General features: G+C 71.0%; 114 protein-coding genes and 4 tRNA genes (2 of these 118 running past the window's edge). 53 read left to right on the top strand and 65 right to left on the bottom strand.

Annotated features, from left to right (window positions below):
• Together AC1DV7_RS01120 and AC1DV7_RS01115 are read right to left on the bottom strand one after the other, a co-directional pair.
• A protein-coding gene (locus tag AC1DV7_RS01120; RefSeq protein WP_477593729.1) for a serine/threonine-protein kinase crosses the window boundary here: on the bottom strand, window positions 1-1,137 show its 5' portion. The gene continues 552 nt to the left of window position 1, outside the view; 1,137 of the gene's 1,689 nt are visible here — the first part of the coding sequence; the start codon lies at window positions 1,135-1,137; its stop codon lies beyond the left edge, outside the window.
• A 41-nt stretch (window positions 1,138-1,178) separates the two neighbouring features.
• Entirely contained in the window at window positions 1,179-1,607 is a 429-nt protein-coding gene (locus AC1DV7_RS01115) for a CBS domain-containing protein (RefSeq protein WP_477593727.1), read from the bottom strand.
• A gap of 86 nt (window positions 1,608-1,693) precedes the next feature.
• On the opposite strand from AC1DV7_RS01115, the gene AC1DV7_RS01110 reads away from it, so the two are divergent.
• Together AC1DV7_RS01110 and otsB are read left to right on the top strand one after the other, a co-directional pair.
• Window positions 1,694-3,241, top strand: a complete 1,548-nt coding sequence (locus tag AC1DV7_RS01110; protein WP_477593725.1) for an alpha,alpha-trehalose-phosphate synthase (UDP-forming) — start codon at window positions 1,694-1,696, stop codon at window positions 3,239-3,241.
• The gene (gene otsB, locus AC1DV7_RS01105) at window positions 3,241-4,011 is read left to right on the top strand and encodes a trehalose-phosphatase (RefSeq protein ID WP_477593723.1); all 771 of its coding nucleotides are present in this window, start codon (window positions 3,241-3,243) and stop codon (window positions 4,009-4,011) included. Before AC1DV7_RS01110 ends, otsB begins: the two co-directional genes overlap by 1 nt.
• 95 nt (window positions 4,012-4,106) lie before the next feature.
• On the opposite strand, the gene AC1DV7_RS01100 is transcribed toward otsB, so the two are convergent.
• Window positions 4,107-5,120, bottom strand: coding sequence for a LacI family DNA-binding transcriptional regulator (locus AC1DV7_RS01100; protein ID WP_477593721.1), 1,014 nt, complete (start codon window positions 5,118-5,120; stop codon window positions 4,107-4,109).
• A gap of 237 nt (window positions 5,121-5,357) precedes the next feature.
• Here AC1DV7_RS01100 and AC1DV7_RS01095 point away from each other — a divergent pair, with 237 nt between their 5' ends.
• The 3 genes from AC1DV7_RS01095 (at window position 5,358) to AC1DV7_RS01085 (ending at window position 8,622) form a co-directional block, all read left to right on the top strand.
• A complete protein-coding gene (locus tag AC1DV7_RS01095; protein ID WP_477593719.1) occupies window positions 5,358-6,470 on the top strand; it encodes an ABC transporter ATP-binding protein in 1,113 nt (370 codons plus the stop codon).
• Between the two features lie 174 nt (window positions 6,471-6,644).
• Window positions 6,645-7,895, top strand: a complete 1,251-nt coding sequence (locus AC1DV7_RS01090) for a DUF4032 domain-containing protein (protein WP_477593717.1) — start codon at window positions 6,645-6,647, stop codon at window positions 7,893-7,895.
• An 88-nt stretch (window positions 7,896-7,983) separates the two neighbouring features.
• Complete coding sequence (locus tag AC1DV7_RS01085; protein ID WP_477593716.1) at window positions 7,984-8,622, top strand: RDD family protein; 639 nt, start codon at window positions 7,984-7,986, stop codon at window positions 8,620-8,622.
• A gap of 33 nt (window positions 8,623-8,655) precedes the next feature.
• Here the strand turns inward: AC1DV7_RS01085 and AC1DV7_RS01080 are convergent, their stop codons facing one another.
• From AC1DV7_RS01080 to ispF, 7 genes are all read right to left on the bottom strand, one after another.
• Complete coding sequence (locus AC1DV7_RS01080; RefSeq protein ID WP_477593714.1) at window positions 8,656-9,039, bottom strand: DUF2752 domain-containing protein; 384 nt, start codon at window positions 9,037-9,039, stop codon at window positions 8,656-8,658.
• A 56-nt stretch (window positions 9,040-9,095) separates the two neighbouring features.
• The gene (locus AC1DV7_RS01075) at window positions 9,096-9,425 is read right to left on the bottom strand and encodes a CD225/dispanin family protein (protein WP_477593712.1); all 330 of its coding nucleotides are present in this window, start codon (window positions 9,423-9,425) and stop codon (window positions 9,096-9,098) included.
• Between the two features lie 86 nt (window positions 9,426-9,511).
• A complete protein-coding gene (rlmB, locus tag AC1DV7_RS01070) occupies window positions 9,512-10,489 on the bottom strand; it encodes a 23S rRNA (guanosine(2251)-2'-O)-methyltransferase RlmB (protein WP_477593710.1) in 978 nt (325 codons plus the stop codon).
• A gap of 10 nt (window positions 10,490-10,499) precedes the next feature.
• Window positions 10,500-11,939, bottom strand: coding sequence for a cysteine--tRNA ligase (cysS, locus tag AC1DV7_RS01065; protein WP_477593708.1), 1,440 nt, complete (start codon window positions 11,937-11,939; stop codon window positions 10,500-10,502).
• Between the two features lie 57 nt (window positions 11,940-11,996).
• Entirely contained in the window at window positions 11,997-12,674 is a 678-nt protein-coding gene (locus AC1DV7_RS01060; RefSeq protein ID WP_477593706.1) for an MBL fold metallo-hydrolase, read from the bottom strand.
• Complete coding sequence (locus AC1DV7_RS01055) at window positions 12,674-13,759, bottom strand: S-(hydroxymethyl)mycothiol dehydrogenase (protein WP_477593704.1); 1,086 nt, start codon at window positions 13,757-13,759, stop codon at window positions 12,674-12,676. The genes AC1DV7_RS01060 and AC1DV7_RS01055 overlap by 1 nt, the downstream gene beginning before the upstream one ends.
• 83 nt (window positions 13,760-13,842) lie before the next feature.
• A complete protein-coding gene (ispF, locus tag AC1DV7_RS01050; protein ID WP_477593700.1) occupies window positions 13,843-14,337 on the bottom strand; it encodes a 2-C-methyl-D-erythritol 2,4-cyclodiphosphate synthase in 495 nt (164 codons plus the stop codon).
• Window positions 14,338-14,411: 74 nt separating this feature from the next.
• Here ispF and AC1DV7_RS01045 point away from each other — a divergent pair, with 74 nt between their 5' ends.
• Window positions 14,412-14,996, top strand: a complete 585-nt coding sequence (locus tag AC1DV7_RS01045) for a GNAT family N-acetyltransferase (RefSeq protein ID WP_477593698.1) — start codon at window positions 14,412-14,414, stop codon at window positions 14,994-14,996.
• 84 nt (window positions 14,997-15,080) lie between these two features.
• Here the strand turns inward: AC1DV7_RS01045 and ispD are convergent, their stop codons facing one another.
• Both ispD and AC1DV7_RS01035 read right to left on the bottom strand, forming a co-directional pair.
• Window positions 15,081-15,749: a 2-C-methyl-D-erythritol 4-phosphate cytidylyltransferase gene (gene ispD / locus AC1DV7_RS01040; protein ID WP_477593848.1), complete on the bottom strand. Its 669-nt coding sequence runs from the start codon at window positions 15,747-15,749 to the stop codon at window positions 15,081-15,083.
• Window positions 15,746-16,228, bottom strand: a complete 483-nt coding sequence (locus AC1DV7_RS01035; protein WP_477593696.1) for a CarD family transcriptional regulator — start codon at window positions 16,226-16,228, stop codon at window positions 15,746-15,748. Before AC1DV7_RS01035 ends, ispD begins: the two co-directional genes overlap by 4 nt.
• Window positions 16,229-16,425: 197 nt before the next feature.
• Between AC1DV7_RS01035 and AC1DV7_RS01030 the strand changes: the two genes are divergently transcribed.
• Window positions 16,426-17,058, top strand: a complete 633-nt coding sequence (locus AC1DV7_RS01030) for a hypothetical protein (protein ID WP_477593694.1) — start codon at window positions 16,426-16,428, stop codon at window positions 17,056-17,058.
• A 50-nt stretch (window positions 17,059-17,108) separates the two neighbouring features.
• Here AC1DV7_RS01030 and AC1DV7_RS01025 read toward each other — a convergent pair whose 3' ends face one another.
• Together AC1DV7_RS01025 and AC1DV7_RS01020 are read right to left on the bottom strand one after the other, a co-directional pair.
• Window positions 17,109-17,792 carry a response regulator gene (locus AC1DV7_RS01025; protein ID WP_477593692.1) on the bottom strand — a complete coding sequence of 228 codons (684 nt, stop codon included), beginning with the start codon at window positions 17,790-17,792 and terminating at the stop codon, window positions 17,109-17,111.
• On the bottom strand, window positions 17,789-19,003 hold the full coding sequence (locus tag AC1DV7_RS01020) for a sensor histidine kinase (RefSeq protein ID WP_477593690.1): 1,215 nt from the start codon (window positions 19,001-19,003) through the stop codon (window positions 17,789-17,791). Before AC1DV7_RS01020 ends, AC1DV7_RS01025 begins: the two co-directional genes overlap by 4 nt.
• A 168-nt stretch (window positions 19,004-19,171) precedes the next feature.
• On the opposite strand from AC1DV7_RS01020, the gene phoU reads away from it, so the two are divergent.
• From phoU to AC1DV7_RS01005, 3 genes are all read left to right on the top strand, one after another.
• On the top strand, window positions 19,172-19,858 hold the full coding sequence (gene phoU / locus AC1DV7_RS01015) for a phosphate signaling complex protein PhoU (protein WP_477593688.1): 687 nt from the start codon (window positions 19,172-19,174) through the stop codon (window positions 19,856-19,858).
• Window positions 19,859-20,016: 158 nt separating this feature from the next.
• Complete coding sequence (locus AC1DV7_RS01010) at window positions 20,017-20,643, top strand: SigE family RNA polymerase sigma factor (RefSeq protein ID WP_477593686.1); 627 nt, start codon at window positions 20,017-20,019, stop codon at window positions 20,641-20,643.
• Window positions 20,640-22,031, top strand: coding sequence for a hypothetical protein (locus tag AC1DV7_RS01005; RefSeq protein WP_477593684.1), 1,392 nt, complete (start codon window positions 20,640-20,642; stop codon window positions 22,029-22,031). The genes AC1DV7_RS01010 and AC1DV7_RS01005 overlap by 4 nt, the downstream gene beginning before the upstream one ends.
• Window positions 22,032-22,050: 19 nt before the next feature.
• On the opposite strand, the gene AC1DV7_RS01000 is transcribed toward AC1DV7_RS01005, so the two are convergent.
• From AC1DV7_RS01000 to AC1DV7_RS00985, 4 genes are read right to left on the bottom strand one after another with little or no spacing between them, the layout of a single operon-like run.
• Window positions 22,051-22,785, bottom strand: a complete 735-nt coding sequence (locus tag AC1DV7_RS01000; RefSeq protein WP_477593682.1) for a phosphoglyceromutase — start codon at window positions 22,783-22,785, stop codon at window positions 22,051-22,053.
• A 49-nt stretch (window positions 22,786-22,834) separates the two neighbouring features.
• Complete coding sequence (locus AC1DV7_RS00995) at window positions 22,835-23,359, bottom strand: YbjN domain-containing protein (protein WP_477593680.1); 525 nt, start codon at window positions 23,357-23,359, stop codon at window positions 22,835-22,837.
• The gene (mshA, locus tag AC1DV7_RS00990; RefSeq protein WP_477593678.1) at window positions 23,356-24,675 is read right to left on the bottom strand and encodes a D-inositol-3-phosphate glycosyltransferase; all 1,320 of its coding nucleotides are present in this window, start codon (window positions 24,673-24,675) and stop codon (window positions 23,356-23,358) included. Before mshA ends, AC1DV7_RS00995 begins: the two co-directional genes overlap by 4 nt.
• Window positions 24,676-24,706: 31 nt before the next feature.
• Complete coding sequence (locus AC1DV7_RS00985; protein WP_477593676.1) at window positions 24,707-25,486, bottom strand: hypothetical protein; 780 nt, start codon at window positions 25,484-25,486, stop codon at window positions 24,707-24,709.
• Window positions 25,487-25,525: 39 nt separating this feature from the next.
• Here AC1DV7_RS00985 and AC1DV7_RS00980 point away from each other — a divergent pair, with 39 nt between their 5' ends.
• Window positions 25,526-26,359 (top strand): class I SAM-dependent methyltransferase, encoded by an 834-nt coding sequence (locus tag AC1DV7_RS00980; protein ID WP_477593674.1) that lies wholly within the window; start codon window positions 25,526-25,528, stop codon window positions 26,357-26,359.
• 92 nt (window positions 26,360-26,451) lie between these two features.
• Here the strand turns inward: AC1DV7_RS00980 and AC1DV7_RS00975 are convergent, their stop codons facing one another.
• The 4 genes from AC1DV7_RS00975 to AC1DV7_RS00960 are packed head-to-tail and all read right to left on the bottom strand — an operon-like array spanning window position 26,452 to window position 28,608.
• Window positions 26,452-26,817, bottom strand: a complete 366-nt coding sequence (locus tag AC1DV7_RS00975; RefSeq protein ID WP_477593672.1) for a phosphomannose isomerase type II C-terminal cupin domain — start codon at window positions 26,815-26,817, stop codon at window positions 26,452-26,454.
• A gap of 17 nt (window positions 26,818-26,834) precedes the next feature.
• Entirely contained in the window at window positions 26,835-27,167 is a 333-nt protein-coding gene (locus AC1DV7_RS00970) for a DUF2516 family protein (RefSeq protein ID WP_477593670.1), read from the bottom strand.
• Window positions 27,168-27,183: 16 nt separating this feature from the next.
• On the bottom strand, window positions 27,184-27,609 hold the full coding sequence (dtd, locus tag AC1DV7_RS00965; RefSeq protein WP_477593668.1) for a D-aminoacyl-tRNA deacylase: 426 nt from the start codon (window positions 27,607-27,609) through the stop codon (window positions 27,184-27,186).
• A 6-nt stretch (window positions 27,610-27,615) separates the two neighbouring features.
• Complete coding sequence (locus AC1DV7_RS00960) at window positions 27,616-28,608, bottom strand: asparaginase (RefSeq protein ID WP_477593666.1); 993 nt, start codon at window positions 28,606-28,608, stop codon at window positions 27,616-27,618.
• A 98-nt stretch (window positions 28,609-28,706) separates the two neighbouring features.
• Between AC1DV7_RS00960 and AC1DV7_RS00955 the strand changes: the two genes are divergently transcribed.
• The gene (locus tag AC1DV7_RS00955) at window positions 28,707-30,083 is read left to right on the top strand and encodes a hypothetical protein (RefSeq protein ID WP_477593664.1); all 1,377 of its coding nucleotides are present in this window, start codon (window positions 28,707-28,709) and stop codon (window positions 30,081-30,083) included.
• 149 nt (window positions 30,084-30,232) lie between these two features.
• On the opposite strand, the gene AC1DV7_RS00950 is transcribed toward AC1DV7_RS00955, so the two are convergent.
• From AC1DV7_RS00950 to AC1DV7_RS00940, 3 genes are all read right to left on the bottom strand, one after another.
• Window positions 30,233-30,952, bottom strand: coding sequence for a hypothetical protein (locus tag AC1DV7_RS00950; RefSeq protein ID WP_477593662.1), 720 nt, complete (start codon window positions 30,950-30,952; stop codon window positions 30,233-30,235).
• 1 nt (window position 30,953) lies between these two features.
• On the bottom strand, window positions 30,954-31,403 hold the full coding sequence (locus AC1DV7_RS00945; RefSeq protein WP_477593660.1) for a helix-turn-helix domain-containing protein: 450 nt from the start codon (window positions 31,401-31,403) through the stop codon (window positions 30,954-30,956).
• A gap of 112 nt (window positions 31,404-31,515) precedes the next feature.
• Complete coding sequence (locus AC1DV7_RS00940) at window positions 31,516-32,355, bottom strand: beta-keto acid cleavage family enzyme (protein ID WP_477593658.1); 840 nt, start codon at window positions 32,353-32,355, stop codon at window positions 31,516-31,518.
• A gap of 150 nt (window positions 32,356-32,505) precedes the next feature.
• On the opposite strand from AC1DV7_RS00940, the gene AC1DV7_RS00935 reads away from it, so the two are divergent.
• Complete coding sequence (locus AC1DV7_RS00935; protein ID WP_477593656.1) at window positions 32,506-33,927, top strand: tyrosine-protein kinase domain-containing protein; 1,422 nt, start codon at window positions 32,506-32,508, stop codon at window positions 33,925-33,927.
• 76 nt (window positions 33,928-34,003) lie between these two features.
• Here AC1DV7_RS00935 and ygfZ read toward each other — a convergent pair whose 3' ends face one another.
• Together ygfZ and AC1DV7_RS00925 are read right to left on the bottom strand one after the other, a co-directional pair.
• Entirely contained in the window at window positions 34,004-35,068 is a 1,065-nt protein-coding gene (gene ygfZ / locus AC1DV7_RS00930) for a CAF17-like 4Fe-4S cluster assembly/insertion protein YgfZ (protein ID WP_477593654.1), read from the bottom strand.
• Complete coding sequence (locus AC1DV7_RS00925) at window positions 35,053-35,469, bottom strand: Fur family transcriptional regulator (RefSeq protein WP_477593652.1); 417 nt, start codon at window positions 35,467-35,469, stop codon at window positions 35,053-35,055. Before AC1DV7_RS00925 ends, ygfZ begins: the two co-directional genes overlap by 16 nt.
• 57 nt (window positions 35,470-35,526) lie before the next feature.
• On the opposite strand from AC1DV7_RS00925, the gene AC1DV7_RS00920 reads away from it, so the two are divergent.
• Window positions 35,527-36,543 (top strand): LCP family protein, encoded by a 1,017-nt coding sequence (locus AC1DV7_RS00920; protein WP_477593650.1) that lies wholly within the window; start codon window positions 35,527-35,529, stop codon window positions 36,541-36,543.
• A 4-nt stretch (window positions 36,544-36,547) separates the two neighbouring features.
• On the opposite strand, the gene AC1DV7_RS00915 is transcribed toward AC1DV7_RS00920, so the two are convergent.
• From AC1DV7_RS00915 to AC1DV7_RS00905, 3 genes are read right to left on the bottom strand one after another with little or no spacing between them, the layout of a single operon-like run.
• The gene (locus tag AC1DV7_RS00915) at window positions 36,548-37,471 is read right to left on the bottom strand and encodes a hypothetical protein (RefSeq protein WP_477593648.1); all 924 of its coding nucleotides are present in this window, start codon (window positions 37,469-37,471) and stop codon (window positions 36,548-36,550) included.
• Window positions 37,471-38,055 (bottom strand): arsenate reductase/protein-tyrosine-phosphatase family protein, encoded by a 585-nt coding sequence (locus tag AC1DV7_RS00910; protein WP_477593646.1) that lies wholly within the window; start codon window positions 38,053-38,055, stop codon window positions 37,471-37,473. The genes AC1DV7_RS00915 and AC1DV7_RS00910 overlap by 1 nt, the downstream gene beginning before the upstream one ends.
• A 7-nt stretch (window positions 38,056-38,062) precedes the next feature.
• Window positions 38,063-38,560 carry a heme-binding beta-barrel domain-containing protein gene (locus tag AC1DV7_RS00905; protein WP_477593644.1) on the bottom strand — a complete coding sequence of 166 codons (498 nt, stop codon included), beginning with the start codon at window positions 38,558-38,560 and terminating at the stop codon, window positions 38,063-38,065.
• A gap of 122 nt (window positions 38,561-38,682) precedes the next feature.
• Between AC1DV7_RS00905 and AC1DV7_RS00900 the strand changes: the two genes are divergently transcribed.
• Entirely contained in the window at window positions 38,683-39,054 is a 372-nt protein-coding gene (locus tag AC1DV7_RS00900; protein ID WP_477593642.1) for a DsrE family protein, read from the top strand.
• A 25-nt stretch (window positions 39,055-39,079) separates the two neighbouring features.
• Here AC1DV7_RS00900 and AC1DV7_RS00895 read toward each other — a convergent pair whose 3' ends face one another.
• Window positions 39,080-39,925, bottom strand: coding sequence for a hypothetical protein (locus AC1DV7_RS00895; RefSeq protein ID WP_477593640.1), 846 nt, complete (start codon window positions 39,923-39,925; stop codon window positions 39,080-39,082).
• 16 nt (window positions 39,926-39,941) lie between these two features.
• The gene (locus AC1DV7_RS00890; protein WP_477593636.1) at window positions 39,942-40,202 is read right to left on the bottom strand and encodes a MoaD/ThiS family protein; all 261 of its coding nucleotides are present in this window, start codon (window positions 40,200-40,202) and stop codon (window positions 39,942-39,944) included.
• Between the two features lie 130 nt (window positions 40,203-40,332).
• Between AC1DV7_RS00890 and AC1DV7_RS00885 the strand changes: the two genes are divergently transcribed.
• The gene (locus tag AC1DV7_RS00885; protein WP_477593634.1) at window positions 40,333-41,022 is read left to right on the top strand and encodes a response regulator transcription factor; all 690 of its coding nucleotides are present in this window, start codon (window positions 40,333-40,335) and stop codon (window positions 41,020-41,022) included.
• Between the two features lie 181 nt (window positions 41,023-41,203).
• Here the strand turns inward: AC1DV7_RS00885 and AC1DV7_RS00880 are convergent, their stop codons facing one another.
• Window positions 41,204-43,105 (bottom strand): bifunctional metallophosphatase/5'-nucleotidase, encoded by a 1,902-nt coding sequence (locus AC1DV7_RS00880; protein WP_477593632.1) that lies wholly within the window; start codon window positions 43,103-43,105, stop codon window positions 41,204-41,206.
• Window positions 43,106-43,237: 132 nt separating this feature from the next.
• Between AC1DV7_RS00880 and mshD the strand changes: the two genes are divergently transcribed.
• The 7 genes from mshD to pstB all read left to right on the top strand — a co-directional run bounded on the left by mshD (window position 43,238) and on the right by pstB (window position 51,656).
• A complete protein-coding gene (gene mshD, locus AC1DV7_RS00875) occupies window positions 43,238-44,158 on the top strand; it encodes a mycothiol synthase (protein ID WP_477593630.1) in 921 nt (306 codons plus the stop codon).
• A gap of 4 nt (window positions 44,159-44,162) precedes the next feature.
• Window positions 44,163-46,439: an RNA degradosome polyphosphate kinase gene (locus tag AC1DV7_RS00870; protein WP_477593628.1), complete on the top strand. Its 2,277-nt coding sequence runs from the start codon at window positions 44,163-44,165 to the stop codon at window positions 46,437-46,439.
• Complete coding sequence (locus tag AC1DV7_RS00865) at window positions 46,436-47,386, top strand: NUDIX hydrolase (protein ID WP_477593626.1); 951 nt, start codon at window positions 46,436-46,438, stop codon at window positions 47,384-47,386. The genes AC1DV7_RS00870 and AC1DV7_RS00865 overlap by 4 nt, the downstream gene beginning before the upstream one ends.
• 206 nt (window positions 47,387-47,592) lie before the next feature.
• Entirely contained in the window at window positions 47,593-48,720 is a 1,128-nt protein-coding gene (gene pstS / locus AC1DV7_RS00860; protein WP_477593624.1) for a phosphate ABC transporter substrate-binding protein PstS, read from the top strand.
• A gap of 143 nt (window positions 48,721-48,863) precedes the next feature.
• Complete coding sequence (gene pstC, locus AC1DV7_RS00855) at window positions 48,864-49,877, top strand: phosphate ABC transporter permease subunit PstC (RefSeq protein ID WP_477593622.1); 1,014 nt, start codon at window positions 48,864-48,866, stop codon at window positions 49,875-49,877.
• Window positions 49,874-50,806: a phosphate ABC transporter permease PstA gene (gene pstA / locus AC1DV7_RS00850; RefSeq protein WP_477593620.1), complete on the top strand. Its 933-nt coding sequence runs from the start codon at window positions 49,874-49,876 to the stop codon at window positions 50,804-50,806. Before pstC ends, pstA begins: the two co-directional genes overlap by 4 nt.
• 73 nt (window positions 50,807-50,879) lie before the next feature.
• Window positions 50,880-51,656, top strand: coding sequence for a phosphate ABC transporter ATP-binding protein PstB (gene pstB / locus AC1DV7_RS00845; protein ID WP_477593618.1), 777 nt, complete (start codon window positions 50,880-50,882; stop codon window positions 51,654-51,656).
• Between the two features lie 88 nt (window positions 51,657-51,744).
• Here the strand turns inward: pstB and AC1DV7_RS00840 are convergent, their stop codons facing one another.
• The 8 genes from AC1DV7_RS00840 to AC1DV7_RS00805 form a co-directional block, all read right to left on the bottom strand.
• The gene (locus AC1DV7_RS00840; protein ID WP_477593616.1) at window positions 51,745-52,794 is read right to left on the bottom strand and encodes a hypothetical protein; all 1,050 of its coding nucleotides are present in this window, start codon (window positions 52,792-52,794) and stop codon (window positions 51,745-51,747) included.
• A gap of 202 nt (window positions 52,795-52,996) precedes the next feature.
• Window positions 52,997-53,995 (bottom strand): inorganic phosphate transporter, encoded by a 999-nt coding sequence (locus AC1DV7_RS00835; RefSeq protein ID WP_477593614.1) that lies wholly within the window; start codon window positions 53,993-53,995, stop codon window positions 52,997-52,999.
• An 8-nt stretch (window positions 53,996-54,003) separates the two neighbouring features.
• Entirely contained in the window at window positions 54,004-54,630 is a 627-nt protein-coding gene (locus AC1DV7_RS00830; protein WP_477593612.1) for a DUF47 domain-containing protein, read from the bottom strand.
• A 138-nt stretch (window positions 54,631-54,768) separates the two neighbouring features.
• Window positions 54,769-54,981, bottom strand: coding sequence for a hypothetical protein (locus tag AC1DV7_RS00825; protein ID WP_477593610.1), 213 nt, complete (start codon window positions 54,979-54,981; stop codon window positions 54,769-54,771).
• A gap of 664 nt (window positions 54,982-55,645) precedes the next feature.
• Window positions 55,646-56,293 carry a hypothetical protein gene (locus AC1DV7_RS00820; RefSeq protein ID WP_477593608.1) on the bottom strand — a complete coding sequence of 216 codons (648 nt, stop codon included), beginning with the start codon at window positions 56,291-56,293 and terminating at the stop codon, window positions 55,646-55,648.
• A 34-nt stretch (window positions 56,294-56,327) separates the two neighbouring features.
• Entirely contained in the window at window positions 56,328-56,681 is a 354-nt protein-coding gene (locus tag AC1DV7_RS00815) for a TFIIB-type zinc ribbon-containing protein (protein ID WP_477593607.1), read from the bottom strand.
• 120 nt (window positions 56,682-56,801) lie between these two features.
• Window positions 56,802-57,833, bottom strand: coding sequence for an NADPH:quinone reductase (locus AC1DV7_RS00810; protein ID WP_477593605.1), 1,032 nt, complete (start codon window positions 57,831-57,833; stop codon window positions 56,802-56,804).
• Window positions 57,830-58,711, bottom strand: a complete 882-nt coding sequence (locus AC1DV7_RS00805; protein WP_477593603.1) for a LysR family transcriptional regulator — start codon at window positions 58,709-58,711, stop codon at window positions 57,830-57,832. The genes AC1DV7_RS00810 and AC1DV7_RS00805 overlap by 4 nt, the downstream gene beginning before the upstream one ends.
• Before the next feature lie 113 nt (window positions 58,712-58,824).
• Between AC1DV7_RS00805 and AC1DV7_RS00800 the strand changes: the two genes are divergently transcribed.
• From AC1DV7_RS00800 to AC1DV7_RS00735, 14 genes are all read left to right on the top strand, one after another.
• Entirely contained in the window at window positions 58,825-59,034 is a 210-nt protein-coding gene (locus AC1DV7_RS00800; RefSeq protein WP_477593601.1) for a hypothetical protein, read from the top strand.
• A gap of 44 nt (window positions 59,035-59,078) precedes the next feature.
• A complete protein-coding gene (locus AC1DV7_RS00795; protein ID WP_477593599.1) occupies window positions 59,079-59,939 on the top strand; it encodes an aldo/keto reductase in 861 nt (286 codons plus the stop codon).
• 171 nt (window positions 59,940-60,110) lie between these two features.
• Window positions 60,111-60,183, top strand: a tRNA-Lys gene (locus AC1DV7_RS00790).
• A gap of 330 nt (window positions 60,184-60,513) precedes the next feature.
• Window positions 60,514-61,644, top strand: a complete 1,131-nt coding sequence (locus tag AC1DV7_RS00785; protein ID WP_477593597.1) for a NosD domain-containing protein — start codon at window positions 60,514-60,516, stop codon at window positions 61,642-61,644.
• A 246-nt stretch (window positions 61,645-61,890) separates the two neighbouring features.
• Complete coding sequence (locus tag AC1DV7_RS00780; RefSeq protein ID WP_477593595.1) at window positions 61,891-62,505, top strand: hypothetical protein; 615 nt, start codon at window positions 61,891-61,893, stop codon at window positions 62,503-62,505.
• Complete coding sequence (locus AC1DV7_RS00775; protein WP_477593593.1) at window positions 62,502-63,377, top strand: hypothetical protein; 876 nt, start codon at window positions 62,502-62,504, stop codon at window positions 63,375-63,377. The genes AC1DV7_RS00780 and AC1DV7_RS00775 overlap by 4 nt, the downstream gene beginning before the upstream one ends.
• 46 nt (window positions 63,378-63,423) lie before the next feature.
• Window positions 63,424-64,485 (top strand): pirin family protein, encoded by a 1,062-nt coding sequence (locus AC1DV7_RS00770; RefSeq protein ID WP_477593591.1) that lies wholly within the window; start codon window positions 63,424-63,426, stop codon window positions 64,483-64,485.
• A gap of 47 nt (window positions 64,486-64,532) precedes the next feature.
• Window positions 64,533-64,796: a hypothetical protein gene (locus AC1DV7_RS00765; protein ID WP_477593589.1), complete on the top strand. Its 264-nt coding sequence runs from the start codon at window positions 64,533-64,535 to the stop codon at window positions 64,794-64,796.
• On the top strand, window positions 64,793-65,638 hold the full coding sequence (locus AC1DV7_RS00760; protein WP_477593587.1) for an oxidoreductase: 846 nt from the start codon (window positions 64,793-64,795) through the stop codon (window positions 65,636-65,638). The genes AC1DV7_RS00765 and AC1DV7_RS00760 overlap by 4 nt, the downstream gene beginning before the upstream one ends.
• 73 nt (window positions 65,639-65,711) lie before the next feature.
• Complete coding sequence (locus tag AC1DV7_RS00755; RefSeq protein ID WP_477593585.1) at window positions 65,712-67,154, top strand: GuaB1 family IMP dehydrogenase-related protein; 1,443 nt, start codon at window positions 65,712-65,714, stop codon at window positions 67,152-67,154.
• Window positions 67,155-67,169: 15 nt separating this feature from the next.
• Window positions 67,170-68,228 carry a PHP domain-containing protein gene (locus AC1DV7_RS00750; RefSeq protein ID WP_477593583.1) on the top strand — a complete coding sequence of 353 codons (1,059 nt, stop codon included), beginning with the start codon at window positions 67,170-67,172 and terminating at the stop codon, window positions 68,226-68,228.
• Window positions 68,225-68,596, top strand: a complete 372-nt coding sequence (locus AC1DV7_RS00745) for a GntR family transcriptional regulator (RefSeq protein ID WP_477593581.1) — start codon at window positions 68,225-68,227, stop codon at window positions 68,594-68,596. Before AC1DV7_RS00750 ends, AC1DV7_RS00745 begins: the two co-directional genes overlap by 4 nt.
• A gap of 135 nt (window positions 68,597-68,731) precedes the next feature.
• A tRNA-Glu gene (locus tag AC1DV7_RS00740) sits at window positions 68,732-68,804 on the top strand.
• Between the two features lie 29 nt (window positions 68,805-68,833).
• Window positions 68,834-68,910, top strand: a tRNA-Asp gene (locus AC1DV7_RS00735).
• A 61-nt stretch (window positions 68,911-68,971) separates the two neighbouring features.
• Here the strand turns inward: AC1DV7_RS00735 and AC1DV7_RS00730 are convergent.
• From AC1DV7_RS00730 to AC1DV7_RS00720, 3 genes are all read right to left on the bottom strand, one after another.
• The gene (locus AC1DV7_RS00730) at window positions 68,972-70,870 is read right to left on the bottom strand and encodes a hypothetical protein (protein ID WP_477593579.1); all 1,899 of its coding nucleotides are present in this window, start codon (window positions 70,868-70,870) and stop codon (window positions 68,972-68,974) included.
• Between the two features lie 146 nt (window positions 70,871-71,016).
• Window positions 71,017-73,158 carry an MMPL family transporter gene (locus tag AC1DV7_RS00725; RefSeq protein WP_477593577.1) on the bottom strand — a complete coding sequence of 714 codons (2,142 nt, stop codon included), beginning with the start codon at window positions 73,156-73,158 and terminating at the stop codon, window positions 71,017-71,019.
• 131 nt (window positions 73,159-73,289) lie between these two features.
• Window positions 73,290-74,216, bottom strand: coding sequence for an NADP-dependent oxidoreductase (locus AC1DV7_RS00720; protein ID WP_477593576.1), 927 nt, complete (start codon window positions 74,214-74,216; stop codon window positions 73,290-73,292).
• 169 nt (window positions 74,217-74,385) lie between these two features.
• On the opposite strand from AC1DV7_RS00720, the gene AC1DV7_RS00715 reads away from it, so the two are divergent.
• Window positions 74,386-74,459: transfer RNA gene (locus AC1DV7_RS00715), tRNA-Phe, on the top strand.
• 131 nt (window positions 74,460-74,590) lie between these two features.
• Here the strand turns inward: AC1DV7_RS00715 and AC1DV7_RS00710 are convergent.
• Entirely contained in the window at window positions 74,591-74,878 is a 288-nt protein-coding gene (locus AC1DV7_RS00710) for a winged helix-turn-helix transcriptional regulator (protein WP_477593574.1), read from the bottom strand.
• 198 nt (window positions 74,879-75,076) lie between these two features.
• Here AC1DV7_RS00710 and AC1DV7_RS00705 point away from each other — a divergent pair, with 198 nt between their 5' ends.
• A complete protein-coding gene (locus tag AC1DV7_RS00705) occupies window positions 75,077-75,931 on the top strand; it encodes an SDR family oxidoreductase (RefSeq protein WP_477593572.1) in 855 nt (284 codons plus the stop codon).
• 97 nt (window positions 75,932-76,028) lie between these two features.
• Here AC1DV7_RS00705 and AC1DV7_RS00700 read toward each other — a convergent pair whose 3' ends face one another.
• The 4 genes from AC1DV7_RS00700 to AC1DV7_RS00685 form a co-directional block, all read right to left on the bottom strand.
• Window positions 76,029-76,505 carry a hypothetical protein gene (locus AC1DV7_RS00700; protein ID WP_477593570.1) on the bottom strand — a complete coding sequence of 159 codons (477 nt, stop codon included), beginning with the start codon at window positions 76,503-76,505 and terminating at the stop codon, window positions 76,029-76,031.
• 302 nt (window positions 76,506-76,807) lie between these two features.
• On the bottom strand, window positions 76,808-77,578 hold the full coding sequence (locus AC1DV7_RS00695; RefSeq protein WP_477593568.1) for a response regulator transcription factor: 771 nt from the start codon (window positions 77,576-77,578) through the stop codon (window positions 76,808-76,810).
• Window positions 77,575-79,347, bottom strand: a complete 1,773-nt coding sequence (locus AC1DV7_RS00690; RefSeq protein WP_477593566.1) for a sensor histidine kinase — start codon at window positions 79,345-79,347, stop codon at window positions 77,575-77,577. Before AC1DV7_RS00690 ends, AC1DV7_RS00695 begins: the two co-directional genes overlap by 4 nt.
• 324 nt (window positions 79,348-79,671) lie before the next feature.
• Complete coding sequence (locus AC1DV7_RS00685; RefSeq protein WP_477593564.1) at window positions 79,672-82,218, bottom strand: hypothetical protein; 2,547 nt, start codon at window positions 82,216-82,218, stop codon at window positions 79,672-79,674.
• A gap of 396 nt (window positions 82,219-82,614) precedes the next feature.
• On the opposite strand from AC1DV7_RS00685, the gene AC1DV7_RS00680 reads away from it, so the two are divergent.
• Window positions 82,615-85,944 (top strand): response regulator, encoded by a 3,330-nt coding sequence (locus AC1DV7_RS00680; protein ID WP_477593562.1) that lies wholly within the window; start codon window positions 82,615-82,617, stop codon window positions 85,942-85,944.
• Window positions 85,945-86,130: 186 nt separating this feature from the next.
• Here AC1DV7_RS00680 and AC1DV7_RS00675 read toward each other — a convergent pair whose 3' ends face one another.
• The 3 genes from AC1DV7_RS00675 to AC1DV7_RS00665 all read right to left on the bottom strand — a co-directional run bounded on the left by AC1DV7_RS00675 (window position 86,131) and on the right by AC1DV7_RS00665 (window position 88,046).
• The gene (locus AC1DV7_RS00675) at window positions 86,131-86,517 is read right to left on the bottom strand and encodes a hypothetical protein (RefSeq protein ID WP_477593560.1); all 387 of its coding nucleotides are present in this window, start codon (window positions 86,515-86,517) and stop codon (window positions 86,131-86,133) included.
• Between the two features lie 107 nt (window positions 86,518-86,624).
• Complete coding sequence (locus tag AC1DV7_RS00670) at window positions 86,625-87,770, bottom strand: CaiB/BaiF CoA transferase family protein (RefSeq protein ID WP_477593558.1); 1,146 nt, start codon at window positions 87,768-87,770, stop codon at window positions 86,625-86,627.
• Between the two features lie 87 nt (window positions 87,771-87,857).
• Window positions 87,858-88,046, bottom strand: a complete 189-nt coding sequence (locus AC1DV7_RS00665; protein WP_477593556.1) for a BldC family transcriptional regulator — start codon at window positions 88,044-88,046, stop codon at window positions 87,858-87,860.
• Between the two features lie 226 nt (window positions 88,047-88,272).
• On the opposite strand from AC1DV7_RS00665, the gene AC1DV7_RS00660 reads away from it, so the two are divergent.
• The 4 genes from AC1DV7_RS00660 to AC1DV7_RS00645 all read left to right on the top strand — a co-directional run bounded on the left by AC1DV7_RS00660 (window position 88,273) and on the right by AC1DV7_RS00645 (window position 92,029).
• Window positions 88,273-89,400 (top strand): Glu/Leu/Phe/Val dehydrogenase dimerization domain-containing protein, encoded by a 1,128-nt coding sequence (locus tag AC1DV7_RS00660; protein ID WP_477593554.1) that lies wholly within the window; start codon window positions 88,273-88,275, stop codon window positions 89,398-89,400.
• 208 nt (window positions 89,401-89,608) lie between these two features.
• On the top strand, window positions 89,609-89,806 hold the full coding sequence (locus tag AC1DV7_RS00655; protein WP_477593552.1) for a DUF3073 domain-containing protein: 198 nt from the start codon (window positions 89,609-89,611) through the stop codon (window positions 89,804-89,806).
• A gap of 187 nt (window positions 89,807-89,993) precedes the next feature.
• Entirely contained in the window at window positions 89,994-91,484 is a 1,491-nt protein-coding gene (locus AC1DV7_RS00650; RefSeq protein WP_477593550.1) for a purine-cytosine permease family protein, read from the top strand.
• Window positions 91,481-92,029 carry a cysteine hydrolase family protein gene (locus tag AC1DV7_RS00645; protein ID WP_477593548.1) on the top strand — a complete coding sequence of 183 codons (549 nt, stop codon included), beginning with the start codon at window positions 91,481-91,483 and terminating at the stop codon, window positions 92,027-92,029. The genes AC1DV7_RS00650 and AC1DV7_RS00645 overlap by 4 nt, the downstream gene beginning before the upstream one ends.
• Here the strand turns inward: AC1DV7_RS00645 and AC1DV7_RS00640 are convergent.
• The 5 genes from AC1DV7_RS00640 to AC1DV7_RS00620 all read right to left on the bottom strand — a co-directional run bounded on the left by AC1DV7_RS00640 (window position 92,026) and on the right by AC1DV7_RS00620 (window position 96,076).
• Window positions 92,026-92,535 (bottom strand): hypothetical protein, encoded by a 510-nt coding sequence (locus AC1DV7_RS00640; protein ID WP_477593546.1) that lies wholly within the window; start codon window positions 92,533-92,535, stop codon window positions 92,026-92,028. The two genes, AC1DV7_RS00645 and AC1DV7_RS00640, sit on opposite strands and share 4 nt — an antisense overlap.
• A gap of 79 nt (window positions 92,536-92,614) precedes the next feature.
• Window positions 92,615-93,103 carry a hypothetical protein gene (locus AC1DV7_RS00635; RefSeq protein ID WP_477593544.1) on the bottom strand — a complete coding sequence of 163 codons (489 nt, stop codon included), beginning with the start codon at window positions 93,101-93,103 and terminating at the stop codon, window positions 92,615-92,617.
• 38 nt (window positions 93,104-93,141) lie between these two features.
• Window positions 93,142-94,257 (bottom strand): phosphoribosylformylglycinamidine cyclo-ligase, encoded by a 1,116-nt coding sequence (gene purM, locus AC1DV7_RS00630; protein ID WP_477593542.1) that lies wholly within the window; start codon window positions 94,255-94,257, stop codon window positions 93,142-93,144.
• A 24-nt stretch (window positions 94,258-94,281) separates the two neighbouring features.
• Complete coding sequence (gene purF, locus AC1DV7_RS00625; protein WP_477593540.1) at window positions 94,282-95,829, bottom strand: amidophosphoribosyltransferase; 1,548 nt, start codon at window positions 95,827-95,829, stop codon at window positions 94,282-94,284.
• A gap of 22 nt (window positions 95,830-95,851) precedes the next feature.
• Window positions 95,852-96,076, bottom strand: a complete 225-nt coding sequence (locus AC1DV7_RS00620; protein ID WP_477593538.1) for a hypothetical protein — start codon at window positions 96,074-96,076, stop codon at window positions 95,852-95,854.
• Between the two features lie 77 nt (window positions 96,077-96,153).
• Here AC1DV7_RS00620 and AC1DV7_RS00615 point away from each other — a divergent pair, with 77 nt between their 5' ends.
• The 4 genes from AC1DV7_RS00615 (at window position 96,154) to AC1DV7_RS00600 (ending at window position 100,072) form a co-directional block, all read left to right on the top strand.
• Window positions 96,154-97,752 carry a molybdopterin-dependent oxidoreductase gene (locus tag AC1DV7_RS00615; RefSeq protein WP_477593536.1) on the top strand — a complete coding sequence of 533 codons (1,599 nt, stop codon included), beginning with the start codon at window positions 96,154-96,156 and terminating at the stop codon, window positions 97,750-97,752.
• Window positions 97,753-97,978: 226 nt separating this feature from the next.
• A complete protein-coding gene (locus tag AC1DV7_RS00610) occupies window positions 97,979-98,614 on the top strand; it encodes a fasciclin domain-containing protein (protein WP_477593534.1) in 636 nt (211 codons plus the stop codon).
• Window positions 98,615-98,687: 73 nt separating this feature from the next.
• Window positions 98,688-99,236 (top strand): ECF RNA polymerase sigma factor SigK, encoded by a 549-nt coding sequence (gene sigK / locus AC1DV7_RS00605; RefSeq protein WP_477593532.1) that lies wholly within the window; start codon window positions 98,688-98,690, stop codon window positions 99,234-99,236.
• Window positions 99,233-100,072: an anti-sigma factor gene (locus AC1DV7_RS00600; protein ID WP_477593530.1), complete on the top strand. Its 840-nt coding sequence runs from the start codon at window positions 99,233-99,235 to the stop codon at window positions 100,070-100,072. Before sigK ends, AC1DV7_RS00600 begins: the two co-directional genes overlap by 4 nt.
• A gap of 23 nt (window positions 100,073-100,095) precedes the next feature.
• Here the strand turns inward: AC1DV7_RS00600 and AC1DV7_RS00595 are convergent, their stop codons facing one another.
• Window positions 100,096-100,968 carry an LLM class flavin-dependent oxidoreductase gene (locus AC1DV7_RS00595; RefSeq protein ID WP_477593528.1) on the bottom strand — a complete coding sequence of 291 codons (873 nt, stop codon included), beginning with the start codon at window positions 100,966-100,968 and terminating at the stop codon, window positions 100,096-100,098.
• 68 nt (window positions 100,969-101,036) lie between these two features.
• Between AC1DV7_RS00595 and AC1DV7_RS00590 the strand changes: the two genes are divergently transcribed.
• From AC1DV7_RS00590 to AC1DV7_RS00580, 3 genes are read left to right on the top strand one after another with little or no spacing between them, the layout of a single operon-like run.
• On the top strand, window positions 101,037-102,083 hold the full coding sequence (locus tag AC1DV7_RS00590; protein ID WP_477593526.1) for a zinc-dependent alcohol dehydrogenase family protein: 1,047 nt from the start codon (window positions 101,037-101,039) through the stop codon (window positions 102,081-102,083).
• The gene (locus AC1DV7_RS00585) at window positions 102,080-102,976 is read left to right on the top strand and encodes a spermidine synthase (protein WP_477593524.1); all 897 of its coding nucleotides are present in this window, start codon (window positions 102,080-102,082) and stop codon (window positions 102,974-102,976) included. The genes AC1DV7_RS00590 and AC1DV7_RS00585 overlap by 4 nt, the downstream gene beginning before the upstream one ends.
• Before the next feature lie 26 nt (window positions 102,977-103,002).
• Entirely contained in the window at window positions 103,003-104,031 is a 1,029-nt protein-coding gene (locus tag AC1DV7_RS00580; protein WP_477593522.1) for a Gfo/Idh/MocA family protein, read from the top strand.
• A gap of 24 nt (window positions 104,032-104,055) precedes the next feature.
• On the opposite strand, the gene AC1DV7_RS00575 is transcribed toward AC1DV7_RS00580, so the two are convergent.
• From AC1DV7_RS00575 to purS, 6 genes are all read right to left on the bottom strand, one after another.
• Window positions 104,056-104,448 (bottom strand): VOC family protein, encoded by a 393-nt coding sequence (locus AC1DV7_RS00575; protein WP_477593520.1) that lies wholly within the window; start codon window positions 104,446-104,448, stop codon window positions 104,056-104,058.
• Between the two features lie 29 nt (window positions 104,449-104,477).
• Window positions 104,478-104,840 (bottom strand): sterol carrier family protein, encoded by a 363-nt coding sequence (locus tag AC1DV7_RS00570; RefSeq protein ID WP_477593518.1) that lies wholly within the window; start codon window positions 104,838-104,840, stop codon window positions 104,478-104,480.
• Between the two features lie 180 nt (window positions 104,841-105,020).
• Window positions 105,021-106,193 carry a sensor histidine kinase gene (locus tag AC1DV7_RS00565; RefSeq protein ID WP_477593516.1) on the bottom strand — a complete coding sequence of 391 codons (1,173 nt, stop codon included), beginning with the start codon at window positions 106,191-106,193 and terminating at the stop codon, window positions 105,021-105,023.
• Between the two features lie 80 nt (window positions 106,194-106,273).
• Entirely contained in the window at window positions 106,274-108,589 is a 2,316-nt protein-coding gene (gene purL / locus AC1DV7_RS00560; protein ID WP_477593514.1) for a phosphoribosylformylglycinamidine synthase subunit PurL, read from the bottom strand.
• Window positions 108,586-109,257, bottom strand: coding sequence for a phosphoribosylformylglycinamidine synthase subunit PurQ (gene purQ, locus AC1DV7_RS00555; RefSeq protein WP_477593512.1), 672 nt, complete (start codon window positions 109,255-109,257; stop codon window positions 108,586-108,588). Before purQ ends, purL begins: the two co-directional genes overlap by 4 nt.
• Window positions 109,254-109,538 (bottom strand): phosphoribosylformylglycinamidine synthase subunit PurS, encoded by a 285-nt coding sequence (gene purS, locus AC1DV7_RS00550; RefSeq protein ID WP_477593510.1) that lies wholly within the window; start codon window positions 109,536-109,538, stop codon window positions 109,254-109,256. Before purS ends, purQ begins: the two co-directional genes overlap by 4 nt.
• Window positions 109,539-109,737: 199 nt before the next feature.
• On the opposite strand from purS, the gene AC1DV7_RS00545 reads away from it, so the two are divergent.
• Window positions 109,738-110,190 carry a nitroreductase/quinone reductase family protein gene (locus AC1DV7_RS00545; RefSeq protein WP_477593508.1) on the top strand — a complete coding sequence of 151 codons (453 nt, stop codon included), beginning with the start codon at window positions 109,738-109,740 and terminating at the stop codon, window positions 110,188-110,190.
• Here the strand turns inward: AC1DV7_RS00545 and AC1DV7_RS00540 are convergent.
• Window positions 110,154-111,062 (bottom strand): phosphoribosylaminoimidazolesuccinocarboxamide synthase, encoded by a 909-nt coding sequence (locus AC1DV7_RS00540; protein WP_477593506.1) that lies wholly within the window; start codon window positions 111,060-111,062, stop codon window positions 110,154-110,156. The two genes, AC1DV7_RS00545 and AC1DV7_RS00540, sit on opposite strands and share 37 nt — an antisense overlap.
• A gap of 100 nt (window positions 111,063-111,162) precedes the next feature.
• On the opposite strand from AC1DV7_RS00540, the gene AC1DV7_RS00535 reads away from it, so the two are divergent.
• Window positions 111,163-111,323: the 5' end (the start) of an MFS transporter gene (locus AC1DV7_RS00535; RefSeq protein WP_477593504.1), read on the top strand. The gene runs 1,225 nt beyond the window's last position; the window shows 161 of its 1,386 coding nt (coding positions 1-161); the start codon lies at window positions 111,163-111,165; its stop codon lies beyond the right edge, outside the window.

Genomic DNA, 111,323 nt, shown 5'->3' with positions numbered 1-111,323 from the left:
GACCAGCAGGGCCACGAGGGTGCCTGTGCGCGTCGGCCGCCCGATCCGCGGGTCGGGTTCACCGGGGCCGCCCTGCCACGCGGCCTGCCAGTCGGAGACCTCGTCGCCCTCGGGCTGGTAGTCCTCGTCCCACGGCACGAGCTCGCCGGTGTCGGGCGGGAGCGCGACGGGTCCGAGCGGGGGCCGCTCGACCTGGGGGACCACCGCGGGACGGTCCCACTCGCGCGTGCTCGGCTGCGCGAGCGGCTGGGTATGACGGGTGGGCAGGGCCAGCGCCGCGGTCACCGGGCGCCCGGTGGCGTAGCGCTCCAGCGCCTCGACCACCTCGTCGGCGTCGGGCCGCTGACGGGGCTCGGGTGACAGCGCGGCATACAGCAGGGGGGCGAGCCTCGGGTCGACCGAGGCCAGGTCGGCCTCGCCGCGGCTGACGCGGTTGAGGACGAGGTCCATGGGTCCGCGACCGAAGGGCGGGGCCCCGCTCGCCGCGAACGCCAAGGTCGCGGCCCAGCCCCACCAGTCCGTGGCCTCGGTGACCGGCGCCCCCTCGACCACCTCGGGCGACAGGTAGCCGGGGGTGCCCATGACGAGTCCCGTCATGGTGATCCGCACGTCGTCGGCGACATGGGCGATCCCAAAGTCGATGAGGACCGGGTCGTCGTCGAGCATGAGGACGTTGCCGGGCTTGAGGTCGCGGTGGATCACGTCGGCCGCGTGGATCGCGTGCAGGGCCTCGGCCAGCCCACGACCGAGGCGGAGCAGCTGGTCGCCCCCCAGGGCGCCGTGCTCGCGGACCACGTCGTCGAGGGCCGGGCCCGGGACGTAGCGGGTGACCAGGTAGGGGCGGTCGCCGTCGAGGTCGGCGTCGATGACCGCAGCCACCCGGGGGTCCTTGATGCGCCCGAGCACATCGACCTCGCGGCCCAGTCGGATGCGTGCGTCGCGGTCGTGGGCCACGTGCGGCCGCAGCAGCTTGAGGGCCACCGCGCGTCCGTGCGGGTCGAGGGCCAGGTGGACCACTCCCATACCGCCCTCACCGAGCTGCTGGATGAGCCGGTAGGGGCCGATCCGGGTCTCCGGACGCGGCGCGCCGGGCAGGACGGCGTGACCGTCGCTGCCTTCGATCGCCTCCGTGGTCATGCCCCTACGGTAAGCGAGACGGCTGGGGGAATCCGGGAGGGTTACTGCTGGATGTAGCCCACGAGCTGGTCCCGCTCGGACTGCAGCTCGTCGATCCGGTGCTTGACGATGTCACCGATGCTGACGATGGCCCGCAGCTTGCCGTCGACCACCACGGGCACGTGGCGGATCCGCGCGTCGGTCATGGTGCGGGCGAGCTCCTCGATCGGGACGTCGAGGTCACAGGTGCGCACGTCGGCGGTCATGATCTGCGAGATCGGCGCCAGGAGCACCGCCGCCCCGTCCTTGTGGAGGTGACGCACGACGTCGCGCTCGCTCACGATCCCCACCACGGTCTCGCCGTCCTCACTCACGACGAGGGCACCGATCCTGTGCTCCTCGAGCAGCGCGAGCAGCCGCTCCACGGTCTCGTCCGGCCGCACCGTCACCACCAGGTCGCCCTTGCGCCGCACCACATCCGAGATCCTCATGCTCAGACGTTAGACCGGCCCGCGGGCCGACGCTAGGGGAAGCGCCCTAGGGTGGACGGTGCAGCCACCTCTGGAGATGATCGACAGTGCCGCGCAGTTCCACGTCCTCGCCCACCCGCCGACCACCGACCTTCGACCTCGTCATCGCCGCCAACCGGCTTCCCGTCGACCGCGTCGTGGGCCCCGACGGCGAGGCCAGCTGGCGCACCAGCCCGGGTGGCCTGGTCACGGCGATGGAGTCCGTCATGCGCGGGCGCGACGGGGCCTGGGTCGGCTGGGCGGGAGAGCCCGGGGACGCCCCCGAGCCCTTCGTCAGCGACGACGGGATGTACCTGAGCCCGGTGGCGCTCTCGGAGGACGAGGTCGCCCAGTACTACGAGGGCTTCAGCAACGACACCCTCTGGCCGATCTACCACGACGTCATCGTCCCGGCGACGTTCCACCGGCAGTGGTTCACGGCATACCAGGCGGTGAACCGGCGGTTCGCCGAGGCGATCTGTGACGTCGCCGCCAGGGGCGCCACGGTCTGGGTGCACGACTACCAGCTACAGCTGGTGCCGGCGATGGTGCGCGAGCTGCGTCCGGACGTGCGGATCGGCTGGTTCAACCACATCCCGTTCCCGCCGGTCGAGCTGTTCGCCCAGCTGCCGTGGCGCCGGGCTGTGCTCGAGGGGCTGCTCGGCGCGGACTACCTCGGGTTCCAGCGGGTCGCGGACGCCCAGAACTTCATCCGCGCGTGTCGGCAGCTGCTCGGGCTCCCGACCAAGGGAGACACGGTCTCGGTCTCCCGTGGAGACGACGCCCGGCGCGTGCGCGCCAGCGCGGTGCCGATCTCGATCGACTTCGCCGGCCTCGAGGCGCTGGCCAACCTGCCCGAGACCAAGCAGCGGGCGATCGAGATCCGCGAGTCCCTCGGCAACCCCCACACCCTGCTGCTCGGCGTGGACCGGCTCGACTACACCAAGGGCATCGGTCACCGCATCAAGGCGTACGGCGAGCTGTTGAACGAGGACCGCGTGTCACCCCCGCGAGAGATCTTCGTMCAGGTCGCGACGCCGAGCCGGGAGCGCGTCGCCGCGTACCGCGACCTGCGTCACGAGATCGAGGGAGAGGTCGGCCGGCTCAACGGCGAGCACTCCCGCATCGGGGCTCCGGCCGTCCAGTACCTCCACCACTCCTATCCCCGTCAGGAGATGGCAGCACTGTTCCTCGCTGCCGACGTGCTGCTCGTGACGCCCCTGCGCGACGGCATGAACCTCGTGGCCAAGGAGTACGTCACCTGTCGCTCCGACGAGGGCGGCGCGCTGGTGCTGTCCGAGTTCACAGGAGCCTTCCACGAGCTGCACCAGGCCTTCGTCTGCAACCCGCACGACATCGAGGGCCTCAAGCAGACGATCATGCGGGCCATCGAGACGCCCGACAAGGACAAGCGCCGGCTGATGCGGGCCATGCGGCGCCGGGTCGCGGACCACGACGTGCAGCGCTGGGCGTCCCGGTTCCTCGAGGCCCTCGCCGTCGCACCCGACCGGCCCCAACGGACGTCACGGGAGCAGAACGCCGACGACGAGCTCGCCACCGCCGACCGGCGGGCGCGCGAGCGGCACCACGCGGGGAAGGGCAAGGACCCGGCCTGATGCCAGGGCTCTCCGCACTGCTGACCAGCGCCCTGGCCGAGCTCGCCGACCAGCCGCGCATCCTGGTGGCCACCGACTTCGACGGCGTCCTGGCCCCCCTGGTGCTCGATCCGATGTCGTCCCGCGCCCTGCCCGGCACCATCGAGGCGCTCGAGTCCTTGGCCGCCATGCCCGGCACCCACGCGGCCGTGGTGTCCGGTCGTGACCTCGAGACGCTGACGGAGCTCACCGGGCTCGAGGGGTCACCGGTCACCCGCATCGGCAGCCACGGCGCCCAGACGAGCGCCACGGCGACGACGGCCCTCGACCACGACCAGCGATCGGCGCTGGAGGCCGTGGTCCGAGACCTCGAGTCCCTGCTGCCTGCCCACCCCGGTGCGGGGCTGGAGCACAAGCCGACGGCGGTGGTCCTGCACACCCGGCGGATGAGCGACATCTCCGCTGCCGGGGCCGCCGAGGAGGCCGCGCTCGAGGTGACCACCCGGCATACCGGCCTGCACGTCCTGCACGGGAAGCACGTCGTCGAGGTCAGCGTGGTGCCGGCCGACAAGGGCACCGCCCTCGTGGCGCTGCGCGACGAGGTGGGGGCCACGGCGGTCGCGTACTTCGGGGACGACGTGACCGACGAGCACGCGTTCGAGCGGCTGGATGAGCGCGACCTGACGGTCAAGGTCGGCACCGGCGAGACGGCGGCCCGCTACCGGGTGGACTCCCCCGAGGACGTCGCGGCTGCCCTGACGCTGCTGGTCGAGCGGCGCAGCCAGCGCTGATTTCGCCAACCTCTGCTAGCAGGGATTAGCGAAATCCGGACAGGTTGCAACCCGTCCACATTTCGCCAAGTCCTGCTAGCAGAGGGTAGGAAAGCTCAGCGGTGTCGGACCGCTCCGGTCGAGCCACGCACCACGAGCTCGGGCCGGAACACGAACTCGGCCCGCGGCGCCGGCTCGCCGGCGATCTCGTCGAGCAACGCGTTGACTGCGGCCTCCGACATGGCTGCCACGCTCTGGCGCACGGTGGTCAGCGGCGGGTCCGTGAAGGCGATGAGCGGCGAGTCGTCATAACCGACCACCGAGAAGTCGTCGGGGACCCGCAGCCCTGCCCGCCGAGCTGCCCGGATCGCCCCGAGCGCCATCAGGTCCGAGCCACAGACCACCGCGGTGCAGCCCTTGTCGATCAGCCGGGCGCCTGCGGTGTCGCCGCCCTCGACCGAGAACAGCGTGCGCTCGATCAGCGACTCGACGTCGTCGCGGCCGAGCAGCCGCTGCATCGACTCGCGGAAGCCCCGCAGCTTGCGGATCACGGGGATGAACCGGTCGGGACCGATGGCCAGGCCGATCTGGGTGTGGCCGAGCTGCACGAGGTGGGTGAGCGACAGCTCCATCGAGGCGACGTCGTCGTTGGAGATGAACGGGGCGTCGATGCCCTCGAGGTAACCGTTGACGAGGACGATCGGCAGTCCGCGCTCCCGGAGCCGGACATAGCGGTCGGCGTCGGTCGTCGTGTCGGCGTGCTGGCCCGAGACGTAGATGATGCCGGCGACGCCGCGGTCCAGCAGCATCTGGACGTAGTCGTCCTCGTGCACGCCGCCGGGGGTCTGCGTGCACAGCACCGGGGTGAACTGGTGTCGGGCGAGGGAGGTCTCGATGACCTGCGCGAAGGCGGGGAAGATCGGGTTGGTCAGCTCGGGGACGATGAGCCCGACGAGGGCGGCTGACCGGCGGCGCAGCCGGCTGGGCCGGTCGTAGCCGAGCACGTCGAGCGAGGTGAGCACCGCCTCGCGGGTCGACTCCGCGACCCCGGGCTTGTCGTTGAGGACCCGGCTCACGGTCGCCTCGCTGACGTCGGCGTGCGCCGCGATGTCAGCCAGTCTCGCCTTCACACCCGCGAACCTAGCAAGAAATTGCAAGAACTTTCAGTCGCCTCGCGGCACCCGAGGGCCTGTAAACGTTTCCACCGTGCTCCACCCCGTGCTTCCACGCCTCGACACGGCAGTGGCGCAAACGGCCCGGGTGGGCGAGACTGACCTCACCTGAGGACACCGACGTCCACAGGTGCTCCACCTTTACAACGGATCGTCCGGCACGTTCCTGCCGGTGAAGGAAAGGCAAAGACGCCCATGGCAACCGTGAAGTTCGACGAGGCCACCCGCCTCTACCCCGGCAACGACAAGCCCTCTGTCAACAAGCTCAACATCGACATCGAGGACGGCGAGTTCCTCGTCCTGGTCGGCCCCTCCGGGTGTGGCAAGTCCACCTCCCTGCGCATGCTCGCAGGCCTCGAAGAGGTCAACGCGGGCAAGATCTGGATCGGTGACCGCGACGTCACCAACCTGTCCCCCAAGGACCGCGACGTCGCCATGGTCTTCCAGAACTACGCGCTCTACCCCCACATGACCGTCGCCGACAACATGGGCTTCGCGCTCAAGATCGCGGGCGTCGACAAGGGCGAGATCCGCAAGCGCGTCGAGGAGGCAGCCAAGATCCTCGACCTCGAGCAGTACCTCGAGCGCAAGCCGAAGGCCCTCTCCGGTGGCCAGCGCCAGCGCGTCGCCATGGGTCGCGCGATCGTGCGCTCCCCCCAGGTGTTCCTCATGGACGAGCCGCTGTCGAACCTCGATGCCAAGCTCCGCGTGCAGACGCGCACCCAGATCGCGTCGCTGCAGCGCCGCCTCGGGGTCACGACCGTCTACGTCACCCACGACCAGGTCGAGGCCATGACGATGGGCGACCGCGTCGCGGTGCTCAAGGACGGCCTGCTCATGCAGTGCGACACCCCGCGCCGGATGTACGACCACCCCGACAACGTGTTCGTCGCCGGGTTCATCGGCTCGCCTGCCATGAACCTGCTCGACGTCGACGTGGCCGATGGCGGGATCAAGGTCGCGGGCAGTGTCATGCCGGTCGACCGTGACGTGCTCGCGGCCGCACACGGCAAGTCCATCACCCTGGGCGTCCGGCCCGAGGACCTCGAGCTGACCACCGAGGGCGGCGGCATCCCCGTCGTGGTCGACGTCGTCGAGGAGCTCGGCGCGGACGCCTACATCTACGGCACCGCGAAGGTCCACCAGCACATGGAGGCCGACGAGGACTCCGACGCGCCGGAGAAGCCGTTCATCGCCCGCGTCGACGGCCGGCGCCCCCCGAAGAAGGGTGAGACCGTCCACCTCGCCCCCAAGCAGGGTCACGTTCACCTGTTCGACGAGCAGACCGGCCTGCGCCTGGCTGACTGACCGCCGCAGTTCGTATGCCGGGTGGCCGGCACCCCTTCGCGGGGTGCCGGCCGCTCGCGTGTCAGGACCGGAATCCGTCGCCCGGGCCGTCGAGACGCCGATTCCGGCCACCGTTCGGGCAGTTGGTTTTCACCGTGGGTCGCGTCCCGCGGTAGACACTGGGAGCATGGGCGGGTGGCCCTCCAGATCACCGCAGCCCGCCCCGACCCGGCCATGCTCGACCTGCCGTGGGAGCTGCCACTGGAGACCTGGCCGGAGGAGGTCCTCGCGGCTCTGCCCCGAGGCATCTCGCGGCACGTCGTGCGGTTCGTCAAGCTGTCCGGCCGGGTCCTCGCGGTCAAGGAGATCAAGGCCGACATCGCTGCCCGCGAGTACCAGATGCTCCGGATGCTCAACCGCTTCGACCTCCCCTGCGTGGAGCCCTTCGGGGTGGTGAGCGGCCGGGTGGGACGCGACGGCACCGAGCTGGACGCGTGCCTCATCACGCGGCACCTGCAGTTCTCGCTCCCCTACCGCGCCCTGTTCAGCCAGTCGCTGCGGCCTGACACCTCGACGCGGCTGATCGACGCCCTGGCAGTCCTGCTCGTGCGCCTCCACCTCGTCGGCTTCTGGTGGGGTGACGTCTCGCTGTCCAACACCCTCTTCCGGCGTGACGCCGGTGCGTTCGCGGCATACCTCGTCGACGCCGAGACCGGCGAGCTGCACCAGAAGCTCACCGACGGCCAACGCGAGCACGACCTCGACATCGCGCGGGTCAACATCGCCGGGGAGCTGATGGACCTCGAGGCCGGTGGCTTCCTCGAGGCCGGGGTGGACCCCGTGGACACCTCCAACCGGATCGTCACGCGCTACACGGAGCTGTGGGGCGAGCTCACCGGTCTCGAGCGGTTCGAGGGAGGCGACCGCTGGCGCGTCGACGAGCGGATCCGGCGCCTCAACGAGCTCGGCTTCGACGTCGACGAGCTGTCCATCTCGACCGACTTCGACGGCACGACGATCCAGATCCAGCCCAAGGTCGTCGACGCGGGTCACCACTCACGGCGGCTGCTGCGCCTCACCGGGCTCGACGTCGAGGAGAACCAGGCTCGCCGCCTGCTCAACGACCTCGACGCCTTCCGGGCGGGCACCGACCGGCAGAACGACGACGAGGAGCTCGTCGCGCACGACTGGCTGTCCAGGATCTACGAGCCCATCACGCGCGCCGTCCCCCGCGAGCTCGCCGGCAAGCTCGAGCCGGCCGAGCTGTTCCACGAGGTCCTCGAGCACCGCTGGTACCTCTCCGAGCGCGCCGGTCACGACATGCCCATCGAGGACGCGATCCGCGACTACGTGTCCACCGTCCTGCCGAGCAAGCCGGACGAGGCGACGGTGGTGGGCGTCGACACGGTCGAGATGCCAGTCGTGGCGATGTTCGACGACCGCTGAGGGACGGGGTGCGCCGACGGCGCCCGGTCGGCGCACCTGCCCGCTAGGGTGACCGGCGACGACCGAGCGACCTGGGGGGACCCTCACGATGACCGACCAACCACCGTACGACCAGCACGGACAGCAGTGGCAGCCGCCGGCCCCGGGTAGCCCCGCCCAGCCGCCCGCCCAAGGCCAGGGCCAGGGCCAGGGCCAGGGCCACCCTTATGCCGGTCCGCCGGCCCACGCGGCGGACGGGCCATGGGGACCGCTCGCCAGCTGGGGGACCCGAGTCGGGGCCATGCTCATCGACAGCCTGCTGCAGCTCATCGGCATGGTGCCGTACGTCGTCGGGTTCGTGCTCATCATCGCGGGGTCGCCCGACACGTCGTCCTACGAGGTGTCGGGCGGGTCGTCCCCCGACGAGACCAACACGGGCATGGTCGTCGCGGGGGTCGCGCTCGTCGGGGTCGGCGTGCTGCTGATGATCGGCATCCAGGTCTGGAACCGCGTGTTCAGGATGGGCCGCACCGGGCAGAGCATCGGCAAGAAGGCCATGGGCATCAAGCTCGTCGAGGAGCGCACGGGCCAGCCGATGGGTCCGGGCATGTGCTTCGTCCGCGAGCTGGCCCACTTCCTCGACGGGATCGCCTACATCGGCTACCTCTGGCCGCTGTGGGACGCCAAGCGACAGACCTTCGCCGACATGGTGATGAGCACCGTCGTGGTGCGGGCGCCCACGAGGTAGCCGCGCGCGCCCACGAGGGGCCGCAGGCTCGGGTCAGGCGGGCGACAGCCAGGTCCAGCCCGGCATGTTGCGCAGCGCCCAGAACGCCAGGATGACACCGAGCAGGCCGTACAGCACCCAGGGCGGGGCGACCCAGGTGCGAGGTGCGCCGCGCCAGAGCCGGCGCGACCAGAGGGCGAACGCCGCTGCCAGGACCACGAGGGCAGCCACCGTGAGCGGATTGCGTTGCAGCGCAAGGCCTGCATCACCGTGCAGCAACGCGTGCAGGGCACGCGTGGTGCCACAACCGGGGCAGTACCAGCCCGTGAGGGCGAGGAACGGGCAGGTCGGGTAGTGCCCCGGCGTCTCGGGGTCCACCGCGAAGACCACCCCACCAGCGACGGCACACCCCGCTGCCACGAGCGAGGGGAACAGCATGCGGCGCCCCCGACCCGGCTGGGTCGAGGGCGCCGCACGTGGAGCGATGAGGGTCATCACATGCCAGTGGCGCTGTCCGAGCTGAGGACACCTGCGGCGATGAGGATGCCGTAGAGGATCGAGCCGACGATGCCGAGCACGAGGGCGATGATCGCGAACTTCTTGGCCTTGGCCGAGTCGTCGTTGGCGCCGGCGACGTCACCCTGGGCGTACTTGCCGTTCACGCGAGCGGCGAAGACCACGGCCGGGATACCGATCGGCCAGCAGCACAGGAGGCTGACGATCGCCAGGACCAGGTAGTTGGGCGGCGGGGTCCCACCGACGGCCGGGGCGTTGTAGCCCGGCGCGGGCGGCGGCGGAGGAGGCGGGTTGCCGTAGTCAGACATGCGGTGGATCCCTTCGGAAAGTGTGGGCGACGCTCCCCCTTGGGCGCGACGGTGCAGAACCTACCGGATTCGTCCCCGTTTGGGGCTCAGAGCGCGCGACGTCGTGCGACTTCGTACAACGCCACACCCGTGGCCACACCGGCATTGAGCGACTCGACAGCCGACGACATCGGGATCGACACGATCTGGTCGCAGGTCTCGCGCACCAACCGCGACAGCCCCTTGCCCTCGGACCCCGTGACGATGACGATCGGCTCGGTCGCGAGGGTGAGGTCGGTCAGCGAGACGTCACCCTCCATGTCGAGACCCAGGATGAAGAACCCCGCCTTGCGGTACTCCTCGAGAGCCCGCGTGAGGTTGGCCGCCCTCGCCACCGGGACCCGCGTGGCAGCCCCGGCCGAGGTCTTCCACGCCGAGGCGGTCATGCCGACCGAACGACGCTCCGGCACGACGACCCCGTGGCCACCGAACGCGGCCACCGAACGCACGATGGCCCCGAGGTTGCGCGGGTCGGTGATCCCGTCGAGGGCCACCACGAGCGGGATGCCGGGCGCCTGGGGGTCGACGAGGTCGCTGGGGTGGGCGTACTCGTAGGGGGGCACCTGGAGGGCCAGGCCCTGGTGGACGGCACCGTCGGTGAGGCGGTCCAGCTCACCACGCGGGGTCTCGAGGATCGCCAGGCCCCGCTCGGTCGCGATCTTGAGGGCCTCGCGGACCCGGTCGTCGGAGTCGATCCGGCCCGCGACGTACATCGTGGTGACCGGGACGTCGGCGCGCAGCGCCTCGACGACCGAGTTGCGACCCGCGACGATCTCGCTGGACGCCTTGCCACGGCGGGAGGCACCGCGACCGGCGCTGGGACGAGAGCCCGGCCTGGAACCGCCAGAGCGCTTCTCGGCCGCGGCAGCCATGCGGTTGGCCTTGTGCTTGGGCCGGTCCTCGGCCTTCGGGGTCGGCCCCTTGCCCTCGAGGCTGCGACGGCGCTGGCCGCCCGAGCCGACCTGCGGGCCCTTCTTCGACGCGCCCTTGCGGACTGCCCCGCGACGCTGGGAGTTGCCTGCCATCAGATGCCTCTCAGCTCTCGCGGCGGGCGAGCGACCAGTTCGCTCCCGACGCCGTGTCTTCGATGACGATGCCTGCGGCACCGAGTTGGTCGCGGATCGCGTCCGCGGTCGTGAAGTCCCGTGCCGCCCGCGCGGCGGCGCGGGCGTCCAGCTGCACCCGGACGAGGGCGTCCAGCGCCTCGGCGGCGTCGCCGGCGCCCGCGTCCGGCCCGCCGTCCCAGTGCGGGTCGAGGGGGTTGACCCCCAGGAGGTCAGTCATGGCCACGACCGCCGAGAAGGCCGTCGCGAGTCCCTCGGAGTCGCCGTCGTCGAGGGCCGTGTTGCCGGCACGCACGGTGTCGTGGACCACCGCCAGCGCCCCCGAGACGTTGAGGTCGTCGTCCATCGCCGCGGCATACGCCTCGGGGACGTGGGCCGGGTCGGGGGTCGTGGACGTGCCGTCGGGCAGCGCCCGGAGGGCGCGGGTGAGGAAGCCCTCGATGCGGGCGACGGTGGCCTCGGCCTCCTGCAGCGACCCCTCGTGGTACTCGATGGTCGAGCGGTAGTGCGCGGCCGTGAGGTAGTAGCGCAGCGCCAGGGGGCGGGCGATCTTGGTGACCTCGCCGACCAGGAGCGAGTTGCCCAGCGACTTGCTCATCTTCTCGCCGCTGACGGTCACCCACGCGTTGTGCAGCCAGTACGTCGCGAAGCCGAGACCCGCCGCCTGCGACTGCGCCTGCTCGTTCTCGTGGTGCGGGAACCGCAGGTCGACGCCGCCGCCGTGGATGTCGAACGAGTCCCCGAGGTACTTGCGCGCCATCGCGGAGCACTCGAGGTGCCACCCCGGCCGACCCTCACCGAACGGCGTGGGCCACGAGGCGCTGGCCGGCTCGTGCGGCTTGCGCCCCTTCCACAGGGCGAAGTCGCGGGGGTCGCGCTTGCCCCGCGGGTCGGCGTCCTGGGCCGCCTCCATGTCGTCGATGCGCTGGTGGGTCAGCGAGCCGTAGGCGGGGTAGCTCTGGACGTCGAAGTAGACGTCACCGCTGTCGTCGGTCGCGGCGTAGGCGTGTCCCTTGTCGACGAGGGTCTCCATGAGGGTGACCATCTCGGGGATGTGACCGGTGGCGCGCGGCTCGTAGGTCGGGGGCAGCACGCCGAGGCTGTCGAGGGCAGCAGCGGTGGCGACCTCGTTGCGGTAGGAGAGCGCGAACCACGGCTCACCCGCATCGGCCGCCTTGGCGAGGATCTTGTCGTCGATGTCCGTGACGTTGCGCACCAGTGACACGTCGTAGCCGTAACGGCCGACCAGCCAGCGGCGCAGCACGTCGAACGCCACCGCGAACCGGACGTGACCGATGTGCGGGGCTGCCTGGGTGGTGAGTCCGCAGATGTAGATGCCCACCCGGCCCGGCGCGAGGGGGGTGAAGTCGCGCAGCTCACGCGCGGCGGTGTCGTACAGGCGAAGACTCACGCGCGCAAGGCTACCTGCGCAGGGCGGTCAGCCCGAACCGTCGACGGCGGGCCGGGCTCAGTGGCCGCGGTCGACCCACTCGCGCAGGTGCGGTGCCTCAGCGCCGATGACCGTGGCGTCGCCGTGACCGGTGAGCACCACGGTCTCGTCCGGCAGGGTGAGGAGGCGGTCGCGGATCGAGTCGATGATCGTCGGGAAGTCGCTCCAGGACCGGCCGGTGGCACCCGGACCACCGTTGAACAGCGTGTCGCCGGTGAAGACGACGTCCAGCGCGGGGGCATAGAGGCAGCAGGCGCCGGGGCTGTGGCCGGGTGTGTGCACCACGTGGAGCTCGACGTCCCCCACGGTGAGGACCTGGCCGTGGGCCAGGTCGTGGTCGGGGGCCGCGTCGACCACGACGTCCCAGAGCATCCGGTCCTCGGGGTGGAGGTATGCCGGTGCGCCCGTGGCGGCGCGAACGTTGCCGACGGCGTTGACGTGGTCGTTGTGCCCGTGGGTCGAGATGACGGCGGTCACGGTGCGACCGCCCACCCCCGCCATGATGGCCTCGGCGTCGTGGGACGCGTCGATCACGACGCACTCACGGTCGTCGCCGACGACCCACACGTTGTTGTCGACGTCCCAGCTGCCGCCGTCGAGCTCGAAGGTGCCGGAGGTGACCACCCGGTCGACCCGCACCCCGCCCGCGGACCGTGCGATGGACGGCATACCGGGGTCGTGGTCGTGCTCCGCCATCACAGCACCACCACCGAACGCAGGACCTCGCCGCGTTCCATCTTGGCGAAGGCAGCCTCGACGTCGGCCAGCCCGATCCGCTCGGACACGAAGGCGTCGAGGTCGAAGCGGCCCTGCCGGTAGAGGTCGACGAGCATCGGGAAGTCGCGGCTCGGCAGGCAGTCGCCGTACCAGCTGGACTTGAGCGCGCCGCCGCGCCCGAAGACCTCCATCATGGGCAGGGTGAGCTGCAGGTCGGGGGTGGGGACACCGACGAGGACCACGGTGCCGGCGAGGTCGCGCGCGTAGAACGCCTGCTCGTAGGTCTCGGGGCGACCGACGGCCTCGACGACCACGTCCGCGCCGAAGCCGCCGGTCAGCTCGCGGATCCGCTCGACGACGTCCTCGCTCCTGCCGTTGACGGTGTGGGTGGCCCCGAACGACCGGGCCGTCTCGAGCTTCCGGTCGTCGACGTCGACGGCGACGATCGTGGTCGCGCCGGCCACCACGGCACCCGCGATGGCGGCGTTGCCGACACCGCCGCAGCCGATGACGGCGACGGAGTCACCGCGGCCCACACCACCGGTGTTGACCGCCGCGCCGAAGCCGGCCATGACCCCGCACCCGAGCAGGCCCACGGCTGCCGCATCGGCCTCGGCGTCGACCTTGGTGCACTGGCCGGCGGCCACCAGCGTCTTCTCGACGAAGGCCCCGATCCCCAGCGCGGGCCTCAGCTCGGTGCCGTCCGTCAGGGTCATCCTCTGGGTGGCGTTGTGCGTGCTGAAGCAGTACCAGGGCTTGCCCTTCGCGCACGCACGACACTGCCCGCAGACCGCCCGCCAGTTGAGGATGACGAAGTCCCCGGGGGCGACATCGGTCACGCCCTCGCCGACGGCCTCCACGACGCCGGCGGCCTCGTGACCCAGCAGGAAGGGGAACTCGTCGTTGATCCCGCCCTCGCGGTAGTGCAGGTCGGTGTGGCACACCCCGCAGGACTGGACCTGGACGACTGCCTCGCCTGGGCCCGGGTCGGGCACGACGATGTCGACCAGCTCGACGTCGGCTCCCTTGCTGCGGGCGATGACTCCCTTGACGGTCTGCGGCATGCTGCGAACTCCTCGGTCGAGAGACTGCGGTGTGGACGGGGCCAGGTGAGGCGGTGGGGTCGGGCGCTGGGTCGCGAGGTACGTCAGGTGGTGGGGACGACGAGCGCCGTGGCGATGGCCGCGATGCCGTCGCCCCGCCCGGTCAGGCCGAGCCCGTCCGTGGTGGTGCCGCTCAGGGACACTGGCGCGTCGATGGCAGTCGACATGACGTCCTGCGCCTCCGCACGGCGGGCGCCGATCTTGGGGCGGTTGCCGATGACCTGGACGGCGACGTTGCCGATCTCGAAGCCCGCGTCGCGCACGAGACGGGCTGCCTCGGCGAGCAGGGTGAGACCGGAGGCCCCGGCGAGCTCGGGGCGGTCGGTTCCGAAGTGCACCCCGAGGTCACCGATCCCGGCGGCCGAGAACAACGCGTCGCACGCCGCGTGGCAGGCGACGTCGGCGTCGGAGTGCCCGTCGAGCCCGCGCTCACCCGGCCAGCCCAGCCCAGCCACCCGCAGCTCGCGGTCCGACCCCTCGGGGGCGAACGCGTGCACGTCGACGCCCACGCCAGTCCGTGGCACACCGGTGGTCCCCATGCCTGCCATCCAACCACCCGGACCGCCGATATCCAGGTGAGCCCTCCCCCACCGGGCGGTTAGCGTTGCGCCGTATGAGCGAGCCACTGCCGATCCCCGTCCTCACCGGCGACCTGGTGACCCTGCGACCGCACGGCATCGACGACGCGGACAGCGTGCTCGAGCGCGCCGTCGACCCGCTGGCGCAGCGGTTCACCACCGTCCCGCTGGGCTACACCCGGCAGATGGCGATCGAGTACGTCACCGAGTTCACCGCCCCCTCCGCCGAGCAGATCTCGTGGGCCATCGAGGTGGAGGGCAGGTATGCCGGGTCGATCGACCTGCGCGTCATGCCGGTCGACGTCGGGGCTGGGTCCGTGGGCTATGCGACGCACCAGGACTTCCGTGGCCGCGGGGTCATGTCGGACACCGTGCGCGTGGTCGTGCGCTACGCCTTCGACGTGCTCGGCTGGCAGACGGTCCGCTGGGAGGCGCACGACGGCAACTGGGGCAGCGCGAAGGCAGTGTGGCGCGCCGGCTTCCCGGTGCCGACCTTCGTGCCGGACCTGCTGGTCGAGCGCGGCCGGCTGGTCGACGGCTGGATCAGCACCCTCCACGCGCCCGCCCCCGATGGGCCGGTCACCACGTGGGACGAGGTCGTCGCGGCCCTGACCCGCTAGGCCGAGGCTCGTCGCAGCGCCTCACGGGGTCGCCCGCGGGTCAGTCGGTCACTCGGTCACCCGGTCACCAGCGTCCCGGGGTCGTCAGGCGAGGTGGCGCTCGGCCTGGGCCAGGTCGTCGGGCGTGGTGACCTTGAAGGCCAACGGGTCCCCGTCGACCACCAGGACGTGGCCGCCGACTCGCTCGACGAGGGCGGCGTCGTCCGTGGCCTGTGCGCCAGCTGCATGGGCACGCTCCAGGACCTCTCGCAGGAAGGCCTGCGGCGTCTGGATCGCCCGCAGCGACGCGCGCTCCGGGGTGCCCGTCACCTGACCGGAGGCATCGACGACCTTGATCGTGTCCGAGACCGGTATGCCGGGGATCACGGCCGGGTGCCCGCCCTGCACCTCGCGGACGAGCCGGGAGTAGAGGGTCGACGGCGCGAGGGCTCTGGCGGCGTCGTGCACCAGGACGATCCTGGCGCCAGGTCGCAGGGCAGCAAGTCCGGCTGCCACCGAGTCGGTGCGCTCGACGCCACCGGCCACGACGTCGACGTCACCGGGGCGCACGCTGCGGGACGCGATCGCGCCCGCCTCCCTGAGGTGGGAGACGGGCGCGACGACGACCACGTGTGACACCTCCGTCGCACCGAGGGCGCGCTGGAGCGCGTGCTCGAGCAACGGCATACCCGCAAGGCTGACGAACGCCTTGGGCTCGGCTGCGCCGAGCCGTGTGCCCTGCCCTCCTGCAACGAGGACGACGGCAACGCTCAGGAGGCGAGCACCTCGTCGAGGATGGCCTCGGCCTTGTCCTCGTTGGTCTTCTCAGCGAGCGCGAGCTCGGAGACGAGGATCTGACGGGCCTTGGCCAGCATGCGCTTCTCGCCGGCGGACAGACCGCGGTCCTTGTCCCGGCGCCACAGGTCGCGGACGACCTCGGCCACCTTGATCACGTCGCCGGAGGCGAGCTTCTCGAGGTTGGCCTTGTAGCGGCGCGACCAGTTGGTCGGCTCCTCGGTGTGGGGTGCGCGCAGAACGGAGAAGACCTTGTCGAGGCCCTCCTGTCCGACGACGTCCCGGACGCCGATGTCCTCGCAGTTGTCTGCGGGAACCTCGATCGTCAGGTCGCCCTGGGCCACCTTGAGCTTGAGGTAGATCTTCTCCTCGCCCTTGATCGTGCGGGTGTTGATTTCTTCGATCAGTGCAGCCCCGTGGTGGGGGTACACGACCGTCTCGCCGACCTTGAAAACCATCTGCTGTTTTCCCCTTTCGCGACCCTCAGAATATCACGACACGCCGAGGTCACGAAAGCCAACGCGAAAGCATTTGCGCAGGTCAGAGCCTCACAAACCCATTGCGGGGCAACGAATTCGGTCTTGACAGAATGGCCATTTCCATGCAACGCGCACGGGTGCGCGCACTCTGCGACGGTGCCGCTAGGCTGTGCTGCGTGATGCGCCGAACCCCGCTGGCCCGCTCCGCTGCCGGCCGTTCCCTGTCCTCGCGCCGGCCCGTGCGCGTCCTGCTGACCGTCGGTGCGCTCGGCGCCGGGCTGGCCCTGTCGGGCTGCCAGACGCAGTCGCCGATCCAGACCGACGTGACCTACGTGGCCGCCGATGGTGTGCCCGTCGACCTCGGGGCTGTGCAGCTGCGAGACCTGGTGGTCATCGCCACCGCCAAGGGAGAGCCGGGCGTGCTGTCCGCCTCGATGAGCAACACCAGTGGCACGGCCGAGCGGGTCGCGTTCGCGGCACCGGACTCGCCGCCGGTCTACGCCGAGGCCCCGGCCTATTCGCAGGAACGACTTTCGGGCTCCACGCAGGTGCAGCTGCCCAACCTCCCGGTGTCGCCGGGTGACGTCATCACCCTCACGGTTCAGTCTGCGTCGGCACCTGCGGCGGTCGTCGTGGTTCCCGTCGTGGCGGCCGCGGGGGCCTACGCGACCCTCAAGCCCACGGCCCCGCCCACGACCTCGACGCCGACGGCGACGGCCACCGAGTCGCCCACCGAGTCGCCCACGGCCGAGGCCACCCCCACCGAGTCGCCGTCGGCAACGGCGACCGCGACGGCGACCAGCAGCTGAGCCCCTGGGCCCGGGCGGCCTGCTCCGAGGGCCGCTGACGCGGCCAACGGTCAGGCGACCTCGAACTTGTAGCCGAGCCCCCGCACGGTCACGATGTGCCGGGGATCGGCCGGGTCGGTCTCGATCTTGGCGCGCAACCGCTTGACGTGGACATCGAGCGTCTTGGTGTCACCGACGTAGTCGCTGCCCCAGACCCGGTCGATGAGCTGCATCCGGGTGAGCACCCGGCCGGTGTTGCGCAGCAACATCTCGAGCAGCTCGAACTCCTTGAGCGGCAGCTGGGTCGCCTCGCCGCGCACCGTGACGATGTGCCGCTCGACGTCCATGCGCACCGGCCCCGACTCGATGGTGGCCGGCAGCAGGTCCTCTGGCTCGGACAGTCGACGCAGGACCGCCTTGATGCGGGCCAGCAGCTCGCGCGACGAGTAGGGCTTGGTGACGTAGTCGTCCGCCCCGATCTCGAGCCCGACCACCTTGTCGATCTCGCTGTCCTTGGCGGTCAGCATGATCACCGGCACGTTCGAGCGCTGCCGGATCGCCCGGCACACCTCCGTGCCGGACAGGCCCGGCAGCATCAGGTCGAGCAGCACGAGGTCGGCACCAGCGCGGTCGAAGTCCTCGAGGGCGTCCGGACCCGTCTCGGCGACGGCGACCTCGTAGCCCTCGCGGCGCAGGAGGTAGGACAGCGGGTCCGAGAACGACACTTCGTCCTCGACGACCAGGATGCGGGTCATGCGTCGTCTTCTCCTTGTCGGCCGACCGGTGCGACGGCCTTGCGCTGGGACTCTGGCGAGTGGTCCGACTGTCCCACGGTGCGGTCGGCTGCCGCGGGCAGACGGATCGTGAACGTCGACCCGCGCCCCTCCTCGCTCCACACGGTGACGTCGCCGCCGTGGTTGGCGCAGATGTGCTTGACGATGGCGAGCCCGAGCCCCGTGCCACCGGTCGCCCGCGAGCGCGCGTCGTCGACCCGGTAGAAGCGTTCGAAGATGCGGGTCTGCTCGTCCGCGGGGATGCCCTGACCCTGGTCGGCGACGGTGATCTCGACCATCCCGTCCGACGCCCGGCCACCGACCGCGACACGGCTGCCGGGGTCGGAGTACGCCACCGCGTTCCCGACCAGGTTGCGCACCGCCGTGACGAGCAGGTCCTCGTCACCGAAGACCTTGAGGTCCGGCGCGCACGACTCGACGATCTCGATCTGCTTGGCGTCCGCCCCCACCCGGCAGTAGTCGATCGCCTCGTGCACCGCGGTGGTCACGTCGACCAGGCGGGGCTCATGCAGGGTGTCGGCCACCTGCAGGCGGGACAGGTCGACGATCTCCTTGACCAGCCGGGCCAGCCGGGCGCTCTCCACCTGCATGCGGCTGGCGAACCGCTCGACGGCCACCGGGTCGTCCTTGGCGTCGAGCACTGCCTCGGCGAGCAGCCCGAGGCCACCGACGGGAGTCTTGAGCTCGTGGCTGACGTTGGCGACGAAGTCGCGCCGGACCTCCTCGACCCGGTGGGCCTGGGTGTTGTCCTCCACGAGGAGCAGGACGTGGCTGCTGCCCAGCGGGGCCACCCGGGCGTGCATGATCGAGCGACCCTGGCCGAGGGGACCGCGCGCCAGCTCGAGCTTGGCCTCGCGGATGACCCCGTCGCGGCGCACCTGGCGGGCCAGGTGGCGCAGCTCTTTGTGCACGAGCTCGCGGCCCCGGACGAGTCCGTAGGTGACCGCCGAGGGGGAGTTGTTGATGACCGCATCGGCCGAGTCGACGACGATGCCGCTGGACCGCAGGACGGCCAGGACGTCGGCGACGCCGGCGGGCAGAGCAGTCGGGTCGGGCTCGACCGGGGGCATGGTCTTCTGCTGGCGCTCGGAGTAGCGGACGGCGACGACCGCGAGCACACCGGTCAGCAGCCCGGCGAACCCGGCCAAGACGGCAGCGCTGGTCGCATCCACGTCCACAAATGTACGCAACCACGCAGGTCCCCTCGCACACTCCGGGCCCCTCCCACGCAGGGGCGTCTCCAGATGTTCACCTGAGTTCACCCACGCGTTCACTGCTTCGTGGGAGCCTCGGCTCGCACGTTCGATGGCACGACCCCGTGCCCAGACCCTAGGGAACCCATGCGCGACGCCTTTCACGAGGACCTCGACACCATCTCCGACCAGCTCGTGGAGATGACCCGACTGGCCGGGTCCGCGATGTCCCGGGCCACCACGGCCCTCCTCGACGCCGACATCCAGCTGGCCGAGTCGGTGATCGAGGCGGACAAGGAGCTCGACCGGCTGCGCGAGGACCTCGACGCCCGGTCCATCGACCTGCTCGCCCGGCAGCAGCCGGTCGCCACCGACCTGCGCATGGTCGTCACCGCGATGCGGATGAGCGCCGACCTCGAGCGGATGGGTGACCTCGCCCGCCACGTCGCCAAGGTCGCGCGGCTGCGCTACCCCGAGTCCGCCGTCCCCGCCGAGCTGCGCGCCACCATCCTGCAGATGGGGCAGGTGGCCGAGCGCATCGTCGCCAAGGCGGGCTCGGTCATCGCCGCCAAGGACGTCGAGGACGCCAAGACGCTCGAGCGCGACGACGACGCCATGGACGACCTGCACCGCGAGCTGTTCAGCCACCTCGGCGGCGGCTCGTGGGCGCACGGCACCGAGACCGCCGTCGACATGACCCTGGTGGGTCGCTACTACGAACGATTCGCCGACCACGCCGTCTCCGTCGCCCACCGCGTCGTCTACCTGGTCACCGGTGAGTGGGATGTCGCCGAGGACCACGAGGAGCAGGAGGACCGCGCCTCCGGGCACTGAGTCCCCGCTCCCGAGGGGGCCCGGTATGCCGTGGGGGCGGCATACCGGGCCCCTCCTCGTGCTCGGGGCGGGACGCGGCGACGCCGCGTGCGCCTCCACGGCACAGAAAGTCCCGAGACCTCTCAACCTCGGGCACACTGACCCGCGTCTTAGGGGTCGTGGGCACAGGGAACGTGAGCGCGGGGGTCATGGCGGCCGAGCTCACCACGGAGGGGAGGGTCGCCGTGGACGCCACGGAGGACGAGTTCGCGCGCTTCGTCCGAGCCCGGTGGGACCAGCTCGTCCGCACGGCGTACCTGTTGACCGGTGACCGCGGCCGGGCCGAGGACCTCGTGCAGACCACGCTGGTCAAGGTCCATCGGCGGTGGTCGCACATCGCGTCGGTCGAGTCGCCCTACGCCTACACCCGCGCGGCGCTGGCCAACGAGTCCGCCTCGTGGTGGCGCCGACGCCGGGTCGCCGAGACGCTCGGTGAGGTGCCCCACCACGCGGACCGTGCCCCCGGCGACGCGTTCGCCGCCTTCGACACGCGCGACGAGATCGCGCAGGCAGTCCTGGGGCTGCCGCCGCGAATGCGCGCGGTCGTCGTGCTGCGCTACTTCGACGACCTGTCCGAGGCGGACACCGCGGCGGCCCTCGGGATGTCGGTCGGGTCCGTGAAGAGCCAGTCGTCGCGCGGGCTGGACCGACTGAGGTCGGCGCTGCGGGGCAGCGACGACCCGGGCGCTGACCACGACGGTCCCGACCACGCGGACAGCGACACCGGCGAGAGGAGCCTGGCATGAGCATCGAGACCCAGCTGCGCGAGGCGCTGGCCGCCCGCGCCGACGAGGTGGGCTCACGGACGCACGACCCCTACGAGCGGGTGAGCGGCGCGATCGCGGTGAGCCACCGAAGGCGCCGAGGCGCAGCTCTTGCAGCGATGGCAGCCATGGCGGCGATCGCCGTGGCGATCCCCGCGCTGGGGCACTCGATCGGCGACCGCACCACGACACCTGCGAGGCACACTGCCCCCGTGCCGGGTCCGAGCGACCCTCGCTGGGCCTCCCTCGCCACCTGGCCGATCCGCGGCGGCCTCAGCGGCGATGCGGACCTCGTCAGGGCGGTCGGCGAGCTCGGGGGCGGGCGGGTCATCTTCATCGACGACATCGCCTCCAGGCGTGTGGCCTTCATCGTCGACCCCGACCAGCGCCAGCTTGCCCTCGTCGAGGGAGACGCTGGTGCGCCGGCCTCCCGGATGGACCTCACGCTGAAGGGCGATGCGAGCGACCAGTTCGCAGGGGTCTTCCTCACGCTCACCGTCGACCAGTCGCAGACCCTCATCCTGGCCCGCCCCCAGGTCCGCACCGCCGAGGTCTCCGACCACGCACGGGTCAAGCTCGACGGCACGGTCACCCGCGACTGGCGGACCGTGACCCTGCGGGACGGCATGAGCCGGCTGCCCCTCGGCGCCGTCCTGCTGCGCACCCGGATCAGCGGGTACGGCCGACCGTCCGCGTTCCGCGTCGGGCACCCGGTGGACGGCGACGACCGCGGCGCCTCCCACTGCGGTGACTGCAGGGGCGAGGCGTTCCGCACCAGCATGGACACGTTTGCCCGGGACGTCGTCGCCATGCAGCTCGGCATCCCGAGCGAAGGCATCCGCACCGAGGCCGTCTACGCAGGCCCCGTCGACGCGCGGGTGGCAGCGGCCGTGGGGCTACCTGAAGCGCTCGAGCCCGGATCCGACGTCCAGCTCTACGTCGGGCACTCACACCTCTCCGGCGGGCAGGTACTGAGGACTGCCAAGCTGGTCCGCCAGGTCAAGGACGGATTCCAGGGCATGGAGCTGGAGATGTCCACGCCCCTCGATGCCCGCACTGCCGGCACGAGGCCGTTCGTCCTTGCCGGCGGGAACGGCGAGGCAGGCAAGACCGGCTCCACCACCCTGGTCCAGGTCTTCGCCGGATCGGGGGCCGCAATCCGGCTCGTCTCCGACGCCCCCTCCAGCTGGCCCAGCTCGACGGTGGTGCCCCTGGCGGCTGGGACTGCGCGGGCCGACCTCGTCGACGTCCCGTACTCCGCGTTCCTCGAGCACTACCAGGTCGAGGTCCGCGACACAGCCGGTGTGTTGCTGGGCCGCTACCCCGTGGGCACCTCCACCACGGCTGACCCCTTCGCAGGCACGCCCTGAGGGGCGCAGCCGGGCTGGGTCAGCGGCCCTGGTTGGCGACGGCCGCAGCCGCCTCGGCCGCGGCCTCCGGGTCGAGGTACTCCCCCGGCTTGGTCGGCATGAAGTCGTCACCGAGGGTGTAGACCAGCGGCTGGCCCGTCGGGATGTTCAGGCCTGCGATGTCTTCGTCGCTGATCTGGTCGAGGTGCTTGACGAGGGCGCGCAGGCTGTTGCCGTGGGCCGTGATGAGCACCGTCTCGCCGGCCTTGAGGTCGTCCTGGATCGCACCCTCCCAGTACGGCATCATCCGCGCGATGACGTCCTTCAGGCACTCGGTGCGCGGCACCTCGATACCCGCGTAGCGCGGGTCTCCGGTCTGGTCGAACTCGGACCCGGCCTCGATCGGCGGCGGCGGGGTGTCGAACGACCGTCGCCAGAGCATGAACTGCTCGTCGCCGTACTTGTCACGCGTGGCCGCCTTGTCGAGCCCCTGCAGGGCGCCGTAGTGCCGCTCGTTGAGCCGCCAGTCGCGACGCACCGGGATCCAGTGGCGGTCTGCGGCGTCGAGGGCGAGGTTGGCGGTCGTGATCGCACGGCGCAGTACCGAGGTGTGGACGACGGTGGGCACAACTCCCTTGTCCTTCAACAGGTTTCCGCCGTTGACGGCCTCCTCGCGACCCTGGTCGTTGAGGTCGACGTCGACCCAGCCGGTGAAGAGGTTCTTGGCATTCCAGTCGGAGTGCCCATGACGGAGCAGGATCAACGTGTAGGCCATGGCGTCAGCCTAGCGACGTCCCATCACCGCGCAGCCGGTCGACTCGTCGTCAGCCGGGATGGTCGGGACCGGGGTCGCCCTCGCGCTGCAGGATCGAGCGGAACGCCTCGAGGTTGCGCAGCGACTCCCCCCGAGAGACCCGCCAGTCCCACTCCTTGCGCATGCTCGAGATGAAGCCGATCGCCAGGAGCTCGTTGAAGTGGGCGTCCGCGGCCTCCAGGAGCACCCCGAGGAGCTGGTCGAGGTATGCCGCGTCGACGCCTGCCGCGGGCAGGCGTCCGGTGACGTAGACGTCCCCGGACCCGTCGACCGAGTAGGCGAGACCGGGCAGGCGGAGGTTCTTGCGCAGCAGGTAGCGGTAGAAGCTCTCGTGCGCCTCGTCCGGGTTGCGGATGACGAACGCCGAGACCGACAACGCGTCCGGCCCGGCCACCAGGGAGGCGACGGTCTTGAGCTTCTTCTCGCCGGGCAGTGTCACGACGAACTCGCCGTCACGGGCACCCTGCTCCCACTCGACACCGGCCTCGTCGAGGTAGGCCGTCACGGTGGCTGCCAGGTCCTGCGCCTCGCTCACGGGACGACCGCCGAGGGGATGCCGACGAGGGAGCCGTTCGGTGACGGGGCTGCGTTGAGCCCGCCACGTCCCCGCGCTCGGCACGCCTCGACGTAGACCTCGAGCAGGCGCTCCGTCGTGCGGTCCCATCCGAACAGTGCCGCATGGGCAACTGCCTTGTCGGACAAGGCCTTTCGACGGTCCGGGTCGAGCAGGAGCTCCTCGATGGTGAGCGCCCACACGTGTGGGTCGTGTCCGTCGACGAGCACTCCGGCGTCGCCCACCGCAGTGGGCAGACCACCGACGTCGGCGGCCACGACCGGGGTGCCGCAGGCCTGCGCCTCGACCGCGACCAGCCCGAACGACTCCGAGTGCGACGGCACCACGACGAGGTCGGCCGCGCGGTACCACTGCGCGAGCTCGGTGCGCTCGACCGGCGGCACGAACCGCACCTGGGCGCTGATCCCGAGACCCTCGGCCAGCTCCTGCAGTCCGTGCGGGTGGGCGAGGCCGGAGCCACTGGGTCCCCCGAGGACAGCCACGACCAGCTCACCGCGCCAGTCGGGGTTGCGCGCCAGGAGCTCGGCTGCCGCCTTGACCAGCACCTCCGGTGCCTTGAGCGGCTGGATCCGCCCGACGAACAGCAGCACCTTGGCGTCCTGGGGCAGGCCCACTGCCGCCCGCGCCGCGCGGGGGTCGCCGGGGGAGAACAACGACAGGTCGACCCCGGGAGGCACCACGACCACCTTCTCGGGCTCCGCGCCATACAGGTCGACGAGCTCGTGCGCCTCGCCCAGGGTGTTGGCGATGATGCGGTCGGCGGCCTCGACGACCTGCTGCTCGCCGATCTCGCGCCCCAGTGGCTCCGGGGCGTCGCCCTCGGCGAGGTGGAGGTTCTTGACCTTGGCCATCGTGTGCATGGTGTGCACGAGCGGCACCTGCCACCGGTCAGCGGCCAGCCAGCCCACCTGCCCGCTCAACCAGTAGTGGGAGTGGACGAGGCTGTAGTGGCCCTCGGGCTCGTGGGCCCCGGCTCGCATGACCCCCGCCGCGAAGGCGCACAGCTGGCCCGGGAGGTCCTCCTTGCCCAGCCCCTCGTACGGCCCGGCCGTCACGTGCCTGACCAGCACGCCCGGCTCGAGCTCGACGGTCGGGTCCAGGTCGGCCGTGGTGGTCCGGGTGAAGACCTCGACCTCGATGTCACGCCGGGCGAGCTCACGGGCCACCTCGACGACGTAGACGTTCAGCCCGCCGGCGTCGCCCGTGCCGGGCTGCTCGAGCGGAGACGTGTGCACGCTGAGCATCAGGACCCGCTTGATGCTTTCGCAGGACGTCATGTTCGTGAGTCTGCCACGAGCGCCGCGGGGCTCACTCGGCGCTGGGGTGCCGTCTCGCCTGGGAGGACACCGTGAGGTACGCCCCGTCGCTCCAGACGTGCACGTCGGTGCGGCCGGTGGAGCGCACGTCGACGCCGCGCGCGACGCCCTGGGGGCCGGCACCGACGTCGGTGCCGAGCATCGTGCGGTACGCCGCCTGACCGGCGGGCGCGCTGGGACTCATCCAGCTCGCCCGGCCGCGCAGGTTGACGGGCCGCAGCGCGGGTCGTATGCCGACGGTGTCGGGCACGTGGTCGAGGTGGAACACGACCCCGTCGGCGCCGTCGACGGCGGCGGCGACCCGCAGCACCGACCCCGCGAGCTCGACCTGCAACGTGAACGGCAGGCTCCGCCCGTCGCCGTGGACCGTCCCGACGTAGGCGGCACGCCCCGGCAGGAAGACCAGCTGGTCCACCTGCACGTCGGACAGCTCGTGCTCGATGTCCTCCTTGGTGTCGTCGCCGGAACCGGTCGCCTGCCCCTCGACGACCGAGAGGAACGCACCACCGATGACCGTCTGCAGGAGCAGGTCGCTGCCCCGCGTGATGCGCAGGCCGTCGTCGTACAGCGACACCGAGACGCCTCCCCCGAGGGTGGCCACGCCCTTGGCGTCCTGCGAGACCGTGAGCAGCCCGGGCTCCACGTCGTCGAACCCGCCGTCGCGACCGAGCCACTGGGGTGCCCGGGTCACCAGACCCAGCAACGCCAGGGCCGTGAGCGACGCGACCAGCGCGACCATGCTGCGGCTCACGTCCTGGCCACGTCGGATCACCTGCTCACCCTAAGCCGCGTCCCCGCGTAGGCTTCCCGCGTGGTCGGACGCGTGGGTCAGCAACGACCCGTCGGCACGGCGAACCCACGACCCGTCGGCACGGTGACGCGCGGCACCACGAACCCGAACCGGTTGCGCCGCGTCGACCGCTGGCTCGCCGGACCGCAGGCCTGGCGGCTGCGACGGTCACCCACCCCTCCGGTCGTCGTGGACCTCGGGTACGGGGCGTCGCCGGTCACCGCGGTGGAGCTGCACGACCGGTTGAGTCGGGTGCGCGCCGACGTGGAGGTCGTGGGCATCGAGATCGACCGTGACCGGGTGGAGCGTGGCCGGCCGCTGGAGCGACCCGGGTTGTCGTTCCGGCTGGGGGGTTTCGAGATCCCCCTCGGCCCGGGGCGCGCCGCGACGGTCGTGCGGGCCTTCAACGTGCTGCGCCAGTACGACGAGTCGGAGGTCCTCGCCGCATGGGCCACGGTGCAGGGGCGGCTCGCCCCCGACGGGCTGCTGGTCGACGGCACCTGCGATGAGCTCGGCAGGCTCGCGACGTGGGTTGCGGTGGGCCGCGACGGACCGGTGTCGCTGACGCTGAGCTGGCGGCTGCGTGGCCTGGCGACCCCCTCGGACATCGCCGAGCGGTTGCCCAAGGCGCTCATCCACCGCAACGTCCCCGCTGAGCCGGTGCACGCCTGGCTGGAGACCCTCGACCGCGCCTGGGCGCGCTCCTCACACCAGGCGAGCTTCGGCATACGGCAGCGGTTCCTGGCCACCGCCCAGGCGGCGCGCGACGAGGGCTGGCCCCTGCTGGACGGTCCCAGCCGGTGGCGGCTGGGTGAGCTCACCGTCGACTGGGCCGCCGTCGCGCCGTTGAGCTAACCCCTGCTAGCACGGGTTGGCTGAAGATGGACAGGTTGCAACCTGTCCACATTCACGCACGTTCTGCTAGCAGGGGTTGGGTGAACGCCACGTCAGCGGGCGTAGTCGTCCTCGAGGCGGATGATGTCGGCCTCGTCGAAGTCGCCGAACGCGATCTCGAGCAGGCGCGCGGACTGGTCGCCCTTGTTGGCCATCCGGTGGACCGCGTTGCACGGCACCCACACGGACTCACCGGGCTGGGCACTCCAGGTGCGCTCGCCGACCGTGACCTCGATCGGCACGTCGAGCACCTGCCAGAACTCACCCCGGTGGTCGTGGGTCTGCAGCGACAGCCGGTGTCCGGGCTCGACGGTGATGATCTTGACCGTGACGCGCTCGTTCGAGACGAACTGCTGGAAGTTCCCCCACGGGCGCTCGACGGTGAAGATCGAGTCCCGGGGGTCACGGATGTCGGACACGCCAGCCTCCTCCGGGATCACCACGGGCCGTATGGACCCATGTGCTGGGAGCCGCCGCGTCCGCTGACCTGGCGCAGCGCCGGCCGCACGTCGGCGAGGTAGATCGCGGCACCCACGACGGCGATGAGGCCGATCGAGAAGATCAGCCCGCTGCCGACCGACACGAACCCGACGAGCACGGCCACCCCGAGGATGATCGACCAGAACTGCTTCGTCCGCTTGCCGGCCGCGACGAACGCGTCAGGCCGGTGCCGCAGCGCATCGACGAGCGCGAACACCTCCATGGCGAACGCCGCCAACCCCAGCAGCAGGGTGACGATGCCCTGGGCGGTGAAGAGTCCGTTGAACATGAGGACAGCCTAAGGGTCAGACGTCGACGACCAAGGTCACCGGCCCGTCGTTGACGAGCGTGACCTCCATCATCGCCCCGAACCGGCCGGTCGCCACCTCGACGCCTCGGTCGCGCAGCGCCACGACGAGCTGCTCGACCAGCGGCTCGGCGACCGGACCCGGCGCAGCGTTGTTCCACGACGGACGCCGCCCCTTGCGGGTGTCGGCGTAGAGCGTGAACTGGCTGACCACCAGCACCGGCGCCCCTTCGTCGAGGACGGAGCGCTCGTCCCGGAGGATCCGCAGCTCGCTGATCTTGCGGGCCATCGTGTCGACCTGCTCGGCTCCGTCGTCGTGCGTGACGCCGACCAGCGCGAGGAGCCCCGGGCGGTCGATCGCCCCGGTGACCTCGCCCTCGACGGAGACCGAGGCGCGGGTGACCCGCTGCAGGACCGCGCGCACGTCGGCTCAGATGTTGACGGCGACGATGGCGCCGACGGGCTCACCGTGGCCGAGGACCGGGGAGCTCTCGAGCTGGGCGAGGGCCGGCGACTCGAGTCCGAGGCGACGCAGCGCGGCGGCGAGGACGACCGGCTTGGCCCGCGGGTAGCCGTCGGCGACCTTGACGGCGACCCCGCGCCCGTCGGCCAGCCCCACGGCATACACGGACTCGGCGCCGTCCTTGGCGATGAGTCCGGGCGTGCCCTGGATGAGCGCGGTCACGTCGCGGTCGGAACCACCGAGGTATGCCGGGTGGCTGCGGATCGCGTCCGCGACCTCGGCCTCGGCCGTGCCCGGCTCCGCGGAGGCGAGGCGACCGAACGCGCGGGCGAGGCCCGCGAGGGTCACGGCCATGACGGGGGCTCCGCACCCGTCGACGGCGACGGCACTGATCTCGTCTCCGGTCAGCTCGGACAGCGTCGACGCGATGACCTGCTGCAGCGGGTGGCCCGGCTCGCGGTAGCCCTCGGTGTCCCAGCCGTTGACCACGCAGGTCGCGAGCATGGCCGCGTGCTTGCCCGAGCAGTTCTGGGTGATCGGGAGCTTGGTGCCCCCCGCCCGGATGACGGCCTCTCGCGCGGCCTCGTTGACGGGGTAGTCGGGGGTGTTCTGCAGGGCGGCCTCGGTGAGCCCGGCCGAGTGCAGCATCGCGCGCACCGCCTCGACGTGGAAGTCCTCGCCCGAGTGGCTCGCCGACGCGAGCGCGAGCCACTCGCCCGGCATCCGCAGACCCGCGCGGACCATGGCCAGCGTCTGGATCGGCTTGTTGGACGAGCGCGGGAAGATCGGGTCGTCGACGGCGCCGAGCGCGATCAGGGACGACCCGTCCGGCCCGGTCGCGGCGACCGATGCGCGGTGCGCCGACTCCACGAACCCGCCACGCACGTAGTGCGCCAGGACGGGCGCCTCCGCGAGGACGGCAGGGGTGGGGACGAGGGACTGCGGGTGCGAAGTGCTCACGGCTGCGAGCCTAGTCACCACCACCGGGGGTGGTTCGCGGTGGACCGACGGTCCCGTTTCGACCTGCCCGGATGCGCCTGGGCGTGCCACCCTGTCCCATGGCAACTCGCAGCTACTCAGCGGGGACGTTCGCGCTGGAGGTCGAAGGACAGTTCGCCGGCTACCTCGTCGGCCTTGAGGGCGGCTCCGTCCACGCACCGGTGGTGGAGGAGCCCGCCCGCACGGACGGGGTCGTGCCCAAGCACCTCGGCCAACCGGCATACGACGACCTCGTCGTCACCTGTGGCCTCCCCACCGGGCCCTGGGCCGACTGGCTCGTGGCCTTCCTCGACGGGCAGGCACCCACGCACGACGGCGCCGTCGTGGTGCTCAACTACAACTACCAGGTGACCCGCAGGCTCGAGTTCCGGCACGCGACCATCGCCGCGGTCACCTTTCCTCGGCTCGACGGGTCCAGCAAGGAGCCGGCCCACCTCACCGTCACCATCCGCCCGGAGTCCACGCGGGACGTGGCGGCCTCCAGCAGCGGGAAGCTCCAGACCGGCAAGGTCACCAAGGCCTGGCAGTCCTCGAGCTTCGCGGTCGCGATCCCCGGCGTCGACTGCACCCGGGTCTCGTCCGTGGCGCCACTGACGGTCTCGCAGACCTACACCGGCGATGCCGTGGGCGAGACCCGCGAGCCGACCAGGCGGACCGGCCCGCTGGACGTGGGCGACCTCGTGGTGACGGTTGCGGAGAGCGGCGCCGCGGGGTTCACCGCCTGGCGCGACGACTTCATCGTCAGGGGCAACAACGGTCGCGGCCAGGAGAAGGACGCCACGCTGACCTTCCTGGCCCCGAACCTCAGGGATCCGCTGATGACCCTCCGGCTCACGGGGGTCGGGATCCACCGCCTGGACCGCTCACCGCAGGTCCGGGGTGTCGAGTCGGTGGCCCGGCTCTCCGCGGCGATGTACTGCGAGGAGGTCGACCTGGTCCTGCCCCAGCCGACCGCCCCCGCTCCACCGGCCGCCCCCGCTCCACCGCCCGTTCCGGCACCACCGCCCGAGCCGGCCCGCGAGCGCGGCGCCGTGGATGCCGAGCGTCTGTGGGACGGCGGTCGGCGCCTCGACCCGGCGCTGGTGGCACGCCGGCTGCGAGACACCGGCGCCACGCCACAGGTCGACTCCGAAACCGATCGTCAGCGTCAGTGGGGTGCCCAGGTCGGCGCGGCCTGGGCGGGGCGCATCGGGTCCCTGGACGAGCTCACCGAGGTGGCCAGCGCAGCCCGCGGCGACGACTGGACCTCGATCCTCCTGCCTGACAGCCACTCGCTGGTCGAGGCGCTGCGGACGGCGGGAGTGGTCCCGGTCGAGCACGAGGGTGGCCTCGAGCTCTCCCGCGACTCGTTCGTCGAGGGTCTGGTCCGCGGGGCCGCTTCCACCTTTGACGAGGTGAAACACCAGCTCGACCTGCCGGACTCCGACGTCACCTGACGCCCACGCGGACACCCGCGGTCGAGAGGGTGGCAAACCGCCCCCTCGCCGCGTTCTCGGGGCGGTTTGCCACCTCCTCGGCACGGTGGGCGCACGCAGACGGCCCCCACCCGGTTTGCGGGTGGGGGCCGTCGCGTTGGGGGGTGAGGTCAGTCGCCGACCTTCGTGGCGGTGACGGCGGTGGCCTTCTTGGTGGCCGTCGCGGTCTTGCGGGCCGAGGTCGCGGCACCCTTGGTGGCGGACTTCGTCGCGGCAGCCGACTTCTTGGTCGTGGTGGCGGTGCGCTTGGCAGCGGTGCGGGTGCGGGCAGCCGAGCTCTTGACCGTCGCGGTCGCCTCGGTGGTCTCCTCGACGACCGAGCCGGCAATGGTGTCGACCGCGGCAGCGGCCTCCTTGCGACCGGTGGTCAGGGTGGCCTTCGCCGAGCGCTGGATGTCGGTGGCCGACTTGCGGACGGTGGTCACGGCACCCTTGCCAAGGGCGAAGGTCGCCTCGGCCTGGGCCAGCAGGTCCTTGGTGGACTTCTGGGTGCGGACGCGCTTGACGAGCTTCTCGCCGCGGAGTGCGAAGGACTCGTAGGACTCCTGCGCCTTGCCCGCCAGCTCGAGGCTGCGGTTGAGGGCGAGGGCCGGGAGCTCCTGGGCCTGCTCGACGACGGTCTCGGCCTGGGTGCGGACGACCTTGGCCTGCTCCTTGGCCTGCGAGACGGCCTTGGCCTGCAGCTTGGCGGGCTCGATGTCGACGCGCACGCTGATGGCCTTGACGCGGGCGTCGCGGACCTTCTCGACGGCCAGGTCGGTCAGGCCGACGGCGGCGAACACAGGGGTGGTGTCGGTGACGGTCTTGCGGATGTCGGCAACGAATGCCATGTCAGTCTCCTTGGGTGGTGGCTCGGGTGGACTTGCGCGTGGTGCCGGACGTGGTCGTCCGCGCCCTGGACCTGCGGGGCGCCTGCTCTGCGGCACCGACGAACGAGTCGTAGATGTCGAGGAGGGCGGCCTTCTGGCGGGCGGTGAGCTGCGGGTCGGCGCCGATGACGGCCCGGGTGTCGAGCGGCTGGGCCTCGTGGCCGTGGCGCTCGTCGAGGATCCCTGCCCGCACGTAGAGCGACTCGGCGGAGACCTCGAGGCCCTTGGCGAGCTGCTGGAGGATCTCCGCGCTCGGCTTCTTCAAGCCGCGCTCGATCTGCGAGAGGTAAGGGTTCGAGATGCCGGCCAGCTCGGACAGCTGCCGCAGCGACAGCTTGGCGGACTGACGCTGCTCACGCAGGTAGTCACCCAGGCTGTCTGCGCCCAGCGGGCCCAACGGGATCCGGCTCATGCCCCCATCATGCTTGCTCTAGTTAGCACAATGCAAACTCAAGACAGCGTGAACCGAGTCACACCCCTGACTTCGTGCGGGGAAGCAGCGGCACGATGTGCGGGAGGAGGCGTCAGCGGCGGTCCTTGACGCCCAGCAGGGCGCGGGCGTCGTCGGTCGACATCGCCGGACGCTGCATCACCTCGGCCAGCTGCGCCACTCGCTCGACCAGCTGCCTGTTGTGCTCGACCGGGACACCCCGGGCGAAGACCACGTTGTCCTCCATGCCCACGCGCAGGTGACCGCCGGCCGACAGCGCAGCGGCCGCGATCGGCAGGTGGGTCCGGCCGATGCCCGTGGCCGACCACGACGTCACCTGCGGCGGCAGCATGGCGACACCGGCCAGCAGGGCGGCGGGCGTACCCGGCATACCCCCGGGCACCCCGGTCACGAAGTCGACGTGGACCTTGCCCCCGAAGGGCAGGCCGTGCGTGTCGACGAGCCGGGCCAGGGCAGCGACGTGGCCGAGGTCGAACAGCTCGAACTCGGGCACGACCTCCCGCTCCTGCGCCTGGACGTACAGGTCGGACATGAACCCCCACGGGTTGAGGAACACGTCGTCGCCGAAGTTCGTCGTGCCGCAGGTCAGGCTGCACGAGTCAGGCTCGGCGTCGAGCACCGTGAGCCGTTGCTCGAGCGGGTCGTGCACGGAGCCACCCGTCGAGAGCTGGATCACGAGCGACGTCGCCTCGCGCAGCGCGTCGACCGCAGCCTTGAGGTAGCCGCCGTCGAGGGTCGGCTGGTGCTCGTCGTCGCGGATGTGCAGGTGGATCATCGATGCCCCGGCGGCCTCGCACGCGGTGGCCGTCTCGACGAGCTCCTCGAGCGTCGTGGGGAGCTGCGGGAAGTCGCTCTTGGCGAGCTCCGCACCGGTGGGAGCGACGGTGATGAGGGTGCCGGAGGTGGGGGCCATGGCGCCCATCATGGCAGCCCGTGAGCACGTCCCGGCGAGGGCGTGGAGCCGGTGCGCGCGCGGTTCTGTGGGAGACTGTGGGCGCTCTCGGGGCAACCGAGCCGACCAGGGCCACACCTCCGTGGGCCCGTCAGACGCGAAAGCAGGACTGTGGACCTCCACGACTACTACCGGGTGGTGCGCAAGCGGTGGCGCACGATCGTCGCCGTGACGCTGGCTCTCGTGGCCGTTGCAGCCCTGCTCACGCTGTGGTCCCCGAAGTCCTACCAGGCCAGGACCCAGCTGTTCGTGTCGACGGCCGGCGGGTCCGACTCGGCCCAGCTGCTGCAGGGCAACGCCTTCACGCAGCAGCGCGTGAAGTCCTACGCCGACCTCATCAGCACACCCACCGTGCTGGACCCGGTCATCAAGGACCTCGGCCTGAACACGACGGCTGACGCGCTCGGCGCAAGGATCACCGCGAACGTCCCCCTGGACACCGTCCTCATCGACGTGCTGGTGACCGACCGCGACCCGGCCCGGGCCGCCAGCATTGCCGCGGCCGTCGGCAAGCAGTTCTCGAGCAGCATCCTCGAGCTCGAGCGGGTGTCCGACTCCTCACCGAGTCTGGTCAAGGTCTCGGTCGTGCGGCCCCCGTCGGTGCCCAGCACCCCCGTGAGCCCCAACCCGGTGCGCAACGTCGGCCTCGGGATCGTGCTCGGCCTGCTGGTGGGCCTGGGCGCGGCCCTCCTGCGCGACGCGTTCGACACGTCGATCAAGAGCGAGCGCGACGTCAAGGACGCCACCGAAGAGACCGTGATCGGCGGCATCACGTACGACGCCGAGAGCTCGAAGCACCCGCTGATCGTCCAGTCCGACCCCCACGGGCCGCGGGCCGAGGCCTTCCGTTCGCTGCGCACCAACCTGCAGTTCGTCGACGCCGCCAACCACCCCCGCTCGATCGTCTTCACGTCCTCGCTCCCCGCCGAGGGCAAGACGACGACCACGGCCAACCTCGCGATCAGCATGGCAGCCGCAGGTGCCCGCGTCTGCGTCATCGAGGCCGMCCTGCGCCGGCCGCGGCTGCTGCGCTACATGGGCATGGAGGGGTCCGTGGGCCTCACCAACGTCCTCATCGGCCAGGCCGACCTGCTCGACGTGCTGCAGCCGTTCGGCGACACCGGCATCCAGGTGCTCGGCGCCGGCCAGATCCCGCCGAACCCCAGCGAGCTGCTGGGCTCCGAGACGATGCAGCGCACGCTGCGCCAGCTCGAGGAGATGTTCGACTACGTCATCATCGACGCGCCGCCGGTGCTCCCCGTGACGGACGCGACGGTGCTGAGCACCCTCACCGGCGGCACCGTGGTCGTCGCCGGGTGCGGCGTGGTCACCAAGGAGCAGCTGAGCCGCGCGCTCCAGTCGATCAAGGCCGTCAACGGCAACGTCCTCGGGATCGTGGTCAACCGCATCCCGACGCGTGGCGCGAACGCCGAGAGCTACTACTACCGCGACGGTTACGCGCCACTGTCCCCGGACCGCAGCCGCAAGGAGCGCTCCCGCGAGCGCAAGGCCGCCCAGGCGGCGTCGGTCTGAGCTGAGCCCCCGGGGCCCGGCAGTCTCGATCCGCCCGCGGCGCTCAGGTCGCGGGCGCGTCAGGTCGTGGTGACGCTCAGGGCGCGACCACGACCTCCTGGCTGGCGCTGACCCCGCCCACCGTGAGCACCGTGTCGACGGGCACGTTGCGCTTGACGAGGGCCAGCCCGATCGGCCCGAGCTCGTGGTGTCGAGCCACCGAGGTCAGCAGCCCTACGGGCCGCTCCCCGTCGGCGAAGACCTCGGCCCCGCGCTCGGGCAACGTGTGACCTGACCCGTCGAGGTGTAGGAAGACCAGCCGGCGAGGCGGGCGTCCGAGGTTGTGCACCCGGGCGATGGTCTCCTGACCGCGATAGCAGCCCTTGTGCAGGTGCACGGCGGTGCGCAGCCAGTCGACCTCGTGGGCGATCGTGCGGTGGTCGGTCTCGAAGCCCAGCCGCGGGCGCCACGCAGCGACTCGCAGCGCCTCGCTGGCCCACGTGCCGGCCAGGTCGCGGTCGCCGACCACGTCCGCCACGTCGGCCCGGGGCACCAGGACCTCGCGCCAGGCCCAGTCGGCGGCCGGGTGCCCCTCGACGGGGCCGTATGCCGCGGTGTCGCCCACCAGCCCCGGCCAGGGGTCGCGCCAGGCGAGCGGCTCGCCGGTCTGGGACTCCGCGCTGAGCGGCTCGCCGAGGACGGCCCACTGGGCCGAGACGTCGGCGACCTCGACGCGGAGCATGAACCGCATAGAGTCGAGCCAGGACGTGAGCGCGCCGGCCTGACCGGGCTCGGTGGTGATCCAGGCCGTCGTGCCGTCGTCGACGAGGTGCAGGACGTGCTCGACGTGGCCCTTGGGCGTGAGCACCAGGGCCTCACGGGACTGCCTGGCAGGGAGACCGGTGAGGTGCTGGCTCGTGATCGAGTGCAGCCACGAGAGGCGGTCGACGCCCGTGACCGTGACGACGCCACGGTGCGACAGGTCGACGACGGCGAGGCCCTCGGTGAGCAGGCGCTGCTCGCGCAGCGGGTCGCCGTAGTGCGCGGCCACCCCCGCGTCGGGGCCGTCGCCCTCGACTGCTCCGGGACGGCTGAGCAGCACGGACACCGGGCCGCGCAGTGGCGCGTCGGTGGCGTCGTGCTCGGTCAGGAGGTCGCGCATGCGCTGCACCGCCCGTGGATCGCCATGTGTGTCACGTCAGCAACAAAGCCCGAGGAGGCGAGAACATTCCCCACGAAGCCCTCGGCCAGCTCGGTACGGCACTCCTCGATGCGCCCGCAGCTGCGGCAGACGAGGTGGATGTGGTCGGCGTGGTCGGCGAGGTGGTAGCTGGGCGCGCGGTGGTCGAGGTGGGTGTGGCCGACGATGCCGAGTGACTCGAGGGCCTCCAGGGCGCGGTAGACGGTGGAGGTGGCCAGTGCCGCCCCTCCGTCGCCGGCTACCTGCTCGACCACGTCGTCGGGTGTCGCGTGCCCCAGCCGCACCACGGCATCGAGCACTCGCTGGCGCTGCGGGGTCATGCGCCGTCCCTGCGCCCGGAGCTGGTCGCCGACGTCCTGCACGGTGTCCACTCTAGGGCTCTGGCCACACCACCCTGCTCGGCTCTCTACACTGACCGGGTGCTGGAGACCTTCGACGAGACCTCGACCGAGCCGACCCCACGGCGCCGTTCGCGCCTGAAGCGCACCCTGGTGGTGCTGCTCACCCTGGTGCTCCTGGTCACCATCGGCGGCGCCGCCGCATACCTGCTGTTCCTCAACCACACGGTGAGCTCCAACGTCCAGCGCAAGTCGCTGCTGCCGACCCCGGGAGTCAGCGGGGCAACCCCCGCACCCACGAAGAAGCCAGCTGCCAAGCAGGCCCAGAACATCCTCATCATCGGGTCCGACGCGCGCGCTGGCCTGGCCGGCGCCCGGTCGGACGTCATCGTCCTCATGCACATCGCCGGCGACCGCAAGACCGTCAACCTGGTCCACTTCCCGCGCGACCTCTACGTGTCGGTCCCGGGTCACGGCAAGGACAAGATCAACGCCGCCTACGCGTACGGCGGTGCACCCCTGCTCGTGCAGACGATGCAGGACCTCGTCGGGGTCCCCGTCGACCACGTCGCGATCGTCGGCTTCGAGGGCTTCAAGCGGATGACCGACGCCGTCGGTGGCGTCAACGTCTACGTCGAGGAGAGCAGCAGCGGCGGGGGTTACACCTTCACCAAGGGTTTCCAGCAGATGGGCGGGGCGGAGGCGCTCGCGTTCGTGCGTGAGCGTCATCAGCTCAGCGAGGGCGACATCTCCCGTGGCCGTCGGCAGCAGGCCTTCATCAAGGCGCTGATGCTGAAGTCACTGAGCAAGCAGACGTTGACGAACCCGGTGCGACTCGCCCAGTTCGTGGACGCCGGGACGTCCAACCTCACGGTGGACGAGGCGTTCACCGTCTCGCAGATGCGCAAGGAGGCCATCTCGATGCGCTCCTTGCGGGGCAAGGACATCAGCTTCGTCACGGCCCCGTTCACGGGTTACGGCACGTCACCCGCGGGCGCGTCCATCGACTTGGTCGACGAGCAGGGGATGCGCGACCTCGGCGAGGCCCTGCAGGACGACGCGATGGCGACCTACGCGGACGCCACCCACACCCCCTGAGGGCTCAGCTCTTCTTCCAGTCCTTGAGCGCCGACCCGGCGCGGTAGGTCTCGTCGCCGACCCGGAGCCACGCCGCGTCGCCGGCAAGGGCAAGCGCGACGGTGCCGGGCTCGACATCCGGCAGGTCCATCGCCACGCAGCCGATCGCCGAACCGGCCTTCGCGGCGTCGACGACCGCCAGCCCCTCGCAGTCGCCAACTCCCGGGACGACCGCGAGGACCTTGTCACCCGAGCCCAGGCCGATCGCGAGGGCTCCGGCAACCTTGCTGCTGTCTGCCCAGTTGGATCCGGTCTCGCTGGTCCGTAGGCGTCCATCGCCGCACAGCACGACCGCCTCGGTGCCCTTGACGGCGAGGTCCACGACCGTCGGGCCCCCACACGGCTTCTTCGACCCGCCCGCGGGCACGCCGAGCGACGACGGCGACCGCAGGTCGCGGTACCAGGCGTCGCTGACCACGGAGGCGTCACCGAAGTCGGCGCCGACCGCGTCGGCCTGGCGGATCGAGGCTGCACAGTTGGTGGAGGTGTTGCCACCCACGACGAACGCGGAGCCGTTGGGCCTGACCCGCAGGCGCGAGATGACGTCGAACGGGGCGGCCTTCGGACCCCACGTCTTGCCACCGTTGCCGGTGAGCTCGAGCTCCGCGCCGCCGACCTTGCAGGTGCCGGTGCTGAACCGCAGTGCGGTCTGGCCGTCGACCGGGACAAGCCCGACGATCAGGGGCACGACCTTGACGGCGGGGGCCTTGGTGGTCGTGGACGACGAGGCTGACGGCTTGGGGGTGGTCACGGGGCTGGACGTGACAGTCGTCCCGCCGGCGGCCACGGGTTGACGGGTGCTGTTGATCGCGAACCCGACCAGCAGGACGTCGACGGCGAGGAACCCGACGAGGGCCACCACACCGGCGCGTTCGCCGAACTGACCCATCAGGACCTCCCGAGGGCTGTGGCGATCGTGGGCAGGGAGCCCAGGATCTGTTCTGTCATGGCCGCGAACACCGAGGCGTCCTGGCGGTAGGGGTCGACGATGTCGGCCTCCCCGTCGGACAACGGCGGGCGGGTGCCACGTTGGGAGGCTGCCAGGGCGACGACCGCGGCGACGTGCTCGGCGGCGGTGCGACCGTCGGCGCGCAGGTCGTCAGCCGGGACGCCCTCGAGCAGGTCGGCGAACTCGCGGAAGGCGAAGACGTAGCGCAGGGCGCGGGGGTGCAGCATCGCGACCTTGCCCCGGTGGGCGCGGGTGGCCGTGAGGACCAGGTCGGCGTCGGCCACCATCGCCGCGGTGAGGTGGCGCGCCTCGAAGCCGTCGGCGGAGTACCCCCGGCCCTCCATCAGGGCTCGGGCCTGGTCCTCCATGCCGTGACCAGCCAGGGCGCCGGTGCCCCCGCTGGACACGACCACCTGCCCGGGCCCCCACGAGGTGTCGAGCTCGGCCTGGAGGGCGCGCTCGAGGAACGGCGAGCGGCAGATGTTGCCCGTGCAGACCGTGAGGATCCGTGCTGGTGTCGACATGCCCGCCTCAGCCGACGCGCTTGAGCTCGGCGGAGACGTGGCTCTGCAGGGGCTTGCCCACGGCGGCCATGTCCATGGCCCACATCAGGTTGGAGTTGACCAGGCCGTAGAGCCGGGTCGCCGCGTTGTACTCCTTGGCGTGCGGGCTGCGCAGGACCCCGTCCGTGCGCAGCGCGATCTTGGCCGGCTCGGCGGTGCCGAAGTAGAGCTCGACGATGCCCGTCGGGTGCGTCAGCAGGAACTCGACCTCGCCGCCCTCGACCGGCCGCCAGAAACCCAGCTCGGTCGCGAGCGGGCGCACCTTGGCACCTGCGTCGTCGAGCAGCCAGGTGCGGCTGTGCCACTCGAGGAACGGGCGCCCGTCATGGGTCACCTCGACCTCCTGGCCGAAGTTCGCCGACTCGATGGTGGGGTAGCCGACGACACCCGCGCCCTCCCAGCGGCCGATCAGCCAGGCCAGGGGCGCGAGCTCACGCGGCAGGTCCGTGTCGAGGTGGAACACCATCAGCGCGGGGTCTTGACCAGGCGGTAGACCACGAAGCCGGCGAACCAGCTCACCGTGACGGCGGTCGCGACCAACAGGGAGATGAAGAACGTGTGCACGGGCCAGATCGTAGCCTGTGTCGCATGTCGGATCCGCGCGCTCTGCTCGTCGTCAAGGTCACGTGTGGGGTCGAGGCCCCCGAACGCCTCAACCAGGCCCTCACCGTCGCGACCACCGCACTGGCCAGCGGTGTCGACGTGAGCGTGTGGTTGACCGGCGAGGCCACGTGGGTCGCCGTGCCCGGCCGGGCCGAGGACTTCGAGCTGCCGTATGCCGCCCCGCTGGCCGAGCTGCGCGACGCCGCCCTCGCCGAGGGACGGCTCACCGTGTGCGGCCAGTGCGCCGCACGGCGCGACCTCACCGAGGCCGACCTCGTGCCGGGGACCACGATCCGGGGTGCCGCAGCCTTCGTCGAGGAGGTCATGGCCCCGGGGGCGAAGGCTCTCGTCTACTGACCGGCCGCGGCCGACACGCCACCCCTCAGGCCACGAAGTAGCGCACGACCACATAGGTCAGCACGCCACTGAGCAGGCTCGCGGCCGCCGCGATGGCCAGTTGGGCTCGCGGCGCCGCAGCTGCCGGCAGCACCACCATGACCCGGCGGGCAGCGTGGGCCACAGCCGCCGCCAGGAGCCCCAGCAGGGCCGCCGGCCCGGGCCGGGGGTTGTCCGCGAGCAGCGAGACCGTGAGCGCGGCGCCGCCACCGAGGAGCATGGCCACGAACAGCGCCCACTGCCGGAACCGGGCCAGGCCGATGAGCGGGTCGGCCAGCACGCTCACGCCGAGTCCGGCCATGGCGGCGGCGAGGGCGTGCTCGCCCTGGTTGACGTGCGGCAGTGGGGCGAGCGAGACGCCAGAGGAGACCACTGCGAGCCCGGCGACGGTGGCCGCGACCGACTCGGTGAGCCGGGGTCGGCCGTCACGCCGCATCAGCTGGTGCAGGAAGGCGAGGACCACCGCGACGGCCATGGCGGCCGGCAGCCACCGCAGGAACGGGTCGTCACGGGTGAGGATCACGGAGGCCGCCATCAGCACCGTGCCGCCCGCGAGCACGGCCGACGAGCCACGTGGGCTGGGCAGGCTGAGCAGCACTGGCCACCCCCACGCGAGGACCAGGCCGCCGAGGGCCACGGCCAGGGCGACGAACGACGGGCTGGCATAGCCGGTGAGGGCGACGAGCGAGGCGAACGCGACGGTCGCCGCGATGGTCAGCGGCCGGGGCATGAGCGCACGTCGCGGCAGCACGGCCGGGGTGTGCTGTGCCCTGCGCTGGCGCCGGGTCAGCGGGACTGCGGGGTTCGGCAGCGGCTCGGGGACGTCGGACACAGCGGGCATCCTCCCATCACCCGCCCGCGAAGGGTGGCAGGACCTCGAGGACCGCGTCCTCCCCCAGCGCCGCCGTGAGAGACACGGCCCGGCCGTCGAGCAGCAGGGTGCACGCGCCGACCACCGCCGCGAGGGCGGGGCGCAGGGTCGTCACAGCCGCCAGGGCCGCACCCACGTCCGGGCAGCCCGACACCTGGTCCTCGTCGACACCGGCGGCGGCGCGCGCGCCGGCCCAGTAGCGCACGGTGACCGACCCTGCGAGCTGGCCTCCCGGCATACCTCTCCTCCTGTGGTGTGGTCTCGTGGCGGGACTCGTCCCTGGGTGGGACGCGTCCCTGGGTGAGACAACGGTCTCACCATGCGTCTGCGCGGACCCCACCGACTCCTGCACCGTATCCTTCGTAGGCATGGCCCGTCTGCTGCTGCTGACCAACGCCCTGGCGCCCAGCGCCGAGGTGCTCCCAGCACTGGGCCTGCTCTCGCACCACGTGCGCATCCTGCCGGCCGAGCCGACTGCGCTCGTCGACGCGCCGGCCTGCGACGCCGTCCTGCTCGACGCCCGCCGCGACCTCGCGGTCGCCCGCTCGCTGTGTCGCGTGCTGCGCGTCTCGGGGATGTCCGTCCCGCTCATCGCCATCCTCACCGAGGGCGGCCTGGCCGGTCTCACCGCGGAGTGGGGTGTCGACGAGGCACTGCTCGAGTCCGCGGGGCCCGCCGAGGTCGAGGCGCGGCTGCGACTGGCCGCGGGCCGCCTCCAGGACGACTCCGAGCCCGAGGACGTCCAGATCACCTCCGGTGACGTGACCATCGACGAGGCGACGTACTCCGCTCGCGTGCGCGGGCGCCTGCTCGACCTCACCTACAAGGAGTTCGAGCTGCTGAAGTACCTCGCCCAGCACCCGGGCCGCGTCTTCACCCGCGCCCAGCTGCTGCAGGAGGTCTGGGGCTACGACTACTACGGCGGCACGCGCACCGTCGACGTCCACATCCGCCGCCTGCGCGCCAAGCTCGGGTCCGAGCACGAGGTGCTGATCGGCACCGTCCGCAACGTGGGCTACCGCTTCGTGCCGGCCGAGGACGCGGCCGTCGACGCCTGAGCCGCGTCGCCCTGTTGCTCCAACCTCTGCTAGCAGGGCTTGCCGGAATCCGGACAGGCTGCATGCTGTCCGGATTTCACCAACCCCTGCTAGCAGAGGTTGGGCCAGACGCCTGCACGCGACGGCGCCCCTCCCGTGTCCGGGAGGGGCGCCGTCGTCACTGGTATGCCGTGCTGCCGGGTCAGTTCTTGGTGATCCGGGTGCCCGCGAACGGGCTGTACGGCGAGTGCGCCTGCAGGTAGTTGGCGAAGGCGTCGATGTCCAGGCCACCGAAGAACTTGCCGGAGCCGTCCCGGAAGCCGGGGAGGCCGTCGCCACCGTCCGAGACGAAGTTGTTCGTCACGATCCGGTAGCTCGCGGTGTCACTGATCTCGGTGCCGTTCAGCAGCACCGGTCCCAGCACGCGGCTCCCGGAGGCGTCGCTGTAGCTGTAGGTGAATCCGTTCGACACCTGGAGGATGACCGGACGGGCCGTGGTGTTCGGTGACGTCTTGGTGCCGCCACCCCACTGCTCGCGCAGGATCTCCTTGATCTGGGCCCCGGTGAGGGTCATCGAGACCAGGTAGTTGTTGAACGGCTGCACCTGGAAGGCCTCGTCGAACGTCACCGCACCGGGTGCCTCACCCCACGGGGAGTTCGAGTAGGTGAGGTTGGTGCGGATGCCGCCCGGGTTCATGAAGGCGATCACCGGCGGGACCCCACCGGTGGTGGTGGACGGGTCAGCGAGCTGCCCGTCGGCGATGAGGTCGCCGAGCTTCGACTCGCCACCGGCGTTGGACGACGTCGTGATGTCGCCGCTGATGGTGCCGAGGACCTTGCTCGCGATGGGCGCGATCAGGGTCTTGTAGTCGCCGATGATCTTCGTCTGGGCCGCGTCCTTGAGCGCCGCGTCGCGCGTCACGATGAGGTTGCTGCCGGCCACCGAGGCCCGGACGATGTCCTGCGTGCGCCGGTCGAAGGTCAGGTTGGTCTCGGTGATGAGGCGCCCGAACGACGAGGCCGAGGTCACCAGGCGGGGCTGACCGGCCGGGTCCGGGATGCTGCACACGTACGGCGTGTGGGTGTGGCCGCTGACGATCATGTCGATCTGCGGCGACAGCTGCTGGGCGATCGGGACGATCGGGCTCGCGGGGATGTTGAGCCCGGTGGTCGTGCCGGTCGGACAGGCGGAGTCGAACTTGTTCTCCAGCCCCGTGGCGGGGTTGGTGTGCGGGCCGCCCGGGTAGGTCGCCGTGCGCGCCGGCACGCCACCCTGGTGGATCAGCACGACGATCGCCTTGACGCCCTGCGCCTCGAGCTGCGGCACGAGCGCGTTGGCCGTCTGCACCTCGTCGGTGAACTCGAGCCCCTCGATGCCGGAGGCCGTGACGATGTTCGGGGTGTCCTTGAGGGTCATGCCGATGAAGCCGACCTTGGCGCCCTTGAAGTTCTTGACCCACGTGGCCGGCAGGATCGTCTGCCCGGTGGCCTTGACGCGCACGTTGGCGGCGAGGATCGGGAAGTTCGCACCCGAGAAGCTCTTGCCGCCGGGGCACGAGTCCTGGTTGGCCGCGCCGGCCCCGTCGGGGAGGCAGCCGCCGTTGGCCAGCCGCTGGAGCTCCTTGTAGCCCTCGTCGAACTCGTGGTTGCCCACGGCCGTGACGTCGAGACCCAGGCTGTTCATGGCCTCGATGGTCGGCTCGTCGTGGAAGGCGGCGGACAGCAGCGGGGACGCGCCGACGATGTCACCGGCCGCGACGGTCGCGGTGTACGGGTGGCCCTGGCGCAGTGCCTTCAGGTGCCCGGCGAGGTACTCCACACCACCTGCGTTGACCGTCTGCGGCGTGGCCGCGTACGTCGTCACCCCCGTGTTCGGGTTGGTCGAGGGCACCTCGGTGTAGGTGTCCGAGGTGATGATCCGGCCCGAGGACCCAGCCGGGGGCTCGAGGTTGCCGTGGAAGTCGTTGAACGACAGCAGCTGGATGTCGATGGTCGGCCCGTTCTTGGCGGCTCCGGAGGTGCCGCTCGTGAGAGCCAGACCTGTGGCGGCCATGGCTGCCACGGCCACGACGCTGGTGACGCGTCGAGTGTGGAGAGAGGTCATGTGTGCGTCCTTGTGCGAAGAAGGAACCGGCGGTAGCCGGACCTGAGCACGCTAACCGCAGACCCCCCGATAGGGAAGATGCATGGTGCAATGCATTCCGTGTCTTCACCTGATCTGCACACTGCCGATGCCTTGACCGACGACCAGCGCCGGCAGGTCGCTGACCTGCAGGATCGCGCGTCCGCCGCCGACGGCGTGCGCCCGCTGTCGGAGCAGTCCCTGCTGGGCCTCGCCGCCGGTCCGGGTCGGGTCACCCACCTGCTCGGGTATGCCGCGTCCGGCGGCCTGCGGGGGTACGCCCAGGTGGGCGACCCGGACGACCCGGAGGCCGCCAGTGCCGAGCTCGTGGTGGATCCTGACCACCGCCGCCAGGGCACCGGTCGCCTCCTGCTGGGCGCAGTGCTGGAGCGTGCCCCCGGCGTCCGGGTGTGGGCCCACGGCGACCTCGCCGCGGCCCGGGCGCTGGCCGCGTCGGCCGGCCTGCAGGTGGGTCGCGAGCTGCACAAGATGACCAGGCCGCTGGGGCCCGACGACGAGCAGCGGTCAGCGGTGGCGCTGCCGGCTGGGTTCAGCGCGCGCGCGTTCGAGGTCGGCAGGGACGAGCACGCGTGGCTCGCGACCAACGCCGCCGCGTTCGCCCACCACCCCGAGCAGGGTCGGCTGACCCTCGCCGACCTGCAGGAGCGGATGGCGCAGCCCTGGTTCGACCCGGCGGGGCTGATCCTGGTGACCGCCGACGGCCGGCCCGACGAGGTCGCCGCCTTCCACTGGACCAAGGTCGACCCGCAGCAGCGCTCGACCCTCGACCCCGACCGCACCGCCGGTGAGGTCTACGTGGTCGGCGTGCACCCGGCATACCAGGGACGCGGGCTCGGCCGCCCCGTCACGGCCCTCGGGCTCGCGCACCTCGCCGCCCTGGGGCTGCCCGAGGTGGTGTTGTACGTCGACGGTGACAACACCGCCGCGATACGGACCTACACGGGACTGGGGTTCGGCAGCATCATGGTGGATGTGATGTATTCGCGCAGCGTTCACCAAGCACTGTCAGGATGACGACATGAGTGTCACCACCCGCACCGACGACGCGGACCTCTCCTCGAACGACACCGTCGACCCGCTCGAGGAGGTCGCCGCGGAGGTGTCGATCGCGAGCGCCCAGCCGCGCGGCTCCAACGGCCGGTTCATGCGGGTCGTGCACTCCCCCGGAACCCCGGACGACACCGGCCTGCCGGCCGACCGCTTCCTCGACCGCGAGATCTCCTGGCTGCAGTTCAACGAGCGGGTGCTCCAGCTGGCGGCTGACGAGTCGGTGCCGCTGCTCGAGCGGGCCCGGTTCCTCGCGATCTTCACCTCCAACCTCGACGAGTTCTTCATGGTCCGCGTCGCCGGGCTCAAGCGCCGCATCGCCACCGGCCTGGCCGTGCGTTCCGCGTCGGGCCTGGAGCCGCGCGAGGTGCTGGAGCAGATCTCGCTCGTGGCCCACGAGCTGCAGACCATGCAGTCGGCGGTCTACAAGGAGAAGGTCCAGCCGGCCCTCGAGGACGAGGGCATCTCGGTCGTCCGCTGGGACGAGCTCAGCGACGCCGAGCGGGCGGCGCAGACCGACCACTTCGCCGAGCGCGTCTTCCCGGTGCTGACCCCGCTGGCCGTCGACCCGGCGCACCCGTTCCCCTACATCTCGGGGCTCTCACTCAACCTTGCGGTCCTGCTCGTCAACCCCAAGACCGGCAAGGAGCACTTCGCGAGGGTCAAGGTGCCGCCGCTGCTGCCGCGGCTGCTGCACATCGACCCAGAGGCCGGCGAGCCGAGCACCGCCGATCTGTTCCGGACCCGGTTCGTCCCGCTCGAGGACGTCATCGCCGCCCACCTCGACATGCTCTTCCCCGGTATGGAGGTGCGCGAGCACTTCACCTTCCGCGTCACGCGCAACGAGGACCTCGAGGTCGAGGAGGACGACGCCGAGAACCTCCTGACCGCCCTGGAGAAGGAGCTCACGCGACGCCGGTTCGGCCCGCCGGTGCGCCTCGAGGTCGACGAGCTGATGGACGACCACGTGCTCGACATGCTCGTGCGCGAGCTCGGGGTCAGCGAGAGCGAGGTCTACCGCCTGCCGGCGCCGCTGGACCTGCGTGGCCTCAACCTCGTTGCGGACCTCGAGCGGTCGGACCTGCGCTACGAGCCGTTCCGCGGCCAGTCGCACCCCGACCTCGCCCCGGCCGAGACCGCCAAGGCGGCCGACCTGCTGGCCGTGGTCCGCGACAAGGACGTGCTGCTCCACCACCCGTACGACTCGTTCTCGACGTCGGTCCAGAGCTTCATCGAGCAGGCCGCAGCCGACCCGCACGTGCTGGCGATCAAACAGACGCTCTATCGCACGAGCGGCGACTCCCCGATCATCGACGCCCTCATCGACGCGGCCGAGGCCGGCAAGCAGGTCCTCGCGATCGTCGAGATCAAGGCCAGGTTCGACGAACAGAACAACATCTCGTGGGCCCGCAAGCTCGAGCACGCCGGGGTCCACGTCGTCTACGGCATCGTCGGCCTCAAGACGCATGCCAAGCTCTGCATGGTGGTGCGCCAGGAGCAGGACGGCGGACTGCGCCGCTATTGCCACATCGGCACCGGCAACTACAACGGCAAGACGGCGCGGCTCTACGAGGACTTCGGGCTGCTCACCTCGGACCCCCAGGTGGGCGAGGACCTCGCCCGGCTGTTCAACCAGCTGTCCGGGTACGCGCCTCGCAGCAAGTTCAAGCGGCTGCTCGTCGCGCCACGTTCGGTCCGCAGCGGCCTGCTGGACCGCATCGACGCCGAGATCGACCACGCCGAGGCGGGGCGAGGCGGCCTCGTGCAGCTCAAGGTGAACTCGATCGTGGACGAGCAGCTCATCGACGCGCTGTACCAGGCCTCGCAGGCGGGGGTGCAGGTCGACATCTGGGTGCGGGGCATCTGCGCCCTGCGGCCCGGGGTCGACGGTCTGTCGGAGAACATCCGGATCCACTCGGTCCTCGGCCGTTTCCTCGAGCACTCGCGCGTCTTCCTCTTCGGGGGCGGCGGCGAACCTGAGGTCTACATCGGCAGCGCCGACATGATGCACCGCAACCTCGACCGCCGGGTCGAGGCGTTGCTGCGCATCGCGGACCCCCGCCACGTCGCCGACCTAGCTGCCCTGCTGGCCCGTGGCATGAGCGGGGACTTCGCGCACTGGAGGCTCGGTGGCGACGGCCGGTGGACCAGGGTGAGCGCGACCCCTGACGGCGAGCCGCTGCCCGACCTGCAGTCGACCCTCATCGAGATGTACGGCAAGCGCCGCCGCAAGGCCCGCCGGCGGTGAGCGCGCCGATCCCTGCTGCGGGGACCATCCCGTGGCGGCGGCGTCGCGGCCAGCTCGAGGTGGCGCTGGTGCACCGGCCCAAGTACGACGACTGGTCGTGGGCCAAGGGGAAGCTCGATCCCGGTGAGCAGTGGCCGGTGGCTGCCGTGCGCGAGACCGAGGAGGAGACGTCGCTCGCGGTGCACCTCGGTCGGCCGCTCCCCGGCGCCGAGTACACCGTGCTCGACGCCCAGGGTGTGCCCGGCACCAAGGAGGTCCGCTACTGGGCGGCCGAGGCGAGCACCCCGGCCGGCGCGCTGCGCAACGAGGTCGACGAGGTGCGCTGGCTCGACGTCGTCACCGCCTCGGATCTGCTCGACTACGCGCGCGACCGTGACCAGCTGCGGGCCGTCGTGCGCGCCGACAACTCCGGCACCCTCACCACCTGGCCCCTCGTCCTCGTGCGCCACGCGCACGCCGTGGGCCGCGGCTCGTGGTCCGGCGACGACCAGCTGCGCCCGCTCACCCCAGCCGGCGCCGGCAGGGCCGCAGCCCTCGCACCGGTGCTCGCGGCATACGGCGTCCGTCGCCTCGTCAGCTCACCTTCGGTGCGGTGCACCGAGACCCTGCGCCCGTATGCCGCCGCGACCGGCTCCGCGATGCGCACCAAGGACGGGCTGAGCGAGGAGGGGTACGCCGTCGACCCCACCCGGGCCGCACGCCACCTCGAGCGGATGGTGGAGCGGGGCACCCCGACCGCCGTGTGCAGCCACGGGCCGCTCGTCCCCGGGCTGCTCGCCCAGCTGCACGCCCTGGTCGACCCCACCGAGCCCACCGGGCCAGCAGCCGCCGACCTCCTCCTCGAGGCCGCCGAGGCCAAGATGGCCAAGGGCGAGGCGCTCGTTGCACACCTGGCAGGCACTGGCGCACAGGCCCGCGTCGTCGCGGTGGAGCGCCTGCTCCCCTGAGCGCAGCCGGGCCCTGCTGACCGGCGCCTGACCTTTCGTTCACGCGGCGGTCCCACGGGGGACGGTCGCCCGTCCTCCAATGTCTGGCTCGTGTTCACCCTGCGTTCACCGGCGACGGGCCGCTGCGTCACTCGCCCTCCTTACCTTCGCAGCGTCGGGCATTACCGCCCGCCCCCTGTTTTCCCCTGTGGAGAGGTTTGAACACCGTGAAGATCCAGCGTCTCGGCCAGCTGGCCAGCGTCGCCCTGATCGGATCCCTCGCGCTCACCGCGTGTGGATCCGACGACAACACCGGTTCCGGCAGCAGCGCGTCGGGCTCGAGCAGCTCCTCCTCGGCCGCCAATGACTGCCCCAAGGGCGGCACGCTCAACGGCGAGGGCTCGTCGGCCCAGAAGAACGCCATCGAGGAGGTCATCGCCTCGTTCCAGGACGAGTGCGCCGGCACCACCGTCAACTACAACCCCACCGGTTCGGGTGCGGGCATCAAGCAGTTCATCGCGGGTCAGGTCGACTTCGCCGGCTCCGACTCGGCGCTCAAGACCGAGGAGAAGGACGGCAAGGTCGAGGCCAAGGACGCCGAGACCGCCTGCGGCTCGCCTGCCTGGAACCTGCCGATGGTCACCGGCCCGATCGCGATCTCGTACAACGTCAAGGGCGTCGACAAGCTCGTCCTGACCCCCGAGGTCGCGGCGAACATCTTCGCCGGCAAGGTCACCACGTGGAACGACCCGTCGATCGCCAAGCTCAACTCGGGCGCGACCCTGCCCTCCGAGCCGATCAAGGTCTTCTTCCGCTCCGACGAGTCGGGCACGACGGAGAACTTCACCAAGTACCTCAAGGCCGCTGCCCCGGCCGGCTGGACCACCGAGCCCGGCAAGAAGTGGCTCGGCAAGGGTGAGGGCAAGGAGAAGTCCGCTGGTGTGGCCGGCGCCGTCAAGGCGACCGAGGGTGGCATCACCTACGCCGAGTGGTCCTACGCCAAGGACAACGACCTGGGGATCGCCCAGATCGACAACGGTGCTGGCCCGGTCGAGCTGACCGGCGAGGCCGTCGGCAAGGCCGTCGCCGCCGCCAAGCCTGCGGGCGAGGGCAACGACCTGCGCCTCAAGCTGGACTACACGACCAAGGAGGCCGGGGCCTACCCGATCCTGCTGGTCACCTACGAGATCGTCTGCTCGAAGTCCAAGGACGCCGAGAAGGCCGCCTTCACCAAGGCCTTCCTGAAGCACTTCGCCTCGGCCGACACCCAGAAGTCCCTCGAGAGCATCGGCTACGCGCCGCTGCCCGACGAGGTCCGCACCAAGGTCGACGCGGCCATCACCGCCCTGTCCTGATCGAGCCTCACCTGACCGACCCGGTGTGCCGGGGGGCTGGTTCCACCCAGCCCCCCGGCTCCGGCGTTTTCCGCCACACTCCTGCACACTCGTCCTGACCCCACCGCTAACCCCACCCCTGACCCCGCACCGAAAGGCGCACCGTGAGCTCCGTGACCGGCGTATCGATCGCTGACGAGCTGCCCGGCCCGGACGGCCGACCCTCGCTGACCGGCGACGGCGCCGGCACCGGACGGCTCGGCGACCGACTCTTCGGCGGGGCGGCGCGCGGCGCCGGCATCCTCGTCATCGCGCTGGTGTCGCTCGTGGGTGCCTTCCTGCTCGTCCAGGCGATCCCGGCGATCGCCGACGACAAGGTGAACTTCCTGACGTCGCGCGAGTGGTCGGTCGACAACTCGAACGACCTGCGGTTCGGCATCGTCGAGCTGTTGTGGACCACGGTCGCCGCCTCGACGATCGCCATGATCATCGCGGTGCCTGTCGGGGTCGCCGTGGCGCTGTTCATCACCCAGTACGCCCCCACCTGGCTGTCGCGCCCGGCCGCCAACCTGGTCGACCTGCTCGCCGCCGTGCCGTCGATCGTCTACGGCCTGTGGGGACTGCGGACCTTCGGCCCGGTCTTCGAGCCGGTCCAGGACTTCCTCAGGGACAAGCTCGGCTGGTTCCCGCTCTTCTCCGACGCCAGGATCAGCGGCGGCAGCACGATCCTGTTCGTCGGCATCGTGCTCGCGATCATGGTGCTGCCCATCGTCACCGCGCTGTCGCGCGAGGTCTTCGCGCAGACGCCGGTGACGCACAAGGAGGGCGCCCTCGCGCTCGGCGCGACGAAGTGGGAGATGATCCGCACCGCCGTCCTGCCGTTCGGCCAGGCGGGGGTCATCTCGGCCGCGATGCTCGCCCTCGGCCGCGCCCTCGGCGAGACCATCGCCGTCACCATCATCCTGTCGACCCTCGCCTCCGGCACCGGCTGGACCTGGTCGCTGCTCAACGGCGGCGAGACCTTCGCCTCGCGGATCGCCAACAACGCCGGTGAGTTCGACTCACCCTCCAAGACCGGGGCTTTCATCGCCGCCGGCCTGGTGCTGTTCGTCCTCACCTTCATCGTCAACGCGATCGCGCGCATCGTGATCGAGCGCAGGAAGGCGTTCACCGAATGAGCACCGACGTCGTCACCGACCGCGCCGCGCCCACTCCGCCCGTCGCCGCAGGCGGACCCCCGCCGGCCCTGGGCCACCCCGCCCGAGGGCGCGAGGTCAAGGACCTGCTCGCCAGGGTCGTCATGTGGGGGGCCTTCCTGCTGGCTCTCGTCCCCCTGCTCTGGATCCTGTGGACCGTCGTCAGCAAGGGTGGTCACCTGCTCCTCGAGGCGGACTGGTGGACGAACTCCCAGAAGGGCATCACCGCGCGTCGCGAGGGTGGCGGCGCCGTGCACGCCATCCAGGGCACGCTCATCCAGGGCGTCACCACCGCGGTGATCTCGGTGCCGATCGGCGTGATGACGGCGGTCTACCTCGTGGAGTACGGGCGGGGACGCCTCGCCAAGACGGTCTCGTTCATGGTCGACATCCTCACCGGCGTGCCGTCGATCGTGGCCGGCCTGTTCGTCTTCGCCCTGTGGGTGGCGACGTTCGACTTCAAGCGCGTGGGCTTCGCCGTCTGCCTCGCCCTCGTGCTGCTCATGATCCCCGTGGTCGTGCGCTCCACCGAGGAGATGCTCAAGCTCGTCCCGAACGAGCTCCGCGAGGCGTCCTACGCTCTCGGCGTCCCGAAGTGGAAGACGATCATGAAGGTCGTGCTCCCCACTGCGTTCTCGGGGATCGTGACCGGGGTCCTGCTCGGTATGGCGCGGGTGATGGGTGAGACCGCCCCCCTGCTGATCCTCGGGCCGTACACCAAGACCATCGCCACCGACCTGTTCAGCGGGCTGATGCCGACGCTACCGACGATGATCAACCAGGACCGCACCGAGAACCTCCAGCCGGCCATCGACCGCGTCTGGGCAGCGGCGCTGACCCTGATCCTGCTGGTGCTGCTGCTCAACCTCGCCGGGCGGTTCGTCGCCCGCTTCGGCTCGGTCAAGAAGTAGCCCTCCCACACTGCACCTGCCCCCGTTGCCGGCCCACCGGCATACAACACCTCGAAGGACGAAAGCACACACCATGGCCAAGCGAATCGACGTCAGTGACCTGAACGTCTACTACGGCTCGTTCAAGGCCGTCGAAGGCGTCACCATGACGGTGGAACCGCGCTCGGTGACGGCGTTCATCGGACCGTCCGGCTGCGGGAAGTCGACCTTCCTGCGCACCCTGAACCGCATGCACGAGGTGATCCCAGGGGGGCGCGTCGAGGGCAAGGTCATGCTCGACGACCAGGACCTGTACGCCTCGGGCGTCGACCCCGTCGCCGTGCGCCGGACGGTCGGCATGGTGTTCCAGCGCCCCAACCCGTTCCCGACGATGTCCATCTATGACAACGTCGCGGCCGGCCTGCGGCTCAACGGAGTACGCGGCAAGGCCAAGCTGGACGAGGTCGTCGAGAAGTCGCTGAACGGCGCGAACCTGTGGACCGAGGTCAAGGACCGGCTGTCGAAGCCCGGCGCAGGGCTGTCCGGTGGCCAGCAGCAGCGGCTGTGCATCGCCCGGGCGATCGCCGTCGAGCCGCAGGTGCTGCTGATGGACGAGCCGTGCTCGGCCCTCGACCCGATCTCGACCCTCGCGATCGAGGACCTGATCGCCGAGCTGAAGAGCCAGTACACGATCGTCATCGTCACCCACAACATGCAGCAGGCCGCGCGGGTCTCCGACCAGACGGCGTTCTTCAACCTCGCGGCGACGGGCAAGCCGGGCAAGCTGGTCGAGGTCGACAACACCCAGAAGATCTTCAGCAACCCCAGCATCAAGGCGACCGAGGACTACATCTCCGGCCGCTTCGGCTGACCCCCACCCCACCCGATCCAACCCCGACTTAATGCCGCTGAGGCGCAACGATGGCCCGAATCCGGGGCAACGTTGCGCCTCAGCGGCACTAAGTGGGAGGAGTGGAGGGCGGAGGAGGCCACTCTCGCATGGGGTCCGCCAGGTCCTGACGCCACAGGCAGCGAATCCGGCCGAGCCGCGACCGACGCGCCGCCGCATCGACGCTGCGCGCCAGACCGAGGCCACCGTGGCGCAGGTCGGCCACACCCCACCGTGCCACACCGAATCCCAGCGCCTCGAGCGCGCGCTCCCGGTCACGCTCGGCCAGGACCCGCCGAGCCACCGCGTCGGGCCCGCCGCCTGCATCGTCGAAGTCCCCGCGGTACTTGCCCAGACCGTCGGCCTCCCCGATCACCCCCAGCGCCGGCCACAGGAAGTCGACACGACCCACCAGACGCCCGTCGAGGGTGTGGATCCACACCTGGCTGAGCGGACGGCCCAGTCCACGCAGGTGTGCTGCGGCGACTGACGCCGACTCCAGCCACGACTCGCGCCGGTGGTCCACGAGCCCGATGGCGGTCCGCAGCTTGAGGACTCCCGGCCAGCGGCGCATTCGCCTGCGCATGTCCACCAGCTCGCCGGTCGTCGTGAGCTCGCACCGCAGCGCCTGGTCCGCCACCGCCAGACCGTCGGTGAGCCGCATCGTGCGCAGGCAGTCGGCGACCGTCCTCCCGGGTGTCGTGACGACGAGCTCGTCCCGGACCTCCCACTCGCCTGCCTCGAGGGAGCCGTGAAGCACGACACGCCATCCCCCGCGTGGCCCGGTGCGCAGCTGTCCGTCCAGCGCAACCAGGCGCACCGGACCGAGGGGTCCGGCGGGCGTCGGCAGGCCGAGCACGGTTGCCGCGGACACGTGGCCGACCGCGCAACCGGGAGTGGCAAGGAGGGCTGCGCGGCACGTCGCCCGATGACGCTGGGCCTCGGAGGCCTCCAGCCAGTCGGGCACCACTGCATACAGACCCTCAGCCAGGCAGCGGAGGTCGCCGCGGTTGGTGGCCCCCCGGAGGGCGCGGCTGGTGAGTCCGGCGGCGGCGGCCTCGGGCGCCAGGAAGGGCTGCGGGAGCCGTCGCCACACCTCGGGTTCTGTCCGCCGCGGCATGCGGGCAGCATCGCTGCCCTGCGACCCCCGCCGGTATGCCGCGTGGCCACCTCTGTGGACGGCTCACCCTGAGTGGCGCCCCTGTGGACGACCGGTAACGGCCCTCACACCTTCCCCACTTCGTGCCGCTGAGACGCAACGACATGGCGATTTCGCCGGAGTGTTGCGCCTCACCGGCACCAAGTCGGGGAGCGGTGGCGCGTCAGACGACGAGGTTGACGATCCAGAAGGAGACGGCGGCGACGATGCCGGCGCCGGGGAAGGTCAGGACCCACGCACCCACGATGTTGCCGGCCACCCCCCACCGGACGGCGGACAGCCGCTTGGTGGCGCCGACGCCCATGATCGCCGAGGTGATCGTGTGCGTCGTCGAGATGGGCGCACCGAACGCGAGACCGGCGACATAGAGGATGGCGGCGGCCGTCGTCTCGGCAGCGAACCCCTGGGGCGGGTCGAGGTGGATGATGCGGCGGCCGAGCGTACGCATGATCCGCCACCCACCGGCATACGTGCCGAGGGAGATGACGATCGCGGACAGGACCAGGACCCACAAGGGGATCGAGTCGTCACCGGCTTCGTGGTAGCCGCCGACCGTCAGCGCGAGCACGACCACACCGGCGGTCTTGGCCGCGTCCTGCAGGCCGTGGCCGAACGCCATGGCCGCGGCGGACGCGGTCTGGGCGTAGCGGAAGCCGCGCGAGACCCTACCCGGGTGGGCGTTGCGGAAGATCCACAGGATCGAGGTCATGACGAGGTAGCCGACGAGCACCCCGACGATCGGCGAGGCCACCATCGGGATGATGATCTTCTCGAGGACGCTGGCCCAGTGGACCCCGGCCGAGGCGGCCAGGGCTGCGCCACCGAGACCGCCGATGAGGGCGTGCGACGAGGACGAGGGCAGGCCGTACCACCAGGTCAGCAGGTTCCAGCCGATGGCACCGACGAGGCCGGCGCCGCAGATCATCAGGCCGACGCTGCCGTTGGGCGCGTCGATGACGCCGGAACCGATGGTCTTGGCGACCTTGGTGCCGAAGAACGCACCGACGAGGTTGGCGACGGCGGCCATGGCCAGCGCGACTCGCGGCGTCAGGGCGCGGGTCGAGACCGAGGTCGCGATCGCGTTGGCGGCGTCGTGGAAGCCGTTCGTGTAGTTGAACCCCATCGCCAGGGCGATGACGATTCCGACAGGGAGCCAATCCATGGGAGGACTCAGGACTCCTTGACCGCGATGCTCTCGACCTTGTGCGCGACCTTCTCGAACGCGTCAGCAGCGGCCTCGAGCTCCTCGATGACCTCCTTCAGCTTCATGATGGTGATCGCGTCGGCGCCGAAGTCGAGGTTGAACAGTCCTGCGAGCAGTCGGCGGTAGATCTGGTCGGCCTGGTTCTCGAGTCGGTTGATCTCGATCCAGTACTCGCTGAGGTCCTGCATCGACCGCAGTCGGGGCATCGCCTCGGCGGTGAGCTCGGACATCCGCGCCAGCACCTCGACCTGGTCGGAGACGCCTGCAGGGAGGTCGCCCACGCGGTAGAGCACGATCAGGTCGACCGCGGCGTCCATGAGGTCCATGCAGTCGTCGAGCGCCGACGCCAGACCGTGGATGTCCTCACGGTCGAACGGCGTGATGAACGAGCTGTTGACCTTACGGATGATCGCGTGTGTCGCCTCGTCGGCGTTGTGCTCGATCTCGCGCATGCGAGCCGCGACGACCTCGCGCTCGGCCTCGTCGACACCGAGGACGGTGGTCAGCTCACGCGAGCCTTCCACGAGGTGCGAGGCAGACTTGGCGAACAGGTCGTAGAAGCTGTTCTCCTGGGGGGTGAGGCGAAAGCCCACGGTTCTCTCCGGTCATGCAAGGGGGATGGCCGTGGACGATGCTACGGGCACTGCGGCGTCTTTTCGCAACCTGGTGTTCACCGCGCGCCCACCCGGGGGCTCCCTGAGCACACCCTGACGAGGTACCGGGACGACGGGTCAGGCGTCCTGCTCGCGCCGGACCAGGCTCGGGGAGCCTTCCTCGCGCCGGACCGGGCCCCCGGCCTTGATGCCGAGCGCCTCGTCGATCTCGTCGTCCGTGAGCGCACGCTCACTGGCAGAGGCGGCGACGACGAGCTCTCCGACGAGTTCGATCTCGTCCTGGAGGGCGTCGTCGGTGAGCTCTCCACCGGCGGGGCGTTCCGAGGTCATGGTGAAACGCTAACCGAGTCCGGCGGCGAGGTGACCCTCGGTTTGCCATCTCTTGACCAGCCGGGGGCAGGAACCACCCATCTGGGTCATGGAGGGACCATCCGGACTAGTCCCAGGTACCTATGCTCGATGATGGAGAAGTGCCTCGCGAGCCCCTTCGGACTCCCGCGAACGCCGCGCGTGGCGCCGGGGCCGCGGGTTGGCGTTGGCGGACTCGCAGGGGCCAGTGACCACTGACTGTGGGTCCTTCAGACACGGGGTATGCCGCGTGGGCGGCTGGGCGGAGCCTGGTCGCCGTTCGCGCCGGATCGCCCGAGCGGTCGCGACGCAGCACACCACAGCGGTCGACCACGGCGACGAGGAGTAGCTGCGCGGCATACGTCGTTGCGGCGCAAAGGAATTCACACGCGCGGGGATGTTTCCGGAAATCGTGCGTCGGGCCGGGAGCGCCTCACGGCGCGTGGCCGCTCGTAGCGGCTTCAGTTGGGACCCGGGGCTACCGCGGCCCGACGCACGTCTGACTGTAACCCCAGTCGTGGGGTGGTTGTTCCCGCTTCCCCAGGTCTGAACGGAGGACTTCTGGGGGCTGAACGGACGAGCGCGGGCCGGCGTGTGCGGGCTGAGCGGACGAGCGCTGGCGGGCGCGCGCGAGGGCGGCGTGCCCTCAGAGCAGCTCGCCGGCCGTCGAGAGGCGGGCACACGCCTCGAGGTCCTCGGCGGTGGCGAGCATGGACGCGGCGCGACGGGTCTGTGCGGCCGCGGCCTCGCGGTCCTGCGCGTCGGTGGTGTGCGCGCGCTCTGCCCGACCGGCGGCCACGACGCGGCAGAACGCAGCGGCCCGCTGGAGGGCGATCGCGAGGTCGCCCTCGAAGACGCCTCGCAGGATGGCGTCGCTGAGCTCGCGCAGCTCGGCTGGGCCGGGTGGTTCGGCCACGCCGGCGAGCACGTGGTTGACGTCAGTGAAGCGGATGCCCTCGGCATAGTCCGCGCTCGCCTCGTCCGGGCTGCGCTGCACCCACTCACGCAGCGCGTACAGCCGCCACAGCGCGCCGGGGAGGCTGCGGGCAGGTCGGTCCGCCCAGAGCTCCGCCACGGTCGACAGGCCGAGCTCGTCGACGAGCGAGACGAGGCGGGCCGTCAGGGCGGGGTCGTCAGCAGCCCGGCCGGTGCCGACCAGGACGGCAGCCGTCTCGTGGGCGATCTCGGTGACCTCGGCGGGGTCGGGCACGGCACCGCCCTGGCTCTCCATGGCCGCAGGGCTGAAGAACGCAGGACGGCGGGGGCCAGGGCGGCCGCTGGGCTCGTTTCTCATCGGGACCAGTGTCCCAGCCCCGGGCGGCCGGCGCTCAGTCGAACAGCTCGCTGAGGAAGGACTTCTTGCGCCGGTGGCCGGAGCCGTACTGGCCGTAGGGCGCCTTCGACGTCGAACGGTAGGGCGCCTGGTAGCCCTGAGCCGGCTGCTGCTGCCACGCACTCTGCTGCGCGTGCTGCGCCGGCTGTGCAGGTGGCTGCGGCACGGGCTGCGCCGGCGCCTGCTGGACCGGCTGCTGGTGCCAGGCGTTCTCCGCGGCCACGAGGGCCTCGAGCTCGCCGCGGTCGAGGAACAGGCCCCCGCATCCGGTGCACTGGTCGACGTGGACCTGGTTGCGCTCGTAGCTGCGCATGTCGGAGCCACACTTGGGACAGGTGAGGGTGCTCATGCAGGGGCCAACGGGTCGGTCCTCCGCCAGGTTCCACAGCACGGCGCGGGCGGATGAGGGCGGCGGGGAGCCACCTCATCCTCAGGCCGGTCCGGCCGAACCACGGTGTCGGGCGCGGTTCTAGCCGATCCGAGCGTTGGGTGAGACGTCGATCAGGACCTTGCCCACGACCCCGCTCTCGACGGCGGCGTGCGCCTCCCCGGTGTTCTCCAGCGCGAACCAGTGCAGGGGCACGCCCGCAGCTTCACCGACGGCCAGGGCCCCATCCTCGACGGCCGCGCGGACCCCAGCGATGGCGTGGTCCTTGGCCTGCCTCGAGACCGTGTAGACGAGGACGCCCTGCCAGCGCAGGTTCTTGGTCATGGCCTCCCGGATCGGAATGCGGACCTCGTCTGCGCCGTCGTCGGCGTAGAAGGCAATCGTGGCGCTCGGTGCGGCAACGGCATGGTTCAGGACGGCGTTGGCGTCCGGGGCCACCTCGACGAAGAGGTCGACTCCGTCGGGGGCGATCGCGCGGACCTCTTCGATGGCGTTTCCGGCGCGGTAGTTGACGACGTGGTCTGCGCCCGCCGCCGAGGCCAGCACGGCCTTGGCTGGTCCGCTGACGGTCGTGATCACGCGGGCGCCGGCCCAGCGGGCGAGCTGGATGGCGGCGTTGCCCACGGCTCCAGCGCCGCCCGCGACGAGAACGGTCTTGCCGGACAGCGCGCCAGGCGCCAGGCGTTCCGGACCTCCTTCGGCGACGGTCAGGGTGCGGTGCGCGGTCACGGCGGGGATGCCCAGCGACGCGCCGAGCGCGAATGACGCGGTGTCAGGGAGCGGCACGCACTGGCGCTCGGGCAGCACGACATACTCCTGCGCGGTGCCCCCCGCGCGTTGCCACGCGGCCTCCCAGATCCAGACGCGCTGACCCACTCTCGACTGGGACACGCCCGAGCCCACCGCGTCGATGACCCCGGCACCATCCTGGTTGGGCACCTGCTCGGCGATCCCGGGAGGAGGCCCGGTGGCGCGTCTCTTCCAGTCCGTGGGGTTGACGCCCGAGACGTGGACCCGCACGCGGACCTCCCCGGGCCCCGGGTCTGGGACAGGCCGATCGACCAGATGAAGAACCTCGGGGCCACCAGCGGAGGTGTAGGCCATCGCTCTCATGGCAGGTAGCGCTTCCGGATCGGCGCGAGGAAGGTCTCGCCGGCGGCGGTGGTGGCACTGGCCGGCAGGGCGATCGTCACGTCCCAGGTCGGCGCATCCGCTGGCAGCGGGAGGGCAACGAGCTTGCCGGCCTTCTTGGCTGCGATGTGCTTGGGGACGACCGCGATGCCCAGGCCGTGCTCAACCAGGTCGAGCAGGGTGTGCACGTCATTGACCTCGGAGGCGATGTGCCGGCCGACTCCTGCTGCGGCGAAGGCCCGGTCGGCCACCTGCCGGGAGCCCCAGTCGGCGTTGAAGTCGACGAACGTCTCGCGGCTCAGGGCCTTCCAGCCGACGCGCTTGGTGCGGGTGAGGCCATGCTCGGGCCGGCACACCACCGTCATGGGCTCGCGTGCCAGACGCTCGAACCGCACGTCGTCCGTTGCGCCGGGAGACCCTGCCACGAAAGCGATGTCGAGCCGGCCGGTGTGGACCTCGTCAACCAGGCGGGCCGAGCCGGCCTGCTGGACGACCAGCTCGACGCCGGGGTGCTCTGAATGGAACTGTGCGAGCTCCCTCGGCACGTCGACCGCCCCGAGGCACTGCTCGGTGCCCACCCGCAGGCGGCCTCGCCGCAAGCCCCGGACGGCGGCGACCGCATCGCGTGCGGCCACCACACTTGCCAGCGTGCGACGGGACTCCTCCAGCAACGCCAGCCCGGCGTCGGTCAGAGCCACCCGTCGGGTGTTGCGGTCGAACAGCTCGGCGTCGAGCTCCTTCTCCAGCGCCCTGATCGAGGCGGACAGCCCGGACTGGGAGATGAACAGCCTCTCGGAGGCGCGGGTGAAGTGCCTCTCCTCGGCCACGGTCACGAAGTGCTCCAGCTGGCGCAGGTCCATGACCCAGAAGCATAGGTGGTTACTGTCAGCAGTTTCTACTGTTGGACATGTTAATCAGGGGAGGTGATCCTTGACGACATCAGCGATTCACCAGATCCAGAACGGAACGTCCCTTGAACGACCACCAGCCCCTGACCGTCGAGGAGTCCAGCCGCCTCGCCGTCACCGCCACCGTCACCGACCTCGAGTACTGGGCGCACGACCTCGCCGTCGATGGCAGGCTCGATCTCCTCGACCTGTTGCGCGTCCTGGATGCCATCCGCGCCAGCAGCTTTCCGCAGAGCGCGGGCCAGCCCACCTCCCTCGCCATCCTCGCCAGCTGACGGCCGTCCACCGGCCGAACCCCAACCACAAGGAGCCACCACCCATGCACCTGCGCCAGATTGGCGACACCAAGGTCAGCGCCATCGGACTCGGCGGGATGCCCATGTCCATCGAGGGCCGCCCCGAACGGTCTCGCTCCATCGACACCATCCACGCCGCCCTCGACGCCGGCATCACCCTCATCGACACGGCCGACGCCTACCACCTCGATGCGAGCGACGTCGGCCACAACGAGGCTCTCATCGCCGAAGCCTTGGCCTCGTATGGCGGCGACACCTCCGACGTCCTCGTCGCCACCAAGGGCGGGCACCTGCGCCCCGGCGGCGGCGCCTGGACCCTGGACGGTTCCCCTGCACACCTCAAGGCAGCGTGCGAGGCATCCCTGCGGCGCCTCGGGGTCGAGGCCATCGGGCTGTACCAGTTCCACCGACCCGACCCCACCGTCCGCTACGAGGACTCGGTCGGCGCCATCGCGGACCTGCTCGACGAAGGCAAGATCCGGATGGCCGGCATCTCCAACGCCAACCCCGACCAGATCCGCAGCGCCCAGCAGATCCTCGGCGGCCGCCTCGTGTCCGTACAGAACCAGTTCTCCCCGGCCTTCCGGTCCAGCGAGCCGGAGCTGGAGCTGTGCGACGAGCTCGGCATCGCGTTCCTGCCCTGGAGCCCACTCGGGGGCATCAAGAACGCCTCCGACCTCGCCACCACCCACGAACCCTTCGCCGAGGTCGCTGCCGAGACCGGCGCCACCGCCCAGCAGGTCACCCTCGCCTGGATGCTGGCCAAGTCCCCGGTCGTCATACCGATCCCCGGATCCAGCCGCCCGGAAACGATCCGCGCCTCCGCCGCCGCGGTCGACCTGCAGCTCACGCCCGAGCAGTTCAGTCGGCTCGACCGCTCCTGATCGGTACCGGGCTCCGCCCCACTGCAGGACGGATGCAGAGTGCCCCCCGGCCCCGACGGGACCGGGGGCACATCCGTCACCCGCTGCGCCGGTAGCCTGTGCCCCGGCGGTGATCGTGGCGGGGCGCCCTGAGGAAAACCCGAAGAAGCCCGGCCGAAGTCCTGATCCCCCGGGCCTCTAGCTCAATGGTTAGAGCTGCGGACTTTTAATCCGTAGGTTGTGGGTTCGAGTCCCACGGGGCCCACTCCACCTCCCAGGGAATCGGGCGGTGCGCGTCACGTTGCCGCGCTGCGCCCACGTTGCCGAGGCCACGCTCGCCGCAACGTGGGCGGACCGCGGCAACGTCACCAGCCGCGTCGGCCCGGTCGCCCGCGACGACCCGCAGCCCCCAGCCGCAGGCCGCGCGGCCGCCTCCCGACGAGGTACTGCACTTGACGTACCTGTCGCGTGAGGCCTCATGTCACCGTTGGCTGGTCGCCGACCGAGCTGCTCAGCAGGAGGGTCTCCGGCAGTCCACAGCGATGAACCACGAGCACCAACGGGGGCAGGAATGCGCTCAGGAACCCAGCGTCGGGTGAGCCTGCGAAAGGCCACCATGGGCATCGGGCTCGTCGCCCTTGTCGTCATCCCCGCCCAGCCCGCGGCTGCGGCCGGCGCCAAGAGCAGCAGCCTCGCCTGCGGGACCGTGGTGACCCAGGACGTCCGCCTCGCGGCCGACCTGAACTGCGCCGGGGACGCGCTCGTGGTCGACGGTGCCGGGACGATCACGGTCGACCTCCAGGGACGCAGGGTCACCAGCACCGGCGGCACCGCCGTGACCGTCCGCAACTCGACGCACGTGACCGTGAAGGGCGGGAGCGCCTCGTCCCTGAGGGCGGACTCGGCCGTCGAGCTGCGCAACCTGGCCCTCGGCAGGCTGGACTTCGAGGCACCTGTCGACGCCCGACGCATCGCCGTCACCGGACCCACGACAGGGCAGCGCCACGACGGCAACACGTCCTTCCGCTCCTCACGGCTGGACACCGTCGCCCTCCACGGCGTCCTCGATGCGGTCTTCAGGGACAACGTCATACGGTCCCTGAGCATGGCCGACGCGCACCGCACGCTGGTGCGGGGCAACACCGCCGGATCCGTGTCCCTCCTGCAGTCCGACGAAGTCACCGTCGCGAACAACCGGGTCCAGCGCATCGGCGCCAGCCAGAGCCGGGGACTTCACGCCGTCGGGAACCAGGTCACGGGCACGGGAACCGGAACCGGCATCTCCCTCAGCTTCATCGAGCCCGGCGTGCAGGGCACGCTCGTCGCCCGCAACACGGTTCGGGGCGCCGGGACCGGCATCGCCGTCACCCAGCTGCTCGGCGACGCGACGATCTCGGGCAACTCCGTGAAGGCAAACGCGGTGGCGGGCCTGACTGCCGCGAACCTCCTCGCCGGGTCCCTCTCGATCACCGGGAACACGTTCATGCGCAACGGCTTCGACAGCACCGCGGTCGACTCCGGCGGTCGGACGATCAACGACGGTGTCCACATCGTCCTCAGCTCGGACCGCCCGGGCGCCACGGCTCGACTCGCGCGCAACGCGGCCATGAGCAACACGGGCTTCGGCTTCGAGGTCGTCGGGCCGGCTGGCCAGGTCCACAACGGTGGCGGGAACGTGGCCAAGCGCAACGGCGAAGGTGGGTGCTGGGGCCTCACCTGCCGCTGACGAGTACCGCTCGGGGACCCGGCGCCGATCTCGGTGCCGGGTCCTCCGCGTTCCACTGGGAGCCAGCCCGTGCTTCGGATGACGGTGTTCTACGTCGGATGGCGGTGTTTGGTAGCGCTTGATCGTCTTACCGTCGAATGAGCGGCCAACGACCCTTTCAGGAGGCTTTCGCGTCCGGGTCGCCGCCCTCGTCGAAGGGGGAGCATCGACATGAGGGAACTGCCCCATCCACCATCGGTTCCAGTCGTGGGGGAACACCCAGCGGTCATCGAGCCGGCGCTGCGTGACCTGCCGGAGTTCAGAGCCGAGACCCCGGTCGGCGACGCCGAGCCGGTCAAGGTCCGGCGTACCGAGGACGACTGGGCCCAGCTCGTGGCGTCCGCCCTGGAGGTGGCCAACACCGACGAGCGGTTCCGCGAGCTGGTCGCTGACCGCTCGCACACCGTGATCGGCGTGAGCCGCCTGGACCGCAAGCGACGCAAAGCCCGCGAGCTCGTCCTGCTCGCCTACTGCCACGACGACGGACTCAGCTACGAGACGCGGCTGCGCGAGGAGGACGACGCCCTCCGGGTGCGTTCGGTCCGCGCCACCAGCCACCACCCGGCGCCCTCCGACGCCGAGGTGGAGCAGGCCCTCGCACTGGTGTCCGGCCACCGCCTCGTCCGCGACCGGCTGGACGAGGGATACGACGGGCACGTCCTGTGTGTCAGTGACGTCGAACCCGGCGACGAGCACCACGGGCGGCGTCGCTTCTCCGTGGTGTTCGGACCTGCCGACGAGCGACTGCCACACATCCACGCCGTGGTCGACCTCGGCAGCGAGCGACTGCTGTGGGTCCACACGGAGGGGGCGGAACGATGAGCGAGTCCGGCAGCATCGTGTGGCCGAGCGCCGCCAACCCCGTCTGGCGGTTGAACTACCGCCTGGCCGACAGCCCCGACCAGGAAGGGATCGTGGTGAGCGGCGCGCAGTTCCGCGGTCACCAGGTCTTCTACAAGGCGAGTCTGCCGAGCCTGCGCGTGCAGTACGACGGCCCCTGCGGCCCCTACAAGGACCCGTTGAACTACAACAACGCCCAGACGACCAGCCGTTGCCCGAGCCAGCGGGTGTGCGTGTACTCCTACACCAGCAACGGACAGAGCGCCCTCGCCCTGGAGTCGTACCACCGGATCGGCGCCTACCGGCTGACCCACCGCTGGGTGTTCTGGGAGAGCGGCTGGATCATGCCCCGGCTCTACAGCGCCGGTCTGCAGTGCCACTACGACCACCGTCACCACGCCTACTGGCGCTTCGACTTCGACATCGACGGCGCGGCGAGCGACCTGGCCCTGGAGTACAACACCTACACCGGCAACAACGGATGGGGGCCGGGCTGGCACACCAAGAACACCGAGACCACCCGGCTCAAGAACCCGGCTTTCCAGCGGAGCTGGGCCATCCTGGACACCTCGAGCGGTCGCGGCTACCACATCCTCCCCGGCCCGGACGACGGTCCCGCGGACTCGTTCTCCACCTCGGACCTGTGGGTCATGCGCTACCACGGCGCCGAAGACCTCAACGGGCGCCAGGGCAGCTCGGCGGCTGATGGCCTCGGCGCCTACCTGGACGGCGAGAACACGAACAGCCAGGACGTCGTCCTCTGGTACTGCGGTCACCTCGTCCACCACCACGAGGGCGGGGGCGACGAGTGGCACAAGGTCGGTCCCAACCTGGCGCCGTTCGGGTCCTGGTGACGCGACGGCGACCCCCCGGCTGGAGGACGCAGGGCAGACTGGTTCCGTGAGCAACGTCGAGACCGACCCCCAGGAGACGGTCTGCCCTGCGGGCGGCAACGCCGTCCGCGAGGGACACCCCGACCCACAGACCGCGGGCCGCGACGGACGCCGCCCCCTCGAGAGCGACGGACGCCGCCCCCTCGAGATCCTCGAGCCGCGGGACGTCCCGCTCGGCGGCCCGAGGGCGATGACCGTGCGGCGCACCCTGCCGCAGCGCCAGCGCTCGCTCATCGGCGCCTGGTGCTTCGCCGACCACTACGGACCGGACGACGTCAGCGCGACCGACGGCATGGACGTCCCGCCCCACCCGCACACCGGCCTGCAGACCGTCAGCTGGCTGTTCACCGGCCAGATCGAGCACCGGGACAGCGTCGGCTCGCACGCGATGGTGCGCCCGGGCGAGCTCAACCTCATGACCGGGGGCCGAGGCATCGCCCACTCCGAGGTCTCCTCGCCCGAGACCACCACCCTGCACGGGGCGCAGCTCTGGGTCGCCCTGCCGGACGCCCACCGCGACACCGCCAGGGACTTCCAGCACTACGCGCCGACGCCACGGACCAAGGACGGCGCCACGGTCGCCGTCTTCCTCGGCTCGCTCGCGGGGCAGACGTCACCAGTGCAGACCTTCACCCCGTTGCTCGGCGCCGAGGTCACCCTCGACCCGGGGGCCCGGATCGACCTCGACCTCGACCCGGCATACGAGCACGGGGTCCTCGCTGACATCGGCAGCCTCACCGTCGAGGAGACGGCCCTGTCGCGCGGCTCGCTCGCCTACCTGCCCACCGGGTGCGCCACCCTGACGGTCGCGAACACCGGCGACGAGCCCGCCCGGTGCCTCGTCCTGGGTGGCCCGCCGTTCGAGGAGGACATCCTCATGTGGTGGAACTTCGTCGCGCGCACGCACGACGAGATCGTGGCGGCGCGGGAGGAGTGGATGGCGCACTCCGAGCGGTTCGGAGAGGTCGAGGGGTATGCCGGCGAGGTCCAGCACCTGCCCGCGCCGGTCATGCCCGCGGTGCGGATCAGGCCACGCACCAACCCTTCTCGCCCCACCCGGGACACCTGAGGCCCTCGACAAGAGCTGACCGGCTGCCGGTGCGGCAGACTGACCGCATGAGCCCCGCCCCCCAGCAGCGTCAGAGCATGACCGCGAGCCTGCTGCCCCTCGTCACCGCGGTGTGCGCCCTGGTGCTCGTCCGCCAGGGCTTCGAGCGCTTCGCCCCGGACCTCGCCTGGTGGATCGCCTTCCTCTGCTCGCTCGTCGTGGGCTACGCCGTCTACTGGGGCGTCGAGCGGCTCCTGCGTCGTCGGCAGGGTGGGTCCGCCCCCGGGCGCGGCGGGTCCGACCCGCGCAACGGCCCGTCCGACCAGTCATGACGTCGACCACGGGTCCGGTCCTGGTCACCGGCTGCTCGTCGGGGATCGGGCGCTCGGTGGCCGAGCACCTCGTCCGAGCCGGTCACACCGTCTATGCCACGGCCCGCCGCCCGGAGACGCTGGCCGACCTCGAGGCCTCCGGCGCCCGGGTCCTGGCGCTCGACGTCACTGATGAGGAGAGCATGGCCAGCGCGGTCAAGGTCGTCGAGGACGAGCACGGCCGGGTTGGCGCACTGGTCAACAACGCCGGCTATGGCGAGTACGGCACGGTCGAGGAGACCGACCTCGACCACGTGCGGACGATGTTCGAGACCAACGTGTTCGGCCTGGCACGCATGACGCAGCTCGTGCTGCCGGCCATGCGACAGGCTCGCTCAGGCCGCATCGTCAATATGGGCTCGATGGGCGGCCGCTTCACGTTCCCCGTCGGCGGTTACTACCACGCGACCAAGTACGCCGTGGAGGCCATCAGCGACGCCCTGCGCAACGAGGTCCGGCCGTTCGGCATCCGGGTCAGCCTCATCGAGCCGGGCCTGATCCGCACCGGCTTCGAGCAGGGCGCCCTCACGTCCGGAGCTGCGGCCGGCCACGAGGGTTCGGCGTATGCCGGTCTGCTCGCCGCCAACGCGAGCAACACCTCCGGGGGCTACGCCAATCCGATGATGGCGGCCGGCCCCGAGGCCGTCGCCAAGGCGGTCCTGCGGGCGATCGAGTCCAGGCACCCCCGGTCGCGGTACGTCGTGACCCCGACCGCCCGGGCCCTCATCGCGACCCGCACCCTGGGCGGCGACCGCGTGTGGGACGCGCTGATGCGCCAGCAGTTCCGTCACCCGTCCCCCTGACGGCGGCGCACGCCCCGACGCGAGGGCTGGTCAGGCCCGCGGCGCCGTCACGTGCCCCACCTAGACTCGGTGCGTGCAGTTCCTCAACGGCCTCCTGCCCCAGTTCGACCTGACCTACGACGACGTGTTCATGGTCCCGAGCCGCTCTGACGTGACGAGCCGCCTCGACGTGGACCTGTCGACCCCGGATGGCAGTGGCACGACGGTGCCCCTCGTCGTGGCCAACATGACGGCCATCGCCGGTCGCCGGATGGCCGAGACGGTCGCCCGGCGTGGGGGTCTCGCGGTCATCCCGCAGGACATCCCGGTCGATGTCGTGACGGAGGTGACGCGGTGGGTCAAGGACCGCCACCTGGTCCACGACACCCCGATCACCCTGGCCCCCACCGAGACCGCCGGAGCAGCCCTGGTGCTGCTGCCCAAGCGCGCCCACGGTGCGGCCGTGGTCGTGGACGAGTCCGGGAAGCGGCCGATCGGCATCGTCACGGAGGCCGACCTCACCAACGTCGACCGGTTCACCCAGGTGCAGGAGGTCATGACCCACGACCCGGTGCTGGTCCCGGACGGCACCGACCCCGAGGACGCCTTCACCCTGCTCGCGACGACGCACCACCACGTCGCCCCGGTCGTCGACGACGCCGGCAACCTGGTCGGCATCATCACGCGCGCCGGCGCCCTGCGAGCCCGGCTGTACGTCCCCAACACCGACGCGAGCGGCCAGCTGCGGATCGCCGCTGCGGTGGGCATCAACGGCGACGTCGCAGGCAAGGCTGCGGCCCTCCTCGACGCCGGGGTCGACCTGCTCGTCATGGACACCGCGCACGGCCACCAGGAGAAGATGATCGAGGCCCTCAAGGCCGTCCGCGCGCTCGACCCGCAGGTGCCCGTCGCCGCGGGCAACATCGTGTCCGCGGCGGGCACGCGCGACCTCATCGAGGCCGGCGCCGACATCGTCAAGGTGGGCGTCGGGCCGGGCGCCATGTGCACGACCCGGATGATGACCGCCGTGGGACGCCCGCAGTTCTCGGCGGTCCTCGAGTGCGCCACCGAGGCGCGCAACCACGGCAAGCACGTCTGGGCCGACGGCKGGGTCCGGCACCCGCGCGACGTCGCCCTGGCCCTGGCCGCGGGCGCGTCCAACGTCATGGTCGGGTCGTGGTTCGCGGGCACGCTGGAGTCACCCGGTGACCTGTTCACCGACGAGCACGGCCGCCGCTACAAGGAGTCCTTCGGCATGGCCAGCAGCCGCGCCGTCCGCAACCGCACCGCCAGCGACACGGCCTACGAACGCGCTCGCAAGGCGATGTTCGAGGAGGGCATCTCCAGCGCCCGCATGTTCATCGACCCTGCGCGGCCCAGCGTCGAGGACGTCATCGACCAGATCGTGGCCGGCGTGCGCTCGTCCTTCACCTATGCCGGTGCCCGGACGCTCGCCGAGTTCTCGGACCGCGCCGTCGTCGGTGTCCAGAGCACGGCCGGCTTCGCAGAGGGCCGCCCGCTGCACACGTCCTGGTGATCGGGGGTATGCCGCGTGGTCGCCACCGTCACCCCCCTCACCGCACCTGTCGAGCCTGACGACGCGTTGCGACGCATCGCGTTCCTGCTGGAGCGCGAACGCGCCGGCTCCTACCGCGTCGAGGCGTTCCGCAAGGCGGTCGTCACCGTGCGTGAGACACCGGCCGAGGAGCTGGCTGACCGCCACGCTGCGGGCACCCTGCAGGACCTCAGCGGGATCGGGAAGTCCACCGCGGGCGTCGTCTCCGAAGCCCTGGACGGCGAGCTCCCGGCATACCTGAAGACGTTGCAGGACAAGGCGAAACCGCTCGTGACCGGAGGTGAGGCTCTCTTCGCCGCCCTCAAGGGCGACTGTCACTCGCACTCGAACTGGAGCGACGGCGGCAGCCCCATCGAGGAGATGGTGCTGACCGCGGTCGAGCTGGGCCACGAGTGGCTGGTCCTCACCGACCACTCCCCCCAGCTCCGCGTCGCCAACGGCCTCACCGCCGAGCGGCTCACCAAGCAGCTCGCGATCGTCGAGGCCGTCAACGCCTCGCTCGGCGGCCAGTTCAGGCTGCTCAAGGGGATCGAGGTCGACATCCTCGACGACGGTGGCCTCGACCAGACCGACGCGATGCTCGCCAAGCTCGACCTCGTCACGGCCAGCGTCCACTCGAAGCTCAGGATGAACTCCGCGCCGATGACCAAGCGGATGGTGGCGGCCGTGTCGAACCCGCGGGTCAACGTGCTGGGCCACTGCACCGGTCGTCTCGTCGAGGGCAGCAGGGGCACCCGCGCCCAGTCGGAGTTCGACGCCCGGGCGGTCTTCGAGGCCTGCGCGGAGCACGGCACGGCGGTCGAGATCAACAGCCGGCCCGAGCGCAAGGACCCCCCGGACGAGCTGATCCGCCTCGCCATGGACATCGGCTGCCTGTTCGCCGTCGACTCCGACGCCCACGCGCCGGGACAGCTGGAGATGAAGGCCTACGGGTGCGAGCGCGCCGAGCGGCTGGGCGTCGACTGGGACCGCATCGTCACCACGTGGGACGTCGACCGCCTGCTGGGGTGGGCCAACCCGGGGAGCGACCGTTGAGCATCCCGATCGTGGTCGACCCGGCCTCTCCCGAGCCGCCGTTCGAGCAGGTCCGCGCGCAGCTGGCCGCCCTGATCGCCACCGGAGGCCTCGGCGAGGGAGAGCGGCTGCCGACGGTCCGGGCGCTCGCAGCCGACCTGGGGCTGGCGGTCAACACGGTCGCGCGGGCCTACAAGGAGCTGGAGGCCGAGGGGCTGGTGACGACCCGCAGCCGGGCCGGCACGGTCGTCGCCGCGCACGCCCAGCCCGTCGACGTCGCGCTGCGTCGCAGGGCCGCCGACTACGCCGCCACGGCCGCCCGCGCGGGCCTCAGCGACAGTGCCGCCATCGACCTCGTCCGGGCTGCGTTGCGCGACGCGCGGGCCTGAGGTGAGCAGCCGGCACACGCCCGCGGTGGCCCCCACGGGCCGTTTGGATATCGGGGCACTCACCCCCTATGCTTTCCGAGTCCTCGACGGATCCGAGCGCTGGTGCGCTAGAGGCGAGGATCGGTTGAGAGACCGGTCCCCATCGTCTAGCGGCCTAGGACCCCGCCCTTTCACGGCGGTAGCACGGGTTCGAATCCCGTTGGGGATACTGTTTTGAACGGCCTGAGCACCATCCCAGGCCCCGTAGCGCAGTTGGTTAGCGCGCCGCCCTGTCACGGCGGAGGTCGCGGGTTCGAGTCCCGTCGGGGTCGCCAGACCAGGAGAGGCCCACACGATCGTGTGGGCCTCTCCGGCATTTCCGGTATGCCGTGCCGCTCAGGCCTTGCCCCGCGTGGCCTTGGCGGCCTTGGTTGCCTTGGCGGTCTTGGTCGCCTTCGACGTGCGCTTCGTCGTCGTCGCTGGCTTCGACCCCGCCGGGAGCTCGGCCCGGGCGAGCTCTCCGAGCCGCTCACGCCCCACGCTGCCGAGCTTGGCCCAGCGCCTCATCTCACCGGTCAGCTCCCCCAGCCCCCGGTCGAGCGCTGCCGCCATGCCCTTGCGGACGATGGCCTCAGCGCGCTCGTCGAACTCGAGTCCGGCCTTGGTCGGGTACGGGTAGTGCTCCCGCAGGGCCATCAGGGCACCGCCGAGCGCCAGGTCGAGCAGCTGCTCGTGGTTGATCCACGGCAGCGGCGGCTCGGGCGGTCTGGGCCCCCCGGGCGGGCCGGGCGGGAGCCACGGTCCCCACGGGTCGATGTGGGGCACCAGCTCGAGGTAGATCTCGCGCAGCCACGGCAACACCAGGTGCAGCGTCTGGCACGCCCCGGCCCGCCGACCCAGCACGTCCCGAGCCTGGACCCCGATGTGCCACAGGTCGACGAGGTGGATGTCCTCGAAGCGGTGGGCCGGGTCCATCAGGGTCGCCTCGACCAGGCGGTCGGACCACAGCAGGTCCCACCAGAGCCGGCTGTTCATGCAGGCGATGCGCTCGGCGGGTGCGATCCAGACCCCGACGTTGACGTAGTAGTGACGGATCTTCGCCAGCACGGCCTGGCCGGCCGCCGAGGCGAGGAAGCCGGTGTGCTTGGACGCGTCCTCACCCGCGCGACCGAAGTCGTCGAACCCGCCGCCCTCGAAGATCCCGATCAGGTTCACGTTGACGAAGTGGTGCCAAGTGGAGTCGCAGACGACCCGGCCGACGGCCGCCCGGTGTCCGTCGTAGGCACTGAGCAGCCCGAACCGGTGGGCCACGGTGGGCTGCTTGAGGGAGCCGTGGCTCGACGCCACGTTGCCGGCGGGGACGTGGCCCCACGCGATGATCTCGGGCTCGACACGGCCGGTCCCGTCGGTCGCCGGCGGGTACTCGTCGGAGCCGTCGCGACACGACGTCGTGAGGCTGCTCGGCACCATGCACTCGCCCTCGTGCGGGTGGTCCGGGAAGACGTCGATCCTTCCCAGCGGGCTGCACAGCACGGGGTGCGGGTACCGCGCTTCGCGCAGGATGCCCGCCCACGAGCTGTAGAGCTTGAGGTCGAGCGGCTGCGGGATGTCGTCGCTCTGGTCACTGAACTGCGACCCGGCGTCGTGACCGACGTGGTTGCTGTCGTTGCGCCGCGGTCCAGCCATGCTGACCTCGCCCGCGCCGAAGTCCTCCCAGTGCCGCATGGAGCGCACCCGGTCGATGGCGCTGCCCAGGCCGTGGCCCAGCGAGCCGTGGTCGCCCGTCGCGAACACGCCGCCGCCGCGGTTCATGTGGGCGGTGAGCCGGTCGAGCTCGGAGTCCTTGAGCCGGTCGGTCGGGTACCCGTTGGCGGCGACCGCTCGCGGCCCGTAGTAGGGCTGGTAGCCGTAGTTGGTCTCGATCCCGAACAGCCAGACCTCGTCGTACATGGTCGAGGTGAAGTGGCTGGCGACGTCGAAGCGGAATCCCTTGATGCTACGGGCGATGCCGGGGTTGCCGACCATCACCTGCGCATCTGAGACGTCGGTCCGCAGGTGCGCGACCGTGATCTCGAAGCGCACGTAGCTACGCTGGTCGTTGACCAGCGAGGTCACGAACGCGGACAGGCCGAAGTCGCCGTCACCGAAGTCGAGCCCACCGTCGGTGACGAGCAGAGCCTTGACCGTGCAGGGCCGCCACCATGGCAACAGGACCTCGGGGTGGAACCGATGCGTGTCACGCCGGTGGACGACCAGGTCGACGAGGTCGTCGCGGAGCTCGGGTAGTGGTGCCATGTGTGTGCTTCCCCCCAGTGGTGGGGATCTGGAGTGATCCCGACCTGAAGGAGGGTTGTCACGGTCGTTTGATACCCGACCCGGCCGTTTGAGCGCGTTCGGTTGTGCTCTGCATCGATCAGCCGCTCACGCAGCCTGCCCGCGGGTCAGACCCGGGCGGGCTCGTTCGTGAGGTCCTCGGCCGGGGTCCGGCTCGCGCCGCCGTCCTCGCGCCACAGCCGGCTCGGCCACCACATGACCCTGCGGAGGTCGAGGTTGAGCGCCGTCACGAGCACGGACCTCACCACGAGGGTGTCGAGCAGCACTCCCAGCGCCACGGCGACGCCGATCTCGGCGAACGTCACGACGGGCAGCGTGCCCAGAACCGCGAAGGTGCCGGCGAGCACCAGACCTGCCGAGGTGATGACCCCGCCGGTGGCGCCCAGCCCGATGAGCGCACCGCGACGCGTCCCGTGCTGCTTGGTCTCCTCGTGCACCCGGGTCATCAGGAAGATGTTGTAGTCGATCCCGAGCGCCACCAGGAAGACGAAGACGAACAGCGGGAGTGACGGGTCCGCGCCGGCGAAGCCGAAGCCGTGCCGGAACAGCAGGGCGCTCAGGCCGAGCGCCGCACCGAAGGACAGCACGACGGTGGCGATGAGGACCAGCGGCGCCACGACGGCCCGCAACAGCAGGGCGAGGATGAGGAAGACGACCAGCAGGATCAGCGGGATGATCACCTTGTTCTCGCGGTCGGAGGCGTCCAGGGTGTCCGATCGCACCGCGGTGTTTCCACCCGCGAGCGCCTCGGCGCCCGGCACGGCGTGGACCGCCTCGCGCACGCGTTCGACCGTGGCCGCGGCGGCGTCGCTGTCGGCCGCATCGGCGAGCGTGGCCTGGACGAAGGCCGACCCGCCCTGGGTCATGGGGTCGCTCACGTCCGAGATCCCGTCGACGCCCTGCACCGCGGTCCGGACCGCTGCGGCTGCGTCCGGCTTGGTCACCACGATGACCGGGTTGCCCGCGCCACCCGGGAAGTGCTTGGCCAGCACCTCCTCACCGACGATCGAGTCAGGCTTGCCGTAGAACGTGTCGGCGTTGGACAGGCCGGTGGCATTGAGCTGCAGCAGCCCCAGGGATGCGACGGCCAGGACCACGCTCGTCACGACCCACGTCCGGCGGGGTGCGGCGGCGATCCGGCGACCGACGCGCGCCCAGAAGCTCGTCTCGGTGTGGTCGGCAGACCCGAAGCTCGGGCGGATCGGCCAGAAGACCCAGCGACCGAGGACGACGAGCAGGGCGGGCAGCAGCGTGAGCATGACGAGCAGGGCGACGCCGATGCCGACGGCCGCCACCGGCCCCAGGCCCTTGGTGGAGTTGAGCGACCCGGCGAGCAGGCACAGCATCCCGGCGATGACTGTGGCGCCACTGGCGAAGATGGCCGGCCCCGACCGGTGGAGGGCGAAAGCCATCGCCTCGTGCCGGTCCTCGTGGCGACGCAGCTCCTCGCGGTAGCGGGCGACGAGCAGCAGGGCGTAGTCGGTGCCGGCGCCGAAGACGAGCACCGTGAGGATGCCGGCGCTCTGGGCGTTGACGACCAGCCCGCTGTGCGTGGCGAGCAGGTAGATGACGGCCTGGGCGACGGTCAGGGCGACCACCGCCGAGATGACGGGCAGCAGCCAGAGCACGGGGCTGCGATAGGTCAGCAGCAGGATCACGATGACGACAGCCATGGCCGAGTAGAGCAGCTTGCCGTCGATGCCGTTGAAGGCCTCGGAGGAGTCGGCGGCAGACCCGGCGGGCCCGGTCACGTGTGAGGTCAGGCCCTGCGGCGAGTCGGCCGTGATCCCGCGCAGACCGTCGACGACCGTGCCGAAGGCCTCCCATCCGGCCGAGCCCGCGTCGATCGGGACCACCACCTGGATGGCCTTGCCGTCCTCGGACGGGACCGGCCCCACGACGTCCTTCTTCACCTCGGGGACCGCCGCGAACTTCGCCAGCTGGGTCTGCACGGCAGCCAGGTCGGCCGGGGTGACCCCGCTCGCCCGCTCGTAGACGATGACGGCGGGCGCCTCGTTCTCGGACTGGAATGCCGATGCCGCCTCGATCACCTTGGTCGACTCGGCACCGCCGGGCAGCCACGACGAGGCGTCGTTCTTCTGCGCCCCGGTGAGCGAACCGCTCGGCCCGAACGCCAGACCGGCCACGACCAGCCAGAACGCCACGATGACCCACTTGCTCACCCGACCCGACGGGAGCTTGGCCAACCAGCCGACGCCGGACGTGTCCGGACCCTCCACGGTGCTCATGGCTTTAACGCTAGACAGCGAGGCGCGTGTCGCGCACCGACTTTTGGCTGAGTCAGGGGTGGCCTGGCCCACAACGGGTGGTGAGCCAGGGTCATCCCCGAGTCCCGGCTGGCGCACTCGCTCCAGCGGGCTCAGTCGGTGCTGACCTCGATGGCGATCTTGCCGCGCACGTGACCGGTCTGGCTCAGCTCGAGCGCCTTGGCCGCGTCCGCGAAGGCGAACACCTCGGCCACGGGAACGGTCAGCTTGCCGTCGTCGGCGAGGTCGCCCAGGGCGGTGAGGTCCTCTGCACTCGGACGCACCCACGCCGCGATGCCACCGGCCCCCGCCACCGCTCCGTCGGCAACCGACCCATGTCGGCCACCGTCCTTGAGGACCGCCTGCGTGGTCTGCAGGACTCCGCCGACGAAGTCGGCCACGACGTCCACACCGTCAGGGGCGAGTCCACGGACGCGCTCGGCGAGCCCGTCGCCATACGACACCGGCTCGGCACCCAGCCCGCGCAGGAACTCGTGGTTGCCCTCGGAGGCGGTCCCGATCACGCGGGCGCCGAGCGCCCTGGCGATCTGCACGGCGAAGAGGCCGACGCCGCCGGCGGCGGCGTGCACCAGGACGGTCTCGCCCTCCTTGAGCCCCAACCGAGCAAGCAGCTGGTATGCGGTGAGGCCCGCGAGCGGGAGGCCTGCGGCCTGGTGCCAGTCGAGGGAGCTCGGCTTGCGGGCGACGGTGCGGACGGGCGCGGTGACGAGCTCGGCGAAGGTGCCGCCCTGCACCCAGTCCTTGCGCGCGTAGGCGATCACCTCGTCGCCCACCGCCCACTCGGGGGTGTCGAGACCCACGGCCTCGACGACGCCGGCGACGTCCCAGCCGGGGATGGCGGGGAAGCTCACGACCATGAGCCCGTCGAGGTAGCCCTTGGCGACCTTCCAGTCGACAGGGTTCACGCTGGCGCTGCGCACGCGGATCAGCACCTCACCCGGACCGACCTTGGGGTCGGCCACGTCGGTGAGCTGGAGGGTGTCGGGGTCGCCGTACTCGGCGTAGGTGATTGCCTTCATGCCCGGCGCAACTTCGTTGCACAGGCGGGTATTCCGCGAATGCACCCCAGGCGTGAGCGGGCGTCAGAGAGCAGTCCTGCCATGAGTTATGATGGTCGCGCCGCGACAGGCCTACCTCGGTTGACACTGCAGGTGAGACCCGTCGCGGAGGCATGTGAAGCACCACCCAGGCCAGGTAGCTCAGTTGGTACGAGCGTCCGACTGAAAATCGGAAGGTCGGCGGTTCGACCCCGCCCCTGGCCACCCCACAGAGCCGCAGGTCACAGCGTTTGCTGGGCCTGCGGTTTCTGCACTCCTGAGTACGTTGACAGCAGAAGTTGACCGCAACTCGCCCGGACGCGCGTCATGACAGCCGTTCCTCGGTCGCGGACCGGTCACCCTGTGGCGGCCTCCCCCGCAAGGGTTCGGTCGGAGACGAAAGTCATCAGCTCCAGCAGCAGCCCCGCGAGCTCCTGGCCGTCCTTGGTGAGCGAGTACTCCACGTGGGGCGGCACGACGGGCTTGGCATCCCGGTGCACGTACCCGTCCTCCTCCAGCGACCGGAGGGTCTGGGCCAGCATCTTCTCGGTGACGCCGGTTGCCCTGCGCCGAAGCTCGTTCCAGCGCAGCGGTTCACCATCAGAGAGCGCGGCCAGCAACAGCGGCGCCCATTTGCTCGTCACCCGGGCCAGTGCTTCCCGGGTCGGGCAGTTCCCGGTGAAGACACCCTCACCAAAGGCGGCGGCCAAGCGTACGGACTTCTGACTTACTTCCATACCAGTACCTTACTTCTAAGTGGGTACCAGTCATAAGGAAGGGTTTGCATCAGAGATGGGTTGTCAGCCGATGTCAGCATGAACCCCCTCTCAGGAGATGAACCCATGACCTTCCTCGTGACCGGCGCCGCCGGCAACTTCGGCAGCCTCGCGGTCCGCGCACTGCTCGACCGCGGCGTTGCCCCCGGCGGCATCGTCGCCACCTCCCGCGACACGGAGCGCCTGACCGGGTTCGCCAGGCTCGGAGTGATCACCCGGCGGCTCGACTACGACGACCCGGCCTCGGTGGATGCTGCGCTCGAGGGAGTCGAGCGCCTGTTGCTTGTCTCCTCCAGCGCTGTGGGGGAGCGAGTCCAACAGCACCGCACCACCCTGGAGGCCGCAGCCCGCAAGGGTGTCGAACTGGTCGCCTACACCAGCATCCTGCGGGCGGACTCCACCTCGTTGGCCCTTGCCGGTGAGCACCTCGCGACCGAGCGGATCCTCGCCGAGCTGGGTCTCCCCCACGTGCTGCTGCGCAACGGGTGGTACGTCGAGAACTACACCGCGCAGGTGCCCGCCCACCTCGCGCACGGAATCCTCGGCGCCGCAGGCGCCGGCCGGATCAGCGCGGCTGCGCGCGCCGACTATGCCGAGGCGGCCGCAGTGGCTCTGCTCGCCGACGACGGCGCCGGCAAGGTCCACGAGCTTGCGGGCGACGACTCCTTCACCATGGCCGACTACGCCGCCACGCTGGCTGAGCTGTCTGGCCAGCAGGTCTCGTACACCGACCTGCCGCAGAAGGATTACGTCGCCGCCCTGGTGTCGGCCGGTGTCCCGGCACCGTTCGCAGAGATTCTCGGTGACAGCGATCGCGGGGTCGCGGCGGGCGAGCTCTTCGACGACTCCCACACCCTCAGCAACCTGATCGGGCGGCCTACCACGCCGTTGGCCGAAGCGGTCAAGACTGCGCTGGTCTGACCGGCGCCTGGCCGGCCGACAGGCGAACCGCCCTCGCCGTGTCTTCGGCGAGGGCGGTTCGATCGGACGCCCTGTTGAGGGTCCCCCGGTTCCTGCGTCAGGACGTGTAGCCCTCGGCGGTCAGGCAGCGCGCGGCGATGACGCCCGTCTTGCCGGCTGCACCGCTGATCCGCCAGTACGGACGGATGGTGTGCCAGCCGGCAGGAACGTAGAGCACGACCATGCTGTGGCGGGTCTGCCAGTACTGCGTGTAGTTGGCGAAGTTCTGGGCCCCCGGCGTCTGGATCCCTCCGGCGTCGACGCGGTAGCCGAGCCGGATCTCGGCCAGGCTGCTGACGCCCGCGTCGGCGTTGAAGTTGACCACGACGTAGCGACCGGTGGTGCCGTTGTTGACCCGTACCACCGAGTTGACGGGCTGCCAGCCGGCAGTCGCGGTGTTGCTCCGGGCGTCGAACGCACACGCCTTCTGGTAGTAGGGAATGGCCTGGGCGGGCCCGGCCATGAGCGACGACATGCCGACGCCGGCGACCACGGCAGTGGTTGCGCCGACCAGGGCCTTCTTCGTACGGGACATGGATGACAGGTTTGTGGACATGGTGAACCCTCGTTCGTGCTGGTGAAGCCTGATGTGGTGGTCCCCCGAGGGGGAGTGCGCCGAACCCTGCGCCGGTTCTCAGATGGGTCGGTGTCCGCTGCTCCGGACGGAACCCATCGACGACTTCTGGTGTGTTCCTGAGCTGTTCGTGTCGACGTCCGCGTCGCACTGATGAACAGTGTTGGCGGTCGGACGGGCGTCGCGGATCCGCGTTTGCCCGCGAAGTCCCTAGGTGGAAACACGCACCGCGACTGGCTCCGGGAGACCGGTTCCCGTGTCCGTCAGGGACGGCTGTGGTGCGCCTGCAGGTAGGTCAACACCGCCAGGACACGACGGTTCAGGGTCGTGTCGTGGCCGGCCAGGGGGAGCTTGCCGAAGACGGAGGCGACGTGCGCCTCGACGGTCCGCGGTGACAGGTGCAGCTGTCGGCCGATCCCCGCGTTGGACATGCCCTCCGCCATCAGGCCAAGGACCTCCAGCTCCCGGTCGGTCAGGCTGCTCAGGGCAGACCTCGGGCCGTGGCTGCCCGTGATGAGCTGGGAGACGATGTCCGGGTCGACGGCCGTGCCCCCCTCGGCGACCCGCGCGATGCCCTCGACCAGCGTCGTCACGTCGTTGACCCGGTCCTTCAGCAGGTATCCCAGTCCCGCTGCGCCGTCCTGGAGGAGGCGACGCGCCCACTCCGCCTCGGCATACGTGCTGAGGACCAGCACCCCCACGGTCGGCCAGTCGCGACGGATGGCCTGCGCCGTGACGATCCCCTCGTCGGTGTGGGTCGGCGGCATGCGCACGTCGAGCACGACGACATCCGGGCGGGCCGCCCTGAGCAGCGCCGGCAAGGGCTCCGGGCCGGCCAGCTGACCCACGACCTCGATCCCCGCCGCGGTGAGGAGCCCGGCCAGGCCCTGCCGGAAGAGCGAGGAGTCGTCCACGAGGATCACCTGCAGGCGCCGTCCGCCGGCCGCTGCGCCCGACGAGTCCGCGGCGTCCCCCGGTCCCTGAGGTCCCCGGCCCTCAGGTCCCCGGCCCTCGGGTCCCGGCGGGGCACTCATGACGACTGCCCCACGGTCGCGGGAAACCCGACGCGAAGCCGACTCCCACAGGAGTCGGGATGACCGGCGCACGGGTCGTTGTGGAGGACGACCTCGCCGCCCAGGGCGTTCACCCGGTCACGGAGGCCGGTGAGGCCGCCCTCCGGCGTGAAGTGCGCCCCCCCGTTGCCGTCGTCTGCGACCTCGACTGACAGGTGCGGGCCCTCGGCCACGACCGTCACCGTCACGGTCGTGGCCCCGGCGTACCGCGTGACGTTGGCGAGCGCCTCGGCCACGACGAAGTACACCGCGGACTCGACACCCGGTGCGAGCGGGCGCCCGGCCAGGACGGGATCAAGTCGCAGGGTGACCTGCGCGGAGGCGCTCTGGCACAGGTAGGGCAGCGCTGCGCTGAGCCCACCCTGGCTCAGCGCAGCGGGGTGGATGCCGCGGGCGAGCTGACGAAGCTCGGCCAGGGCGCCGGTGAGTCGGGTCCGTGCATCGCTGACGAGGTCGCGCATCTGCGCCTCGGTCGCGAAGTCGGACTGGGCGAGGGTGGCGACCACCGCGAGGAACTGCTGCTGTGCACCGTCGTGGAGGTCGCGCTCGACCCTTCGCCGCTCCGCCATGCCTGCCTCCACGATCCGCGCTCGTGACGCCCGCAGCTCGGCCATCCTCTGCAGCAGCTCGCTGGTGAGCCGCGTGTTCTCGATCCCGAGTTGGGCTGCCGAGAGCGCCGAGCGGAGCAGGCCAGGATCGCCGAGGGCGTGTGGGTCGTAGCCCACCACCACCAGGGGTGTCTCGTCCGCCGACAGCAGCGTCACGCTCCCCCGCCCGTTGCTGGCCGTCGCCCCTGAACGTGCCTGGGCGTCCAGCGACGAAGACTCTTCATCTGCGGCCGGTTTGACGGTGAGAGACGGGTCGAGCAGTACGTGGCGCAGGGCCGCCTGCAGCTGTGCCAGGTCACCGGTGCCGGCCGCACGCAAGATCTCCGACGTCACGGCCGCGGCCGCGGCGCGTCGTCGGAGCAGGTCCGCGAGGAGACCCACCGGGATGGTCGCCGCACTGAGGTTCCGCGCGACCGCCACCGGGGCCCAGGCCGCGCTCGGGGTGCCGAGGATCCACACGACCTGGTCCAGGGCAGCGGCAGTGGCGCAGATCGCGCCCACGACCGCAAGCGGCATGAGGGACTGCCTCGTGACACCACGCGTGCCGGCCGCACGCATCACGAGCAGGACGCCGGCCCAGAGCAGCAGCAGGGTCGTGCAGCCGTAGGCGCCTCGCAGGAAGACCCAGTCGTGCCACCACGCGTCCAGCGCGAGCACCGGGCGGTCGACGGATGCGTGCAGGGGGTTGGGGAGGGTGCCCCGGGTGAACACGAGCGGCACCCGCATCAGGACGCTCGAGACCACCAGGCACCAGCCGACGACCCGCCCCTGCGTCGTCAGCCTCGGCTCGGGGTACCGCAGCACCAGGGTGACGGCGGCAGCCAGGTAGAGGGGCTCGAGGACGAAGCCGACGATGACCAGTCCCTGAGCGTATGCCGGGTGGTTGAGGTCGCCGGGAATGGTGGCCGCCGCGACCGCGAGACAAGCCCAGCCGTTGATGCGGGGTAGCCCGGCCGCGAACAGCCCGAGCCCCACGACGACGAACGCGATGACGACGAACCAGGCGATGGCCACCAGGGCGACGTCGCCGCGAAGGTGCGGCATGGAACTGGCGATCTTCAGGACGACGATGCCGATCCCCGTGGCTGTGGCGACGCGTGACCTGGTCAGCCTGTTCCGCACTCCGCTCGCCCGCCTTTCCTTCTGCCACACCGTGTTTCCACGTATTCACACTGCGCTTTTCCCGCATCGCCTTCCCGGGGACACACGGATCCCGACCACTCCCCACTCGACCTACGGTGAGCGACGAGGGTCCTGGAGCGACGCAGCAGGTGCGTCGGGTAGGGGTCGGTAGGTCCGGCCGTGAAGGGGCCCCGGAACCGGAGTGGAGGAAGTCGTGAAACGCAGGAGAACTCGTCGGACCGACCTCCACCACCCTCAGGTCCACCGCTCCCCCACCGGGGGCTGGGGATGGCAGTGTGCCTGCGGGGGCGCCTCGTCGCGCAGCTATCCATGTGAGTCGTCCTGGCACGTGGTGCTGGTCGGCGCCTTGCACCACGCCAGCTCGGTCATCGCCTGACGCACCAGGCTGCACCCCAGCTCGCGGTACGCCTCGAAGGTGAACTCGTCGAAGAGCTCGTACTCCATCGTCGTGGAGGGGAAGCCGGGGTTGCGGGTGCGATAGCTCTGCAGGTCCCAGGACTGCCCCTTCGGCAGCAGGGCCTTGATGTAGACGATGTCGCAGGTCCACCCGTCGGGATAGGTCGCCGTGCAGACGGTCCACCCGCTGCGCGGGTACTGGCGCGCTCCTCGGCGCAGGCGGCGGGGGTCGAACGCGATCTCCACCTGCTGGTCCATCCGCGCGGTGGCGATGGCGTTTGCCATCGTGGGGAAGCCGTCCTCCGGGTCACCCGAGCCGTCGAGCATGATGATTCGACCTGGCTTCGTGCGCAAGGCCTCCACCAGCCCGAGGTTGTCGTAATGGCCGCCGTCCGTGACGTACAGGAACGGCATGATGATCCGGGGCAGCCCGACGGCCTCGTGGAACAGCAGCGACGGCGCGAAGTTGTCGAGGTAGTCGTTCAGCCGCAGGACCCATCGAGCCCATCGCACTCCCTCGGTGCTCCGTCGTCGCGCCGCGTCGTTGGCCACCCAGTAGGGGTTCCTCACCCAGAGACCGAGGCGGATGTTGGCCAGCGCCAGGAGCAGCCGGTATCGGCCCAGCACCTTGTCGTCGCGTCCCGCGATCGGGGCGACGGCCGCCCCGGAGATCGCGACCGCCATGGCCACGGTGATCTGCCGGGACGCGCGGGCCTTCCACCGGACGTCCAGGTCGTAGCTGTAGGTCCTGGCGTCGAGCAGCGCGGTCCCCCCGGGCAGCCGCGGGTCACTGATCCCGATCACGTCGGACAGGACGAAGGGCGTGCCGTGGCGGTCAGCCGGGAGCAGGTCGGGATCGCGCACGTTCGCCGTCCCCAGGAGCATCAGCTTCGGCCAGATTCCCGCCGATGCGTCCTCGTTCACCTCCGCGAGGGTGGGCGTCGTGTGCGGCACCGGCTTCCCACCGTCAGGTTGGTAGGAGAGGTATGCCGCGTCCAGCCGGTCGCGGTAGAACTGGAAGATCGACGTGTCGTTCACCTTGAAGAGCACGGCGACCAGGAGGGGTACGAACACGAAGACCCAACCGTGGGTTCCCAGGACCCAGACGTCACGAAGTGCCAGCCAGGTGAACAGGACCAGCGACGCGTAGAGCCCGCCGAGGAACACGATGATGGCCAGCACCGGCGCCACCTGACGCCTGAACCAGGTGAGGAAACTCCGCTGCCCCGCGCTGAGGACGTCCTGGCGCAGACCGCTCCGCGCGGCGTTCAGGAGGCCGAGGAACGCGGTCAACGTCGTCACCAGGCCCGCGAGGGTGACCCGGAGTGCGCCGACGTCGGGGCCGGTCCAGCTCTGCGTGAGGAGTTCGAGCCGATAGGCCAACCACAGCACTCCCGGGAAGATGGGGACGAACAGCAGGGCCATCTGGGACGCGCGGGCACCGAGGTTGCCGACGGCGAACTGCCACGCCTCCGAGCTCTCCCACGTGCTGCGGCGCTCGGAGAACGTCGCTGGGGCAGGTCCGTCCCGGTCGCCCTTCGCCGCCTCCGCGGACCAGGGCGCGGGGTTCCGACGTGCGAGCAGGAACCACACGATGGCCACACCGAGCAGGAAGAGCGCTGGGAGTACCAGCAGGGGAAGGGCCTGGTGGCCTTGGGGGTTCCACGTCCAGTCGCCCTCGGGGGGAACCAGGAGCAGCCCGCTGCTCACGGCATACGTGCTCATCAGCCACGCCAGCACGACGCTCAGGCACCCCAACAGGACCAGGTTGGACGTCATGCCCAGGAGCAGTGAGGCGACGAGCTCGAATCGCACCTCCGGAGACGAGGCCAGGTACTTCGTCGACCGCCGCAGCCGGTTCAGCTCGTCGGACCCGCTGGCGAACGGCCCGGCGTCGCCTTCGCCCTCCCCCGGGCTGGCGGTCCCCGGGCGCGCGACGTGGTCCCCTCTGGCCCGCCTCCGCCGCCATGCCATCGTGCTGAACGCGGCGGCCATGTACCCGCCCCCACTGACGCCCACGAGGTAGCTCGCACCCTGGAGGATCCGGTCGTGCGAGAGCTGCTGCAGGGCGCCCAGGCAGAACGAGGCGGACTTGATGCCGCCCCCGGAGCAGCAGACAACCGTGGCGGGTGGGTGCGGTCGGCGGTCGTCGCCGGGCGACGAGCCCTCGGTGGCGCCGACCGGCCCCGGCGGCACGGAGCTGGCGGGCTGGCCACCGCCCGCAGGGGCGGCACCCTGCTCGGTCGTCAACGGTCGCCTGCTCACGACGAGCGCCAGGAAACGGAGCACGGTCATGAGGAGCAGCACCACCAGCACCACCACCAGGAAGACCAAGGCAGGGTTCTCATGGGTCGCGCCCTGGTCGAGCAACGCGAGATAGAGCAGAAGGAGCAAGAGCACGGCACTCAGGGCGGAGAGGTGCGCGAAGGTGCACTTGCGCCCCTTGCGTTCCACGAACGCCGCGTCATGGACCGGACGGGGTTCCTCGCGTTCCTGCGTCGCACCACCCGCGGCGGAAGCAGTGACCGGGCCCGGCCCGGGCGTCGTCGACACCCGGCGGAGTGCTCTCGCCTCGTGCGGCATGGGAGTCACCATCCCTTCTCGCCGACCCTCGGGCGACGCCCGCGGCACGTGCGTGGCATCGTGAGCATGGCCAGCAGTCAGCGCGACGATGCGAAGGCAAACCCATGCTATGGGCGCTATGCGGGGCCGTACAGGGCCATTCGACCGACCTCGAGTGCGCTGGGATCACGACGTCGTCCACGCGCGTATGGGTCCGATAGGCGGATTCTGGGGTGAATGCCGCCGTTTGAGTGAGATTTCACCCGGCCGATGACGCAAAATCGACCTGTGCCCGGAACGCCACCCACCGACAGCCCCAGCGACACCCTCGCCGGGGCTGACGCCGAGAGCCTCAGCCGCTGGCTGGTCGAGGCGTCTCCGGACGGCCTGTGGGTCTTCGACTCCGACGGCCGGACGGTGCTGGCCAACTCGCGGATGGCGCGGATGCTCGGCCGCACGCCCGACGAGATGCCCGGGCTGTCGGTGTTCGAGACCCTCGACGAGGCCGGCCAGGAGCAGTTCGCGCTCCACCTCGAGGACCTCCAGGCCTCGCAGGAGTCGGGCAGCAACCTCGAGTGCAGCCTGCTGCGCAAGGACGGCGAGCGCTTCTGGGCCCTCGTGAGCCACACGCCCATCAGGAACGACGACGGAGCGCACGTCGGGTGGTTGCACCGTGTCACCGAGTACAGCCAGCAGCGCAGGCTCATCGACACGCTCCAGCGCCGCGAGGCCCAGCTGGCCGAGGCCCAGCACATCGCCAAGATCGGCAGCTGGGAGTGGGACGTCCAGAGTGACGTCGTCAGCTGGTCCGACGAGCTCTACCGCATCTACGGCGTCGAGCCGGACGCCGGCTTCGTGCCCAACTACCAGGGCTTCATCGACAGACTGCACCCCGACGACCAGGAGGCCGTCGCGGCCGCGGTCGCCGAGGCTGCCCAGGAGACAGGCGAGTTCGAGTTCGACGCGCGCATCCTCAGGCCCGACCAGTCGATCGCCTGGATCCGTGGCCGTGGCCGTGCGAGCTATGACGAGGCCACCGGCGTCCTGTTGCGGATGGGCGGCACGTCACAGGACATCACGGAGCGCAAGGATGCCGAGCAGGCCCTGGCCCTCTTGACCGCCATGGCCACGGCCGCCAACGAGGCGTCCACGATGGCCGACGTCATCGGCCCGATCCTGCGCGACATCGAGCAGCACACCGGCTGGCGACCCGTGGCGGCGTGGCTGGTGAGCCGCTCGGGCGAGCTGCGGGCCGTGCCCGACGAGACCCGGGAGGTCCCGGCCGCGGACCTGGCCGAGGCGACGCGCCTCGCCGAGGCTGCCGTCGCCGAGCTCACCCCGCAGGCCTCCGTCACGACCGAGGGCACGGGCCTGGTCGCCGCACCTGTCGTGGCCGACGGGAAAGCCGCTCTCGTCGTCGTCATGGACACGCGCGCCAGGACGGCCCCGACCGCGTCGGACGGGCAGACGGTGGCGCAGGCGACCGCGATCTTCGCGCACGTGGCCGAGCGTGAGCTGGCAGCAGAGCGGCTCGAGCAGGCGCGTGACACGGCCATGAGCGCCTCGATGGCCAAGTCCGAGTTCCTCGCGACGATGAGCCACGAGATCCGCACGCCTCTCAACGGCGTGATCGGCCTGACCGAGCTGCTCGGTCGCACCGAGCTCACCTCGCACCAACGTCGCCTCGCCGACGGCATCGACAGCGCGGGGCGCAGCCTGCTCGCCCTGGTCAACGACATCCTCGACCTGTCCAAGATCGAGGCTGGCCGCCTCGATCTCGAGTCCGTCGACTTCGACCCGCGAGCCGTGGTCGAGCAGAGCACCACCCTCATGGCAGAACGCGCTCGCGCCAAGGATCTCGAGCTGGCCGTGGCCTGCCAGCCGGAGATCCCCGCGATGGTGTCGGGCGACCCCGTCCGCTTCGGACAGGTGATCTCCAACCTCACCGCCAACGCCGTCAAGTTCACCTCCGCAGGCGATGTCGTGGTGCGGGCCACGATCGAGCCCGGCCCTGGCCCGGGCACCGTCCTGCGCGTCGAGGTGAGCGACACCGGCACCGGCATCAGCCCGGAGGTCCAGGAGCGCCTCTTCACCGCGTTCTCCCAGGGCGACAGCTCCACGACGCGGGAGTACGGCGGGACGGGACTCGGCCTGGCGATCAGCCGCCAGATCGTGACCGCGATGGGTGGCACCATCGGCGTCAACAGCGAGCCCGGGTCGGGCAGCACCTTCTGGTTCACCGCCCAGTTCGCGCCGGCGACGGGCTCCGACCAGCCCGCAGTCGCGACCGCACTTGACCCGGGTCTGCGCGTGCTCGTCGTCGACGACAACGAGACCAACCGGTTCATCCTCGAGGAGCAGCTGTCGGGCTGGTCCGTCGACGCGTCGATCGCCTCCTCCGGTGTCGAGGGCCTGAGCCTGCTCGACGAGGCGCACCGCCTCCGTGCGCCGTTCGACGTGATCCTGCTCGACTACCTGATGCCGGGCGTCAACGGCGAGCAGTTCGCCCGAATGGTGCGGGGGGACGGACGGTTCACCGACACAAGGATCATCCTTCTGACCTCGGCCGTCGAGCTCGACGCCTCGGAGCTGTCCGCCGCAGGCATCGACCTCACCCTGACCAAGCCCGTCCTCCCGTCCAGCCTCCTTGACGGCCTCCGACTGGTGACGACCGGCCGCCCGGCCGACCCGGCCCGCTCGAACGGATCGGCGCCGTCCACGAGTGGGGGCCACGCCCCAATAGCCACGGGGTCGCGCGGCAGGATCCTGGTGGTCGAGGACAACGAGATGAACCAGCTGGTCGCCGTCGGCATCCTCGAGGCGCTCGGCTACTCCGTCGACCTCGCCGCCGACGGGCTGGCGGGCTTCCACGCCGTCCAGGCACGACCGGACACCTATGACGCGATCCTCATGGACTGCCAGATGCCGCACATGGACGGTTTCGACTCCACCCGCGCCATCCGGGCCTATGAGGACGGCGGCGAGCGCACACCGGTCATCGCGATGACCGCGGCCGCCATCGCCGGGGAGCGCGAGCGCTGCCTCGAGGCCGGCATGGACGACTTCCTGACCAAGCCCGTCGACGTCGCGCTGCTGCGCGAGACCCTGGACCGCTGGGTCCCCGTGCAAGACATCTCCACGCAGGCGCTCTCCAAGGCCGGCGACGCCAGCCCCGCCGAAGCCAACCCAGCCGGCGCCAGCCCCGCCGGCGCCAGCCCGGCCGCGGACGACAGCCGCTCCCTCGCAGCCCTGGCGGACCCTGCCGTCCTCGAACCCACCCGCCTCGAGGAGCTGCTCGACCTCGACCCTGGCGACCCCACCATGCTGCTGCGGTTCATCGACCGGTTCGGTGCCAACGCCCGGCAGACGCTGGCCACCATGCAGGAGTCCCGGCTCGCCGGTCGCGCCGACGACCTCGGGCGAGCGGCGCACAGCCTCAAGGGCTCGTCCGCCAACCTCGGTGCCGCCCGGCTCGCCGAGCTGTGCCAGACCGTCGAGCACCTCGGCGAGGACGGCGTCGTCGTGGAGGCCGAGACCCTCGCGGGGGTCGAGCAGGCGCTCGACGCCGCCGTGGGCGCGCTCGAGGACTTCGCCGCCACCCTGCGTCGCCTGGGCTGACTGCGCGCGAGCCGCGGCCCCCGGCCCCCGCCTCTCCTGCTCCCCGCGGACGTGATGCCGCTAGGGGAAAGACGAGGAGGGGCCGACGCAGGGTGTCGGCCCCTCCATGTCTCCCGCTGGGGGGTGCGGGAACCCGCTTCGGGGGAAAGCGGGGGGTGTCGTGGGCGACCCGTGGGGCACCAGGTCCTAGTAGCGGTGGGCGTCCGAGTCGACGAACGAGGCGGGGTTGGTGATGTAGCCACCGGTCGACGCCCCGAGCGACAGCCGTCGGCGCACCTCCCGCATGAGCTCCTCGTTGGTGAGGTGGCTCATCGCCGAGACCGGGTCGGACGTGGCGGCGACGTGCAGGCCGACTCCCTCGGCCGAGACGAGCGCGACCTCGCGCACGGAAACGTTGAAGGTCCGGGCGAGGCCCAGCACCACCGAGGGGGAGGGCCACTCAGGCAACGTCGGGGATTCCAGGATGGCCTCGAGCTCCCAGCGGTCCAGGCCGGATCGCTCCACGAGCGCGTCGCGGGTCCATCCCAGGAGCCGCATCTGCTCCTGAACGAAACTTCCAAGGCTGTTGGTCACCAACGACTCCCCGAATGGTCGTGAACTGCTCTGTCAGGCTCCATTGGAGACCCGGGACGATCCGCTGTGGGCAGAACTTTGCCAAGCCTTGAAGGTCTCTCGTCCGTTCAGGTGACGGCCCCATCGCCAAACGGATCGTCACCTAACAGCCCCAACTCCCGCAAAACCCCCTCGGTATGCCGGCCGGGCCCGGAGGCTGGTTCGCCCGCCCGGGAGGGGGTTCCGGAGAACCGCGGGGCGGCTGCGGGCTGGACAGGACCGGGCGGACGGGACTCGGCGTAGGTGCCTCGTGCGACCAGGTGCGGGTCGTGGACCGCCTCTGCCGCCGACAGGACAGGGGCGACGCAGGCGTCCCGGCCGGCGAACACCGCCGCCCACTCGTCGCGGGTGCGGGTGGCGAACCTGTCGGCAAGGACGCCGGACATGTGGGGCCAGCGGGCGGAGTCCAGCTGGGCACCACCCGCGTCCTCGGGGGACAGCCCCAGGCCGTCGAGCAGCTGCTCGTAGAACGCCGGCTCGATGGCACCCACTGCGACCCACCGGCCGTCCGAGGTGCCGTAGCAGCGGTAGAAGGGGGCCCCGCCGTCGAAGATGTTCGTCCCGCTCGCCCCCGCCCACATCCCCGAGGCCAGCATCGACTGGTGCATCGCGGTCATGGTGGCGACCCCGTCGACGATCGCGGCGTCGACCACCTGGCCGCGCCCGGAGAGCCGGGCGCTGAGCACCGCCGACACGATCCCGAAGGCGAGCAGCAGCCCGCCGGCGCCGAAGTCCCCGAGCAGGTTGAGCGGCGGGACGGGGCGCCCATCGGGCGCCCGGAACGCCTCCAGGGCACCACTGACCGCGAGGTAGGTGATGTCGTGACCGGCCCGGTCGGCATACGGGCCGTCCTGGCCCCACCCGGTCATCCGGCCATAGACCAGCCGCGGATTGCGTTGCAGCACAACGTCAGGACCGAAACCCAGACGCTCCGCCACACCAGGGCGGAAGCCCTCGATCAGCACGTCCGAGCGCTCCGCGAGCGAGAGCACCGCAGCACGCCCGAGGTCGGACTTGAGGTCGAGCACGACCGATCGGCGGCCCCGGAACAGCACCGCGTGAGTCGCACGCAGGTCGTCGCCGGGCCGGTCGACGCGCACCACGTCGGCACCCAGGTCGGCCAACATCATGGCCGCAAAGGGACCGGGTCCGATCCCGCCCACCTCCACGACCTTCAGACCCGCCAGGGGTCCTGGCGGGCGCGCTGAGGTCATGCGGTCGAACGTACCGTCAGATCACTGCCCTGGTCGGGAACTCCGAGCCCCTGCTCCGGCTCCGACCAGTCAGTGCCTCACAGGTGCCTAGAGAACGTCGGTCAGGAGCGCGCGGACCTCGGCCTCGCGGTAGCGACGGTGACCGCCGAGCGTGCGGATGGAGTTGAGCTTGCCTGCCTTGGCCCAGCGCGTCACGGTCTTGGGATCAACCCGGAACAACGACGCCACCTCCGCGGGCGTGAGCAACTTCTCGACCTCGGTGGTGCGAGTAACCATTGTCTTTCTCCTCATGCAGGGGACGTCCTTACATAATCGGACAAGCAGGACCCTTTGGGAACAATCCGAACGTGCCATCCCTCATGGCCCGGAATGACTAGTCAGTCCCTGGGCGGCTGCCGCCGCGGGCTCGGAATACGCTGGGCTCACCGGCGCGCGACCCGTGCCGGACCGCCCGAGCAGCCGATCCGCGCCACCCGCGCACCGAGCCCTAGGAGTCACCACCGTGACCGTGTCCTCGACGCCCCCCAACCCCTTGACCACGGCACCGCCCTCCGCGCCGTCCACGGACACCTCGGCGCACGAGCAGGTCGTCTTCTGCCACGACAAGGTCACCGGGCTGCGCGCGATCATCGGCATCTACAGCACGGCGCTGGGCCCGGCCCTGGGTGGCACGCGGTTCTACCCGTACGAGAGCGAGGACGCCGCCCTCGCAGACGTGCTGCGCCTGTCGCGCGGCATGGCGTACAAGAACGCCGTTGCCGGGCTCGACCTGGGTGGCGGCAAGGCGGTCATCATCGGGGACCCGGCGACGGACAAGACCCCCGAGCTGCTGCGGGCCTACGGCCGCTTCGTCGAGAGCCTGGGCGGGCGCTACGTCACCGCGTGCGACGTGGGCACGTATGTCGCCGACATGGACATCGTGAGCGAGACCACCCGTTTCGCCACGGGCCGGTCCGAGGCCAACGGCGGCGCAGGCGACTCCTCGGTGCTCACCGCCTTCGGCGTGTTCCAGGGCCAGCGCGCGTGCGCCCAGCACCTGTGGGGCTCCCCCACCCTCAAGGGCCGCACGGTCGGCATCGCGGGCGTGGGCAAGGTCGGACGAATCCTCGCCGGGCACCTGATCGAGGACGGCGCCCACGTCGTCGTGACCGACGTCAACGACGAGGCAGTCGCGGCGGTCCGGGCGCAGTACCCGCAGGTCGACGTCGTGCCCGACGCCGCGACCCTGGTGACCTCCGACCTCGACGTGTACGCGCCGTGCGCCCTCGGTGGCGCCCTCGACGACACGACCGTCGAGGCGCTGCGCGCCACCGTGGTCTGTGGGGGCGCCAACAACCAGCTCGTCACGGAGGGTGTCGGCGGGACCGCGGACCGCCTGCGCGAGCGCGGCATCACGTACGCGCCCGACTTCCTGGTCAACGCCGGCGGCGTGATCCAGGTGAGCGACGAGCTGCACGGCTTCGACTTCGAGCGGGCCAAGAAGGGCGCGACCGCCATCTTCGACCACACCCTCGAGGTGCTCGAGACGGCCGACGCGCACGGCACGTCCCCGGCCGTGGYGGCGGACCACATCGCCGAGGAGCGGATGGCCGCACGAGCCGCCGCCGGCATCTGGCTCCCCGGCCGCTGACCGGGGCCGCTGACCGGGGCCGCTGACCGGGGCCGACGCAGGAATCGACGGTGAGACGAGGGTCTCGCGCACAGAACTTGCTCGGCTCATGTAGCGTTGTACCCACGACACATACACATTTCCCGGGACCGCTCCGTGGAGCCGAGGCACCGACGAGGTGACTCGACCAGGCGATGCCGTCCCGGCAGACGCATGAGGGGGTCACGCCATGGGGCGCGGCCGGGCCAAGGCCAAGCAGACCAAGGTCGCTCGGGAGCTGAAGTACTTCTCCCCGAACACCGACTTGAGCGCGCTTGAGCGAGAACTGCACGGGTCTTCCTACGCGGAGCCGGAACGAGTTTCCGACGACTCCGGGAGCGAGGACGAGTACGACGAGTACGGGAAGTGGGCTTCGGGTCAGCAATGACCTGAGGCACTGATTCCACACCCTCATGCACGGGCGATGCCCGTGTCGTTCACCCACCGCGAAGGCGGCACCCGGTCATGCCGGGGCGCCCCTGCGCGACCTGCCGGTGCGCCCGTGCGCGGCCCTGAGCTGCGCCGTGGCGCCGTGGCACCGACCGCACGTACCCACGCCGGTCTACGCTCGCGCCATGAGCACTGACACGCGGGCCGAGACGCAGCGCCTCGGCGTGGAGACGACCGGCATCGAGATCATCGACGAGGCCGCCCGGACGGCCAGGCCGAAGGACCTGTTCTGGCCGTGGTTCGCGGCCAATGTCTCGGTGTTCGGCATCAGCTATGCCGGCTTCGTGCTGGGGTTCGGCATCTCCTTCTGGCAGGCCGTGCTCGTCACGGTCGTCGGGGTCGTGATCTCGTTCCTGCTCTGCGGCGTCATCGCCATCGCCGGCAAGCGTGGTTCCGCTCCGACGATGGTGCTCTCGCGTGCGGCCTTCGGGGTGACCGGCCAGAAGGTCCCCGGCGTCATCTCGTGGCTGGTCTCGATCGGCTGGGAGACCTTCCTGGCGATCCTCGCGACCCTGGCGACGGCGACGATCTTCACCCAGCTGGGCTGGGGCGGCGGCACGGGCACCAAGATCGTCGCGTGCGTCGTCGTGGCGGCCCTCATCGTCGCGGCATCGGTCGCCGGCTACCACATCATCATGCGGATGCAGTCGTGGCTGACCTGGATCACCGGCATCGCGACCGTCGTCTACGTCGCCCTCACCGTCAAGGACGTCAGCTGGGACGCCGTCAGCGCCCTGCCGAGCGGCTCGGGTCAGCAGGTGGTCGGTGCGCTGGTGCTCGTCATGACCGGCTTCGGGCTGGGCTGGATCAACATCGCGGCCGACTGGTCGCGATACCAGCGTCGCGACGCCTCGGGTGGGTCGATCGTCTTCTGGAACACCTTCGGCGGCGCCCTCGCACCGTCCCTGCTCGTGATCTACGGGCTGCTGCTCGCAGGATCCGACGAGAAGCTCCGCGACGGCATCCAGGCCGACCCGATCGGCACCCTCGCCAGCATCCTGCCCACGTGGTTCCTGCTGCCGTTCCTGGTGGCGGCCATCCTCGCGCTCGTCAGCGGCGCGGTCCTCGGCATCTACTCCTCGGGCCTGACCCTGCTCTCGCTGGGACTGCGGATCCCCCGGCCGCGGGCCGCCTTCATCGACGGGGTCATCCTCACGGTCGGCACGATCTGGGTCGTGTTCTTCGCGGAGAGTTTCATCAACCCGTTCCAGTCGTTCCTCATCACCCTCGGCGTCCCGCTGGCGGCGTGGGCCGGCATCATGATCGCCGACCTCGTGCTGCGGCGCCGGGACTACGACGACGAGGCGCTGTTCGACCCGCGCGGCATCTACGGCGCGTGGGACTGGGTCTCGATCGTCACGATGGCCGTCACGACCGTTCTCGGCTGGGGCCTGGTGGTCAACAGCTTCGCGGCCGACGCGTCCTGGAACAACTGGCAGGGCTACCTGCTCGAGCCGCTCGGCCTCGGCACCTACGTCGACGACCCCGCCGGTCCCTACTGGGACGGCAACTGGGCCTACGCCAACCTCGGCGTGCTGCTCGCGCTCGTCCTGTCGTTCCTCGTCACCCTCGTGGCCCGGCGCGGCACGGTGCGCCGCCAGGAGCAGGGCACGTGACGCGTCGCCCGTGGTTGGTGGCGATCGACTTCCAGCGCGTCTTCGGCGACCCGGCGAGCGCCTGGGTGGCGCCGAGGTATGCCGCGGCCGCGGCCAACGCGGTCCGGCTCGCCGCCGCGTTCGGTGACCGCTCGGTCTTCACTCGTTTCGTCGCTCCGCAGGAGCCGGCGGGCGCGTGGGTTCCGTACTACGAGCAGTTCCCGTGGGCGCTGGAGCCAGCAGACAGCCGGCTGTATGAGCTCACGGACGACGTCACGGCCTACCCCCGACGCACGGTGTCGGCGACGACGTTCGGCAAGTGGGTCCCCGAGCTGAGAGCCGTCGTCGGCGAGCAGCCGGCGCTCGTCGTCGCGGGCGTGGCCACCGACTGCTGCGTCATCTCGACGGTGCTGCCCGCCGCCGACGCGGGGGCATCGGTCACCGTGGTGACGGACGCCTGCGCCGGGTCGACCGACGACAACCACCAGAAGGCGCTGGACGTGATGGCGCTCTATGCGCCCCTCGTCACGATGTCGACGACCGACGAGGTCATCGGCTGGGTCTAGGAACCGCTGCCCCCGGTGGCGACGGTGGGCTGGACGAGCTGCGGCCTCGAGGACCGGGCCGCTCCCGCGGCGGGCGGGGCCGGAGCGTCGGGCGGGCTCGAGGTTTGCGACACGGAGTCGGACCCGTCCCACACGGCATACCCGCTGAGGAGGTCACCGGCCTCGGCGCCGCGGCCCACGATGGTGGCGAGGCGCACGAGCGACATGTCGGGCAACGCACTGGTCAGGATCCCCGGCGTCTTGCACTCGCCCGTGGTGATGAGGCGGGCGATGCGGGGCACGTCGTCCACGGTGAGGTCGCGCCCCGAGAGGAGCCTCTCCTGGGCGGTTCGCAGGATCGTGGCGCGCGTGAGCGGGTCGAGGCGGGAGAGCGCGTCCGCGTGGAGGCGTTCCAGCACGGCAGGATCGGTGGCGTGCAGCAGGAAGCGGTATCGACGCACCTCCGGCCGTTCGGCCGGAGGTGCGGCCACCACCTCGCGGCGGCGTCGGAGCTGGGGGAGGCTCACGCCATCGACGTTACGCGGGTGACCCCGCGTGGCGCCTCCGACGGAATGCGTCCATGTGCTCCACCAGCGGTATGACCCGTCAGTACCCACCTGCGGCGAAGTCGGGTGAGTTGAGTCCCCTGCCGACGACCCCGGGGGTCGTCCGGGACACCAGCGCGTCGTGCCAGCGCTCCCCGAAGCCGCCGTCGACCCAGCCGTCATCGTCGGTGACGGGCTCGGCACCGTCCCACGCGGCATACCCGCCGAAGAGGCCGAACGAGGCCTCGGCGACGACGGCCAGCTCCGCAAGGGCGCGCAGAACGCGCTCGTCGCAGGCGGCCAGGAACGCCCCGGGGCGGCGGCGCTCGCCCAGGGTGATGAGGTGCGCCAGCGAGTTGACCTGCTGCGGCGTGAGGCGCATGCCGGCGACGAGGCCGGACTGCACGGCCCTCAGCAGGGCGGCGCGGGCGTTCTCGTCGAGGGACTCGAGGGCCTCGACGTGGGCGTGCTCCATCGCGTCGCCCGGGGCGGTGCGCAGCAGGTAGCGGTACTGCCGGACGACGACGTCCTCGTCGTCGAGGGACCACATGCCTCGACGGTAGACCAGGGTCCGCCCACGGGCCAGAGTCAGGCGACCGGGTGCTCGCCCACGACCTGGACGGCGCCACCCTCGACGCCCTTGGCGCCCCGGACGACCTCGTGGCCGTCGTCGATGCGCGCGTCCTCGGCCCCGGTCACGTCGCCGATGACCCAGGCGGGTATGCCGCGTGCCTGCAGCACGCGGGTGGCCGCGTCGACGTGGTCGGCAGGGAGCATCGCGACGAACCCCACCCCCATGTTGAGGGTGCGCTCGAGGTCGGCCCTCGGCACCTGGCCCAGCGAGCCGATGGTGGAGAACACCGCCGGCGGCGTCCAGCTGGCCCGGTCGAGCCTGGCATGTAGGCCGGGGGGCAGGACGCGCGCGAGGTTGGCCGCGAGGCCGCCACCCGTGACGTGTGAGAGCGCGTGGACGTCGACCCCGTCGGTGCGGACGAGGTCGAGCAGGTCGGCGGAGTAGACCCGGGTCGGGGTGAGCAGCTCCTCGCCGAGGGTCCGGCCGAACTCCTCGACGTGGCGGTCGAGCTGCCAACCGGCCGACGCGACCACCCGGCGCACCAGCGAGTAGCCGTTGGAGTGCAGGCCGCTCGACCCCAAGGCCAGGACCACGTCGCCGGGCGCGACGCGGTCGGGACCGAGCACGTCGGCATACTCCACGACGCCGGTCGCGGCGCCGGCCACGTCGTACTCGTCGGGCTCGAGCAGGCCCGGGTGCTCGGCGGTCTCGCCGCCGACGAGGGCCACCCGCGCCTGCTCGCAGGCGGCCGCGATCCCGGACACGATGGCGGCGATGCGCTCGGGCACGACCTTGCCGGTGGCGATGTAGTCGGTCATGAACAGCGGCTCGGCCCCGCAGACCACGATGTCGTCGACGACCATGCCGACCAGGTCGAAGCCGATGGTGTCGTGCCGGTCGAGGGCCTGCGCGATCGCGACCTTGGTGCCGACGCCGTCGGTGCTCGTCGCGAGGACCGGGTGGGTCATGCGGGCGATGGCGCTGGCGTCGAACATCCCCGCGAAGCCACCGAGACCGCCGAGCACCTCGGGACGGGTGGCGCGGCGGACGGACGCCTTCATCAGCTCGACGGCCTTGTCACCGGCCTCGACGTCGACACCGGCGGAGGCATAGGTGATCGGCTCAGGCACGAGAGGGAGTCTAGTTGGGCCGGCTCAGGGTCGGGCGAGGGCGTCCTCGGCCCCGCCGGAGACCCCGAGGCTGACACCCTCGACGTCGACGTCGATCGGCAGCGTCTCGAAGAGGTTCTTGCCGAGCCGGCTCTCGTCGGGCAGCTCGACCGGGTAGGACCCGGTGAAGCAGGCCGTGCACAGCTGCGACGTCGGCTGCTCGGTCGCGGCGATCATCCCCTCCTCGGAGATGTAGCCCAGCGAGTCGGCGCCGATCGAGGTGCAGACCTCCTCGACGCCGATGCCGGTGGCGATCAGCTCGGCGCGGGTCGCGAAGTCGATGCCGTAGAAACAGGGCCAGCGCACCGGCGGCGAGGAGATCCGGACGTGGACCTCGGCCGCACCCGCCTCGCGCAGCATCCGCACCAGCGCCCGCTGGGTGTTGCCGCGGACGATCGAGTCGTCGACGACGACCAGCCGCTTGCCCTTGATGACCTCGCGCAACGGGTTGAGCTTGAGCCGGATGCCGAGCTGCCGGATCGTCTGGGAGGGCGCGATGAAGGTGCGCCCCACGTAGGAGTTCTTGACCAGGCCCTGGCCGTACGGGATGCCGGACTCCTGGGCGAAGCCGATGGCTGCAGGGGTGCCGGACTCGGGCGTCGGCATCACCATGTCGGCCTCGACGGGGTGCTCGCGGGCGAGGGTGCGGCCCATCTCGACCCGCGACTCGTGGACCCCGCGACCGTTGATGGTGGTGTCGGGGCGGGCGAGGTAGACGTACTCGAAGACGCAGCCCTTGCGGTCGACGGGGGCGAAGCGCTGCGAGCGCAGCCCGTCCTGGTCGATGGCGATGAGCTCGCCGGGCTCGACCTCGCGGATCAGGGACGCACCCACGATGTCGAGCGCTGCGGTCTCGGAGGCCACGACCCAGCCCCGCTCGAGGCGACCCAGGACGAGGGGACGGATCCCCTGCGGGTCGCGCGCGGCATACAGGGTGTGCTCGTCCATGAACACGAAGCAGAAGGCGCCGCGCAACGTCGGCAGCAGGTCCATCGCCGCGGCCTCGAGCGACCGGTCTGGGTCGTCGGCCAGCAGCGCCGTCACGAGGGCCGTGTCGGTCGTGTTGCCGCGCCCGAGCTCACCGCCACTGCCACCGCCGTAGCCCTCGTCGCGACGGGTCGCCACGCGCTCGCGCAGCTCGGCGGAGTTGATGAGGTTGCCGTTGTGGGCCAGCGCGACCGTCGACTCGGCATGGCCGCCGAGGGTGGGCTGGGCGTTCTCCCAGGTCGAGCCACCGGTGGTCGAGTAGCGGCAGTGACCGACCGCGAGGTGGCCGCGCAGCGAGGCGAGCGAGCGCTCGTCGAAGACCTGGGACACCAGGCCCATGTCCTTGTAGACGAGGATGCTGCGGCCGTCGGAGGTCGCGATGCCGGCCGACTCCTGGCCGCGGTGCTGCAGCGCGTAGAGGCCGTAGTAGGTCAGCTTGGCGACGTCCTCGCCGGGAGCCCAGACGCCGAAGACCCCACAGGCGTCCTGCGGGCCCTTCTCGCCGGGGAGCAGATCGTGCGAGAGCTGTCCGTCGCCGCGTGCCACGTGGCTCAGTCTCGCACAGGGATCAGTCGCGCCGGTCCAGCAGGACCGCGACGACGGCCGCGACGAGGGCGAAGACGAACGCCCCGGCAACGCCCAGGAAGAGCACGGCGCTCGTCAGGCTGTAGTCGTGGCCGTAGGTCGCCGTGTCGTCACCGAAGTACGCGAACGCCGAGCCGACGATGAACCCGAGGATGGCGCCGGTGCCGATGAAGGCGGGAAAATTGGCGTAACGACGAGTGCTGGACACGCCTGCCACGGTACCCGCCGGCCCCGACGGACGCCGGGGCGGCCCATCCGAACGGACGTGGGGAACGAATGCCAGTCATGGACAGGACTGCGTGGACCAAGTGGTGGCCGTATGCCGTGTGCGGCGTGCTCGCCGCCGCGGCCGGCATGGCATTGGGGCACTTCGTGGCCGCCTTCGTGAACCCGGCCGCCTCCCCGGTCCTCGCGGTGGGGTCCACGGTCATCGACGCCACCCCAACGCCCGTCAAGGAGTGGGCGGTGAAGAACTTCGGCACCGCCGACAAGCCGATCCTGCTGGCCAGTGTGTCCATCGTGACAGTCCTCGCGGCCGCAGCGATCGGCGTGGCCTGGCGCAGGCGCCCCACCCTCGCCACGGTCCTCATCGTCGTGCTGGCCGGCCTGGCCGGGGCTGCTGCCATGCTGCGGCCGACCGCCCTTCCGCAGGACGTCCTCCCGGGGCTGGTCACCGCCGCCGTCGGGGCCATGGTGCTCACGACGCTGGGCCGGCTGGCGGCCACGGGCGAGGTCCGGCCCGCCCCCGCCGCGAAGGGTGGCGGCGCGCAGGCAGCGCCGGAGTCGCCGCTGGACCACTCGGCATACGCCTCGGGTGTCGCGGGCAGGCCCGGTCGGCGCAACTTCCTGCTCGGCGCCGCCGGCGTCACGGCCGGCGCAGCGACCCTCGGCGCCCTCGGGCAGAAGCTGTCCGCTCCCGCGACCGCACCCTCGTCGATCGTCCTGCCCGCCCCCCAGGAGGCCAGCGCAGCGCTGCCCGCCGGGATCGAGGGGAAGATCAAGGGCGTCAGCACGTTCCGCACGCCGGTCGACACGTTCTACCGGATCGACACCGCCCTCGTGATTCCCCGCGTCGACGTCGACTCCTGGCGACTCGAGGTCGGCGGCGACGTCGAGGCCCCGTTCAGCCTGACCTTCGACGAGCTGCTCAAGCTGCCCATGATCGAGCGCGACATCACCCTCAACTGCGTGAGCAACGAGGTCGGCGGCCCGTACATCGGCTCGACCCGGTGGCTCGGGGTGCGCGTCAAGGACCTGCTGGAGCGCGCCAAGGTGAAGCCCGGCGTCGAGCAGATCCTCAGCGAGTCCACGGACGGCATGACCATCTCGACGCCGATCGAGGCGCTGACCGACGACCGGGACGCGATGATCGCCGTCGCGATGGACGGCAAGCCGCTGACCGCCAAGCACGGCTTCCCGGCACGCCTCGTGACGCCCGGACTGTACGGCTACGTCGGGGCCACCAAGTGGGTCACCAAGCTGACCGCGACGACGTATGGCGCGGAGAAGGCCTACTGGACCAAGCGCGGCTGGGCCGAGAAGGCCGACGTGAAGACCCAGGCCCGCATCGACACCCCGGCCGGCCTGGCGACCTATCCCGCCGGACGGGTCGCCATCGGCGGGGTGGCCTGGGCGCAGCAGCGCGGCATCACCGGGGTCGAGGTCCGCATCGACGACGGCCCGTGGGAGAAGGCGACCCTCGGCCCGGACGCCAACATCGACTACTGGCGTCAGTGGTACTGGATGTGGGACGCCAAGCCGGGTCGCCATGACCTCACGGTCCGCGCGACCGACGGGACCAAGCGCGTGCAGACGCAGGATCGCGCCGACCCGTTCCCCGACGGGGCCTCCGGCTACCACTCCATCGTCGTCATCATCGACTGAACGGCCACACCAGGCCCGACCCACCGTCTCGAATCCCGCGGGGATGCCGGGCGCGCGACCTACCGCGCGTGCGGCATCCCCGTTCCGCACGTCGTGACCCGCTGACTCGAGGACTCGAGAACCCGATGTGCTCGAGGACCCGAAAAATGTTGAGGCAGAGCCCAATCCACCTCTGGGGCAGGTCCGAATACCGGGTGTCAGACAGTCCCGACCAAGGAGCCACCTCATGCGACTCGCACGCCGCAGCACCATTGCTGCCCTCAGTCTTGCCCTCCCGCTCGGTCTCGCCGCCTGTGGCGACTCGGGCTCCACGGACGCCGGAGCCTCGTCGTCCTCGACGTCCTCCATGTCCTCGAGCTCCAGCTCCACGACCACCACCGACGACATGGCTGCCGAGCCGTTCGGCGCCGGCTGCCAGGCCGTCCCGAAGGACGGCAAGGGCTCGTTCACCGGCATGGCCACCGACCCGGTCGCCACCGCCGCCAGCAACAACCCGCTTCTCTCGACCCTCGTGACCGCGGTCGGCGAGGCCGGACTCGGCGAGACGCTGAACTCGGCCAAGGACATCACCGTGTTCGCGCCGACCAACGACGCCTTCGCGGCCGTCCCGAAGGCCACGATGGACGCCGCGATGAAGGACCCGAAGGGTCTGCTCACCAAGGTGCTCACCAACCACGTCGTGCCCGGCAAGCTCACCCCCGAGACGCTCGCGGGCGAGCACAAGACCCTGGGTGGCGGCACCATCACCGTCACGGGCTCGGGTGAGGCCTTCAAGGTCGGCGAGGCCAACGTGATCTGCGGCAACGTGCAGACCGCCAACGCCACGGTGTACATCATCGACGGCGTCCTCCTCCCCGGCTGAGACTGAGTACGCGATGATGGTTCCCATGACGGCTCCCACCCCAGGTTCCCAACCGGCCTGGGGGGGTGCCGTCGTGGGACCGGACCTCGCCGCCCTGCTCCGCGCGTGCGCCCTCGGAGACGAGGACGCGTTCGCCCGCCTCTACGACGCAGTCTCCGCTCGGGTCTACGGGTTGGTCCTGCGAGTGGTGCGCGACCCGGCGCAGTCCGAGGAGGTCGCCCAGGAAGCCTTGCTCGACATCTGGCGCACCAGCGCCCGGTTCGACCCCCAGCGAGGGAGCGCGGTGAGCTGGATGCTCACCATCGCCCACCGCAAGGCGGTCGACCGGGTGCGGTCCGCGCAGGCGTCGACCGACCGCGAGGACTCCTACGGCTCGCGCAACCAGGAGCGTGCCTACGACGCCACGGCCGACGAGGTCGACCGGCGTCTGGACGCCCAGCGCGTCCACCGCGCGCTGGACTCCCTCACCGACGCCCAGCGACGCGCGGTCGAGCTCGCCTACCTCGGGGGTTACACCCACACCGAGGTGGCCTCCCTCCTGGACGTGCCCCTGGGCACGGCCAAGACCCGAATACGCGACGGCCTGATCCGTCTGAGAGACACCATGGGGGTGCAGTCATGAGTGCCGACATCCACAGCCTGGTCGGCGCCTACGCGGTCGATGCCGTCGACGACCACGAGCGCGCTGCCTTCGAGCAGCACCTCGCGGAGTGCCCCGAGTGCCGCGCGGAGGTGAGCGAGCTGCGCGAGACCGCGGCGCGGCTCTCCCTCACGACACAGGTGGCCCCGCCGGCATCGCTGCGCGACTCGGTGCTGGCCGGCATCCGCACGGTCCGGCCGCTGCCTCCCCTCGACGTCCCCCGCGCCGACATCCCCGAACCCTCGACCGGCGGTGCACCGTCCGATCCGGGTGGGCACGACGCCTCGCCCGCGTGGACGCCCTCCGACGACTCCGACCTGCCCGAGTCCGGCGCCCAGCCGGGCACGGTGGTCCCCCTGCGTCCCCGTCGACGGGTGACCACCTGGCTGGCGACGGCCGCGGCAGCCGCGGCGGTCCTGGTCGGTGGGCTCGCCTGGAGCCCGTGGGACGACGGCGGGTCGACGGGGCAGCTGACCGCGACGGAGCAGGTGCTCCGCGCCACCGACGCCCAGCGCTACGAGAAGACGATCGACGGCGCCCGCGCCACGATCGTGCGCAGCGAGTCCCTGGGCAAGGCGGTCATCATCGCCGACAACATGCCCGCCGCCCCACTCGGCAAGGACTACCAGCTCTGGCTCGACATCCCGGGCAGGGGCATGGTCTCGGCCGGGCTGATGCCGCACGACGCCAAGCCGACCCTCACGATGGAGCTCGACGGCGATGCCGCCGTGGCAACGGGTGCCGGCATCACGATGGAACCCACGGGTGGGTCGCCGGCTCCGACGAGCGAGCCCATCGCCCTGTTCGCCTTCTCCTGACCCGACGCACGTGGGGGAGTTGGTCAGGTCGCGGAGCGCAGCACCTCGAGCCGGGACCCGACCTCGAACAGCACGTCCTCGGATCCGGCATAGGGGTCACCGTCGCGGGGCCAGTGGGTCACGACGTCCGTGAAGCCCAGTGCGGCCGCCCGCCCCACCATGTCCTCGAAGACGGCGACGCTCTCGAGCGAGTACTGCGGCGAGCCGTCGAGCGAGAGGTAGCGGTCGAGCGGGACCTCACGGTCGGCCGCCTCCTCGGCGGTGTCGAGCCGCTCTCCGAGCTCGCGCAGGCCGGCCCACCAGTCGTCCAGGGTGTCACCGCCCTTGCCATAGGTGACCCAGCCCTGTCCGTGTCCCGCGGCCAGACGCAGGGCGCGTGGTCCGTTGGCGGCGATGACGAACGGTGGCCTGGGAGTCTGGACCGCCCCGGGCAGCGTGCGCGCGTCGAGGGTCCGGTAGTGGTCGCCGTCGTGGTCGACGTGGTCCTCCCGGAAGAGCCGGTCGAGGACCGCCACGAACTCGTGGAAGCGGTCGACCCGCTCCTTGAGCGGCCAGTCCTCACCCGTGATCCGGGCGTCGAGGTCCCCCCCGGTGCCGAGCCCGACCAGCAGCCTGCCGTCCGAGATGTCGTCGACCGCGAGCAGGTCCCGCAGGAACAGGTACGGGTGCCGGTAGTTCGGCGAGCTGACGAAGGTGCCGAGCCGGATCCGCCGGGTCACCATCGCCGCGGCCGTCAGCGTCGGCAGSGCRCCGAACCACGKYGAGTCCYGCAGYCCMGCCCASACCAGGTGGTCGTAGGTCCACGCGTGGTCGAAGCCCATTTCCTCGGCTGTCTGCCACCGCGGCGCCATGTCGGCCCAGCGGGCCTCAGGCAGGATCGTGATCCCGAATCGCATGCGCCGAGCGTATGCCGCGTGGCCCCCGGCGGCGCCCCCGGCCGGGACCGCCGTGGCAGGGTGGAGGCATGAGAGCCACGATCCTGCACGCCCCTCGGGACATCCGCGTCGAGGACGTGCCCGACCCCACGCTCGCCGCCCCGACTGAAGCGATCGTGCGGGTGACGGCCGCCTGCGTATGCGGAAGCGACCTGTGGCCCTACCGCGGCATCAACGAGGTGCACGGCCCGACGCGGATCGGCCACGAGTTCGTGGGGATCGTCGAGGAGGTCGGGGCCGAGGTCCGCGGCCTGCGGCCCGGCGACTTCGTCATCGCGCCGTTCATGTACTCCGACAACACCTGCCCGCACTGCCGCGTGGGGATCCAGTCGCGGTGCGTCCACGGCGGCTTCTGGGGTGGAGAGGACCCGAACGGCGTGATGGTCGACGGCGGGCAGGGCGAGTACGTCCGCGTCCCCCTCGCCGACGGCACCCTGGTGTCGACGCGCGAGGTGCCCGACGACTCGATGGTGCCCGGGCTGCTCACGCTCAGCGACGTGATGGGCACCGGCTGGCACGCTGCCGTCGCCGCGCGCGTGGACGAGGGAGACACGGTCGTGGTCGTCGGCGACGGCGCCGTGGGCCTGTGTGCGGTCCTGGCCGCCCAGCGGATGGGGGCCGAGCGCATCGTCGCGATGTCGCGTCACGAGTCGCGCCAACGGGTTGCGCGGGCCTTCGGGGCCACCGACGTCGTCGAGGCACGCGGCGACGATGCCGTGGCTGCCGTCCACGAGCTGACCGAGGGCGTGGGCGCCGATGCGGTGCTCGAGTGCGTCGGCACCAACGAGTCCATGCAGACGGCGATCGCCGCCGCCCGCCCGGGCGCCACCGTGGGCTACGTCGGGGTGCCGCACGGCATCGAGTACCCGGTTCGGGACTTGTTCGTGCGCAACGTCGGGATCGCCGGGGGCATCGCGCCGGCCCGCCAGTACCTGCCCCAGTTGCGGGACGACGTGCTCTCGGGCGCGATCGACCCGGGCGCCGTCTTCGACCTCGAGGTCCCCCTCGCCGACGTGGCGGAAGGGTATGCCGCGATGGACGAACGGCGTGCCATCAAGTCCCTCATCCGGCCTTGAGCCCGAACCGGGGTCGGCGACCCGCCCGGACCGGTAGCAAGGCGGGTGCCGGCGCCGGCAGGGGCGTCACGGGGTCTGACGCCGTCGCCCGGGAGCACTTCGAGGTCGAGTCCGACGAGCGCGGAGGCACGACCGTCCTGATCGACGGCTACCCGCAGTCCTACGTCAGCCTCGACGACCCCGCCCTCCTCGTCTTCGGCTACGTCCAGCTGCTCGGGGCCGTCCTGGACGCGCTGCCGCCCGGCCCGCTGGCCGTGACGCACGTCGGCGGAGCGGCGATGACCGTGCCGAGGTACGTCGCGCACACTCGTCCCGGCTCACCGCAGATCGTCATCGAGCCCGACGCTGCCCTCACCGAGCGTGTCCGACGCGACCTTCCGCTGCCGCGCGGTCACCGGATCCGGGTCCGGCCCCAGGCGGGGCGCGAGGGCGTCGCGGCCCTGGCGGAGGCCAGCGCCGACGCGATCGTCGTGGACGCCTACGCCGACAACCAGGTGCCGGCCGACCTGCTGAGCGCCGAGTGGTTCGCCGACGCGGCCCGGGTGCTCAGGCCGGGCGGGGTGCTGCTGATGAACACCGCCGACGAGCCGGACCTGCGGCACGCCGCGAGGGTCCACGCAGGTCTGGCCATCGCCCTGCCGCACACGCTCGCGGTCGCCCAGGTCGGCATCTGGAAGAAGCGGCGGTTCGGCAACCTCGTCCTTGCCGCCTCCCGCCACCCTCTCCCCCTCGGCCCTGTGGTCCGCAACGTCGCCAAGGCGACCTTCCCCAGTCGCGTCCAGCACGGCGTCGAGCTCGCCCGGCTGCTCGGCTCGGCCCAGCCGTTCACCGATGCCGACGCGGTGCCGACCCCGGCCCCACCGACGTCATCGGGCGAGTGGCGGGTGCGCTGAGTCCCACCAGCCGTGAGGATGGGCCCGTGACCACGCTCCCCACGCCCCGCACCCCCGACCCGATGGACGCTCCCCCGCTGCGGTGGGGCGTGCTCGCCCCCGGCGGGATCGCTCGAGCCTTCGCCGCCGCCCTGCGGGCCGGGACCACGCAGCAGCTCCAGGCCGTCGCGTCCCGAAACCTCGACCGGGCGCAGGCCTTCGCGGACGACTTCGGTGTCGTCACGGCATACGGCTCCTATGCCGAGCTCGTCGAGGACCCGGATGTCGACGCGGTCTATGTCGCGTCGCCGCACTCCGAGCACCAAGCGCAGGCGCTGCTCGCCCTCGGTGCCGGCAAGCCGGTCCTCGTCGAGAAGGCCTTCACGCGCAATGCCCACGAGGCTCGCTCTGTCGTCGAATCTGCCCGCGCTGCAAAGGTTTTCGCGATGGAGGCGATGTGGACGCGCTTCCTTCCGCACATGGACGTCGTCCGGCGCTGCCTCGAGGAGGGCGTCCTGGGCGAGGTGCACACGGTGATGGCTGACCACGGCCAGCACCTGTACCCCGACGGGCCGCGTCGGCTGTCCGACCCGGCCCTCGCGGGGGGCGCCCTGCTCGACCTCGGGATCTATCCCGTGTCGTTCGCGCGCTTCGTGCTCGGGCCCATCGACAGCGTGGTCTCCTCCGGGACGCTGGCCGAGACGGGCGTCGACGCCCAGGAGGCGATCACCGTCAGCGCCGCCACCGGAGCCGTGGGGGTCCTCGGCACGACCATGCTCACCAAGACACCGACGACGGCCTCGGTCAACGGCACGCGCGCGCGGCTCGAGATCGACGGCGACTTCTACCAGCACGGCGCCACCGTCCGTCTCGTCGCTCCCGACGGCCGCGAGCTCGACCGCTACACCGCACCGGCCCTGGCCCACGGCCTGCACTTCGAGGCCGTCGAGGTGGCGCGACGGATCCACGCGGGCGAGCTGGAGTCGCCGTGGATGCCGCTCGACGAGACGGTCGAGATCATGGGACTGCTCGACTCGGTGCGCACCCAGCTCGGGGTGAGCTTCCCCGGCGAGTGAGCCGTCCTGCGTGGGCGCCCGCTCTCAGAACGTGTCGCCCCTGCGCCACGCCATCTCCTGCAGCTCGAACGAGTTGCCGTCGGGGTCGGAGAACTCCGCGCCCTTGACGCCACCCCCGAAGTCATGGACCTCGCTGACCTCGACCCCACGGCGGACCAGCTCGGCCCGCGCCTCGTCGATGTCCTCGACGACCAGGTGCAGCCCCCGGATGCTGCCCGGCTCGCCCTGGTAGACCTCGAGCCCCGTCCCGAAGCCGATCGAGCAGCCCGAGCCCTCGGCCGTCAGCTGGACGACCCGGACACCCTCTGCGGGTTGCACGTCGACGTCCTTGGTGAAGCCGAGCGTGTCGGCGTAGAACGCGATGGACCGGTCGACGTCCGCGACCGGCAGGGGAACCAGCTCGAGCTTCATCTGCATGGGACCAGACTCCTTGGGTGGTGTGACGGTCAGACCAGAGGCAGGTATGCCGTGAGGTCGGCTCGCCGGCCGCTCACCTGGAGTGTGCCCGACTCCCAGGCGTCGTCCCAGCCGAGYCGCCCCGTCGCGATGGCCAGCCAGGTGTGGGCGTCGGTCTCGACGACGGCCGGAGGGGTGCCCCGGGTGTGCGTGGTGCCCTCGACGCACTGCACCGCACCGAAGGGCGGGACCCGCACCTCGACGCTGCGTCCGGGCGCGACTGCGGCCAGCTCCTCGAGCGTGTAGCGCACGGCGGTCGCCAGGTCGGGTCGGTCCGTGGCCGTGCCCGCCTCCTGCCAGACCGCCACCGCGGCCGTGCCCTCGGACACGGGAACTCGGCGGCGCGACGGCATACCGGCATCGTCGCACGGGCCCTCGACTCGGGCGAACGGCCCCCCGAGATGGGTACTTCTACCCATGTACGGGCCCGCGAGACCGGCCTACTCTCTTGGAGGGGACACCAAGGGGACGAACGGTCCGGCCGCGCAGGGGGAAGCGCGACCGGGCCGCTCGCTTGTGGCGCGGGTCGTGGGTCAGGCGTGGTCGGGCAGGATCGCCCAGACGCTCGCGCCCCCGAGGGGCGAGGTGTCGATGCCCATCCGCCCACCGTGGGCGGCGACGACCCGCTGGCAGGTGCTCAGGCCGATGCCCAGGCCGTCGACGCCCTCCTGACCACCGCGCTCCATCAGCCCGAAGACGCGGTCCCGCTGCGCGAGTGGCACGCCGGGGCCGTCGTCGTCGACCGCGAGCCGCCAGCCACCGGAGACGTGCTCGACCGTGACCGCGACCCGAGGCCGTCGCCCGCCGACCGAGCTGAACTTCACGGCGTTGGCGACGAGGTTCTGGACGAGCGCGCGCAGCATCGTCGGGTCGGCCGTGACCACCGGCAGGTCTGCCACCTCGACCGCCGCACCCGCTGCCTGCACCTGCGGGCCGAGGTCCTCGAGGACGACCGCGACGAGCACGCCGAGGTCGACCCGGGTCGTGCGGACCCGGCCACCGACCCGCGCGTACTCGAGCAGGTCGGAGATGAGGGCCTGCATGCGCCGAGCCGACAGCTCGGCCCGGCCGAGGGCGTGGGCGACGTCCGGGGCCGCGTCGAGCGACTCGCTGCCCGCGGCCACCTCGAGGAACCCCGACAGTGCCGCCAGCGGGTTGGTGAGGTCGTGGCTGACCTGCCCGGCGAAGTGGGCGAGCTGCTCGTTGGACCGCTCCAGCTCACGGGCGGTGCGACGCAGCTCGAGGACGTCGACGACCTGGCGGGCGAGGACGTCCAGCCCGTGCGCTGCCTCACTGCCCAGTTCTCCCGTGGTGTCGTCGAAGACGCAGAGTGTGCCGATGACCACGCCGTCCGGGGTGACGAGTGGGCTGGACGCGTAGAAGCGCACCTTGGCGATCTCGCCGGTGACGAACGGGTTGTCCGCGAATCGCGCGTCCTCCCGGGCGTCGAACACCTCGACTCGGCGCGCCTCGTCGAGGACGACGGCACACATCGAGTCCTCGCGCTCACACACCGCGGGCGCGAAGCCGACCGCGGCGATCTGGTGCTGCCGCTGGTCGTCGATGATGTTGACGACGGCCGTCGGCACCCCGCACACGATGGCGGCGAGCTCGACGAGGCCCTGGAGGTCCGGCTCGGCCGGTTCGCCCAGCACGTGGTACTGCTCGATGGCCTGGCGTCGCGCCAGGTCGTCGACTGATCTCACTGTGTTCCTTCGTGCTCGGGCGGCCCCCCGGGGTTGCGAGGCTACCGGGCGCGGCGAACCCCGCTGGGGTGCCTGGGCTCTCAGCTGCCGAAGACCGACCGGAGGGTGCCGGTGTGGGCGTCACGGAGCTCGTCGAGGGCGACCGAGAACTGGCCCTGGACATCGAGGCCGTCGGTCTCGTCGTCGACGACGCCGATGCGGGCGTGGACCTGCCCGCGGGCGGTGCACATGTCCGTGAACCGCACCTCCTCCGACCTGGGCACCGACACCACGACACGGGCCGTGGACTCGCTGAACAGGGCGGTGAACGCGTCGATGCCGTCGCGCTCGCAGACCGCGTCGAGCCAGATGCGGGCCCCGACGCCATAGCGCATGGTCGCTTCGGCGAGCGCGATCGCGAGCCCCCCGTCGGACAGGTCGTGGGCGGCATCGACGAGGCCGTCGCGGCTGGCGTTGACGAGGATCTCGCCGAGCAGCTGCTCCGCCGCGAGGTCGACCGCGGGCGGCAGCCCACCGAGGTGGCCGTGGACGACGTGCGCCCACTCGCCGCCGCCGAGCTCGTCACGGGTCGTCCCGAGCAGGTAGACCACCTGGCCCGGCGCCTTCCAGCCCGACGGCGTGCGTCGCGCGACGTCGTCCATGACCCCGAGGACCCCGATGACCGGGGTGGGGTGGATGGCGACGTCACCGGTCTGGTTGTAGAAGCTGACGTTGCCGCCGGTCACCGGGATGCCCAGCGTCTTGCAGCCCTCGGCGATCCCCTTGACCGCCTCGCGGAACTGCCACATGACGCCCGGTTCCTCGGGTGAGCCGAAGTTGAGGCAGTCCGTGACGGCGAGTGGAGTGGCCCCGGCCGTCGCGACGTTGCGGTAGGACTCCGCGAGCGCCAGCTGGGCGCCGGTGTAGGGGTCGAGCTTCGCGAACCGGCCGTTGCAGTCGGTCGAGACGGCGACCCCGCGGCCGGTCTCCTCGTCGACCCGCACGACACCGGCGTCGTCCGGCATCGCGAGCGCGGTGTTGCCGAGGACGTAGCGGTCGTACTGGTCCGTCACCCAGGACTTGTCGCAGAGGTTCGGGGAGGCCAGCAGCGTGAGCAGGTCGACCTTGAGGCCGTTGCCGTTGACGGGCCGCCCGAGGGTGGCGGTGCCGTTCTCCTGCAACGCATCGAGGTATGCCGGCCGCTCCAGCGGGCGGTGGTAGGTCGGGCCCTCGTGGGCGACCGAGCGCGGCGGCACGTCGACGATGACCTCGCCGTGCCAGGTGATGACCAGGTGGTCGCCGTCGGTGACCTCGCCGAGGACCGTGGCCTCGACGTCCCAGCGGTCGGTGATGGCCATGAACTCGGCGAGCTTGCCGGGCTCCACCACCGCCATCATCCGCTCCTGGCTCTCCGACATGAGGATCTCCTCAGGTCGCAGCGAGGCATCGCGCAGCGGGACCCGGTCGAGCTCGATCTGCATGCCGCCGTCGCCGTTGGAGGCGAGCTCGCTCGTGGCGCACGAGAGGCCCGCCCCGCCCAGGTCCTGGATGCCGTCGACCACGTGCGCGGCGTACAGGTCGAGGCAGCACTCGATGAGGACCTTCTCGGCGAACGGGTCGCCCACCTGCACCGCGGGGCGCTTCGTGGGGCCGCCCTCGTCGAACGTCTCGGACGCGAGCACCGAGACACCGCCGATGCCGTCACCGCCGGTCTTGGCGCCGAACAGGATGACCTTGTTGCCGACACCGGAGGCCTTGGCCAAGTGGATGTCCTCGATGCGCATGGCGCCGACGCAGAGCGCGTTGACGAGGGGGTTGCCCTGGTAGCAGTCGTCGAACACGACCTCGCCGCCGATGTTGGGAAGGCCGATGCAGTTGCCGTAGCCGCCCACGCCCGCGACGACCCCGGGCAGCACCCGCTGGGTGTCGGGGTGGTTGAGGTTGCCGAACCGCAGCGGGTCCATGATCGCGATCGGGCGGGCACCCATCGACATGATGTCGCGGATGATGCCGCCGACCCCGGTGGCCGCACCCTGGTAGGGCTCGACGTAGGACGGGTGGTTGTGCGACTCGACCTTGAAGGTCACGGCCCAGCCGTCGCCGATGTCGACGACGCCGGCGTTCTCACCGATGCCGACGAGGAGCTTCTCGCGCATCTCGTCGGTGGTGTTCTCGCCCCAGAGGCTGAAGTGCACCTTGCTCGACTTGTACGAGCAGTGCTCGGACCACATGACCGAGTACATGGCCAGCTCGGCGCTGGTGGGACGGCGGCCGACGATCTCGCGGATGTTCGCGTACTCGTCGGCCTTGAGCCCCAGCTCGGACCACGGCTGCTCGACGTCGGGCGTCTGCGCGGCATGGGCGACGGTGTCCAGCGTGGGCTGGGAGATCTGGGTGGTCGAGGGGTGCGCGGTCATGAGGTGGCCAGTGCCTTCAGGACGGAGGTGAAGAACGGGAGCCCGTCGGTCGAGGGGCCGTAGCCCTCCTCGACGCAGTGCTCGGGGTGGGGCATGAGGCCCACGATGTTGCCGCGCTCGTTGGTGATGCCCGCGATGGCGCGGTACGAGCCGTTGGGGTTGGCGCCGGCATACCGGAACACCACGCGACCCTCACCCTCGAGCTCGTCGAGCGTGCGCTCGTCGGCCACGAAACCGCCCTCGCCGTTCTTGAGGACGATGGTGATCTCCTGACCGGCCTCGAAGTCCGAGGTCCACGCCGTCTGGGCGTTCTCGACAACGAGGCGCTGGTCGACGCAGTTGAACTTGCGGTGGTCGTTGCGGATGAGCGCGCCCGGCAGCAGGTGGCTCTCGCAGAGCACCTGGAACCCGTTGCAGATGCCGATGACCGGCAGGCCGCCCCGGGCCGCCGGGATCAGCGCGTCCATGACCGGCGCGAAGCGGGCGATGGCGCCGCAGCGCAGGTAGTCGCCGTACGAGAAGCCACCCGGGAGGATGACCGCGTCGACGCCCTGCAGGTCGGCGTCACCGTGCCAGAGGCTGACCGCCTCGGCACCGACCGCACGGACCGCACGAGCCGCGTCGCGGTCGTCGAGCGACCCCGGAAACGTGACGACCCCGACCTTCACTGGTCGGGGTCCTCAGCCCGGCCCTGCTGGGCGTCCTGCTCCGCCCGGACGGAGACGACGTCCTCGATCACCGGGTTGGAGAGCAGCTTCTCGGCCGCCTCGGCGGCGGCGGCGAGGTGCGCGTCGGTGACCTCACCGTCCACCGTGAGGACGAACCGCTTGCCCTGCCTCACGTCCGTGAACTGTTCGAAGCCGAGCCGGGGAAGCGCCCCGCCGACGGCCTGACCCTGGGGGTCGAGGATCTCTGGCTTCAGCATGACGTCAATGACGACGTGGCCCATTCGGGTGTCTCCTGGGTTCAGCACGGGTGGCGCGGGGAAGGAAGCACCCGCAGTCTAACGGCGCACCAACAGTGGGTATGCCGCGCGGTCACCTCCCGGACGGAGCGCGCGTCCCGGTCGGGTCCCCGGGCCCGTGGGGTCCTCGGGCCGATGGGCTCCGGCCCTTTCCCGCGGGCGGGCCGAGCGGGACACTCGACCCATGTCGATGACCGCGCAGTCGAACCGGATGGGCGTGTGGATGTACCGCCGGATGGGCGGTCGCGGCATGGGCGGGACGAAGGAGGCTCCGGTGGTCATGCTGACCACACCGGGACGCCGCACGGCAGTCCCCCACTCGACCTGCGTACGGGCCATCCGCCGTCCCGAGGGGTTCGTCGTCTGGGGCTCCGCCTCGGGCAGTCCCCGGGAGCCCGACTGGTTCCGGAACCTTCGCGCCGCCGGCGAGACCGAGCTGCAGGTGGGGTCCCAGAGCAAGCACGCCTGGGCTCGTGAGCTCGTCGGCGACGAGCGCGACGACGTGTGGGAGCACGTCATCCTCGCCACGCTGCCCGGGGTGGCGAAGTACGCCCGCAAGGCAGGCCGGACCATCCCGGTGGCGATCCTGACGCCGCTCGCTCAGGCCGAGAACGTCCGCCCGGTGAGCCGCTCGTAGGCCTCGACGTACTTGGCCCGGGTCCGCTCCAGGACGTCGTCGGGCAGCGCCGGGGGCGCCTCACCCGAGGCCCTGTCCCACCCGCTGGCAGGTGAGGTGAGCCACTCGCGCACGTACTCCTTGTCGAAGGACGGCTGGGTGTGGCCGGGTTCCCACTGGTCGGCCGGCCAGAACCGCGACGAGTCCGGCGTCAGGACCTCGTCGGCCAGTACGAGCTCGCCGTCGGACACCCCGAACTCGACCTTCGTGTCGGCGATGAGGATGCCGCGCTCGGCCGCGATCTCGTTGCCCCGCGCGAGGATCCGAGTGGTGAGGTCCTTGGCCCGCGCGGCCGTCTGCTCCCCCACGGCGGCCACCACGTCGTCATACGGCATCGGCTGGTCGTGCTCCCCCACGGGCGCCTTGGTCGACGGGGTGAAGACCGGCTCGGGCAGGCGCGATCCGTCGACCAGGCCGTCGGGGAGGCGGACGCCGCTGACCGCGCCGTCTGCCTGGTACTCGCGCAGGCCGCCGCCGGTGAGGTAGGCGCGAGCCACGCACTCGACGGGCAGCATCTCCAGACGGCGCACGAGGACGGCCCGGCCGGCGACCTCGGCGGGCACGTCGGTGGACACCACGTGGTTGGGCACGAGGTCCGCCAGCTGGTCGAACCACCACAGCGACAGCTGCGTCAGGACCGCACCCTTGTCAGGGATCGGCGTCTGCAGGATGAAGTCGAACGCCGACAGCCGGTCGCTGGCCACCAGCAGCAGCTGGTCGTCGCGCGGGGAGCCGGAGCCGTCGAGCGGCGCGTAGAGGTCGCGGACCTTGCCCGAGTAGACGTGGGCGTAGCCGGCGAGGGCGAGGGGTCCGTCGGGCTGGAAGGACGTCATGGCCGACATCCTCCCAGCATGGCCGAACGGGGCCACCTCGCCCCGTCTCGCGGCGCTTCGGCTTGACTTGAAGTGCACTTGAACTTCCAGACTCTGTCGCATGCCCGTCGAGACCGCCCAGCGGCCACCCTCCTTGCTCCAGCGCGAGCACCTCCCCTTCGCCGTCGGTGCCGTGGCGCTCGTGAGCCTGGGCGCCTTCGAGAACCGGGCCACGATGACGGTGCTCCCGAGCGTCGCCCAGGACCTTGACGGGCTGTGGCT

It is taken from the genome of Pedococcus sp. P2_E4 (assembly GCF_056403935.1).
Note: the sequence above shows the minus strand (reverse complement) of the source record. Positions and strands in the feature narration are given on the sequence as shown.

Bases quoted from the DNA above. Each gene is read 5' to 3' on its own strand.
- AC1DV7_RS00890 (WP_477593636.1), bottom strand. From the start codon at position 40,202: ATGCCGGGAGGCCAGCTCGCAGGGTCGGTCACCGTGCGCTACTGGGCC.
- AC1DV7_RS00665 (WP_477593556.1), bottom strand. From the start codon at position 88,046: ATGGTTACTCGCACCACCGAGGTCGAGAAGTTGCTCACGCCCGCGGAG.
- AC1DV7_RS00775 (WP_477593593.1), top strand. From the start codon at position 62,502: ATGAGCGAGTCCGGCAGCATCGTGTGGCCGAGCGCCGCCAACCCCGTC.
- AC1DV7_RS01025 (WP_477593692.1), bottom strand. From the start codon at position 17,792: ATGACCCGCATCCTGGTCGTCGAGGACGAAGTGTCGTTCTCGGACCCG.
- AC1DV7_RS00880 (WP_477593632.1), bottom strand. From the start codon at position 43,105: ATGACCTCTCTCCACACTCGACGCGTCACCAGCGTCGTGGCCGTGGCA.
- AC1DV7_RS01000 (WP_477593682.1), bottom strand. From the start codon at position 22,785: ATGGCCTACACGTTGATCCTGCTCCGTCATGGGCACTCCGACTGGAAT.
- AC1DV7_RS00900 (WP_477593642.1), top strand. From the start codon at position 38,683: ATGTCGGATCCGCGCGCTCTGCTCGTCGTCAAGGTCACGTGTGGGGTC.
- AC1DV7_RS01095 (WP_477593719.1), top strand. From the start codon at position 5,358: ATGGCAACCGTGAAGTTCGACGAGGCCACCCGCCTCTACCCCGGCAAC.
- AC1DV7_RS00955 (WP_477593664.1), top strand. From the start codon at position 28,707: ATGGCAACTCGCAGCTACTCAGCGGGGACGTTCGCGCTGGAGGTCGAA.
- AC1DV7_RS01035 (WP_477593696.1), bottom strand. From the start codon at position 16,228: ATGGTTTTCAAGGTCGGCGAGACGGTCGTGTACCCCCACCACGGGGCT.
- AC1DV7_RS00610 (WP_477593534.1), top strand. From the start codon at position 97,979: ATGCGACTCGCACGCCGCAGCACCATTGCTGCCCTCAGTCTTGCCCTC.
- mshA (WP_477593678.1), bottom strand. From the start codon at position 24,675: ATGACGTCCTGCGAAAGCATCAAGCGGGTCCTGATGCTCAGCGTGCAC.
- AC1DV7_RS00810 (WP_477593605.1), bottom strand. From the start codon at position 57,833: ATGAGAGCGATGGCCTACACCTCCGCTGGTGGCCCCGAGGTTCTTCAT.
- pstB (WP_477593618.1), top strand. From the start codon at position 50,880: ATGGCCAAGCGAATCGACGTCAGTGACCTGAACGTCTACTACGGCTCG.
- otsB (WP_477593723.1), top strand. From the start codon at position 3,241: ATGCCAGGGCTCTCCGCACTGCTGACCAGCGCCCTGGCCGAGCTCGCC.
- AC1DV7_RS00650 (WP_477593550.1), top strand. From the start codon at position 89,994: ATGAGCACTGACACGCGGGCCGAGACGCAGCGCCTCGGCGTGGAGACG.
- AC1DV7_RS01055 (WP_477593704.1), bottom strand. From the start codon at position 13,759: ATGCCGCAGACCGTCAAGGGAGTCATCGCCCGCAGCAAGGGAGCCGAC.
- ygfZ (WP_477593654.1), bottom strand. From the start codon at position 35,068: ATGCGCGACCTCCTGACCGAGCACGACGCCACCGACGCGCCACTGCGC.
- AC1DV7_RS00885 (WP_477593634.1), top strand. From the start codon at position 40,333: ATGGCCCGTCTGCTGCTGCTGACCAACGCCCTGGCGCCCAGCGCCGAG.
- AC1DV7_RS00600 (WP_477593530.1), top strand. From the start codon at position 99,233: ATGAGTGCCGACATCCACAGCCTGGTCGGCGCCTACGCGGTCGATGCC.
- AC1DV7_RS00575 (WP_477593520.1), bottom strand. From the start codon at position 104,448: ATGCAGATGAAGCTCGAGCTGGTTCCCCTGCCGGTCGCGGACGTCGAC.
- ispF (WP_477593700.1), bottom strand. From the start codon at position 14,337: ATGGGGACCACCGGTGTGCCACGGACTGGCGTGGGCGTCGACGTGCAC.
- AC1DV7_RS00705 (WP_477593572.1), top strand. From the start codon at position 75,077: ATGACCTTCCTCGTGACCGGCGCCGCCGGCAACTTCGGCAGCCTCGCG.
- AC1DV7_RS00825 (WP_477593610.1), bottom strand. From the start codon at position 54,981: ATGACCTCGGAACGCCCCGCCGGTGGAGAGCTCACCGACGACGCCCTC.
- AC1DV7_RS00795 (WP_477593599.1), top strand. From the start codon at position 59,079: ATGCACCTGCGCCAGATTGGCGACACCAAGGTCAGCGCCATCGGACTC.
- AC1DV7_RS00945 (WP_477593660.1), bottom strand. From the start codon at position 31,403: ATGAGCCGGATCCCGTTGGGCCCGCTGGGCGCAGACAGCCTGGGTGAC.
- purL (WP_477593514.1), bottom strand. From the start codon at position 108,589: ATGACCGCGCACCCCTCGACCACCCAGATCTCCCAGCCCACGCTGGAC.
- pstA (WP_477593620.1), top strand. From the start codon at position 49,874: ATGAGCACCGACGTCGTCACCGACCGCGCCGCGCCCACTCCGCCCGTC.
- AC1DV7_RS00725 (WP_477593577.1), bottom strand. From the start codon at position 73,158: ATGAGCACCGTGGAGGGTCCGGACACGTCCGGCGTCGGCTGGTTGGCC.
- AC1DV7_RS00545 (WP_477593508.1), top strand. From the start codon at position 109,738: ATGTCGATGACCGCGCAGTCGAACCGGATGGGCGTGTGGATGTACCGC.
- AC1DV7_RS00760 (WP_477593587.1), top strand. From the start codon at position 64,793: ATGACGTCGACCACGGGTCCGGTCCTGGTCACCGGCTGCTCGTCGGGG.
- AC1DV7_RS00820 (WP_477593608.1), bottom strand. From the start codon at position 56,293: ATGAGAAACGAGCCCAGCGGCCGCCCTGGCCCCCGCCGTCCTGCGTTC.
- AC1DV7_RS00815 (WP_477593607.1), bottom strand. From the start codon at position 56,681: ATGAGCACCCTCACCTGTCCCAAGTGTGGCTCCGACATGCGCAGCTAC.
- AC1DV7_RS00730 (WP_477593579.1), bottom strand. From the start codon at position 70,870: ATGGCACCACTACCCGAGCTCCGCGACGACCTCGTCGACCTGGTCGTC.
- AC1DV7_RS00950 (WP_477593662.1), bottom strand. From the start codon at position 30,952: ATGGCATTCGTTGCCGACATCCGCAAGACCGTCACCGACACCACCCCT.
- AC1DV7_RS00910 (WP_477593646.1), bottom strand. From the start codon at position 38,055: ATGTCGACACCAGCACGGATCCTCACGGTCTGCACGGGCAACATCTGC.
- AC1DV7_RS00905 (WP_477593644.1), bottom strand. From the start codon at position 38,560: ATGGTGTTCCACCTCGACACGGACCTGCCGCGTGAGCTCGCGCCCCTG.
- AC1DV7_RS00590 (WP_477593526.1), top strand. From the start codon at position 101,037: ATGAGAGCCACGATCCTGCACGCCCCTCGGGACATCCGCGTCGAGGAC.
- AC1DV7_RS00805 (WP_477593603.1), bottom strand. From the start codon at position 58,711: ATGGACCTGCGCCAGCTGGAGCACTTCGTGACCGTGGCCGAGGAGAGG.
- AC1DV7_RS00940 (WP_477593658.1), bottom strand. From the start codon at position 32,355: ATGGCCCCCACCTCCGGCACCCTCATCACCGTCGCTCCCACCGGTGCG.
- AC1DV7_RS00615 (WP_477593536.1), top strand. From the start codon at position 96,154: ATGGACAGGACTGCGTGGACCAAGTGGTGGCCGTATGCCGTGTGCGGC.
- AC1DV7_RS00670 (WP_477593558.1), bottom strand. From the start codon at position 87,770: ATGACCTCAGCGCGCCCGCCAGGACCCCTGGCGGGTCTGAAGGTCGTG.
- AC1DV7_RS00870 (WP_477593628.1), top strand. From the start codon at position 44,163: ATGAGTGTCACCACCCGCACCGACGACGCGGACCTCTCCTCGAACGAC.
- AC1DV7_RS00720 (WP_477593576.1), bottom strand. From the start codon at position 74,216: ATGAAGGCAATCACCTACGCCGAGTACGGCGACCCCGACACCCTCCAG.
- AC1DV7_RS00970 (WP_477593670.1), bottom strand. From the start codon at position 27,167: ATGTTCAACGGACTCTTCACCGCCCAGGGCATCGTCACCCTGCTGCTG.
- AC1DV7_RS01045 (WP_477593698.1), top strand. From the start codon at position 14,412: ATGAGCGAGCCACTGCCGATCCCCGTCCTCACCGGCGACCTGGTGACC.
- AC1DV7_RS01005 (WP_477593684.1), top strand. From the start codon at position 20,640: ATGAGCATCGAGACCCAGCTGCGCGAGGCGCTGGCCGCCCGCGCCGAC.
- AC1DV7_RS00765 (WP_477593589.1), top strand. From the start codon at position 64,533: ATGAGCCCCGCCCCCCAGCAGCGTCAGAGCATGACCGCGAGCCTGCTG.
- AC1DV7_RS00835 (WP_477593614.1), bottom strand. From the start codon at position 53,995: ATGGATTGGCTCCCTGTCGGAATCGTCATCGCCCTGGCGATGGGGTTC.
- rlmB (WP_477593710.1), bottom strand. From the start codon at position 10,489: ATGGCAGGCAACTCCCAGCGTCGCGGGGCAGTCCGCAAGGGCGCGTCG.
- AC1DV7_RS01060 (WP_477593706.1), bottom strand. From the start codon at position 12,674: ATGGCGGAGCACGACCACGACCCCGGTATGCCGTCCATCGCACGGTCC.
- AC1DV7_RS00655 (WP_477593552.1), top strand. From the start codon at position 89,609: ATGGGGCGCGGCCGGGCCAAGGCCAAGCAGACCAAGGTCGCTCGGGAG.
- AC1DV7_RS01115 (WP_477593727.1), bottom strand. From the start codon at position 1,607: ATGAGGATCTCGGATGTGGTGCGGCGCAAGGGCGACCTGGTGGTGACG.
- phoU (WP_477593688.1), top strand. From the start codon at position 19,172: ATGCGCGACGCCTTTCACGAGGACCTCGACACCATCTCCGACCAGCTC.
- AC1DV7_RS00635 (WP_477593544.1), bottom strand. From the start codon at position 93,103: ATGTGGTCCCTCGACGACGAGGACGTCGTCGTCCGGCAGTACCGCTAC.
- AC1DV7_RS00915 (WP_477593648.1), bottom strand. From the start codon at position 37,471: ATGGGTCAGTTCGGCGAACGCGCCGGTGTGGTGGCCCTCGTCGGGTTC.
- AC1DV7_RS00700 (WP_477593570.1), bottom strand. From the start codon at position 76,505: ATGTCCCGTACGAAGAAGGCCCTGGTCGGCGCAACCACTGCCGTGGTC.
- AC1DV7_RS00695 (WP_477593568.1), bottom strand. From the start codon at position 77,578: ATGAGTGCCCCGCCGGGACCCGAGGGCCGGGGACCTGAGGGCCGGGGA.
- AC1DV7_RS01075 (WP_477593712.1), bottom strand. From the start codon at position 9,425: ATGTCTGACTACGGCAACCCGCCTCCTCCGCCGCCGCCCGCGCCGGGC.
- AC1DV7_RS01080 (WP_477593714.1), bottom strand. From the start codon at position 9,039: ATGCTGTTCCCCTCGCTCGTGGCAGCGGGGTGTGCCGTCGCTGGTGGG.
- AC1DV7_RS01085 (WP_477593716.1), top strand. From the start codon at position 7,984: ATGACCGACCAACCACCGTACGACCAGCACGGACAGCAGTGGCAGCCG.
- AC1DV7_RS00540 (WP_477593506.1), bottom strand. From the start codon at position 111,062: ATGACGTCCTTCCAGCCCGACGGACCCCTCGCCCTCGCCGGCTACGCC.
- AC1DV7_RS00840 (WP_477593616.1), bottom strand. From the start codon at position 52,794: ATGCCGCGGCGGACAGAACCCGAGGTGTGGCGACGGCTCCCGCAGCCC.
- purS (WP_477593510.1), bottom strand. From the start codon at position 109,538: ATGGGCCACGTCGTCATTGACGTCATGCTGAAGCCAGAGATCCTCGAC.